This window comes from Verticiella sediminum (assembly GCF_007558815.1).
GTDB classification, from domain to species: Bacteria; Pseudomonadota; Gammaproteobacteria; order Burkholderiales; family Burkholderiaceae_B; genus Verticiella; species Verticiella sediminum.
Genome location: NZ_VLTJ01000013.1, coordinates 1 through 110,951 on the forward strand (window position 1 = coordinate 1; position 110,951 = coordinate 110,951).

At 64.2% G+C, this 110,951-nt stretch carries 107 protein-coding genes and 1 pseudogene (1 of these 108 running past the window's edge); 54 read left to right on the forward strand and 54 right to left on the reverse strand.

Annotated elements, in window-relative coordinates; genetic code table 11:
* Window positions 1–53 precede the first annotated feature (53 nt).
* The 12 genes from FOZ76_RS07860 to FOZ76_RS07915 form a co-directional block, all read right to left on the reverse strand.
* Window positions 54–686, reverse strand: coding sequence for a glutathione S-transferase family protein (locus FOZ76_RS07860; protein ID WP_170235338.1), 633 nt, complete (start codon window positions 684–686; stop codon window positions 54–56).
* Window positions 687–699: 13 nt separating this feature from the next.
* Window positions 700–1,416, reverse strand: coding sequence for an SDR family NAD(P)-dependent oxidoreductase (locus tag FOZ76_RS07865; RefSeq protein WP_143947599.1), 717 nt, complete (start codon window positions 1,414–1,416; stop codon window positions 700–702).
* Complete coding sequence (locus FOZ76_RS07870) at window positions 1,413–2,474, reverse strand: Bug family tripartite tricarboxylate transporter substrate binding protein (protein ID WP_143947600.1); 1,062 nt, start codon at window positions 2,472–2,474, stop codon at window positions 1,413–1,415. Before FOZ76_RS07870 ends, FOZ76_RS07865 begins: the two co-directional genes overlap by 4 nt.
* 52 nt (window positions 2,475–2,526) lie before the next feature.
* On the reverse strand, window positions 2,527–3,087 hold the full coding sequence (locus tag FOZ76_RS07875) for a DUF2889 domain-containing protein (RefSeq protein ID WP_143947601.1): 561 nt from the start codon (window positions 3,085–3,087) through the stop codon (window positions 2,527–2,529).
* An 11-nt stretch (window positions 3,088–3,098) separates the two neighbouring features.
* The gene (locus tag FOZ76_RS07880; protein WP_143947602.1) at window positions 3,099–3,890 is read right to left on the reverse strand and encodes a crotonase/enoyl-CoA hydratase family protein; all 792 of its coding nucleotides are present in this window, start codon (window positions 3,888–3,890) and stop codon (window positions 3,099–3,101) included.
* Window positions 3,891–3,899: 9 nt separating this feature from the next.
* The gene (locus FOZ76_RS07885) at window positions 3,900–4,940 is read right to left on the reverse strand and encodes an NAD(P)-dependent alcohol dehydrogenase (protein WP_143947603.1); all 1,041 of its coding nucleotides are present in this window, start codon (window positions 4,938–4,940) and stop codon (window positions 3,900–3,902) included.
* Window positions 4,941–5,008: 68 nt separating this feature from the next.
* The gene (locus FOZ76_RS07890; protein WP_143947604.1) at window positions 5,009–5,974 is read right to left on the reverse strand and encodes a Bug family tripartite tricarboxylate transporter substrate binding protein; all 966 of its coding nucleotides are present in this window, start codon (window positions 5,972–5,974) and stop codon (window positions 5,009–5,011) included.
* A 39-nt stretch (window positions 5,975–6,013) separates the two neighbouring features.
* Window positions 6,014–7,429, reverse strand: coding sequence for an aldehyde dehydrogenase family protein (locus tag FOZ76_RS07895; RefSeq protein ID WP_143947605.1), 1,416 nt, complete (start codon window positions 7,427–7,429; stop codon window positions 6,014–6,016).
* A gap of 5 nt (window positions 7,430–7,434) precedes the next feature.
* The gene (locus FOZ76_RS07900) at window positions 7,435–8,583 is read right to left on the reverse strand and encodes an iron-containing alcohol dehydrogenase family protein (protein WP_246129344.1); all 1,149 of its coding nucleotides are present in this window, start codon (window positions 8,581–8,583) and stop codon (window positions 7,435–7,437) included.
* Window positions 8,584–8,590: 7 nt separating this feature from the next.
* Complete coding sequence (locus tag FOZ76_RS07905; protein WP_143947607.1) at window positions 8,591–10,174, reverse strand: class I adenylate-forming enzyme family protein; 1,584 nt, start codon at window positions 10,172–10,174, stop codon at window positions 8,591–8,593.
* 90 nt (window positions 10,175–10,264) lie between these two features.
* Window positions 10,265–11,515 carry a CaiB/BaiF CoA transferase family protein gene (locus tag FOZ76_RS07910; protein ID WP_170235339.1) on the reverse strand — a complete coding sequence of 417 codons (1,251 nt, stop codon included), beginning with the start codon at window positions 11,513–11,515 and terminating at the stop codon, window positions 10,265–10,267.
* 43 nt (window positions 11,516–11,558) lie between these two features.
* Complete coding sequence (locus FOZ76_RS07915; protein ID WP_143947609.1) at window positions 11,559–12,725, reverse strand: FAS1-like dehydratase domain-containing protein; 1,167 nt, start codon at window positions 12,723–12,725, stop codon at window positions 11,559–11,561.
* A gap of 161 nt (window positions 12,726–12,886) precedes the next feature.
* Between FOZ76_RS07915 and FOZ76_RS07920 the strand changes: the two genes are divergently transcribed.
* Entirely contained in the window at window positions 12,887–13,702 is an 816-nt protein-coding gene (locus tag FOZ76_RS07920; RefSeq protein ID WP_143947610.1) for an IclR family transcriptional regulator, read from the forward strand.
* A 92-nt stretch (window positions 13,703–13,794) separates the two neighbouring features.
* On the opposite strand, the gene FOZ76_RS07925 is transcribed toward FOZ76_RS07920, so the two are convergent.
* Window positions 13,795–14,901, reverse strand: a complete 1,107-nt coding sequence (locus tag FOZ76_RS07925; RefSeq protein ID WP_143947611.1) for an alpha/beta hydrolase family protein — start codon at window positions 14,899–14,901, stop codon at window positions 13,795–13,797.
* Between the two features lie 155 nt (window positions 14,902–15,056).
* On the opposite strand from FOZ76_RS07925, the gene FOZ76_RS07930 reads away from it, so the two are divergent.
* The 4 genes from FOZ76_RS07930 to FOZ76_RS07945 all read left to right on the forward strand — a co-directional run bounded on the left by FOZ76_RS07930 (window position 15,057) and on the right by FOZ76_RS07945 (window position 18,362).
* A complete protein-coding gene (locus FOZ76_RS07930) occupies window positions 15,057–15,338 on the forward strand; it encodes a hypothetical protein (RefSeq protein ID WP_143947612.1) in 282 nt (93 codons plus the stop codon).
* A 225-nt stretch (window positions 15,339–15,563) separates the two neighbouring features.
* Window positions 15,564–17,003, forward strand: coding sequence for an MFS transporter (locus tag FOZ76_RS07935; RefSeq protein ID WP_143947613.1), 1,440 nt, complete (start codon window positions 15,564–15,566; stop codon window positions 17,001–17,003).
* Between the two features lie 84 nt (window positions 17,004–17,087).
* Window positions 17,088–17,504: a (R)-mandelonitrile lyase gene (locus tag FOZ76_RS07940; RefSeq protein WP_143947614.1), complete on the forward strand. Its 417-nt coding sequence runs from the start codon at window positions 17,088–17,090 to the stop codon at window positions 17,502–17,504.
* A 117-nt stretch (window positions 17,505–17,621) separates the two neighbouring features.
* A complete protein-coding gene (locus FOZ76_RS07945; RefSeq protein WP_143947615.1) occupies window positions 17,622–18,362 on the forward strand; it encodes an SDR family oxidoreductase in 741 nt (246 codons plus the stop codon).
* A 55-nt stretch (window positions 18,363–18,417) separates the two neighbouring features.
* Here FOZ76_RS07945 and FOZ76_RS07950 read toward each other — a convergent pair whose 3' ends face one another.
* Both FOZ76_RS07950 and FOZ76_RS07955 read right to left on the reverse strand, forming a co-directional pair.
* A complete protein-coding gene (locus FOZ76_RS07950) occupies window positions 18,418–19,839 on the reverse strand; it encodes a Cu(+)/Ag(+) sensor histidine kinase (protein WP_143947616.1) in 1,422 nt (473 codons plus the stop codon).
* Window positions 19,829–20,512 (reverse strand): heavy metal response regulator transcription factor, encoded by a 684-nt coding sequence (locus FOZ76_RS07955; RefSeq protein WP_143947617.1) that lies wholly within the window; start codon window positions 20,510–20,512, stop codon window positions 19,829–19,831. Before FOZ76_RS07955 ends, FOZ76_RS07950 begins: the two co-directional genes overlap by 11 nt.
* Window positions 20,513–20,768: 256 nt before the next feature.
* On the opposite strand from FOZ76_RS07955, the gene FOZ76_RS07960 reads away from it, so the two are divergent.
* From FOZ76_RS07960 to FOZ76_RS07995, 8 genes are all read left to right on the forward strand, one after another.
* Window positions 20,769–22,673, forward strand: a complete 1,905-nt coding sequence (locus FOZ76_RS07960; protein ID WP_143947618.1) for a copper resistance system multicopper oxidase — start codon at window positions 20,769–20,771, stop codon at window positions 22,671–22,673.
* A 25-nt stretch (window positions 22,674–22,698) separates the two neighbouring features.
* Window positions 22,699–23,673: a copper resistance protein B gene (locus FOZ76_RS07965; protein WP_211366110.1), complete on the forward strand. Its 975-nt coding sequence runs from the start codon at window positions 22,699–22,701 to the stop codon at window positions 23,671–23,673.
* A gap of 87 nt (window positions 23,674–23,760) precedes the next feature.
* On the forward strand, window positions 23,761–24,147 hold the full coding sequence (copC, locus tag FOZ76_RS07970) for a copper homeostasis periplasmic binding protein CopC (protein WP_143947619.1): 387 nt from the start codon (window positions 23,761–23,763) through the stop codon (window positions 24,145–24,147).
* A 3-nt stretch (window positions 24,148–24,150) separates the two neighbouring features.
* Window positions 24,151–25,104 carry a copper homeostasis membrane protein CopD gene (gene copD, locus FOZ76_RS07975; RefSeq protein WP_143947620.1) on the forward strand — a complete coding sequence of 318 codons (954 nt, stop codon included), beginning with the start codon at window positions 24,151–24,153 and terminating at the stop codon, window positions 25,102–25,104.
* 55 nt (window positions 25,105–25,159) lie between these two features.
* Entirely contained in the window at window positions 25,160–25,474 is a 315-nt protein-coding gene (locus tag FOZ76_RS07980; RefSeq protein WP_143947621.1) for a DUF2933 domain-containing protein, read from the forward strand.
* Window positions 25,471–26,118 (forward strand): methyltransferase family protein, encoded by a 648-nt coding sequence (locus FOZ76_RS07985; RefSeq protein WP_143947622.1) that lies wholly within the window; start codon window positions 25,471–25,473, stop codon window positions 26,116–26,118. Before FOZ76_RS07980 ends, FOZ76_RS07985 begins: the two co-directional genes overlap by 4 nt.
* Window positions 26,119–26,163: 45 nt before the next feature.
* The gene (locus tag FOZ76_RS07990) at window positions 26,164–26,427 is read left to right on the forward strand and encodes a heavy-metal-associated domain-containing protein (RefSeq protein ID WP_143947623.1); all 264 of its coding nucleotides are present in this window, start codon (window positions 26,164–26,166) and stop codon (window positions 26,425–26,427) included.
* Window positions 26,428–26,520: 93 nt separating this feature from the next.
* The gene (locus tag FOZ76_RS07995) at window positions 26,521–29,001 is read left to right on the forward strand and encodes a copper-transporting P-type ATPase (protein ID WP_246129345.1); all 2,481 of its coding nucleotides are present in this window, start codon (window positions 26,521–26,523) and stop codon (window positions 28,999–29,001) included.
* Between the two features lie 12 nt (window positions 29,002–29,013).
* Here FOZ76_RS07995 and FOZ76_RS08000 read toward each other — a convergent pair whose 3' ends face one another.
* From FOZ76_RS08000 to FOZ76_RS08035, 8 genes are all read right to left on the reverse strand, one after another.
* Window positions 29,014–29,943 carry an SDR family oxidoreductase gene (locus tag FOZ76_RS08000; protein WP_143947624.1) on the reverse strand — a complete coding sequence of 310 codons (930 nt, stop codon included), beginning with the start codon at window positions 29,941–29,943 and terminating at the stop codon, window positions 29,014–29,016.
* A 35-nt stretch (window positions 29,944–29,978) separates the two neighbouring features.
* A complete protein-coding gene (locus FOZ76_RS08005) occupies window positions 29,979–31,100 on the reverse strand; it encodes an MBL fold metallo-hydrolase (RefSeq protein ID WP_143947625.1) in 1,122 nt (373 codons plus the stop codon).
* 98 nt (window positions 31,101–31,198) lie between these two features.
* On the reverse strand, window positions 31,199–32,203 hold the full coding sequence (locus FOZ76_RS08010; protein WP_246129346.1) for an alpha/beta hydrolase: 1,005 nt from the start codon (window positions 32,201–32,203) through the stop codon (window positions 31,199–31,201).
* 131 nt (window positions 32,204–32,334) lie between these two features.
* The gene (locus tag FOZ76_RS08015; RefSeq protein ID WP_211366113.1) at window positions 32,335–33,477 is read right to left on the reverse strand and encodes an aldo/keto reductase; all 1,143 of its coding nucleotides are present in this window, start codon (window positions 33,475–33,477) and stop codon (window positions 32,335–32,337) included.
* 183 nt (window positions 33,478–33,660) lie between these two features.
* Entirely contained in the window at window positions 33,661–34,740 is a 1,080-nt protein-coding gene (locus FOZ76_RS08020) for an alpha/beta hydrolase (protein WP_143947628.1), read from the reverse strand.
* Window positions 34,741–34,742: 2 nt separating this feature from the next.
* Window positions 34,743–35,528: a carboxymuconolactone decarboxylase family protein gene (locus FOZ76_RS08025; RefSeq protein ID WP_143947629.1), complete on the reverse strand. Its 786-nt coding sequence runs from the start codon at window positions 35,526–35,528 to the stop codon at window positions 34,743–34,745.
* 303 nt (window positions 35,529–35,831) lie between these two features.
* Window positions 35,832–36,725: a LysR family transcriptional regulator gene (locus FOZ76_RS08030; protein WP_143947630.1), complete on the reverse strand. Its 894-nt coding sequence runs from the start codon at window positions 36,723–36,725 to the stop codon at window positions 35,832–35,834.
* 3 nt (window positions 36,726–36,728) lie between these two features.
* A complete protein-coding gene (locus FOZ76_RS08035; RefSeq protein WP_143947631.1) occupies window positions 36,729–37,631 on the reverse strand; it encodes a LysR family transcriptional regulator in 903 nt (300 codons plus the stop codon).
* A 258-nt stretch (window positions 37,632–37,889) separates the two neighbouring features.
* Between FOZ76_RS08035 and FOZ76_RS08040 the strand changes: the two genes are divergently transcribed.
* The 7 genes from FOZ76_RS08040 to FOZ76_RS08070 all read left to right on the forward strand — a co-directional run bounded on the left by FOZ76_RS08040 (window position 37,890) and on the right by FOZ76_RS08070 (window position 44,186).
* Complete coding sequence (locus FOZ76_RS08040) at window positions 37,890–38,879, forward strand: aldo/keto reductase (protein WP_143947632.1); 990 nt, start codon at window positions 37,890–37,892, stop codon at window positions 38,877–38,879.
* Window positions 38,880–39,012: 133 nt separating this feature from the next.
* On the forward strand, window positions 39,013–39,477 hold the full coding sequence (locus FOZ76_RS08045; protein ID WP_246129347.1) for a flavodoxin: 465 nt from the start codon (window positions 39,013–39,015) through the stop codon (window positions 39,475–39,477).
* A 79-nt stretch (window positions 39,478–39,556) separates the two neighbouring features.
* Complete coding sequence (locus FOZ76_RS08050; RefSeq protein WP_143947634.1) at window positions 39,557–40,408, forward strand: aldo/keto reductase; 852 nt, start codon at window positions 39,557–39,559, stop codon at window positions 40,406–40,408.
* Window positions 40,409–40,505: 97 nt separating this feature from the next.
* Window positions 40,506–40,982: an alpha/beta hydrolase gene (locus FOZ76_RS08055; RefSeq protein WP_211366116.1), complete on the forward strand. Its 477-nt coding sequence runs from the start codon at window positions 40,506–40,508 to the stop codon at window positions 40,980–40,982.
* Window positions 40,983–41,013: 31 nt separating this feature from the next.
* Window positions 41,014–41,484 carry a (R)-mandelonitrile lyase gene (locus FOZ76_RS08060; protein ID WP_143947635.1) on the forward strand — a complete coding sequence of 157 codons (471 nt, stop codon included), beginning with the start codon at window positions 41,014–41,016 and terminating at the stop codon, window positions 41,482–41,484.
* 34 nt (window positions 41,485–41,518) lie between these two features.
* Window positions 41,519–41,995 carry a (2Fe-2S)-binding protein gene (locus FOZ76_RS08065; RefSeq protein ID WP_143947636.1) on the forward strand — a complete coding sequence of 159 codons (477 nt, stop codon included), beginning with the start codon at window positions 41,519–41,521 and terminating at the stop codon, window positions 41,993–41,995.
* Between the two features lies 1 nt (window position 41,996).
* Entirely contained in the window at window positions 41,997–44,186 is a 2,190-nt protein-coding gene (locus FOZ76_RS08070; RefSeq protein ID WP_143947637.1) for a xanthine dehydrogenase family protein molybdopterin-binding subunit, read from the forward strand.
* A gap of 137 nt (window positions 44,187–44,323) precedes the next feature.
* Here FOZ76_RS08070 and FOZ76_RS08075 read toward each other — a convergent pair whose 3' ends face one another.
* The 10 genes from FOZ76_RS08075 to FOZ76_RS08115 form a co-directional block, all read right to left on the reverse strand.
* On the reverse strand, window positions 44,324–45,310 hold the full coding sequence (locus tag FOZ76_RS08075; protein ID WP_143947638.1) for a Bug family tripartite tricarboxylate transporter substrate binding protein: 987 nt from the start codon (window positions 45,308–45,310) through the stop codon (window positions 44,324–44,326).
* A gap of 128 nt (window positions 45,311–45,438) precedes the next feature.
* Window positions 45,439–46,851, reverse strand: coding sequence for an NAD-dependent succinate-semialdehyde dehydrogenase (locus tag FOZ76_RS08080; protein WP_246129348.1), 1,413 nt, complete (start codon window positions 46,849–46,851; stop codon window positions 45,439–45,441).
* A 71-nt stretch (window positions 46,852–46,922) separates the two neighbouring features.
* Complete coding sequence (locus FOZ76_RS08085) at window positions 46,923–47,321, reverse strand: (R)-mandelonitrile lyase (RefSeq protein WP_143947640.1); 399 nt, start codon at window positions 47,319–47,321, stop codon at window positions 46,923–46,925.
* Between the two features lie 135 nt (window positions 47,322–47,456).
* Entirely contained in the window at window positions 47,457–48,440 is a 984-nt protein-coding gene (locus tag FOZ76_RS08090) for an aldo/keto reductase (protein ID WP_143947641.1), read from the reverse strand.
* 32 nt (window positions 48,441–48,472) lie between these two features.
* A complete protein-coding gene (locus tag FOZ76_RS08095; RefSeq protein WP_143947642.1) occupies window positions 48,473–49,255 on the reverse strand; it encodes an SDR family NAD(P)-dependent oxidoreductase in 783 nt (260 codons plus the stop codon).
* A 10-nt stretch (window positions 49,256–49,265) separates the two neighbouring features.
* Complete coding sequence (locus FOZ76_RS08100; RefSeq protein ID WP_143947643.1) at window positions 49,266–50,027, reverse strand: SDR family NAD(P)-dependent oxidoreductase; 762 nt, start codon at window positions 50,025–50,027, stop codon at window positions 49,266–49,268.
* A 92-nt stretch (window positions 50,028–50,119) separates the two neighbouring features.
* A complete protein-coding gene (locus FOZ76_RS08105) occupies window positions 50,120–50,995 on the reverse strand; it encodes an aldo/keto reductase (protein WP_170235340.1) in 876 nt (291 codons plus the stop codon).
* Window positions 50,992–51,834, reverse strand: coding sequence for a hypothetical protein (locus FOZ76_RS27445; protein WP_170235341.1), 843 nt, complete (start codon window positions 51,832–51,834; stop codon window positions 50,992–50,994). The genes FOZ76_RS08105 and FOZ76_RS27445 overlap by 4 nt, the downstream gene beginning before the upstream one ends.
* A 24-nt stretch (window positions 51,835–51,858) precedes the next feature.
* Window positions 51,859–52,191: a carboxymuconolactone decarboxylase family protein gene (locus tag FOZ76_RS08110; RefSeq protein ID WP_143947645.1), complete on the reverse strand. Its 333-nt coding sequence runs from the start codon at window positions 52,189–52,191 to the stop codon at window positions 51,859–51,861.
* A 202-nt stretch (window positions 52,192–52,393) separates the two neighbouring features.
* Window positions 52,394–53,416, reverse strand: a complete 1,023-nt coding sequence (locus FOZ76_RS08115; RefSeq protein ID WP_143947646.1) for an amidohydrolase family protein — start codon at window positions 53,414–53,416, stop codon at window positions 52,394–52,396.
* A 233-nt stretch (window positions 53,417–53,649) separates the two neighbouring features.
* On the opposite strand from FOZ76_RS08115, the gene FOZ76_RS08120 reads away from it, so the two are divergent.
* Window positions 53,650–54,615, forward strand: coding sequence for a LysR family transcriptional regulator (locus FOZ76_RS08120; protein WP_170235342.1), 966 nt, complete (start codon window positions 53,650–53,652; stop codon window positions 54,613–54,615).
* 85 nt (window positions 54,616–54,700) lie between these two features.
* Here the strand turns inward: FOZ76_RS08120 and FOZ76_RS08125 are convergent, their stop codons facing one another.
* Window positions 54,701–55,657: a LysR family transcriptional regulator gene (locus FOZ76_RS08125; protein ID WP_143947648.1), complete on the reverse strand. Its 957-nt coding sequence runs from the start codon at window positions 55,655–55,657 to the stop codon at window positions 54,701–54,703.
* A 129-nt stretch (window positions 55,658–55,786) separates the two neighbouring features.
* On the opposite strand from FOZ76_RS08125, the gene FOZ76_RS08130 reads away from it, so the two are divergent.
* The 6 genes from FOZ76_RS08130 to FOZ76_RS08155 are packed head-to-tail and all read left to right on the forward strand — an operon-like array spanning window position 55,787 to window position 61,588.
* A complete protein-coding gene (locus FOZ76_RS08130; protein WP_143947649.1) occupies window positions 55,787–56,764 on the forward strand; it encodes a Bug family tripartite tricarboxylate transporter substrate binding protein in 978 nt (325 codons plus the stop codon).
* A 35-nt stretch (window positions 56,765–56,799) separates the two neighbouring features.
* Window positions 56,800–58,029 carry a CaiB/BaiF CoA transferase family protein gene (locus FOZ76_RS08135; protein ID WP_143947705.1) on the forward strand — a complete coding sequence of 410 codons (1,230 nt, stop codon included), beginning with the start codon at window positions 56,800–56,802 and terminating at the stop codon, window positions 58,027–58,029.
* A 39-nt stretch (window positions 58,030–58,068) separates the two neighbouring features.
* Entirely contained in the window at window positions 58,069–59,235 is a 1,167-nt protein-coding gene (locus FOZ76_RS08140) for an acyl-CoA dehydrogenase family protein (RefSeq protein WP_143947650.1), read from the forward strand.
* A gap of 15 nt (window positions 59,236–59,250) precedes the next feature.
* Window positions 59,251–60,183, forward strand: a complete 933-nt coding sequence (gene kce, locus FOZ76_RS08145) for a 3,5-dioxohexanoate:acetyl-CoA acetone transferase (protein WP_211366119.1) — start codon at window positions 59,251–59,253, stop codon at window positions 60,181–60,183.
* 41 nt (window positions 60,184–60,224) lie between these two features.
* On the forward strand, window positions 60,225–60,677 hold the full coding sequence (locus tag FOZ76_RS08150) for a MaoC family dehydratase (RefSeq protein WP_143947652.1): 453 nt from the start codon (window positions 60,225–60,227) through the stop codon (window positions 60,675–60,677).
* On the forward strand, window positions 60,674–61,588 hold the full coding sequence (locus FOZ76_RS08155) for an HpcH/HpaI aldolase/citrate lyase family protein (RefSeq protein ID WP_143947653.1): 915 nt from the start codon (window positions 60,674–60,676) through the stop codon (window positions 61,586–61,588). Before FOZ76_RS08150 ends, FOZ76_RS08155 begins: the two co-directional genes overlap by 4 nt.
* A gap of 155 nt (window positions 61,589–61,743) precedes the next feature.
* Here FOZ76_RS08155 and FOZ76_RS08160 read toward each other — a convergent pair whose 3' ends face one another.
* Window positions 61,744–62,646 carry an IclR family transcriptional regulator gene (locus FOZ76_RS08160; RefSeq protein ID WP_143947654.1) on the reverse strand — a complete coding sequence of 301 codons (903 nt, stop codon included), beginning with the start codon at window positions 62,644–62,646 and terminating at the stop codon, window positions 61,744–61,746.
* Window positions 62,647–62,996: 350 nt separating this feature from the next.
* Between FOZ76_RS08160 and FOZ76_RS08165 the strand changes: the two genes are divergently transcribed.
* The 8 genes from FOZ76_RS08165 to FOZ76_RS08200 all read left to right on the forward strand — a co-directional run bounded on the left by FOZ76_RS08165 (window position 62,997) and on the right by FOZ76_RS08200 (window position 72,099).
* Window positions 62,997–63,668, forward strand: coding sequence for an isochorismatase family protein (locus tag FOZ76_RS08165; protein WP_246129350.1), 672 nt, complete (start codon window positions 62,997–62,999; stop codon window positions 63,666–63,668).
* On the forward strand, window positions 63,665–64,870 hold the full coding sequence (locus FOZ76_RS08170) for an FAD-dependent monooxygenase (protein WP_211366121.1): 1,206 nt from the start codon (window positions 63,665–63,667) through the stop codon (window positions 64,868–64,870). Before FOZ76_RS08165 ends, FOZ76_RS08170 begins: the two co-directional genes overlap by 4 nt.
* A gap of 64 nt (window positions 64,871–64,934) precedes the next feature.
* A complete protein-coding gene (locus FOZ76_RS08175) occupies window positions 64,935–65,909 on the forward strand; it encodes a Bug family tripartite tricarboxylate transporter substrate binding protein (RefSeq protein WP_143947656.1) in 975 nt (324 codons plus the stop codon).
* Window positions 65,910–65,920: 11 nt separating this feature from the next.
* Entirely contained in the window at window positions 65,921–66,805 is an 885-nt protein-coding gene (locus tag FOZ76_RS08180; RefSeq protein ID WP_281282965.1) for an FAD binding domain-containing protein, read from the forward strand.
* Window positions 66,798–67,292 (forward strand): (2Fe-2S)-binding protein, encoded by a 495-nt coding sequence (locus tag FOZ76_RS08185; protein ID WP_143947658.1) that lies wholly within the window; start codon window positions 66,798–66,800, stop codon window positions 67,290–67,292. The genes FOZ76_RS08180 and FOZ76_RS08185 overlap by 8 nt, the downstream gene beginning before the upstream one ends.
* Complete coding sequence (locus FOZ76_RS08190) at window positions 67,285–70,206, forward strand: xanthine dehydrogenase family protein molybdopterin-binding subunit (RefSeq protein WP_170235343.1); 2,922 nt, start codon at window positions 67,285–67,287, stop codon at window positions 70,204–70,206. The genes FOZ76_RS08185 and FOZ76_RS08190 overlap by 8 nt, the downstream gene beginning before the upstream one ends.
* 4 nt (window positions 70,207–70,210) lie before the next feature.
* Window positions 70,211–71,032: an alpha/beta fold hydrolase gene (locus FOZ76_RS08195; protein ID WP_143947660.1), complete on the forward strand. Its 822-nt coding sequence runs from the start codon at window positions 70,211–70,213 to the stop codon at window positions 71,030–71,032.
* Window positions 71,029–72,099: a 2,5-dihydroxypyridine 5,6-dioxygenase NicX family protein gene (locus FOZ76_RS08200; RefSeq protein WP_143947661.1), complete on the forward strand. Its 1,071-nt coding sequence runs from the start codon at window positions 71,029–71,031 to the stop codon at window positions 72,097–72,099. Before FOZ76_RS08195 ends, FOZ76_RS08200 begins: the two co-directional genes overlap by 4 nt.
* A gap of 98 nt (window positions 72,100–72,197) precedes the next feature.
* On the opposite strand, the gene FOZ76_RS08205 is transcribed toward FOZ76_RS08200, so the two are convergent.
* The 4 genes from FOZ76_RS08205 to FOZ76_RS08220 all read right to left on the reverse strand — a co-directional run bounded on the left by FOZ76_RS08205 (window position 72,198) and on the right by FOZ76_RS08220 (window position 76,280).
* Complete coding sequence (locus tag FOZ76_RS08205) at window positions 72,198–73,073, reverse strand: VOC family protein (RefSeq protein ID WP_170235344.1); 876 nt, start codon at window positions 73,071–73,073, stop codon at window positions 72,198–72,200.
* Window positions 73,074–73,093: 20 nt separating this feature from the next.
* Window positions 73,094–73,825 carry an enoyl-CoA hydratase/isomerase family protein gene (locus FOZ76_RS08210; protein WP_170235345.1) on the reverse strand — a complete coding sequence of 244 codons (732 nt, stop codon included), beginning with the start codon at window positions 73,823–73,825 and terminating at the stop codon, window positions 73,094–73,096.
* A gap of 74 nt (window positions 73,826–73,899) precedes the next feature.
* Complete coding sequence (locus FOZ76_RS08215; RefSeq protein ID WP_246129352.1) at window positions 73,900–75,192, reverse strand: CaiB/BaiF CoA transferase family protein; 1,293 nt, start codon at window positions 75,190–75,192, stop codon at window positions 73,900–73,902.
* Window positions 75,193–75,293: 101 nt separating this feature from the next.
* Complete coding sequence (locus tag FOZ76_RS08220; RefSeq protein WP_143947664.1) at window positions 75,294–76,280, reverse strand: Bug family tripartite tricarboxylate transporter substrate binding protein; 987 nt, start codon at window positions 76,278–76,280, stop codon at window positions 75,294–75,296.
* 79 nt (window positions 76,281–76,359) lie between these two features.
* Here FOZ76_RS08220 and FOZ76_RS08225 point away from each other — a divergent pair, with 79 nt between their 5' ends.
* Complete coding sequence (locus FOZ76_RS08225; RefSeq protein WP_246129361.1) at window positions 76,360–77,010, forward strand: helix-turn-helix domain-containing protein; 651 nt, start codon at window positions 76,360–76,362, stop codon at window positions 77,008–77,010.
* 94 nt (window positions 77,011–77,104) lie between these two features.
* Window positions 77,105–78,280: an acyl-CoA dehydrogenase family protein gene (locus tag FOZ76_RS08230; protein ID WP_143947666.1), complete on the forward strand. Its 1,176-nt coding sequence runs from the start codon at window positions 77,105–77,107 to the stop codon at window positions 78,278–78,280.
* A gap of 112 nt (window positions 78,281–78,392) precedes the next feature.
* Here the strand turns inward: FOZ76_RS08230 and FOZ76_RS08235 are convergent, their stop codons facing one another.
* Both FOZ76_RS08235 and FOZ76_RS08240 read right to left on the reverse strand, forming a co-directional pair.
* Complete coding sequence (locus FOZ76_RS08235; protein ID WP_170235346.1) at window positions 78,393–79,598, reverse strand: iron-containing alcohol dehydrogenase; 1,206 nt, start codon at window positions 79,596–79,598, stop codon at window positions 78,393–78,395.
* Between the two features lie 177 nt (window positions 79,599–79,775).
* Entirely contained in the window at window positions 79,776–80,594 is an 819-nt protein-coding gene (locus FOZ76_RS08240; protein ID WP_170235347.1) for an IclR family transcriptional regulator, read from the reverse strand.
* A gap of 131 nt (window positions 80,595–80,725) precedes the next feature.
* Between FOZ76_RS08240 and FOZ76_RS08245 the strand changes: the two genes are divergently transcribed.
* From FOZ76_RS08245 to FOZ76_RS08285, 9 genes are all read left to right on the forward strand, one after another.
* Window positions 80,726–81,712: a Bug family tripartite tricarboxylate transporter substrate binding protein gene (locus tag FOZ76_RS08245; protein WP_246129354.1), complete on the forward strand. Its 987-nt coding sequence runs from the start codon at window positions 80,726–80,728 to the stop codon at window positions 81,710–81,712.
* Window positions 81,712–82,944: a CaiB/BaiF CoA transferase family protein gene (locus tag FOZ76_RS08250; protein ID WP_143947709.1), complete on the forward strand. Its 1,233-nt coding sequence runs from the start codon at window positions 81,712–81,714 to the stop codon at window positions 82,942–82,944. The genes FOZ76_RS08245 and FOZ76_RS08250 overlap by 1 nt, the downstream gene beginning before the upstream one ends.
* Window positions 82,941–84,098, forward strand: a complete 1,158-nt coding sequence (locus FOZ76_RS08255; RefSeq protein WP_143947669.1) for an acyl-CoA dehydrogenase family protein — start codon at window positions 82,941–82,943, stop codon at window positions 84,096–84,098. The genes FOZ76_RS08250 and FOZ76_RS08255 overlap by 4 nt, the downstream gene beginning before the upstream one ends.
* Window positions 84,099–84,128: 30 nt before the next feature.
* Window positions 84,129–85,190: an acyl-CoA dehydrogenase family protein gene (locus FOZ76_RS08260; RefSeq protein ID WP_143947670.1), complete on the forward strand. Its 1,062-nt coding sequence runs from the start codon at window positions 84,129–84,131 to the stop codon at window positions 85,188–85,190.
* Window positions 85,191–85,785: 595 nt separating this feature from the next.
* Window positions 85,786–87,126, forward strand: coding sequence for an LLM class flavin-dependent oxidoreductase (locus FOZ76_RS08265; RefSeq protein WP_143947671.1), 1,341 nt, complete (start codon window positions 85,786–85,788; stop codon window positions 87,124–87,126).
* Between the two features lie 221 nt (window positions 87,127–87,347).
* Entirely contained in the window at window positions 87,348–88,097 is a 750-nt protein-coding gene (locus FOZ76_RS08270) for an ABC transporter ATP-binding protein (RefSeq protein ID WP_143947672.1), read from the forward strand.
* 39 nt (window positions 88,098–88,136) lie between these two features.
* Complete coding sequence (locus FOZ76_RS08275; protein ID WP_143947673.1) at window positions 88,137–88,964, forward strand: ABC transporter permease; 828 nt, start codon at window positions 88,137–88,139, stop codon at window positions 88,962–88,964.
* Between the two features lie 84 nt (window positions 88,965–89,048).
* The gene (locus FOZ76_RS08280; RefSeq protein ID WP_143947674.1) at window positions 89,049–90,101 is read left to right on the forward strand and encodes an ABC transporter substrate-binding protein; all 1,053 of its coding nucleotides are present in this window, start codon (window positions 89,049–89,051) and stop codon (window positions 90,099–90,101) included.
* 159 nt (window positions 90,102–90,260) lie between these two features.
* On the forward strand, window positions 90,261–90,770 hold the full coding sequence (locus FOZ76_RS08285; RefSeq protein WP_143947675.1) for a flavin reductase family protein: 510 nt from the start codon (window positions 90,261–90,263) through the stop codon (window positions 90,768–90,770).
* A gap of 121 nt (window positions 90,771–90,891) precedes the next feature.
* Here FOZ76_RS08285 and FOZ76_RS08290 read toward each other — a convergent pair whose 3' ends face one another.
* Together FOZ76_RS08290 and FOZ76_RS08295 are read right to left on the reverse strand one after the other, a co-directional pair.
* Window positions 90,892–92,250, reverse strand: a complete 1,359-nt coding sequence (locus FOZ76_RS08290) for a metal-dependent hydrolase family protein (protein ID WP_143947676.1) — start codon at window positions 92,248–92,250, stop codon at window positions 90,892–90,894.
* A 12-nt stretch (window positions 92,251–92,262) separates the two neighbouring features.
* Window positions 92,263–93,084, reverse strand: coding sequence for an alpha/beta fold hydrolase (locus tag FOZ76_RS08295; protein WP_143947677.1), 822 nt, complete (start codon window positions 93,082–93,084; stop codon window positions 92,263–92,265).
* Between the two features lie 352 nt (window positions 93,085–93,436).
* Between FOZ76_RS08295 and FOZ76_RS08300 the strand changes: the two genes are divergently transcribed.
* Window positions 93,437–94,105, forward strand: a complete 669-nt coding sequence (locus FOZ76_RS08300; protein WP_170235348.1) for a GntR family transcriptional regulator — start codon at window positions 93,437–93,439, stop codon at window positions 94,103–94,105.
* Between the two features lie 66 nt (window positions 94,106–94,171).
* On the opposite strand, the gene FOZ76_RS08305 is transcribed toward FOZ76_RS08300, so the two are convergent.
* From FOZ76_RS08305 to FOZ76_RS08315, 3 genes are read right to left on the reverse strand one after another with little or no spacing between them, the layout of a single operon-like run.
* On the reverse strand, window positions 94,172–95,020 hold the full coding sequence (locus FOZ76_RS08305; RefSeq protein ID WP_143947679.1) for an ABC transporter permease: 849 nt from the start codon (window positions 95,018–95,020) through the stop codon (window positions 94,172–94,174).
* Window positions 95,017–95,799 (reverse strand): ABC transporter ATP-binding protein, encoded by a 783-nt coding sequence (locus FOZ76_RS08310; protein ID WP_143947680.1) that lies wholly within the window; start codon window positions 95,797–95,799, stop codon window positions 95,017–95,019. Before FOZ76_RS08310 ends, FOZ76_RS08305 begins: the two co-directional genes overlap by 4 nt.
* A gap of 34 nt (window positions 95,800–95,833) precedes the next feature.
* The gene (locus FOZ76_RS08315) at window positions 95,834–96,853 is read right to left on the reverse strand and encodes an ABC transporter substrate-binding protein (protein WP_170235349.1); all 1,020 of its coding nucleotides are present in this window, start codon (window positions 96,851–96,853) and stop codon (window positions 95,834–95,836) included.
* A gap of 745 nt (window positions 96,854–97,598) precedes the next feature.
* Here FOZ76_RS08315 and FOZ76_RS08320 point away from each other — a divergent pair.
* Entirely contained in the window at window positions 97,599–98,771 is a 1,173-nt protein-coding gene (locus FOZ76_RS08320; RefSeq protein WP_143947682.1) for an FAD-dependent monooxygenase, read from the forward strand.
* 227 nt (window positions 98,772–98,998) lie between these two features.
* On the opposite strand, the gene FOZ76_RS08325 is transcribed toward FOZ76_RS08320, so the two are convergent.
* Entirely contained in the window at window positions 98,999–99,583 is a 585-nt protein-coding gene (locus FOZ76_RS08325; protein WP_143947683.1) for a TetR/AcrR family transcriptional regulator, read from the reverse strand.
* Window positions 99,584–100,343: 760 nt separating this feature from the next.
* Here FOZ76_RS08325 and FOZ76_RS08330 point away from each other — a divergent pair.
* Window positions 100,344–100,757 (forward strand): RidA family protein, encoded by a 414-nt coding sequence (locus FOZ76_RS08330; protein ID WP_143947684.1) that lies wholly within the window; start codon window positions 100,344–100,346, stop codon window positions 100,755–100,757.
* A 37-nt stretch (window positions 100,758–100,794) separates the two neighbouring features.
* Here FOZ76_RS08330 and FOZ76_RS28150 read toward each other — a convergent pair whose 3' ends face one another.
* Both FOZ76_RS28150 and FOZ76_RS28155 read right to left on the reverse strand, forming a co-directional pair.
* Window positions 100,795–101,220: an SDR family NAD(P)-dependent oxidoreductase gene (locus FOZ76_RS28150; protein WP_211366124.1), complete on the reverse strand. Its 426-nt coding sequence runs from the start codon at window positions 101,218–101,220 to the stop codon at window positions 100,795–100,797.
* Complete coding sequence (locus FOZ76_RS28155; protein WP_211366126.1) at window positions 101,193–101,474, reverse strand: SDR family NAD(P)-dependent oxidoreductase; 282 nt, start codon at window positions 101,472–101,474, stop codon at window positions 101,193–101,195. The genes FOZ76_RS28150 and FOZ76_RS28155 overlap by 28 nt, the downstream gene beginning before the upstream one ends.
* A gap of 140 nt (window positions 101,475–101,614) precedes the next feature.
* Here FOZ76_RS28155 and FOZ76_RS08340 point away from each other — a divergent pair, with 140 nt between their 5' ends.
* Window positions 101,615–102,661, forward strand: coding sequence for an AraC family transcriptional regulator (locus FOZ76_RS08340; RefSeq protein WP_211366128.1), 1,047 nt, complete (start codon window positions 101,615–101,617; stop codon window positions 102,659–102,661).
* Window positions 102,662–102,735: 74 nt separating this feature from the next.
* On the opposite strand, the gene FOZ76_RS08345 is transcribed toward FOZ76_RS08340, so the two are convergent.
* On the reverse strand, window positions 102,736–103,506 hold the full coding sequence (locus tag FOZ76_RS08345; RefSeq protein WP_143947685.1) for an SDR family NAD(P)-dependent oxidoreductase: 771 nt from the start codon (window positions 103,504–103,506) through the stop codon (window positions 102,736–102,738).
* 83 nt (window positions 103,507–103,589) lie between these two features.
* On the opposite strand from FOZ76_RS08345, the pseudogene FOZ76_RS28265 reads away from it, so the two are divergent.
* Window positions 103,590–104,074, forward strand: a pseudogene (locus tag FOZ76_RS28265) (LysR substrate-binding domain-containing protein).
* Window positions 104,075–104,666: 592 nt separating this feature from the next.
* Here FOZ76_RS28265 and FOZ76_RS08355 read toward each other — a convergent pair.
* A complete protein-coding gene (locus tag FOZ76_RS08355) occupies window positions 104,667–105,887 on the reverse strand; it encodes an MFS transporter (RefSeq protein WP_211366130.1) in 1,221 nt (406 codons plus the stop codon).
* A 7-nt stretch (window positions 105,888–105,894) separates the two neighbouring features.
* A complete protein-coding gene (locus tag FOZ76_RS27460) occupies window positions 105,895–106,068 on the reverse strand; it encodes a hypothetical protein (RefSeq protein WP_170235351.1) in 174 nt (57 codons plus the stop codon).
* Window positions 106,069–106,147: 79 nt separating this feature from the next.
* Between FOZ76_RS27460 and FOZ76_RS08360 the strand changes: the two genes are divergently transcribed.
* Complete coding sequence (locus tag FOZ76_RS08360) at window positions 106,148–106,735, forward strand: TetR/AcrR family transcriptional regulator (RefSeq protein WP_143947688.1); 588 nt, start codon at window positions 106,148–106,150, stop codon at window positions 106,733–106,735.
* An 86-nt stretch (window positions 106,736–106,821) separates the two neighbouring features.
* Here the strand turns inward: FOZ76_RS08360 and FOZ76_RS08365 are convergent, their stop codons facing one another.
* Complete coding sequence (locus FOZ76_RS08365; protein WP_143947689.1) at window positions 106,822–108,042, reverse strand: MFS transporter; 1,221 nt, start codon at window positions 108,040–108,042, stop codon at window positions 106,822–106,824.
* 111 nt (window positions 108,043–108,153) lie between these two features.
* On the opposite strand from FOZ76_RS08365, the gene FOZ76_RS08370 reads away from it, so the two are divergent.
* Window positions 108,154–108,600: a winged helix-turn-helix transcriptional regulator gene (locus tag FOZ76_RS08370; RefSeq protein ID WP_143947690.1), complete on the forward strand. Its 447-nt coding sequence runs from the start codon at window positions 108,154–108,156 to the stop codon at window positions 108,598–108,600.
* 110 nt (window positions 108,601–108,710) lie between these two features.
* On the opposite strand, the gene FOZ76_RS08375 is transcribed toward FOZ76_RS08370, so the two are convergent.
* Window positions 108,711–110,126 carry an MFS transporter gene (locus tag FOZ76_RS08375; protein WP_143947691.1) on the reverse strand — a complete coding sequence of 472 codons (1,416 nt, stop codon included), beginning with the start codon at window positions 110,124–110,126 and terminating at the stop codon, window positions 108,711–108,713.
* Between the two features lie 98 nt (window positions 110,127–110,224).
* On the opposite strand from FOZ76_RS08375, the gene FOZ76_RS08380 reads away from it, so the two are divergent.
* Window positions 110,225–110,951: the 5' portion of a helix-turn-helix transcriptional regulator gene (locus FOZ76_RS08380; RefSeq protein ID WP_143947692.1), read on the forward strand. It continues 80 nt past the right edge of the window; 727 of the gene's 807 nt are visible here — the first part of the coding sequence; it begins with the start codon at window positions 110,225–110,227; its stop codon lies off the right edge, out of view.

Here is a 110,951-nt window from a genome sequence, read left to right on the forward strand (position 1 = left end):
CCGCGGCGCAACAGGCATGAGTCGCTCCCGCATGAAGCCGGGAGCTGCTGTGGTCAGGCCGCGGGCGGTGCGGTGCGGCCGAACGCCGGCTCGTGGCGGGCAAACGCATCGAGCCAGGCCACAAGGGCAGGGAATGCGGGACGCCAGGCGATGAGCTGGCGCTTGTCCAGAAAGCCCAGGGCGCAGGCGAGCGTGATCGTCTCGGCGTTCGTGCGGTCGGGCGGCGGCGGCTCGTGCTCGAAGGCTGCCAGCGCGCGCAGGATCTTGCCGGTCTGGCGCTCGCGCCAGACGTCGGAGCGGTGCGCGGGCTCGTGGTAGCGATCCTCGTAGATGAGTAGCGCGCCGGCGTCGATGATGCCGTCTGCCAGCCGGGTGCGGGTCAGCATGTCGATGCGCTCGGCGCCGCGGGCGGGCAGCAGCGCCTCGCTGCGTGCGACGTCCTGGAGCAGTTCGAGGATCACGCTGCTGTCGTAGACGGGCGGGCCGGACTGCCGGAGCAGGCACGGGTATTTTCCCAGCGGATTCTGCTCTTCGATCGGATCGGCGGGATCGGTCGGCTGCACGGGCCACATGGCCACTTGGTCCGTGAGCCCGAGGACGTCGATGGCGATGCGTACTTTGCGCGCGAAGGGTGAGGTGAGCGTGCCGCGCAGCGTGTAAGGTGCGGCGGGTAAGGTCGTGGTCATGGCAGGCTCGCGTTCAGTGGAAAGAGCGTCCGCCGTCGACGGCCAGCGCCGCGCCGGTGACATAGGACGATTCGGTGCTCGTCAGGAACAGGATCGCGCGTGCGATCTCGTCGGGTTGCGCCATTCGACGCAGCGCGTAGTTGCCGACGTTGCCCTGCACGCCTTGAGCCATGGGGGTGTCCACCAGCCCCGGGCAGACCGTGTTGACGCGAACGCGGGGGGCCAGTTCCGCGGCAAGCGCGCGGCTCAGGTTGAGCAGACCGCCCTTGGAGGCGGCGTACGCGGAACGATTCGGCGCGTTGGGCAGCAGCGACTGGCCCGAGCCCAGGTTCACCACCGAGGCGGACTCGGCTTTCAGCAGCCACGGCAGGGCAGCACGGATCACCAGGAAGGGGCCGGTCAGGTTGATCGCCAGGGAACGATGCCAATCCTCGATCGTGCCTTCCAGCAGGGAACCGCGGGTCTGGATGCCGGCCGAATTCACGATGCCGTCCAGGCCGCCCAACTGAGTGACGGCTGCTTGCACGGCGCGCTCGACGGCGGCTTCGTCGCTGACGTCTGCCTCGATCGGGTGCCCGCCGGTCCGTTCGGCGACGTCGCGCAGCGCTGCCAGGTCGCGGTCGAGCAGGGCCAGGCACGCGCCCTCGCGCGCAAAGAGCAAGGCCGTCGCGCGGCCGATGCCGGAAGCAGCCCCGGTAATGAGGATTCGGCGTTGATCGAGTCGTTTCATGGCTGTCCTGATTTGCGCGGCACGTTGGCGAGTTGGATGTGGGTTTCCCAGTCGATGATTTCCTGGTCGACGAAAGCGGTGAGTTCCCGAGGGGACATGATCATCGGGGTCATGGCCATCCTGAGCAGCTTCTCGCGAAAATCGGGTGTGTCGAGCACGCGGTTGATCTCCTGATTCAGGCGTTGGACGATCGCCTCGTCGGTGCCCGTGGGCGCGAAGAGGGCGGCCCAGGTGATGACCTGGACGTCGGGATGGCCCGCTTCGAGCGTCGTGGGCACCTGCGGCAGCAATGGATGGCGCTCGCTGGCGGTGACCGCCAGGGCTTTCATCCGGCCGGACGTCAGGAATGCCATCGACGAATACGGATCGCCGACGATGACGTCGATCTGCCCGGCGACCAGGTCCTGCATGGCCTGGGGATTGCCGCGATACGGCACATTGATCATGTCGATGCCGGTCGAATGCTTGAGCAGTTCGCCGGCGACCAGACTGGACGTATTGCCGCTGCCGTACGCCAAGGGCTTGTTGCTGGCCGCGCGCTGCCTGGCCACCGACACGAAGCCGGCGAGATCGTCGGCCGGGAAGTCCTCGCGCACCAGCACGGCCAACGGGATCTGGATCAGACCGGAGACGGCAGTGAAGTCCTTTTGCGGGTCGTAGGGAAGGTCGTCGTACAGCATGCGGTTGGCCGCATGTGCGGAATTCGTGCTCATGAACAGCGTGTAGCCGTCCGGCTTGGCGCGCTTGGCCTGCTGGGCGGCAATGATGCCGTCGGCGCCGGCCGGGTTTTCGATGATGACGGTCTGTCCCAGCGGTTCGCGCAGGGCGTCCGCGATCAGACGTGCCGCGCCATCGGTGGCGCTGCCGGCTGGGAACGGAACGAGCATGCGGATCGGGCGCCGCGGCCAGTCTTCGGCGGCCTGCGCCGCGGCAGGCGCCAAGATAGCCAGCGGCGCCGCGACGGCCAGGGCGGTGAGCGCGGCTACTGCGCGGCGCAGCCCGGCGTGCGGGCGCTGGGGCGACCGCGGCCGCACAGCGATTCGATGCAGCGACATCATGACATTCGTCTCCTCGATTCGATATTGTTGGTTGGAGCGTCTCCCGCTGCGCTCAAGGCGGCGGCGGGCGGTGAAATTCCGGCCATTTCCGGCGCACGATGACGCGATCGGCGCGGTAGGCGTGACAACTGTCGATCTTGCGCGGCCTGCCGGTCGGGTCCAGCGGTTCGGGGCGGTGCCGCGCCAGTTCGCTCAGGGTCTGGTTGGCGACGGTGGCCATGGGGCCAAGCAGTTCGCGCATGTGCGCGCAGGCGTGGGAATGGCGCACGCGCAGCGCGACTTCGCGCCGCCAGCCGCTAACCATGCGCACGCCGATGAGGCGGCGCAGCTCCTCGCCGCCGCCATGGCATTCCGGATACGGCACGGCGCTCGAGAAGCTCTGCACGTCGCGCACTTGCAGCATGTCGTCGAACACCAGGCGCACGCCCAGGTCGTGAGTGGGGTCGTGCGCGGGCACCGTGCGCCCGCCGCTGCGCGGCGTGAACACCTTCGGCTTGCGGTCCACCAGTTGCGCTTCCAGCTCGAACAGGCCGTCTGCGCGCCGGAAGCCCCGGATGTCGATGCGGCGAAAGTGCAGCTCTTCCCGGGTGTCGTCGGCGAGCGTGCTTTTCATCTTGGATTTCCTCAGCGGAACCGGGGAGGGCGCTTTTCCAGGAATGCGTCGACGGCCTCGGTGTGGTCGGGCGTTTTGTGGCAGATAGCCTGGTACACGGCCGACAGTTCGAGCGCGCTGTCCAGCCGAGTATGCAGGCTCTCGCGCAGCAGGCGCTTGGTCAGGCGCAGGGCATGCGCGGGATTGCGCACGATGCGCTCGGCAAGGCCGCGCGCTGTCGCCATCAGTTCTTCGCCCGGGACCACGCGGGAGACGAGATTCCACTCGAGCGCCTGGCCTGCATCGATGCTGTCGCCGGTGAAGGCCAGCTCGGAAGCCCGAGCCAGGCCGATGACGCGCGGCAGCAGCCAGGCTCCGCCGTCGCCGGGAATGATGCCCAGACGCACGAAGCTCTCAGCGAACGTGGCGGTGCCTGCCGCGACGCGCAGGTCGCACATGCAGGCCAGATCCAGGCCGGCGCCGATGGCGTGGCCGTTGATGGCGGCGATCACCGGGACTTCCAGGTTGAACAGGGCCAGGGTCAGGCGCTGGATGCCCCGCCGGTAATCGTCCCGGATGTCCATTTCCGAGACCTCGGGCGACGCCTGGCGACGCATGTCGCGGATGTTGCCGCCAGCGCAGAACGACGGCCCCGCACCCGTCAGGATGACGCAGCGCACACTCCTGTCGCCGTGGATGCGTTCGATGGCGGCGAGGAGCTCGGGAATGGCCGAGTTGCCGGTCAGCGGATTGCGCTGTTCGGGCTGGTTCATGGTGAGGGTCGCGATCGGACCCTCTTGTTCGTACAGAAGAAAATCGGGCATGGAGAGGTCTCAGAGCGTGCTGTTGTCGATCACGAAGCGATAGCGCACGTCGCCAGCGAGCAGGCGTTCGTAGGCTTCGTCTATACGGTCCGCCGCGATCAGTTCGATCTCGGCGCGAATGCCGTGCTCGGCGCAGAAGTCGAGCATTTCCTGGGTTTCGGCCAGGCCGCCGCTGCGCGTGCCGGCGATCGAGCGCCGATTGGTGAGCAGCGAGACCGAGGGAACGGCTAGCGGCTGGCTGGCGGCGGCCAGTTGGACGAACACGCCGTCGCGGGCGAGCAATCCGAGATAGCGGTCCATATCCAGCGTGGCCGGCACGGTCGAGATGATCAGGTCGAGACGATTGGCCAAGGGCGCCAGCGCCTCGGCCGACGTGGTGACGACGAATTCGCTGGCGCCCAGGCGCAGCGCGTCGTCGCGCTTGGTGTCGTCAAGCTCGAGGACGGTGACTTCGGCGCCCATGGCACGGGCCATCTGGATACCGACGTGACCGAGGCCGCCCAGGCCAATGACGGCCACGCGCGAGCCGGGGCCCGCCTTCCAGTGCCGCAGCGGGGAATACATGGTGATGCCGGCGCACAGCAGCGGCGCCGCGTTCTCCAGCGGGATGGTGTCCGGCACCCGGACGACGAAGCGTTCGTCGACGACGATCTGCTCGCTGTAGCCGCCGTGCGTCGGCTCGCCATGGCGATCCAGCGAGTTGTACGTCAGCGTGCGATGGCCGCTGCAGTACTGCTCCAGCCCGGCCAGGCAGTTGGCGCATCCCCCGCAGGAATCCACCATGTTGCCGACGCCTGCACGGTCGCCCACCCTGAAGCGGGTGACGTGCGAACCGATCTCGATGACCTTGCCCGCCATTTCGTGCCCGGGCACCAGCGGGTAGCGGGTGCTGCCGCGCAGGCTGTGGGCGTGCTCCACGTCGGAATGGCAGATGCCGGCGAAGGCGATGGCGATCACCACGTCGCTCGGACCCGGCGCGCGCCGGGGGATGAGCGTCGAGATGAAGGGTTGCCTCGGGCCGCAGGTGCAGCGGGCTTTGACGGCTTTCATGAATGTCGCGGTTCCATCGGCACGCTCGCAGGCCGCCGCGTCGGCGGTCCGCAGGCATGCGGTTGCGGCTACTGGGGCTCGATGTTGGCGGCGCGCGCCAATGTCACGTACTTGGCGATCTCGGCCGCGGTGAAGTCGCGCAGTTCATCGGGATTCAGATGCAGGGCGGTGGTGCCGCTTTGCGCCATCTTCGCGGCGAGTTCGGCGTCGTTCAGCGCCTCCTGGACGGCCTGGCTGAAGCGCTGGACGAAATCCGCCTGCAATCCTTTGGGGCCGACGAAGGCGTTCCAGGAGGGGAAGTCGAAGCCCGGCAGCGTCTCCGAAATCGCGGGCCACTCGGGGGTGGTCGGATTGCGCTCCAGCGAGGTCACGGCCAACGCCTTCAGGTTGCCGCCGCGCACCTGGGCCAGGGCGTTGCCGGGATCCGTGAAGGTCGCGTCCAGCACCCCGCCGATGACGTCGTTGAGCGTCGCCGGGGTGCCGCGGTAGGGAATGTTGACCAGGGACACCCCGGCCATGGCGTTGATGGTCGCGATCTGCAGTTGGACGATGGACGTCGAGGCGCCCACGTTGAGCTTGCCGGGATGGGCTTTCGCATGGGCGAGAAAGTCCTGGAAAGTCTGCACCGGCGAGTCCTGGCGCACCATCAGCACATGGTTGGTCAGGCTCGCGCCGGCGATCGGCGTCATGTCCGTGGCGGGGTCGTAGGGCAGATTCTTGATGAAGGCGACGTTCGCGGCCAGCGGGGACAGCGAACCGCACATCAGCGTGTGGCCGTCGGGCGCGGCGCGCAACAGCTCCATGGTGCCGATGGTGCCGTTCGCACCCTCGCGGTTCTCGACGATGATCGGCTGCCCGAGGGTCTGGCTGACCAGCACCGTGATGGCGCGGGCGACGAAGTCGTTCGAGCTGCCGGCCGGCAGCGGCACGATGACGCGGATCGGCCGGTTGGCGCGGAGCACGCGCGGTGCCGCGAGAACGGCAGGCCCGGCGAGGACGGCGCCCACGGCTTTGAGGAATGATCGCTTGTTCAAGTATGTCTCCTGCTTATTGTTGCCGCTGCATGGCGAGCTTCATCCCATCACGGACTTGTATTCGAGGAATTCCTCGATGCCGAAACGGCCCCATTCGCGGCCCACGCCGGACAGCTTGAACCCGCCATGCGTGCCGCGCTTGTTCAGCGGGGCACCGTTGATGCGTACCCGGCCGACGCGCAGTTGCGCGGCCACGGCCCGCGCGCGCACCGGGTCGGCGGACCAGACGCCCGCGGCCAGCCCGTACACCGAGTCGTTGGCGATGCGGATGGCGTCGGCCTCGTCCTCGAAAGGGATCACGATGAGCACCGGGCCGAAGATTTCCTCGCGGGCCAGACGGCTCTGGTTGGTGCCGGTGAAGATGGTGGGACGGACCCACCAGCCGCGTTCGAGCCCGGCCGGCGGTTCGAGCCCGCCCGTGAGCAGGCGCAGGCCTTCTTCCTGTCCGGCCTGGATGTAGCCGCGTACGCGATCGCGCGCAGCCGCAGTGGAGACCGGGCCGAGCGTGGTCGCGGGGTCGAAGGGGTCGCCCTGGATGAAGGACTCCGCCTTGCGCACCGCCAGTGCTTCGGCTTGCCCGAGGCGCGCGCGCGGCACGAGCATGCGTGTCAGGCCACCGCAGACCTGCCCGGCGTTGCGGAACGCATCCTCGATCCCATCGGCGACGGCGCGGGTCAGATCAGCGTCCTCGAGGATGATGTTGGCGGACTTGCCGCCCAGTTCCAGATGGACTCGCTTGATCGAGCCGGCCGCCACTTCCATGACGCGGCGCCCGGCGCGTACCGAGCCGGTCAGCGACACCATATCGATGAGCGGGTGTGCGGCGATGGCTTCGCCCACTTCCGGACCGGTGCCGCAGACGAGGTTGAAGACGCCCGGCGGCAGACCGGCTTCGCGGCACAGCTCGGCAAAGAGGAAGGCGGTGAGCGGCGCAACTTCGGAGGGCTTGAGCACGACGGTGCAGCCTGCCGCGATGGCCGCGCCGGCCTTGGATATCACGGAGCGCAAAGGTGCGTTCCAGGCGGTGATGGCACCGACGACCCCGGCGGGTTCCCGGCACACCACGGTGTTGCCGACATCCTCCTGCCACCGGATCTCGGCGAGGCACTCGGCGATGATGTCGAGTTCCTCGACGGCGCCGGCGGTCTGTGAGCGCGTCACGGCAGAGATCGGGTAGCCCAGCTCGAGCACCACGCTGCGGGTGACGTCCTCGGCGCGGGCTTGCACCGCGCGGGCCAGACGGGTGAATATCGCGGCGCGTTCCTCGATCGAGGTGCGGGACCATCCCTCGAAAGCGCGTACCGCGGCCTCGACCGCCCGGTCCACATCCTGCGGCGTGCCGCGCGGCACGGTGGCCAGTATTTCCTCGGTCGCCGGGTTGATGACGTTCAAGGTGTCTTTGCCTGCGGATGGCACCCATTGGCCATCGATGAAAATGCTGTCGTGTCGAATCATTGGAATCACCAGGCTTGTGTGAGGATTTGCTCGAGCTCGTCGGCGTGCTGGACGCGGCGCGGATTGCCCTTGAGGAACCAGTCTTGCATCGACAGCCGTGCGATCTCCGGCAGGTCGTCGCGCGGCACGCCCAGCTCGCGCAGCCGGTCGGGCAGTCCCAGCGCGGCGAAGATCGTCGCGAGCCTGGCGATCGTCTCGCCGGCGTCGCCCGTCCCGAGGGCGGCGCCGACCCTATCCATGCCCGCGCTGGCCGCGTCGGCGTTGAAGCGCAGCACATGGGGCAGCACGACGGCGTTCACCGTGCCGTTCTCCTGGCCATAGCGGGCGCCGATGGCATGGCCCAGCACGGTGGTGATGCCGGCGGCCGTATGGTCGGTGCCCTGCCCACACAGGATCGCGGCCAGCACCAGTTGACCGCGCACGGCCGCATCGTCCGCGCGCGCGGCCTGCGGCAGGTTTTGCGCCAGCAGCCGCAGCGCGTGCATCAGCGCTCCGTGCGCCAACGCATCCTGCGAGCGGGAGGTCAGGCCTTCGATCGCCATCGACAAGGTGTTGATGCTGGCGGTAGCCACCAGGCCGCGCGGTGCCGACAGGATCATCTCGGGGTCGATGAACACCGATTGCGCGCGGGTCTTGGGATCGAACATCGCCAGCCGCTGGCCGCTCGCGGGGTCGAACACCGCGCTGCCGGCCTTGACGGTGGCCGTGGTCGGCGTGGTCGGCACGATGAACTGCGGCAGCTTGGGTGCCGACAGCTTGGGGCTGCGCAGGCTGCCGTCGGCCTCGGTCACGGTGCACAGCTCGGATACCGGCTTGCCCTCGGCCGCCAGGATGCTGGCCGCGCGGGCCGTCACGATGGCCGAGCCACCGCCCACGGCGATCACGGCATCGGCCTGGAGGCGGCGCAGCAGCGCCGCAGCATCCTCGACCGAGGCAACCGGGCTGTGGCCCAGCACCTCGCCGTAGATGCCGGCGCAGCGCTCACCGAGCGCCGCACGCACGCGCTCGATGAGCGCTCCCTTGGCCAGCCAGTCCCCGCAGACGACGACAGCCCGCCGGCTCTTGATGCGATCGAGCTCCCGGCCCAGGTTCGCGAGGCTGTCGGGGCCGTGGAACAGGCGCAGCGGTGGCGTGATGTGCTGGAAGTTCTGCATGTCCATCTCAGCTCTCGCTCTGCAGTTCGGCGCGGACCTGCGCGCTGATCGCCGCCTTGTCCACCTTGCCGGTGTGATTGGTCGGCAGCGGCTCGCGCTGAAGGCGCCAGCGGCTGGGCACCGCGAACGAGGCGATCTGGCCGCGCAGTTGGTCCTGCAACTGCTGCGGCGCGAGCTCGGCGTCGGTGACGACAACCGCCATCACTTCCTCGCCCAGGTCGCGGTGCGGCACGCCGAACACCACCGCCTCGGTCACGCCGGGAATGTTCAGCAGCGCCCGTTCGATCGCGGCGGGCGCGATGTTTTCGCCGCCGCGGATGATCATGTCCTTGCTGCGGCCGGTGATCCAAAGGTTGCCCTTGTCGTCGAGCTTGCCCAGATCGCCTGTGTGCAGCCACCCGTCTTCATCGATGGGCGATTCCTCGAGGCCGAAGAATCCGGACATCTGCGTGGGCGAGCGCAGCAGGATCTCCCCGTCGGGCAGGTCGGGATGGGGAAGAAAACGGATTTCGACGCAGGGCAGCGGTTTGCCGGCGGAGCCCAGCTCCTCGATGGCTTCCGAGCCGGCGGCGGCCGTTGCCTGGCCGCCGTTTTCCGTCAGGCCGTAGCCCGTGGGGATCCTCGGGTTGACGCTGGGCAACTGGGTGCGGATGCGCTGCATCAGTTCCGCATGCACGGGTGCGCCGCCGATGCTGATGGACTTCAGGCTGCTCAGATCCCTGCGCGATACGTCCGGATGGTCCAGCAGCCGCGTCACCATGGTCGGTACGGCATTCCAGCGCTTGACCTTGTTGCGTTCGATGGTCGCGAGCACCTCGGCGGGGTCGTACCTGCCTTGTGTAAGCACCAGCGTATCGCCGACGACGACTGCCCGCATGAGGGTCTGCATGCCGCCCACATGGAACAGGGGACCCGTGATCAGCGTCACGTCGCGCAACGTCTCATCGATCTGGTGCGGCAGCTTGCGGGTGATGTGCAAGGTCATCTGCAGGCGCGCCAGCAGCGCGCGATGCGACAGCACCACGGCTTTGGGCTGGCCCGAGGTGCCCGAGGTGAAGATGATGAGCGCGGTCTCTTCTTCGCTGAGCTCGCCTTGCGCATCCGCGGCCGCATCGCCGGCCTGCCGCTGCGTCATGTCGATGCCCCAAGGCCCCTGGCGCGCGTGCGCCGGCACCCGCGCCGCGCAACGCTCGTCGGCCAGCGTCATGGCCGGTTGCAGGCTCGCCAGACCATTGCCGACTTCGACTTCGCTCCACCAGGCGTTCGCCAGCACAGGGACGGCGCCCGCGAGAAGGCAGGCCCAGAAGTTGAGCACCCACTCCGGGCTGTTCCAGCCGAGAATGAAGATGCGATCGCCTCGGCGAATGCCCAGGTCGGCGAGCCGGCGGGCCTTGGCGACAGCGCCCTGGTGCAGCTCCTCGAACGTGAGGACACGCTCGCCTTGGATGATGTGGGGCCGCGCGCCCCAGCGCCCGGCGAATTCGAGCAGCCCCTCGACCCGGCGCGGGCGATCCTTGTACATCCGGAATGGAACCCCGCCGATGATTTCTGTCGCAATATCCTTGCCCCATGGCGTTGCTGCTGATGACATCGATGTCTCCGTGTTGGTGCGGCGCACGCGCATGCTCCGTACTGGTGGCCGGGGCCGGCCCCAGGATGCGCACGCCCGCTCACTGCATGTTCAGGATTTCTTGTAGCGATCGAGGATCGCGTTGTCCTGGCCGAGCGCCGGGGCAGGGTTGGCGGGACACCAGTCGCCATCGAACTTGATCGGTATTCTCACGCTGCGGATCGTGCCGGCCTCGCCCGGATACTCGACATCGGTGATTACGCCGGACCCGCTCGCAGCCTCCATTTCCAGCGCCTCGCCCAGACTGCGGACCACGCCGCAGGGAATCCCTGCCTCGTGCAGCCGCTTGACGATCTCCTCGGAGGTGAACCCGGAGAACACCTCGCCGAGCAAGGCGTCGCAGGCGTCCCGATGAAGGACCCGGGAAGCCGCGGTCGCGAATCGTGGATCGTCTGCGAGTTCCGGGCGGTCCATGGCATCGACGATCCTCTTCCACGAGCCGTCGCTGAACGTGGAAAGCAGGACGTTTCCGTCCGAGGTCGCGTACTGGCCATACGGCACCACGCCCGGATGGCGTGAGCCCATCCGCTTGGGCGTTTGGCCGGTCACGAAATACCGTGTGGCGTTGTAGACGGAAAGCGAAAGCAGGGAACTCATCATGCTGACTTCGACGAGCCCTCCTTTGCCGGTGCGTGAGCGCCGCAGCAGCGCGGCGAGGATGCCGTGGACCGCGAACATCCCGGACGACAGATCGGCCACCGGAAGACCCAGCTTGGTAGGCGGGCTGTCGCCTTCCCCGTTCAGGCTCATCACGCCGGATTCGGCCTGCACGATCAGATCGAAGGCGGCCCGCCGGCTCTCGGGCCCCGTCCCGCCGAAACCGGAGATCGAGCAATACACCAGGCCCGGATTGAGCTTGGAGAGGACGTCGTACCCGAAGCCGAGCCGTTCGGCGACGCCGGTACGGAAGTTCTGGATGAAGACGTCGCAATCCGCGATCATCGCGTGAATGAGCTTTTTCCCCTCCTCGGACTTCAAGTCGAGTTCCACCGACGCTTTGCTTCGGTTGATGGTGGAGTGATAGAAGCTCACGTCGCCTTGGAGGGGCGCGATGTGGCGGGTGTCGTCACCGGCCTCGGGCACTTCGACCTTGATGACTTCCGCGCCCATCTCCGCAAGCAGCAGCGTGGCATACGGACCGGAGAGGTAGCGTGTCAAGTCGAGGATGCGCACGCCGCTGAGCGGCAGCGATGCGTCCTCTCGTGTCCGAACGCCATGTTCGCGCGCCGGTTCGGCGCAGGCCGCCGAATGACGTTCCTCACTCTTGGCGTTCGCGATCGACGTGTCGCTGGACGTGGTCATGGTCATCTCGGTTCTTGATTCGTTCGCATGAAGGCTCACTCGCTCAAGCGGCCGGGCGCCTGGGCAGTGCCACCACCGCCGTCCCGGGCATCGCCTGCTGGCCGCGCTGGTTCGTGGCCCAGGTGGTGAGCTTCACCACGTGCTGGCCATCGGCGTCGACTTCTTTTGCGTCGACGCGGCCACCGAGTCGCACCACATCGCCCAGATAGACATGGGCGCGGTACTGACCCGTCAGCGCCTTCAGCCGGCCGGCGTCGCCCATCCAGTTCGTCAGCGAATGGATTTGCCAGCAGGTGCGCTGGATGCCGACGTCGTAGGCGATCTGGGCGCCCTGCAGTTGGGCCGCGTAATCGTTGTAGTGCACCGAATAAACGGGTTCCAGCGCGTGCGTGCGCGGGTCGCGAAAGGCCCACTTCGGATGCTTGTGATAGCGCTTGAGCGCCACCGAGTGCGCGGATACGCGCGGGATGGGCGCGGCGCCCGCTGCGATGAAGGCGATGAAATCCGTCAGCCCCAGCGGGCCCTTGGTGATGACGTCGATCTCGTCGCCGATTTGCACGTCGTCCCAGTAGCGCGGCGTGGCGCCGCGCGGCCGCTCGGCGAGGATCTGCCGCTCGATCTCGGCGAGCTCTTCGTCCTTCCAGGGGTGGGGCACGTCGAGAGCGCGGCTCTCGCGCCGCTTCTGCATTTCGCCGCGCTCGAAGCGCATGCGCGAGCAGATGAAGGTGGCTTTGAGTTCGCCATCCTCGTTGCGGTATTCCTGGCGCAGGTAATCCTTGATGCGCCTGCCGCCGAAGTTGCTGTCGGCGATGGGGCCGTCGAAGCCGTCGAAGACCACCTTGGCCGTGATCTTCTCGCCCACGCGGATCGGTTCGCCGAAGGTCATCTTGGTCTCGGCGTGAAAGCCGCCCAGGCCGGGCCAGCCGACCTGCACGGAGCCCAGGCAGGCGAAGATGAAACTGGGCGGCGCCACCAGCGTGCCGTACGGGCCGCCCTCGGCGTAGTCCGCGTCCGTCCACAGCGGGTTGTCGTCGCCGATGCCCTCGCAGAAACGCAGGATCGCCAAACGCGTGGCGTACTCGTTGTTCAGGCAGGCGTCCGTGCGCAGCTCTGTACCGATAAGCGCACGCATGTTGGCAAGCATGGTGTCGGTGAACTTGCCTTTCGCCAGTTCCTTGGTGATGCCGTCGTTGTCGGTTTCGTTGTTCATATATACGAAAATGTGATCATATAAGCGATAAATGAAATCTATGCTTGAGATGCCAGGAGCGTCAATTAGGGTTCTTCCTAGGTCGAACCCGGACCGTCAATGGCTCGGCTTTCGAGCGGGTACACTGCTCGATGGATCGATCAACAACCTGGCATCACGGGATGGAACGCGAAGACACTCTCGATTCGGCGCCGCAGCATGCTTCCTCGCGAAACGAGCGCGCTGGGAAGGCGGGTGACGGCCCCCAGCCTCATCGCACCGTCGACCGGGTGACCCAGATTCTCGAAGAGGTCGTGTATCACCCCGGCATGACGTTTTCCGAGCTTGCCCGTGCGCTCGGGGCGGCCAAGAGTTCCGTGCACGGGTTCATCCGCGGCTTGCTGGCCAAGGGATGGCTCTACGAAAGCGATCACCGCTTCTACCTGGGGCCGGCTGTCTATGGCCTGACACTGGCCAGTGGCCACATTCGCGCGGGAACGGTCGATCACGCCGATCTTGCCGAGCTTCATCGCGAGACGAGCCTGGCGGTTTTCCTCGGCGTGAGGGCAGGGGACCACTTGATCTACGTGGCCGAAGTGGGCAGCGACGATGCGCAGGGGTTCGAGGCACGCTCGAACATCCGCCGCACCCTGCTGTCCACGGCCGGTGGCAAGGCCTTGCTGGCTACGCTGTCCAGTGTCGAGCGCGAGCGCTATCTGCGCAGGCGCAGCAGGGAGGAGGCCGAACTCGTCGAGGCCTTCATCGTCGACCTGGAGCGCATCCGTACCAGCCGCATCGCCACGAACATGAATCCCAACGGCATGCGCTTCGGCATTGCGACTGCCGTGCGCAATCGGCAAGGCGATGCCGTCGCATCGGTGACGCTGGTCGGCCCCCGACGCGACGTCGAACCGAATGTCGAGGCGTTGGGCGACGCGCTGCTGCGCCATGTGGGCCGGTGGGCCCAGCGTTCGCTGGTAGCGCGTGAAAGGATCTGAGTTCCTGCTTCACTCGCCCGCGTGGACGGCATCATGACGCGATCGGCCCTGCGCTCGGGTCGTATCCACATACGCTGAATTGCGCCTCGCGTTCAGGGTTTCTCGCTGCCAAGCTTCTCGTCGATCCAGGCAAGGATCAGATCGGCAATCTGCAGGTTGTTCCTGTCCATCATCATCATGTGGCTGTTGCCGCGAACGCCGGTCTCGACCGTGGACATGAGGCGGACATCACCCTTGGCAGCGTCGACCCGATCTTCGAAAGCCTTGCAATCGTTGTAGCGGTCTTCCCAAGTCGGTCCCGGCAGCTTTGTCGGGGACGAGAGGTAATCGCCGAACAGAATGAAAATCGGGGTTTTCGCGAGAACCGCGATCTCGTCATCCGTATGAACGCTCGCGTTGCAGGTGCCCGGCTCCACCATCACGATGCCGCGGATGCCCTTCGCATCGATGAGGGCCGATTGCAAGGGATAAGGGCCGGATTGCGAATGGGTGAGCAGCACGGCACCATCGATCTGCAACGCCAGATCCGACAGCGCCTTCCACGTCGGGTTGGGTGCGCGTGAGGGACCGAGCAGATCGGGGACGCTTTGCCTGGACAGGTTGTCTGTCGCTTCGAGCGGAAACTGGGTCTGCGGGAAAGGTTTGCCGGGCTCGGGCCCGATGCGGAAATTGGTCCACGAACCGAAGCGATCCGCAAGCCTGAGCAGGTTCGGCTGCTGTTCGGGTGGCATTCGGCCAGCGCGGACATTGTTGAACGCCGACTGGTCGAAACCGGAGCGCGCTCGCCCCACTTGGTCGACGACGTAAACGGGGTGGCTCTTGCGAACGAAATACTCGTACCAGCCCATACGGCCGTCGGGCGTGGTGTCGTAGGTCTTTCCGCTGAGCGTGGCGCCATGGACCATCACCACCGGCACCTTGGCCGCGCCGTCGGGAATCATGTACTCGACATACATCTGGTTGATGGTGATGCGATCGTCCGGGCCGAAGCTGCCGAGCTCGACAGCGGTCTTGTCGACCTGTTCGCCCCCCACGAAGAAGCTGCCGCGTGATTCAAGGACCAGCGGGCCTTCCGAAGGCCGAATGTCGCGCAGGTTCTGCGCAGCAGCGGATCCCACTCCCAGCGCACCGGCCAGCATGGCGGTGGCGAGCATCGCCGAACGCAAGCGCCGCGCGACCAAGCTGTCAGATTTGTTCATGAGAGGCGATCCTTGTGTGCGAAGCGCACTACATGCCGTGCTTCATGGGCCTAAACAGAGTCCGGTTGGCCACAGCGTCCTCCCGCAAGGGTACGGAAATCGGCCGCTTCGATTAAGCCCAATATCCCGAATAAACTGCTGAACTGATCTCATGAATGATGATGTTGGTTTCCGCACAGGCGGCCCGCGGGAACCCGAGACCGGCCCAGTGGGGTGATGCCCCGGCCACGGCTGGCGCCAGTCGTCCGGCACGCGAACCAGGCGTCGCGCAGCGATGGTCCACGGCGAAGTCGAGCCGGTCCGGCAAGCTGACGCTGATCGAGCGTTTGCAGCAGGAGGGTCCAGGGCGTGCGATGGCCGGCAACGGCATCAACGATGCGCCGGCGTCCGCCATTAATGAGTTGATCTCACCACGGTATGCTGATTTTCCCGTCTAGTTGCGGAATTGGGAGCGCCATATAGTTTTCGGTTCGACGATCGTCGACATGCCGAAGTCGCCTTGCTCATCGCGGACGACGTGGGCAACAGCCATCTGGCGTGTCACGGCTGGCGGCGTCGACGGCGCAACTGCATCGCGCAGATCTCAATATTCCACCGGGCGAAGGGGCCGCGTCGGCCCTGGGCCGGCGGCGCCGGACAAATCAGACCGATGAAAGCTACCTATGACATTCCATAGTTCCGCGAAGGCGGCCAGCCCCAACACTATCCTTGGCGTTGTGCTGATCGCCTATCTGATGATCCTGCTGGATCTGTCCATCGTCTATACCGGCATGCCGGAAATCGGCAGGACGATGCGCATGAGCCCGGTGATGCAGACCTGGGTACAAAACGCCTATCTGCTCTGCTTCGGGGGCTTCCTCCTCCTGTCCGCCCGCCTGGGTGACACATTCGGCCGTCGCCGCATCCTGCAGGTGGGCGTCGTCCTGTTCACGGTTGCCTCTCTGGTGATCGGTATCGCTCAATCGCCCTACGAGCTGATCGCGGCGCGGGCGGTGCAAGGGCTTGGCGCGTCGATCCTGGCGCCGAGCGTGCTTGCCATCATCTCGACCACGTTCCCGGAAGGCAGCGAGCGCACCCGGGCGCTGGCCTGGTATTCCGTTGTCGCTGGCGCAGGCGCGAGCCTCGGCTTGGTGCTGGGCGGCATCTTCGCCGGCCTGCTGTCCTGGCGCATCGGCTTTTTGGTGAACATCCCGATCGGCATCGGGCTGGTGTTCGCCGTCGCGCGCTACATCCCCGACAACGTTCCTACCCAAGGCAAGTTCGACGTGGCGGGCGCCATTGCCTCGACGGTGGGCGTGGGGCTGTTGGTCTATGGCCTGGTCAACGCCGCCGAGGTGGGATGGCTTGATCCGGTCACGCTGGCGACTTTGGCGCTCTCGGCGGTGGTCCTCGGATTTTTCCTTTGGCATGAAGGCCGGATCGAAGTGCCCGTCCTTCCCCTACGTCTGCTACGCAGCCGCGAGCGTTCCGCCGCCTATCTGGCGCGCATGCTTTACGTAGGCTCGATCGTGTCGTTCTTCTTCTTTGGCACGCAATACATGCAGCGGGTGCTGGGCTATTCGGCGTTGGAAGCTGGTCTCGGGTTTCTTCCCATGACGTTGGTCCAGTTCGTCGCCGCGATGGCCGTTCCCCGCGTCACGCGCGTGCTGGGCGGGGTTCAGATGCTGATGGGATCGTTGCTGGTCATCGGTGCCGGCCTGTTCTGGTTGGCAAGCGCGGGTGTCGATGCCTCCATCTGGCAGCTCGCCTTGCCGATGGTGCTGATCGGCATCGGCAATGGCTGTGCCATGGCCCCGCTCACGACGTCCGGCGTGCGTGGCGTGCAAGCCCGCGACCAGGGCGCTGCCTCGGGACTCGTCAATGTCGCGCACCAATTGGGCGGCTCCATCGGCTTGAGCATACTGATCGTCGTGTTTGCCGCCAACGCAGACTCTCAACTGGCAGGCGCAGTGGAAATGAGCCACCAGGTGAGTGCGGTGTTCATCGGAGCCGCCGTGATGAACATGGTTGCGCTCGTCCTGACCGCCATTTTCATTCTGCCGGCCAACCGCAGGAACGAAGGCCCCCGCGCCGCGGAGGCTGCCGCGGGACCGGTGGAGTGATCAGCCACCTCGATCATTGCCCGCGGACTTCTGCAATTTACGGCCCCGCCCGTCGTGATCTCGCCCGTACCGGAGGAATCATCCATGATCACCGTTACCCCCATTGGCTCGCAGCCTTCCGCTCAAGGGCCTGCCGACCATTTCACCGGCACCGTTCGTGTCGATTCGCCGTTCCAGGGTAGCGCGCCCGCGCGCGTGGGCGGCGCCACGGTCACCTTCGAGCCAGGCGCTCGCACCGCTTGGCATACCCACCCGCTGGGACAGACGCTGTTCGTGACGGCCGGTGCCGGACTGGTACAGGAATGGGAGGGGCCTGTACGCCAGATCCGCCCAGGCGATGTGGTCTGGATTCCGCCGGGCGTCAAGCATTGGCATGGTGCAGCTCCCACTACCGCCATGACCCACATCGCCATCGCCATCGCCGAATCGCTGGACGGCAAGACCGTTGACTGGCTGGAGAAAGTCAGCGACGACCAATACAAAGTCCCGGTGAGTCCGTAGGGATATCGCAATTGCGATCCGCACCCATCGCATTGAGGCCCATCCGATGTTTCGCTGGGCTGGTCCGACAGAAGACTGGCTGGGTCCGCTTGACAAACACATTGAGAGAGAACAGCAATGACTGAGAACATCAAAGGCAAGGTGGTGGTCATCACCGGCGCATCGAGCGGCCTGGGTGCGGAAACCGCGCGCCACCTGGTCAAGGCCGGCGCCCAGGTCGTACTCGGTGCGCGCCGCCTGGATCGCCTGGAAGCGCTGGCGGCTGAACTGGGCCTGCCCAAGGAAGCCGCGTTCAAGGCGGACGTGACCGACCGCGAACAGGTCAAGGCGCTGGTCGATCATGCCGTGAAGCTGCACGGCCGCATCGACGTGATGATCAACAACGCCGGCCTGATGCCGCTGGCCCCCCTCGAAATGCTGCGCTTCGATGAATGGGACCAATGCATCGACGTCAACATCAAGGGCGTCCTCTGGGGCATCGCCGCAGCGCTGCCTTACTTCAAGGATCAGAAGAGCGGCCAGTTCATCAACGTCTCGTCCGTGGCCGGCCACACCATCAGCGCCGGCGGCGCGATCTACTCGGCGACCAAGTATTCGGTGCGCGTGATCTCCGAGGCACTGCGCAAGGAAGTCAAACCCTACAACATCCGCACCATGGTGCTTTCGCCCGGCGCGGTGGACACCGAGCTGCCTGCGTCGGTCGGTGCTCCGGGTGTCAACGAGGCGATCGCCGACTACTACAAGAACAACGCCATCCCGGCCGACAGCTTTGCGCGCTGCGTGCTGTTCGCCATGAGCCAGCCTGAGAACATCGACATCAATGAGATCCTGTTCCGCCCGACAGTGCAGGAGCTTTGAGGTTGGTCAAGTCTGCAGAAAAAGAAAGGCCGCGCGTCGATCACGGCAAACTGCCCTAGTCGCGTGGCAACACGACGCAAAACCGCGTCATCGCATCGTCGGACGTCACGCGCACCTCGCCGCCATGCGCCTCGATAATCGACTTGACGATGGCGAGGCCTAACCCAGCGCCTTCTCCCTTGCGTTGCCGCGAGGGATCGACACGGTAGAAGCGATCGAACAGCCTGGGCTGATCCTCTTCGGCAATCTTGCTGCCCGGATTCTCGACACTCACCATGGCGCTTCCCTGATCCTGGCCCAGCCGGACCGTGACGGCAGCGCCGCGCGGGGCGTGGCGGATGGCATTGGACAGCAGGTTGCTCAAGGCGCGCCGCAGCATCTCCCGATCGGCCCTTATCGGCTCGATCCGGCCCTGCAACTGAAGGGTCATGTCGCGATCCTCCGCGAAGGCCTCGAAGTAGTCGAAGAGTCCCTTGATCGTGTTGCCAAGGTCCATCTCCACCCGATGGAGGTTGTGTGGATCGTTCTCCGTCTGCGCGAGAAACAGCATGTCCCCGATCATCCGGCTCATGCGTGCGAACTCCTCCAGGTTGGAGTACAGCACTTCCCGGTACTCGTCGGCGGAGCGGGACTGGCCGAGGGCCACTTCCGTCTGCGTGGTCAGGTTGGTGACCGGGGTACGCAGCTCGTGCGCGATATCGGCCGAGAAATTCGCCAACTGTACGAAGCCGTCCTCGATGCGCGCGAGCATGTCGTTGAACGAGGCGACAAGCTCCTCCAGTTCGAGCGGTACTTCCCGGGGATTCAAGCGCACGTTCAGTTGCGATGAGCGGATCGCGCGAATCCGGGCATTGACCTTGCGAATGGGCCGGTGCCCCCATTGAACGGCCAGCCAGGCGACCAGCAGCGCAATGCACAGCACAACGCATGTGGCCAACCATAGCATGCGCTTGAAGTCTTCGAGAAACGAAAGATGGAAATCGATGTCCATCGCTACGGCGACGGTATAGGGGCCTGCGCCCTGGCCGGCGGCACCGCCATCCACACGAAGTACCGCGCCACGGTAGGACTTCCCTCGTTCCTGCCAGCCCGCCAGCTCGCGGACATTGATCGCTTCGGCGGGACGTCTGCTTGCTGCGAGGGATGACAATTCGGGGCCTTCGCCCGCATAGACCGTCGTTCCTGCGGCGTCAGCGACGTAGTAGAACACCCCATGATGGCCCGCCACCGCGCTGGCAAGGCGGCGGCGCAGCAGTGCATCATCGGCGATGGTGCCCGCATCGCGCAGCGGCTTGATGACGGCATCGGCCACGGCCCTGAGTTCCCCGGCGTCCTGCTCGGCAAAGTGATGTTCCAACGAGCGGACGATGAGCCAACTGAAGGCCAGGAACACCAGCGTCGTCGCCATACCGACCAGGGCCGTGACCCGCAGCGCGAGCGAAGCCGGGCGACGGATGCGCAGGGCCCTAGTCGACATCCGGGGCATCCAGCGTGTAGCCCATGCCCCGTACCGTATGGATGAGCTTGGGCTCGAAGGCATCGTCGATCTTCGCGCGCAGCCGGCGAATGGCGACGTCGACCACGTTGCTGTCGCTGTCGAAATTCATGTCCCAGACCTGCGAAGCGATCAATGAGCGCGGCAGCACCTCGCCCTGGCGACGCGCCAGCAGTTCGAGCAGGGCGAACTCCTTGCTGGTCAGGTTGATGCGTTGTCCTGCCCGGGTCGCGCGCCGCCGCGGCAGGTCGAGCAGCAGATCGGCGATCTGGATGCGGTCGGGGTGGTTGGGCGCGCTGCCGCGGCGCAGCAGCGTGCGCACGCGCGCGAGCAGTTCGGAGAACGCGAAAGGTTTGACCAGGTAGTCGTCGGCGCCCAGTTCCAGGCCCTTGACGCGGTCATCCACGCCGCCGCGCGCGGTCAGGAACAGCACCGGAACCTGCTTGCCCGCCTCGCGCAGCGACTGCACGATGCGCCAGCCATCCACGTCGGGCAGCATGACGTCGAGGATGACCAGGTCGTAGGTCTCGCTCATGGCCTGGTGATGCCCGTCCAAGCCATTGCGTGCCACGTCCACCACGAACCCCGCTTCCATGAGGCCCTGGCGCACGTAGTCCGCTGTCTTGTTCTCGTCCTCGACTACCAACAGTTTCATCGCTTTTCCCTGGCTCACGCCATGAACGCTCGCGCATTTGCCTGCTCACTGCTCACTCTGCGCGACTGACTTCTGAATCAATGTACTCGGGTGAATCTTCCACCAACATGACGCAACCATTACATGAATGTAATGAATGGGTCATGCGAGAGAAAGTGGCGGCTCCCTAGCATGGCTGTCAACGGCATAAGCGCGCATTCCCTTCACAGGACCTCGCGCGAGCCCTTTGATGTCTGTTCCTGGAGAGTTTTTCGTCATGATGCGCTATCCCCCCCATGCTCCGCGGCCACTGATCCTGTCGCGGCGGCGATTCGTGCAGGGACTGGCGGCGGGCGGCGTCCTGCTGGGGCTGTCCACGACCGCATTGAAGGCCGCCGCCCAGCAAGCGGGGGCCGCTGGCGGCACCGCCCCGGTGCTGCGGGGCACGGATTTCGATCTGATGATCGCCGAGTCACCCGTGAACTTCACCGGCCAGCCGGGCATGGCGACCACGATCAACGGCTCGCTGCCCGCGCCGACCCTGCGCTGGCGTGAGGGGGACACGGTCACCATCCGCGTCACCAATCGGCTGCGCGAGTCCACCTCCATCCACTGGCACGGCATCATTCTTCCCTACCAGATGGACGGCGTGCCGGGCATCAGCTTCGCCGGCATCGCGCCGGGGGAAACCTTCACCTACCGCTTCAAGGTCAGCCAGAGTGGCACCTACTGGTACCACTCGCATTCCGGCTTCCAGGAACTGACCGGCATGTACGGGGCGATCATCATCGACCCCGCCGGCCCTGAAACCATCCGTGCTGAGCGCGACCACGTTGTGCTGCTGTCGGACTGGACCGATGAAGACCCCATGCGCGTCTTCATGAAGCTCAAGACCCAGAGCGACTACTACAACTACCACCAGCCGACGGCGGTGGACTTCTTTCGCGAGGCCTCGCGCGACGGCCTCTCGGCCGCGCTGGACAAGCGCAAGATGTGGAACCAGATGCGCATGAGCCCGACCGACCTGGCGGACCTCTCGGCGCAGACCTTGACCTATCTGGCCAATGGCACCACGCCAGTGGGCAACTGGACCGGCCTGTTCCGTCCGGGCGAGCGCGTGCGGCTGCGCTTCATCAACGGTGCCGGCAACACCTTCTATGACGTGCGCATTCCGGGCCTGAAACTGAAGGTCGTACACGTCGATGGCGTGGATGTCGAGCCGGTCACGGTGGACGAGTTCCGCTTCGGCCCGGGCGAGACCTGCGATGTACTGGTCGAGCCGCATGACGATGCCTACACGATCTTCGCGCAGTCCATGGATCGCACGGGCTATGCGCGGGGCACGCTGGCGGTACGCGGAGGTCTGCAAGCCCCGGTTCCCACACTCGACCCAGTCGAATGGCTGGGCATGAGCGACATGATGGGTGCCATGAGCCACGGAGCGCCGGACCAGTCCATGGAAATGACCGGCATGACCGGGATGACGGGCATGACTGACATGACCGGGATGGGCGGAATGACGGGGATGGGCGCCGGCTCGATGGCCGGCATGGATCATGGGGCGATGGGCGGCATGAACCACGGCGGCATGAACCACGGCGGCATGGCGATGGATCACGGCCAGCACGGTGCCGCCGCGGGCGGACTGGCCGTGCCCAGCACCACCGCCCGCCACGCTCGCACCGAGTATGGCGCGAGCACGGACATGCGGGTCGACATGGCGCGCACCAACCTCGATGACCCCGGTATCGGTCTGCGCAACAACGGACGGCGCGTGCTGACCCTCGCGGACCTGCACACGCCCTCGGGTCCCATGGATGCCCGAGGCCCCGGCCGGGAAGTCGAACTGCACCTGACGGGCAACATGGAACGCTACGCCTGGTCCCTGGACGGGCTGGAGTTCGGGCAGTCCACGCCCGTGCACTTCCGTCACGGCGAGCGTCTGCGGGTCATTCTGCACAACGACACCATGATGACCCACCCCATGCATCTGCATGGCATGTGGAGCGAACTGGAAAGCCCCGATGGCCGCTTCCTCGCCCGCCGCCACACTTTGCCGGTGCAGCCCGCGCAACGCATCAGTTTTCTTGTGACGGCCGACGCGCTCGGACGCTGGGCCTGGCACTGCCATCTGATGTTCCACATGGATGCCGGGATGTTCCGCGAAGTCGTGGTGTCTTGAACAGAGCGCACAAGGAAGATAGAGAATGCCCAAAGCACTCCCCATTCATGCACTGACCGCGGCGGCGCTGGCTCTGGCGAGCGTTGCTGCGCAGGCGCAAGACGACCATGCGGCGCACGGTCATGCCGACACTCAGGCCGAGGCGCCCGCAAACACGCCCGCGGCCAATGCGGCCGATTCCCACACCGGTCATGCCGCTTCGGCGAGCGGCGCGGCAGCCGCCTCGGCCATGGATCACGGCAATATGCAGATGCAGGGCGGGGCAGCGCCGGCCGACGCGCGCGACCCTCATGGCTATTCCAATGGTCTGAAACTGGGCTCGGGCGACTACGCCGTTCCCGGTGTGCCGCGACTGGTGTTGGCCGACGAACATTTCTTCGCCTCGCTGCGGGCCGAAACCCTGGAGCGCCGTTTCACGCGCAAAGGGGACGATTCCACGGCCTACGACCTGCAGGCTTGGTACGGCACCACTTACAACAAGGCCGTCGTGAAGGCCGAGGGCGACATCGTCAAGGGAAAACTCGCCGAATCGCGTACAGAGTTGCTCTGGGGGCACGCCGTCGCTGCGTACTGGGACACGCAACTGGGTGTTCGCGTGGACAACGGCGAAGGTCCGAGTCGGCAGTGGCTGAGCTTTGGCATCCAGGGCCTGGCACCTTACTGGTTCGAGCTGGAGGCGACCGGTTACGTCGGCAGCGCAGGCAGGACGGCCCTGCGCATTGAAGCAAGCTACGAACTGCTGCTCACCCAGCGGCTGATTCTGGAGCCACGAACCGAGTTGCAGCTCTACGGCAAGGACGACCCGGAACGGGGCATCGGCAAGGGCCTCGCCGAAGTGTCCGCGGGCCTGCGCCTGCGCTACGAAATCAATCGCCAGTTCGCGCCGTACATCGGCGTGGAGCGGGCTGGCAGCTTCGGGCGAACGGCGGACTACGTGCGTGCTGAAGGCGGCCGCGCCCAGCAAACGCGCTGGGTGGCCGGCGTGCGCTTCTGGTTCTAGGGGGCAGACGCGCAGGCCCGTCCTACCGATCACGATCCGGATAGACATCTGTTTTTTCAACCACCGACCCCCCAACAGAGAATGACCATGCTTTCGATTCGCAACCTTCTCCTCCCCGTTGTCGCTGCGACGAGCGTTCTGCTGTTCAGCGCCGCCGCGCAGGCCCACCCGGAACTGCTCAAGTCCGATCCGCAGGCGAACGCCGAAGTGGCGGCTCCCGCCGAGATCGAGCTGCATTTTTCCGAGGAGCTGACCACCCAGTTCTCCGGCGCCAAGCTGGTCATGACCGGTATGCCGGGCATGTCCCACGGTCCCATGCCGGTGGAGGTCAAGGTATCCGGCGGCGAGGATGGAAAGACCATGGTGATCACCCCCGCCAAGCCCCTGATGACGGGGGACTATCGTGTGGAGTGGCGAGCCGTGTCGGCCGATACCCATCCCGTGACGGGGAACTTCTCCTTCAAGGTGAAGTGAACCATGGAGGGCTGGGGCAACATCGTCGTCCGCTTCGCCAGCTACGCCGACCTGATGCTGCTGTTTGGCCTGCCGTTGTTCGGCTTGTACGGCGTGCAGGGCAACGCTGCCGAAGCCCAGGCAACCTTCGGTTTTCGAAGGCTGCTCTTCTGGCTTGCGGTCGTTGGCCTCCTGGTGTCGGGCGTCGGCATGTTGATGCTGGCGCAGACCATGAGTGGCGTGAGCGAGATCGTCGAACTTGAACGTCATGTGTTCGGCATGATCATCACCGGCACCAACGTCGGCATCGCGTGGGTGGTCAAGATCGCATCGCTCCTGAGCATCCTGCTTTGCGCGTGGTGCTACAGGCGATCGCCCACGGCGAGCCTGGCGCTTGCCGCGTTGTTCGCAGCGGTCGGGCTGTCCACGCTGGTCTGGTCGGGACATGGGGCGATGGATACCGGCACACGCGGCGGCATCCATCTGGCGGCCGATACCTTGCACTTGCTCGGTGCTGGCGCCTGGCTGGGGGCGCTGGCCGCGTTTCTGCTGTTGCTGCTGCGCCCGGTCCAGGGCCAGGGCCGCGACGACGCCTACCAGCATCTGCTGCTCCTGCGCCAGGCGGTAACCGGGTTTTCGTCGGCCGGCACGCTCATCGTCGCGGTGCTGATCGTCACCGGCATCGTGAACTATCTGCTCATCGTCGGCCCGAGCCTTCAGGGCATGACATCCAGCCTTTACGGTGTGCTGCTGTTGGTGAAGCTGGGCCTGTTCGGTGCCATGGTGGCGCTGGCCGCGACGAATCGTTATCGGTTGGGGCCGCTGCTGGAACGGGCAAGGAGCTCCACAGAGATCGCTCGCGCCAAGCATGCCCTGTGCAAGAGCCTGGCGATCGAGACGACGGCCCTGACGCTGATCCTGCTGGTGGTCGCATGGCTGGGTACCTTGAGTCCATCCGGCAACACGAGACCCTACTGATTTCGACATACACAGTCGGCGCTCGCTGTCCCGACCCACTGAAGGAAGCGTCATCATGAACGAGCATCACGGCCACAAGGAATCGCCCCCACGCTTCTGGCGTTCCCGGTACGGGATCGGTCTGCTCGTTCTCGGCGCGATCGCGGGCTATTTCCTGCTCAAGGAACACACCGCGCATGTGGTCGGAGTCCTGCCTTTCCTGCTGCTTGCGGCCTGCCCGTTGATGCACATCTTCATGCACCACGGCCATGGCCACGGCGGACACAACCCTTCCTCCCACACGCCGTCTGATACGACACCGACCCAAGCACCGAATCCGGGTGCCGGCCCCAAAGTCAACGCACGCGACCAGCGCGGAGATCAGCCATGAGCCACGATCAACCCGCCTATGGCCTATGGCTGCTGGTGTTCTTCAACTCGGCCATCTTCATCCTGTTCGCCTTCAGCTTCTTCAAGCCGGCAACGGCGCGAGACTGGCGAACCTTCGGCGCGTTTGCCGCTTTCATCGTCGCGCTGTTCGTCGAGATGTATGGGTTTCCGCTGACCATCTATTTGCTATCGGGCTGGCTGCAGACCCGCTATCCGGGCCTGGACCTGCTCACTCACGACGCCGGCCACCTGTGGTGGACCTTGCTGGGTGAGAAAGGCGACCCGCATTTCGGCGTGCTGCACATCGCCAGCTACGTCGTGCTCGCCTATGGCTTCTACCTGCTGTCCAAGTCCTGGCAGGTGCTCTATCACGCGCAGCGCCGAGGCACCCTGGCCACGACAGGCCCCTATGCCCGCATCCGCCACCCCCAGTACGTGGCGTTCGTGCTGATCCTGCTGGGCTTCCTACTGCAATGGCCGACGCTGCTCACGCTGCTGATGTTCCCGATCCTCCTGGTCATGTACGGCCGTCTGGCGGTGAACGAGGAAGCCGAGATGCGGGCTCGATTCGGGTCGGAGTTCGAGCGCTACGCGCAAACCACGCCGCGGTTTTTTCCCCGCTGGCGGCAATCCCCCACGACCTGATGCGCCCGATCCATTGGCGCCCATCCATCCAAGGAGTCCATGACCATGAGTAATATCGATCTTGACGTTCAGGGCATGTCCTGCGGCGCCTGCGTCAAACATGTCACTGAAGCGCTCAAACCCCTGCCGGGGGTGCGAGAGGTGGAGGTTGATCTGGGTGCAGGCCGTGTTCGTGTCCGTGGCGATCTTGCCGAAGGCATCGATCCGCTGGTGTCGGCGCTGAAGCAAGCCGGCTATCCGGCGCAGCCCAGCGGCACTGAAGCCAGCACAGCGCCCGGCAACCGCCGCGGCGGCTGCTGCTGCGGATAACCCGCCCGGCACTGCGCGGGCGGAACCAGAACACTGTGCCGCCTACCCGGTCGAAGCAGATACACCCATCCAAGAGAAGTCGGAGAAACCGTTATGAGCCAGCCCCCGGAAAAAACACCCGCACGGGATATTCCCGCACAGGGGGCGCTGCCGCTGGGTAACACGGCTCCTGAAACGCATGGACACGGCGGCCACGCAGGTGAACCCGCAGCGAAGGAGTCCGGCGCAACCCCGGCGGGCGTGATCTACACCTGCCCGATGCATCCCGAGGTCCGACAGGATCATCCTGGCGCTTGCCCGAAATGCGGCATGACGCTTCAGCCCGTGCCGGCGGGGCAGGCCCCCCCCGAAGCCTCCGGCGCCAGCGGCAGCGTGGCGGGGCATCACCACCACGTACATGAGCATGGGCATGCCCAAGCACCGCAAGCCGTCCCGGCAGCAGCGGACCCGGCGCAGTCCCCGAAGCCTGCGGCGCCGGGCACCATCTACACCTGCCCGATGCACCCGCAGATCCGCCAGGACCATCCCGGCAATTGCCCGATCTGCGGCATGACCCTGGAACCGCTGCTGCCGGACCTGGACGACGACAATCCCGAGCTGCGCGATTTCTCCCGCCGCTTCTGGTGGACGCTGCCGCTGACCCTGGTGGTGCTGGCGCTGGCGATGTTCGGCGAGCGCCTGCATCTGATGGACATGGCCACGCAGAGCTGGCTGGAACTGGTGCTGTCGCTGCCGATCGTGCTGTGGGCCGGCTGGCCGTTCTTCTCGCGCGGCTGGCAGTCCGTGGTCCACCGCAGCCCCAACATGTGGACGCTCATCGGCCTGGGCACGGGAGCGGCCTTCGTCTATAGCGTCGTCGCCACCGCCGCGCCGGAGATATTTCCGGCGTCGTTCATCTCGATGGGCCGGGTCGGTGTTTACTTCGAGGCCGCGGCGGTCATCATCTCGCTGACCCTGCTCGGGCAGGTGCTGGAACTCAAGGCGCGCTCGCAGACCTCGGCGGCGATCAAGTCGCTGCTCGGCCTCGCGCCCAAGACCGCGCGCCGCATCGGCGCCGATGGCAGCGAGGAGGACGTGCCGCTGACCCACGTGCACGTCGGCGACCTCCTGCGCGTGCGGCCCGGCGAGAAAGTGCCGGTCGATGGCATGGTGGTCGAGGGCGCAAGCTCGGTGGACGAATCCATGCTGACCGGCGAACCGCTGCCGGTGAGCAAGCGCGAAGGTGACAAAGTCATCGGCGCCACGCTCAACACCAGCGGCGCGCTGGTTATCCGCTCCGAGCGCATCGGCTCGGAGACCGTGCTTTCGCAGATCGTGCAGATGGTGGCCCAGGCCCAGCGCTCCAAGGCGCCCATGCAGCGCATGGCCGATGTGGTCGCCGGTTACTTCGTGATGGTGGTCGTCGCCATCGCCATTGCGACCTTCTTCATCTGGGGCTTCTTCGGCCCGCAGCCGTCCTGGGTGTTTGGCCTGATCAACGCCGTGTCGGTGCTGATCATCGCCTGCCCCTGCGCGCTGGGGCTGGCCACGCCGATGTCGATCATGGTCGCCACCGGCCGCGGTGCGACCCAGGGCGTGCTGTTCCGCGACGCCGCCGCGATTGAGAACCTGCGCCGGGTCGATACCCTGGTCATCGACAAGACCGGCACGCTGACCGAAGGCCGCCCCGCCTTCGACCGCGTGGTCCCGGCCGAGGGCTTCACCGCCGAAGAGGTGCTGCGCCTGGCGGCCAGCCTGGACCAGGGCAGCGAACACCCGCTGGCCGATGCCATCGTGCAGGCCGCGCGTGCCCAGGGCCTCGCACTGAGCAAGCCGGAGAACTTCGAATCCGGTTCCGGCATCGGTGTGCGCGGACAGGTGGAAGGGCAGCCGCTGGCGCTGGGCAACACGGTGCTTATGGAGCAGGTCGGCGTCGCCGTCGATGCGCTCATGCCGCAGGCCGAATCCCTGCGCAGCGAAGGAGCCAGCGTGATGTACCTGGCGGTGGGCGCACGCCTTGCCGGCCTGCTGGCCGTCTCCGACCCGGTGAAGGCGAGTACGCCCGAGGCGCTGGCGACCCTCCGAGCGGCCGGCCTGCGGGTGATCATGGCGACGGGCGACGGCCTGACCACCGCGAAGTCGGTAGGCGCACGCCTGGGTATCGACGAGGTTCACGGCGAAGTGAAGCCGGCCGACAAGCTGACGCTGATCGAGCGCCTGCAGAAGGACGGCCGCGTGGTCGCCATGGCCGGCGACGGCATCAATGATGCCCCGGCGCTGGCCAAGGCCGACGTCGGCATCGCTATGGGCACCGGTACCGACGTGGCCATGAACAGCGCGCAGATCACCTTGGTCAAGGGCGACCTGCGCGGCATCGCCACCGCGCGCGGGCTGTCGGTGGGGACGGTGCGCAACATGAAGGAGAACCTGGTGTTCGCCTTCCTTTACAACGGCCTGGGCGTCCCGGTTGCCGCTGGGGTGCTGTACCCGCTCACCGGCTGGCTGCTGTCGCCGCTGATCGCCGCGCTGGCGATGAGCCTGAGTTCGGCTTCGGTGGTCGGCAATGCGCTGCGCCTGCGGCGCAGCAAGGTATGAACCCCCGATGGCTCAATCCTTGAACCTTCCGTGGATCGCGTCAAGATCGCGAACGACCGTGGCGGGCTCCTTGGCGAGCGGCAGGTTGTCCCGGTCCTGGATGCCGTCGTAGCCATCCGCAGGGTCGGCTGGCAGCGCCGAGAAAAGCGGCTCCAGATCGGTTTGCGCGGCGCCGCGTTCGGCGACCAGTTCAAAGGTCTTGCGGTTCGCGGCGGGCGAGGTCAGCGAGGCGACCAGGACCCGGGCGATCTGGGCGCGGGCAACCACGCCGTCGGACGGTGACCCTGCCCAGTGTGTGTCGCCTTGCCGAAGCACCAGGCGCTGCTGGTCGGGGGCGTTGTAGTCGAACCATCCGGGCCGCACGATGGTGTAAGGCAGCCCGCTGGCGCGCACGTACCTTTCCCCGCGACGCTTCCAGTCGTGGCCGACGCTGGGTTTGGTGACGCCGACCGCGGTCATCAGAGCGATCCGTGCCGGGGCCTTCAGAACGCTCAGAACATTGCGCACCGCACCGTAGTTCACCTGTTCGGCGCCTTTCGGATCGTTGCCGCCGATACCGTGGGTGAAGACGATGCCAGTGACACCGTCCACTGCCTCGTGCAATGTCTCGGCACGGGTCAGGTCGCCGACGACGACCTGTACGCCATCGGGAAACAATCCGGCCTGGGCCGGATCGCGCACCAAAGCCCGCGTCTCGTACCCCAGCCTGAATGCTTCCGCGACGGCCGGTCTGCCAATGCTGCCGCTTGCTCCGACGACCAGAACGACAGGTTTGTCCGTACTCATGATTTTCTCCTTTTCGGGATCGCGCCCGATGTCTGCTCTGCCATCCTTTGATTGCACTGCCGTCTGCGACTGCTGCGATCCTGCGATGGCGGTTCCGGACAGCATTGAAGGAATCAACAGAAACGTGAGCAATAAATTGATCGTGTAGCGATTCAATTCGCGCACTCCCTTGGGTAAATATCAATCCGATTTCACATCGCACCTGTCCACCAGCGAGTGAATTGCTGCGTCTCGTTGTCGAGCAGCAGCAGCGCGCCCGGGTTCGGCGTCAGCAGGCGATACGGCCGGCCCTGGCTCGCCTGGTCGATCTGCTTCAGTGGCTCGTCCCAGTCATGCGCGGCAATACTGAAGCGGCCCACGTGCGCGGGCAGCAACACCTTGGCCTGCAAGTCCACCGCTGCCTGCGCGGCCTGTTCCGGAAACATGTGAATGTTGGCCCAGCGCCGGTCGTACTGGCCCATGTCCAGTGCCACGAGATCGAAGCCGCCGAAGCGTTCGCCGATCTCGCGAAAGTGTGGGCCATAGCCACTGTCGCCGCTGAAGAAGAGCCGACGCTGCGGCGTCTCCAGCGCAAAGGCGACCCACAAGGTCTTGTTGCGCGTCAGCATGCGGCCCGAATAGTGCCGCGCCGGCAGGACGTGGATGCGCAGGCCCGGCACAAGTTCCAGAATGTCGTTCCAGTCTGCCTCATGGATGCGATCGGCCGGATAGCCCCAGCGGTCGAAGAATTCCCCCACGCCCAGCCCGACGACGACCTGTCCGACCGTGGGCAGCAGCGCCTTGGCGCTGGGATAGTCCAGGTGATCCCAGTGATCGTGCGTGATCAGCATCGCGTCGATGGGAGGCATGTCTTCGGCTGTGTATGGCGACGTGCCGGAGAAGGCCGGGTTGGTGTGCGGGAACGGGCCGGCGTTGGTGCTGAATACCGGGTCGATCAGAATGCGCTTGCCGGCCGCCTGCACGAAGTACGACGAATGGCCCATCCACACCACTGCATCCTCGTCCAATGGCAGTGCCTTGAGATCGACACGTGTGGAGGGGAGATCCATCGACGGTCTGAGGTTCGGGTTGCGATCAAACAGCATCGAAATCACGTTGGACGCAAAGCTGGTGTCCTGCGTACGCATCGGCGTGTCGATGAGGTTGCGGAACTCACCGTTCACATAGTGGGGCGAACGTTCGATTGCCTGTAGGCGCGCTCCTGAGGGCAGCGCGCCGAACATGGGATGTTGCAGGTAGGCATAGCCGGCCGCGGCCAGGGAAACACCCAGAACCAGCAGTATCAACGCGGTACGACGCAACCATTTCTTCATCGACTGATTTCTCTACCCAGAATGCCGGCGCCATTACGCTTCAATTTCCACCATGCGCCGGCGGGCTCGAGTGCGGTCGAAGTTGCGTCGGCCTTACGTCACAGGGTTCGAGCGTAGAACGGCTTGAGCTTGCCGAGTGCTGCATCCACATATTCGGGAACCCAGTAGGTTTCGATATGGGTCGCACCCTCGATCTTGAACAGTTCCTTGTCCGTCGTGCCGGTGGCTTTGGGGAAGGCATCCTCGGTCATGTAGAGGCTGTCGGCCTTGCTGCCGGCGATCATCAGCAGCGGCTGGTCGATCAGCTCGATCTGGTCGGTGGCATCCCAACGCATCAGGTCCAGCAAGCTGCTCGTGGTGTACTTGAAGGTCGAGCCGGGATGGGCGTGCGTCCTCCAGTAGTACTCGTAGCCCTGTCGATACATGTCGAACGGCAATGCGGCGATCTGCTCGTCCGTCATGTCTGCGTCGCCTGAATACAGGACTTCTCCACCCGCCTTTTCCTGGGCGCGCGCCTCCGAAGCCTGTCGCAGCCGCTCCTGGATGGAGTCCAGTTGCGAGTCCTCGAAGCCATTGCGGCGAACCCGTCCGGAGTTGAACATGCTCAGCGTCGCAATCGACTTGAAGCGCTTGTCGGATTTCGCGGCGGACAACGAATAGCCACCGCCGCCGCAGATGCCGAGCAGACCCAGACGTGCGGAATCGACACCCGGGTACTGAGTGATGAAGTCCGCCGCGCCGTGGATGTCCTCGATGCGGAATTGCGGTTTGTCCGTGCTGCGAGGCTCGCCAGCGCTGCCGCCCTGGTACGCGGCATCCATGGCGATCGTGATGTAGCCCTGCTCGGCGAGGTGCTGGGCATACAAGCCGGCGACCTGCTCCTTCACCCCGCCGTTCGGGTGCGCCACGACGATTGCAGGATATGTATTCTGCGGATCGTAGTTGGCCGGGGTGTAGACGTTGGCAACGATATCCAGGCCGTTGAGCTTGTAGGTGACCGGGTGGATGTTGACCTTGCCCGGTTCGTTCTTCGTGATGGCGCCGGCATACACGAGCGTAAACGGATTCTTCTTGTAGTCGGCTGCGACAGCGGTAGTCGTCATTGCTGGAACTCCGATAATTGCACACGAGAAAGCGAGCGCGGATGCTCCGAGGAGCTCGCGCCGCGTCTTGCTTACGACGTCACTATTCATTGGATTGATGGAAAGGCTACGTTTTACGAACCAAGGGCGCATCATCGTTTCGGGGGCGCTTCGACGCCCGTGGCCGACAGAACGGCCGGTGAAAGACGGGCGCCCCGGATGGGAATGGCCGCCACGGCGGCGTTCAACTCCGCCAACTCGGCGGCGCTGAAGGAAATCGAGGCGGCGGCGACGTTCTCTTGCAGATGGGCCACGTTCGTGGTACCCGGGATCGGCACGATCCAGGGCTTCTGGGCCGTCAGCCAGGCCAGCGACAACTGTGCCGGCGTGACGTTCTTGCGAGCCGCCCAGGCCTTGACCAGATCCGCGAGCGCCATGTTGGCCGGCAGCACATCGGGTGCGAAGCGCGGGACCGCCGCGCGGAAATCCTGCTCTTCGAAACGGCTCGTGGCGTCGACGGTGCCGGCCAGAAAGCCCATGCCCAGCGGGCTCCAGGGCACGAAGCCGATGCCCAGTTCCTCGCACAGCGGCAGAACCTCGGCTTCGGGGCCGCGATACAGCATCGAGTACTCGTTCTGGATGACGGCCACAGGGTGTTCCTTGTGCGCGCGGCGGACCGTCTGCAGCCCTGGCTCGGACAAGCCGTAGTGCAGCACCTTGCCCTGTTTGATCAGGTCCTTGATCGTGCCGACCACGTCCTCGATCGGCACGTTCGGATCGACACGATGCTGGTACAGCAGGTCGATGCGGTCCGTGCGCAGGCGCCGCAACTGGGCCTCGACGACTTGCCGGATGTGCTCGGGGCGGCTGTTCACGCCGCCACGTCGTTCACCTGTCGCCGGGTCGACATCGAAGCCGAACTTGGTGGATATGACGGCGCGATCGCGCCGGCTGCCCTGCAGCGCCGCGCCGAGAAGCTCTTCCGACATGAAGGGGCCATAGACCTCGGCGGTGTCGAACAGCGTCACGCCCAGGTCCGCCGCGCGGCGAATGAGCGCGACACCGCCTTGCCGGGTGGTGCTGCTGGAGTACAGGTCAACGACCCCTTGCGGGCCGCGGCCGGGATGCCACTGGACCCCCAGGCCGATGGGAAACACCTCAAAGGGGCCCAGGCGCCGGCTGGCGGCGGGCCGGGGGCCGGAAGTCGGTTTGCCCGCGGCCGCGCCGGATGTATTGGCCGCCCCAGCGCAGGCTGACAGCAGCCACGGCGCAACGCCCAGCGTGGCGGCAGCCATCAGCAACCGGCGACGAGGGATTTGATCGACCTGGTGTGTGTCTGCCCTTGGCGTGGTCTTCGGTATTGTGCGTTTCATAGGAATACTCCCTCAGGTCAGAAATTGCGCTCCCGAAGGATGTACAGGACCGTAGCTATCGATGCCGGCATCCCTCGCTTGTTTGCCGCAGTCTGTGCTCTCGCGTCAGTCCAGATCTTTCTCCTCGAGAAACTCCGACACCAGATTTGCGATCTGGACGTTGTTCAGGTCGGACATCAGGAAGTGCGTGTTGCCCCGGATGCCGATCTCCGGCAGATGCACTAGCTGCGCGTCGCCACCATGCTTGTTGATGGCGTCGACCCAGAGGCGTGCCATGGCCAGGCGCACCCGCCAGTTGTCCTGACCGCGCTCCGTGGTCGGTTCGACCGGAAAGTTGTCGCCGTAATAGATGACGATGGGGACGCGAGTGAGCCTCTCGAAATCCGCAAGCGGCACCGCCTCGGGCGTCAGCGTGCCCGCCGCACTCGGCATCTCCCGGGGGAGTTCCCCCTCGGGGAAGATGAACCCGCTGCCAGGTTCGAGGGCGACGATACCCTTGACGTTCTCGCTCTTGATCGCCGTCAGCCAACCCGGCCCGCCAGCCTGCGAATGCGAGAACAGGATGCCGGGACCCGTCTTGTCGAACAGCGCGGCCATCGCATCTGAGATCACGTCGGCGTCGTAAGGCCCGGTGTTCGGCGTGACCGAACGGAAGAACTGATCCAGCGTCTCGGGCTTGCGGTCGAACTGGACGTTGTCGAAATAGTCCGGCCACTTGCCGATCCGGAATTGATCGAAGAACAACTGATCGAAAGGCGTGGGTTCGATCGTCGCCGCTACGGTGCTGTTGCCCGCCCGGCCGCGACGGGGCTGATCGACGAGATAGACCGGAAAGCCGCGACGCAGGAAGAGGGTTTGGAAGCCTTCACGGCCGTCCGACGTGGTTTCCCAACTGCGCGCGGACTGGTAGGCGCCATGCAACATGACGATGGGAAGCGGCTTGGGATTCTGCGGGATCTGATAGAAGGCATAGAGGTGATCGCCGTGGAACGTCTGGCCTTGAGCAGCCGGGTTGTTGTTGTCGTACGTGCCGGGGGTGCTCACCACTTTTCCGCCGGCAGCGAAGCTGCCTTGTTCCTGGATCACCAAGGGGCCGGTGGAACGACTTGGACCCGCGGGAAGGGCGGTGCAGGCGGTGAGCGAGGTCAGCGTCATGATGCTGAGCAATGCCTTGGCAACGTTCATGTTCAGCGTCCCGGAGCGGCAGCCAGCGCCTTGGTCAGGGCCGCACTCGCGCGCTCGGCTGCCTGTTCGTCTCCGCGCTCGGCCAGGACCTGAGCGACTTGGCGCAACTGCGCAGCGCTCAGACCCACCCGCATGCTGGCGCGTGTATGCGAGAGCAACTGTGCCTCTACGCCCGGTGTTGCCGCCAGTGCTCCGACGGTGGCCAACTCGCGGCTCTGCCAATCGAGGTTGTCGCGCTCGAAGATGTCGCCGAACAGATGGGCCTGCAGGAACTGGTTGATGACGGGCGCAAAATCCATGACTGGACCTGTCACCGGTGCACCGGAGATACGGGTCTGATTGGCCCTTCCCACCGCAACCAGCTCATCGCCGGTAGGAATGGCGCGGCTGGGTTCGTCTCCCGGTGCGTCCTGGATGCCGCGTTGCTTGCGTTCTTCCACGACCTTCAGCAACTCACCGAGCGCGTTGAGGCTTTTCGGGAATCCGACATACGCGTAGAGCTGCACCAGGATTTCCTTGGCCTCGCTGATGGCCAGGCCCGCGTCCAGTCCATGGTTCAAGGCCGCGTTCAGCCTGGGCATGTCGCTCGTGGCCATGAAGGCGGCGATCAGGGGAATGGTCTGCTGCTTGGCGGACAGCGTGTCGGAAGTGGCTGGTGTCGTCATGGCTTGCGGTGCCTCGGTGCTTTGAGCGGCGTGACTCGGCGCCAGCGTCAGCCCCAGGCTCAGGGTCAGCACGGCGATCAGCGCGCGGGTCTTGCGATCCTTTGCGGTCTTGTCATGGGTCATCGGGTAGCAGTTCCATCCGTTGCTCGTTTCGGCCAGCACGCGCGTCGACCAGGGTCTGGCGGCATGGCACTGGCGTAAGGCAAAAGAGGGCCGAGCCGTGGCTTGTGTCGGCCCCTCCTTTCCAATGTCCGAAATCCTACGGGATGCGGACGATTCGATTAAGCCCTGCACTCCGCATGCACTACTGAGCTGAACTCATGAATTCCCGGGCGTGGACGCACGTCGACGTCGGCGGCTCGAACGCCGAGGTTGCGGCGAGGACGCTCCCGACTCCGGGCGGAGGGACTGGCTACTGCGACCCGACTACGCTCGATGTCGCAAGGCGTCGACAACGACGGCCAGCGCACCGGACGATTGGCGTCGGCTCGGGTAATAAAGGTGGTATCCGGTATAAGGACTGCACCAGTCGTTCAGCACACGAATCAGCCGCCCTGCGGCGATGTGTTCCAGCACCATGTCCTCGGGAACGTAGGCCAGACCGTAGCCGGCCAGGGCTGCCCGGACAATGGAGGAACTGTTGTTGAAAACCCATTGCCCGCTTACCGGAAACTTGGCTTCTTGACCATTCTTGTCAAGGTCCCAGGGAAGGAAACCGCCGTGCGTCGGCAGTCGCAGCCGGATGCAATTGTGCTCGTGCAGCTCGTGCGGCGAGCGGGGCCGGGATCGTGTGGCGAAGTATTCGGGTGAGCCAGCGACGGCCATGCGCAAGTCCGGACTGATGCGCACGGCGATCATGTCCTTGGCCACCTGGTCTCCCGCGCGAACGCCCGCGTCGAAGCGCTGGGAAACGATGTCTGCCATTGCGTAGTCGATGGTGATCTCGACATTGATGTCGGGATAGTCCGCCATGACCTTGGAGAGTTTGGGCCAGAGGACGCTGGTAGCCGGGTGTTCGGCCGATGTAATGCGCACGGTCCCCACCGGCTTGTCGCGCAGCTCCTTCACCGCGGCCACCTCGGCGTCGATTTCCTCGAATCGCGGCGCCACGCCGTTGAAAAGGCGTTCACCCGCTTCGGTGGTCGCGATATTGCGTGTGGTGCGCGTCAGCAACCGGACCCCCAGGCGGGTCTCCAGGCCTCGAACGGCATGGCTCAGCGCAGAAGGCGATACCCCGAGCAGCGCCGAGGCCCGGGTAAAACTGCCTTCACGCACGACATGGACGAAGGCAAGGACGTCATTGAAAGTCTTCAGCGCCATGGATCACTTCTCCTGCGGCGGATAGCGCAACGCATCGATCAGCACGCTCATCGCGCGAGAGGGCTGCCGACGGCTGGGGTAGTAGAGGTGATACCCCGGAAACGTCGGGCACCAATCCTGGAGCACAGGCTGTAGCCGGCCTTTGGCGATATGGGGCCGTGCCACTTCCTCCGGCACGTACCCGAGACCGAAGCCGGCCAGCGCGGCCTGAAGGATGGGCTTGGTCCGGTTGAAGACGAGCTGGCCCTCGACGCGCACGTTGACCCGGTGCTTGCCCTTCTTGAGTTCCCAGGCGTAGAGGTCCCCATGGCTCATCAGTCGCAGATTGATGCAATCGTGATCGGCCAGATCCTGTGGTTTCAAGGGGGGCGGGCGTTTGGCCAGATAGCCGGGCGAGCCGACGATCGCGATGCGCATGTCCGGGCCGATGCGCACGGTAGTCATATCCCGGGCCAGATTGTCACCGAGGCGCACGCCCATGTCGTACCGCTGCGCGACGAGGTCGATGAAGCGCGACTCTGCGGCGACCTCCACCTTGATCAAAGGGTACTTGGGAAGCAGCTTCGCAAGCCTCGGCCAAAGCACCGCCTCGGCGGCATTCTCCGTGGCGGTGATCCGGATGGTGCCTGCCGGCTTGTCGCGCAGTTCCCCCACGGCCATCAGCTCCGCCTCGATCTCCTGGAAGCGGGGGTCGATGTTTTGCATCAATCGTTCCCCGGGCTCCGTCGGAGAAACACTGCGGGTCGTCCGCGTCAGCAGCCGCACCCCCATCTTGGCCTCGAGTGCACGGATCAGATGACTCAACGCTGATTGGGACACGCCGAGTTGCGCCGCGGCGCGCGTAAAGCTTCGCGCGCGCGCGACCGCAATGAACGCCAGCAGGTCGTTGTAGCTGTCTTTCGCCATCTATGAGTTCACCTCACAAGTATTTGCCGATTTTACTATCTAGTCGGATGAGAGCGTGATCGGTACATTCGTAACTGAGGCAGTCCGACGGCGAAGCCGTTAAACCATGCGGCCATCCACTCGTTCGCAATCGTCGTATCGAGCCCGGGGGGAACGGCCGATGCAAGCAGCCTGCAATCCGATCTGCATCAGGCAAATACGGTGCGGCGCGGCTAGCCGATACTGGGCGTCGCTTCAAGGCTTTGAGGGAGTACGACAATGCAAAAGCGCAAACTTGGAAACAGCAATCTGGAAGTCTCGGCCCTGGGGCTGGGCTGCATGGGCTTGAGCCACGGCTATGGACCGGCCACGGACGCCGGGCAGGCGGTCTCGCTGATCCGTGCTGCTGTCGAGCGCGGCGTGACGTTCTTCGACACGGCCGAGGTCTACGGCCCCTACCTCAACGAGGAAGTCGTCGGCGCAGCGCTCGCACCGGTACGCGACCAGGTGGTGATCGCCACCAAGTTCGGTTTCACCTTCGGCGACGACAACAAGCAGCAGATCCTCAACAGCCGGCCCGAACACATCCGCTGGGCCGTCGAAGGCTCGCTCAAGCGCTTGAAGACCGATGTGATCGACTTGCTCTACCAGCATCGGGTCGATCCCGATGTGCCGATCGAGGACGTGGCCGGCACGGTCAAGGACTTGATCGCCGAAGGCAAGGTCAAGCACTTCGGCCTGTCCGAAGCCGGTGTCCAGACCATCCGTCGCGCGTATGCGGTGCAACCCGTCACGGCCTTGCAGAGCGAGTACTCGCTGTGGTGGCGCGAGCCCGAGCAGGAAATCCTGCCGGCGCTCGAAGAACTCGGCATCGGTTTCGTTCCCTTCAGCCCGCTGGGCAAGGGCTTCCTGACCGGCGCCATCAAGGACGGAGCGACCTTCGGGAGCGACGACTTTCGCAGCAAAGTGCCGCGCTTCTCGCCGGAAGCGATCAAAGCGAACCACGCCTTGGTGGACCTGCTCGGCCAGCTTGCCAAGGACAGGGGCGTGACGGCTGCGCAGGTCGCGCTCGCCTGGCTGCTGGCGCAAAGGCCGTGGATCGTGCCGATTCCCGGAACGACCAAGGTGCACCGGCTGGAGGAGAACCTGGGCGCCGCCTCCATCGAACTGTCGCAGACCGATCTCGGCAGGATCGCGCAGGCCCTGGCGGAAGTCAGGATTCAAGGCGACCGCTATCCCGCCGCGCTACAGGCGCGCGTGGGGCGATGACCTCAGGCAGACGCGCATGACTTCAGCTCATGATTCGACTCGGCGCAAGGTGATGGCGGCGCTCGCGGCACTTCCCTTGGCAGCCAGCAGGGCCCAGGGCAGTGAAGCGCGCCGGCAAGGATCGCGAACCCTCGTGGCCTATTTCTCCCGGTCGGGCAACACGCGTGTCGTCGCCGGCCTGATCCATCGCGCTCGCGGCACGGATCTGTTCGAGATCAAGCCGGCCAGGCCCTACCCCGAGGACTATCCGGAGACGGTGGCGCAAGCCAGCAAGGAGAGCGACAGCGGCTACGAGCCGGCCTTGGAAGCCAAGGTGAGCGCCATCGCGGATTACGACACGGTGTTCCTCGGCTTTCCGATCTGGGGCGAAACCGCGCCACCGATCATCCGCTCCTTTCTGTCCGAGCACGACCTGTCCGGCAAGACCCTGATCCCGTTCATCACCCACGGCGGCTACGGACTCGGCAAGAGCCAGGCCGTCCTCGCCAGCTATGCACCCAAGGCGCGCTTGCTCGATGGCTTCGTCATGGAGATGGACCAGGAGCGGCGAACGATGGAGCGCGTGACGAGCTGGCTGAGCGATGTCCCGAGCACATGAAGAGCCTTGCGGTCACTGCCGTTCGCTGGAGACCCATTCGGTTCTTCCAAGCCAGTGCCCGCACACACAGGAACCCACTATGCAACAAGTCACTTTGAACAATGGTGTCGTGATGCCGATCCTCGGCTACGGCGTTTACCAGATCCCCGATCCGCAGGAATGCGAGCGCTGTGTTGCCGATGCCATCGGCGCCGGCTACCGGCTGATCGACACCGCGGCTTCCTACCTCAACGAGGAAGCGGTCGGCAGGGGCCTCAAGAAGGCCGGCGTGCCGCGTGCCGACCTTTTCGTGACCACGAAGTTGTGGGTGCAGGACGCCGGCTACGAACGGACGCGGCAAGCCATCGACAAATCACTGCGCCGTCTGCAACTGGACTATGTCGACCTGTACCTGATCCACCAGCCCTTCAGCGATGTGCACGGGTCGTGGCGAGCCATGCAGGACGCCCTGAAGGAAGGCAAGGTGCGCGCCATCGGCGTCAGCAATTTCCAACCCGACAGGCTGATGGACATCATCGGTTTCAACGACGTCGTCCCCGCCGTGAACCAGGTGGAGGTCAACCCGTTCCACCAGCAAGAGGAAAGCGTGGCCTTCATGCGCGAGAACGGTGTGCAGCCCGAGGCCTGGGCGCCCTTCGCCGAAGGCCGCAACAACCTGTTTCAGAACGAGGTGCTGCTGGACATCGGCCGCAAGCACGGTCGATCGGTCGGCCAAGTCGTGTTGCGCTGGGTGGTACAGCGCGGCATCGTGGCGCTCGCCAAGTCGGTGCGCAAGGAACGGATGGAGGAGAACCTCCGGGTCCTGGACTTCGCACTGGAAGAGACCGACATGGCCCGCATCGCTCAGCTCGAAACCGGCGTAAGCAGCTTCTTCTCGCACCGTGACCCGGCCATGGTCAAGTGGATGAGCGAGCGCCAGCTTGACATTTGATCGGGTTCTGCGCACGGGGGCGGATTCTCCTATGTGGGCTCAGTGCACGAAGGCTTCCCCTACGCTGAGGAGGTCAGCAGGCAGGGGTTCAGTCTTCGTGCTGAAGTACCGCGCGGGGCAAGGCGGCAGGGCGGCCACCGAGGATCTGGCCGCAGCAATTTCGGATGTATTCCAGAACGCCGGCTCGCTCGAGGTCGGCACGGACGGCTACTCGCTGTGGGGCAGTTCCGCCGGCGCCCGCATGGCGGCGGCGATCGGCTCGCATGGCACCAGCGCCTTTGGCGGTTCACCGCTGCCCAAACCCGCCGTCGTAGTGATGGCGTACACCGCCCGTTCGGAGGTCACCGCCTCCGAGCCGCCCACCTTCGTCGTTGTGGGCGATCGGGACTCCATCGCACCGCCCGCCGCGATGGAGGGGCGAATTGCTGCGCTTGGCCGCATCGGAACGTCGTTCGAGTACCAGAAGTATGCGGGTGTGGGGCATGGATCCGGAACGGGTCACGGCACCAGTGCCCAGGGCTGGATTGGTCGAGCCATCCAGTTCTGGGAGAAGGAAATCAAGAGAACACCTTGAATCGACTAAGGAAATTTCAGAAAGGATGAATATGAAACTAGCTGCAGCCGCCGCCATTGCTCTGTCTATCGGCGTATCAACCGCCTACGCGACCGACGAGGCGCCGATCACGGTCACGCGAGTCGGCTCCCAGCCTTCCAGCGCCGGCGCCGAGCAGAACTTCACCGGCTCGGTATTCGTGGACTCCCGTTTTCAAGCTGGCGCGCCCGCGCGCGTGGGGGGCGGCGTCGTGACCTTCGAGCCCGGCGCGCGCACGGCCTGGCATACGCATCCGCTCGGCCAGACCCTCATCGTCACGTCAGGCGTGGGACGGGTTCAGAAATGGGGCGACGCCGTGCAGGAGATCCGTCCCGGCGACGTGGTGTGGATTCCGCCCGGCGTCAAACACTGGCACGGTGCCGGCCCCACCGTGGGCATGAGCCACATCGCGATCGCCGAATCCCTGGATGGCAAATCGGTGGATTGGATGGAAAAGGTCAGCGAGGAGCAGTACGGACAGTGACGTCCCAGAACCCGACGTACAAGGAGGACACCCCATGAGCTACACGCTCGATATCAACGGCAAGCAGCACGTCGCCGACGTGGACGGCGACACCCCTTTGCTATGGGTGTTGCGCGATGTGCTCGGTATGACCGGCACCAAGTACGGCTGCGGGATGGCGCTGTGCGGTGCCTGTACGGTCCACATGGGGGGCGCGGCGATCCGATCGTGCGTGACGCCGGTCCAGGCCGCCGCCGGCCAGGCGATCACGACCATAGAGGCGGTACATACCACGGACGTGGGTCGCGCCGTACAGAAGGCCTGGCTCGATGTGGATGTGGTGCAGTGCGGCTACTGCCAGTCCGGCCAGATCATGTCCGCCATAGCGCTGCTCGCGCAGACGCCTGCGCCCAGCGATGAGCAGATCCGCGAGGGCATGGCCGGCAACATCTGTCGCTGCGGCACCTACGAGCGTATCCATGCTGCTGTGAAGCAGGCCGCAGGCCAGATTCCGAGCCGCAAGGAGGCTTGAGATGCAAGACGCCGAACTCCTCTCCCGCGTCCGACTCTCGCGCCGCAGCCTGCTCAAGGCGGCCGGTGCTGGCGGTGCACTGCTCTTGAGCGTGCAACTGCCGTTGCTCGCCAAGAAGGCGATAGCCGCGGAACCCGAGGACGCAGCTCCCACCACGTTCAACGCTGTAGTGCGCATCGGCGCAGATGACGTGGTGACGCTGGTGATGCCTCGCGTCGAGATGGGCCAAGGCACCTATACCGCGGTGCCGATGCTCATTGCCGAAGAGCTGGAAGTGGACCTCGCACAGGTGCGGCTCGAACACGCACCCGCCGATGACAAGCTCTATGCGCTGCCGGGCGGTGGCGTGCAGGTGACCGGGGGCTCCAACTCCGTACGCACCTCCTGGCTTCCCATGCGCCAAGCCGGCGCGGCCGCCCGCATGATGCTGGTGGCCGCCGCCGCGCAGGCCTGGGGCGTGGACGCCAGCGCGTGCAGGGCCGAGACCGGCAGTGTCGTCCATACCCCCAGCGCCCGCCGCTTGCGCTACGGCGAACTCGCGGCTCGTGCCGCCGAGTTGCCCGTTCCCGACGAGATCCCGCTCAAGGACCGCGCTCAGTTCCGGATGATCGGCGGCGACCAGAAGCGGCTCGACGGCCCCGAGAAGGTCAATGGCACAGCACGCTTCGGCATCGACGTGCAGCTACCCGGCCTGCTCGTGGCCACCGTGGCTGCGAGCCCCGTGCCCGGCGGGCGCGTGAAAAGCGTGAACACCGAGGCGGCGCAACTCGTGCGCGGCGTGCGCCAGGTGGTGCAGCTCGATGACGTGGTGGCCGTCGTGGCCGACCACATGGGGGCGGCGCGCAAAGGATTGGCGGCGGCTCAGGTGCAATGGGACGACGGCCAGGCCGCCGGCTATTCGACCGAAACGATGATCGCGGAACTGGCCAAGGCCTCGGAACAGGAGGGCGCCACGGCCCGCAACGAGGGCGACGTGGCGGCCGTGCGGGAAGGTGCGCAGGCCAACGGCCATCGCACCATCGAGGCCGTCTATCAGCAGCCCTTGCTGGCGCAGGCGCCTATGGAGCCGATGAATTGCACCGTGCACCTGCGTCCCGACGAGTGTGAACTGTGGCTGGGCACGCAGGTGCCCACCCGCGCCCAGGCCATGGCCGCCGAGGTGACGGGTCTGCCCTTGGAGAGGGTGCGGGTGCACAACCACCTGCTCGGTGGCGGTTTCGGCCGACGGCTGGACGCGGACTACGTCACCCAGGCCGTGCGCATCGCCCGCGAGGTGAAGGGCCCCCTCAAGGTGGTCTGGACACGCGAAGAGGACATGCAGCACAGCACCTACCGCCCCTACCACTACAACCGCTTGAGCGCTACGCTGGATGCGCAGGGCAAACCCATCGCTTGGCATCACCGCGTCACGGGCTCGTCCATCATCGCGCGCTATGCGCCGGCCGGCTTCAAGAACGGCCTCGACACGGATGCGATCCGCGATGCGGCCGGGCCATACGAATTCCCGAATCTGCTGGTGCAATACGTGCGCCAGGACCCTCCCGCGGGCCTGCTGACCGGCTGGTGGCGCGGCGTGGGCCACATGCAGAACGCGATTCCGGTGGAGTGCTTCATCGACGAACTTGCCCGGTCCGCGGGGCAGGACGCCATCGCCTTTCGCAAACCGCTGCTGGCCAAGCACCCGCGTGCGTTGAAGGTGCTGGAGGTCGCAGCGGAGAGATCCGGCTGGGGCCAGCCCCTGCCCGAAGGCCGCGGGCGTGGTCTTGCCTTCACGCTGTCGTTTCGTACCTATGCGGCCCAGGTGGTCGAGGTCAGTGTCGACGCCGAAGGCAACGTGAAGCCCGAGCGCGTCGTGACCGTAGTAGATTGCGGCCAGCAGGTGTCGCCCGCCACGGTGGAGGCGCAGGTGCAAGGTGGCATCGTCTTCGGCCTGTCGGCTGTGCTGTTCGGCAACATCTCGATCAAGGACGGGCGTGTGGAGCAGTCCAACTTCCACGACTATCGCGTGCTGCGCATGAACGAGATGCCGGTGATGGAAACCCATGTCATCCCGAGCACTGAAGACCCGACTGGCATCGGCGAGATCTCCACCGTCGTCATCACGCCGGCAGTGCTCAATGCCATCCACGACGCCACGGGCAAGCGGATACGCCGTCTGCCCATGAGCCCGGCGGATCTCAAGAGGGCATGACGCCAGCCATGCAGGCGAACGGGACGGCGTCTCGCACGCCGTACCCGGCCTGCATTGGAAAGCGCGATGCCATGAAGCGGCCAGGCGTTCACCAACCATCATGATATGCCGGCCCGTCTTCAAGCCTCTTTCAGCGCTCACTTCTTCGTGATGCCGGCGAGCGTGATATTGGATCTCCAGCGTGCGATCTCCGAACTGACGAGGCTGTCGAGTTCCGCAGGAGTCATTTTCATGGGCGTCAAAGCCATTGTCTGCAGGGTTTCAGCGATGTGCGGCATGCTGAGGATCTCGTTGATCTCCTCGTTGAGCCGAGCAATGATGGCGGGATCGGTTTTGGCCGGTGCGAAGAAGCCATTCCAGGCAACGACTTGCACCTCCGGCAGGCCGGCTTCGGCCATCGTCGGCACCTGCGGATACAACGGATGGCGTTCTTGGTCGGCGACACCCAGAACCTTGAGCCGTCCTCCGTGGACGAGGGTCAACGGCGAATACGCATCGGTGAACAGGAAATCCAGGATTCCGCCGGCGAGATCCTGAAGGGCCTGCGGGGAGCCCTTGTATGGCACATGGGTGAAGTTTATTTTCGTGCTGGTTCCCAAGAGCGCTCCAGCGACTTGGCCCGCAGTGTTGCCGCTGCCGTAGTTGAGCGGCTTCTCCGAGGCAGCCTGCTGCTGGGCGATCTTCAGAAAGCCCGCCACATCCTGCGCAGGAAAATCGTTCTTGACCAACATGATCATGGGCACGCTGACAAGGCCGGCGATTGCGGTGAAATCCTTCTGAGGGTCGTAGGGAAGTTTGTTGTACAGACTCAGGTTCGCTGCGTGCGTAGAGTTGGTGCTCAGAAAAATGGTGTACCCGTCCGGCGCCGCCCGCTTGGCCGCTTCTGCACCGATGATGCCGTCCGCCCCCGGCATGGTCTCGACGACGAAGGGTTGTCCGAGCCTCTTGGCCAACTCCGCCCCGACCAGGCGGGTACTGGCGTCCGCAGAACTTCCTGCGGGAAAGGGAACGATGATCTTGACCGGTCGTGTGGGGTAGCCTTGTGAAGCCGCTGTCGATGGCGTGGCGAGCGCCATGGCCGCTGCGAAGATGAACATCGTTGGAATGAGCTTGTTCTTATACATGCTTGTCTCCTTGAAAATGAACAGAAATTGAACTCAGACGAGTGGTCTTGCGTCTTCGAGGGGGCAGCGATCCTTGCGAAATGCGTTGAGAGGGTTTGTCGTGTACTGCCTGAAGCGTTTGCTGCGCGTCATGTGGCGTGGTGGATGAATTTGGGATGCATGAACGCCTCCAAGCCCTCGCGTCCACCTTCGTTGCCGTATCCGCTGCTCTTGATGCCGCCGAAGGGAGCCTCGATCTGCGACACCGCAAAGCTGTTGATGCCCACCCCGCCGGCCTGCAGTTCGTCGCCTACGGCTACCGCCGTCGCCGCCGACTGCGTGAATGCATATGCGGCCAGGCCATAGGGCAGTCGGTTGGCTTCGGCAAGGCCGTCTTCCAGCTTCGAGAAGCGGCTGACCAGCGCCAGCGGACCGAAAGGCTCCACATGCATGGCTTTGGCGCTGTCGGGAACATCCGCGATCAGGCTGAGCGGCCAAAAGTTGCCGCGCGGCTGTGTTCTGCGGCCGCCGGCGACCAGTCGGCCGCCCTGCGCCAGGGCATCACCCACTAGTTCCTCCATGGCTTGCAGCCTGCGCGTGTTGGCCAGTGCGCCCATCTGGTTGGCTGGGTCCAGCCCCGGGCCCACCGCGAGCTGTTCCATGGCTTCGCCATAGCGGCGCACGAATTCGTCGTGAATGCCTTGCTGCACGATGAAGCGTGTGGGCGAGGTGCAGACCTGGCCCGCGTTGCGGCTCTTGCCCTGGATGCAGGTGGCGACCGTCCTGTCGAGATCGGCGTCATCGAAGACGAGTACGGGGGCGTGCCCGCCCAGTTCGAGCGTGCAGGGCTTGACGCCGTCCGCAGCCAGCCGTGCAAGCTGCCGGCCTACCGGCGTGGAGCCTGTGAAGGTGACCTTGCGGATGATGTCCGAGCGGATCAGATGCGTCGAGACTTCGGCGGGTACGCCGAACACCAGGTTCAGCGCGCCGGGCGGCAGGCCGGCATCGGCCAGGGCCTGCGCCAGTGCGATCGCGGATGCCGGCGTTTCCTCCGAGGGCTTCATCACCACCGTGCAACCGGCCGCCAGCGCACCTGCCATCTTGCGTGCCGGCAAGGCGGCGGGGAAGTTCCAGGGGGTGAAGGCGACCACCGGGCCCAGGGGCTGCGGCAGGACCATCTGCCGCGCGCCGGGCAACCGGGCAGGCATCAAGCGGCCGTTCGCGCGCAATGCCTCGGCGGCGTACCAGTCAAAGGTTTCCGCTGCGTGCATGAACTCGAAGGTCGACTCCGCGAGCGTCTTGCCCTGTTCCAGGGTCATCAGCGGTCCTAGCGCCACCGCACGCTCGCGCAGCAGATTCGCTGCCCGCTGCAGCACGCCGGCGCGGTCCACGGCGGGTTTGCGCCGCCAGATCTCGAAGGCCGCCGCACTGGCCTCCAGCGCGTCGTCCAGATCCGTACGGCTGGCCCGCGGCACCTGCGCCAACGTCTGCTCCGTAGCCGGGTCACGCACCTCGGTGCACGTTCCGTCGCCGCCCTCTCGCCATTCACCTGCGATGAACATGAGAGGTCTCGTATAGTGGGTGGACATGCCTGTTTCCTTTGTTGGCTGAAGTTCTTCGATTCGGTGCCGTGTCAGCCCGCGGCCAGGTAATCGCTGTCGTCCACCGGCTCCATCCAGTCCACGCTCTTGCCGTCGACGTGCTCCTGGATCGCGATGTGCGTCATGGCCGTCGTGGGGCTTGCGCCGTGCCAGTGCCGTTCGCCCGGGGCGATCCAGACCACATCGCCGGGGTGGATGGCCTGCGCGGGCTGGCCTTCCCGCTGGACCCGGCCCGAGCCTGCCGTCACGATGAGGGTCTGCCCCAAGGGATGTGCATGCCATGCGGTGCGCGCGCCCGGCTCGAAGGTGACGCTTGCGCCCCGCACGCGGGCGGGCGAGGGCGGCTCGAACAAGGGGTCGACACGGACCGCGCCGATGAAGTTCTGTTGTGCCGTGCAAGACGGCGTGGATCCTATTCGCTTGATTTCCATGGCAGATTCTCGTCAGATTGGATTGGACGCGCGGTATGCGCATGCGAGTCAAGCCAGGAGCATCGGCGACCAAGGCCGCTGTTCCGGGTACGCGCAAGGGCGGATGGAGGGATTCGACTCTCTATGACTGTCGGCTCAGCGTCCCACACGGTCGAGCATCTTCGGCGCGTAGCGTTCGCCCACGAGATCGATTCGCGAAACGGCTGTCTCGATCTCCTTCAGATCTTCGTCGTCGAGCGTGATCTTGGCGGCGCCAAGGTTTTCTTGCAGCCGCGGCAGTCGAGTGGTTCCGGGGATGGGCACGATCCACGGCTTTCGCGCCAACAGCCAGGCCAGCGCCAGTTGCGCGCGAGTGATGCCCTTCTTTTCAGCGATGCTTCCGATCGCCTCCACCAATGGCTGGTTGGCCAGCCGGTTCTGGACGTCAAAGCGCGGTACCGTGTTGCGAAAGTCGTTCGCGACGAACACTGTCTTGTCGGTGATCGTGCCGGTCAGGAATCCCTTGCCGAGCGGGCTGAACGGAACGAAGCCGATACCCAGCTCTTCGAGCAACGGAAGTATGTTCTTCTCGGGCTCACGCCAGAACAAGGAGTATTCGCTCTGGAGCGCGGCAACGGGCTGGACGGCGTGTGCGCTACGAATGGACGTGACGCCCGCTTCGGACAATCCGAAGTGCGCGACCTTGCCGGCCTGGATCAGCGCTTTCACCGTTCCCGCAACGTCTTCCATTGGCACCTTCGGGTCGACCCGGTGCTGGTAGAGTAGACCGATGCGTTCTGTGCGTAGCCGCCGAAGGGACCCATCCACCGCTTCGACGATACGCTCGGGACGGCTGTCCAGCCCCAGCTTCGTATTGCCCTCCTTGAAGCCGAACTTGGTTGCAATGACCACTTGATCGCGCACTGGCTCAAGGGCTTCGCCAACGATCTCCTCGTTGATGAAGCGGCCGTACATCTCGGCAGTATCGAAGAAGGTCACGCCCAGATCGAACGCCGCACGTATCAATCGGATGGCATCTGGCTTGTCAGTAGGAATTCCGTAGCTGTGGCTGAGTCCCATACACCCGAACCCGATGGCCGAGACGCTCAGTCCGCCGCTGCCCAGTTGTCGCTTCTGCATGTTTCGACTCCCTTTGCTGTATTGAAATTCTCCTAAACCACCGAGAGCCCGCCGTCCACCGACATAACATCGCCCGTAATGCAGGATGCGAGATCGGAGGCCAGGAACAACGCGGCGTTGGCCACATCCTGGGGCTCGCACAGCCGGCGCAGCGGCGCTTTGTCCCTGTACATCTGCGCCACGCTGGCCGCTCTCGACAGATCGGGCCGGTCCGCGCCCCGATTGGTGACGGACAGCCACATCGGCGTCTCGGCGGGGCCGGGGCATATCGCATTCACCCTGACCTGGTACGGCGCAAAGCCGGCTGCTAGATTCCTGGTCAGTGCGATCAGGCCCGCCTTCGCAACGCCGTAGACAGGCGATGCACGCGACGCCTTGAGACCCGCCAGCGAACTGGTCAGCAGGATGGTGCCGGAGCCAATCTTCTTCATCTCTTCCAGCACGAACTTGGCGCCGAAGAACGCTGCCTTCAGATGGACCGACATGGTCAGGTCATAGGCATGCTCGGAGGTCTCCTCGACCGCGCCAGGACCGGCAATGCCCGCGTTGTGCCAGAAGATGTCAAGGCGGCCGAAGGTCCGCGCGGCCTCGCGGACTGCCCATTCGATCTGATCCACCCTGGATACATCTGCAAGGACATATTCCGCGCGTCCACCAGCGTCCCGGATCCGCTTGGCCGTCTCTTCGCCATTGACGGCATCGATGTCCGCGACCACGACCGACGCGCCTTCACGGGCAAAGGTGCGCGCACCCGCCTTCCCGAACCCCGAGCCGGCACCGGTGATGAGAGCGCATCTTCCATCCAACAAACCCATGTTGCTTTCCTCAGCTCGTGTATCCGCCGTCGATCGCCAGCGTGGTGCCGGTGACGAAGCTGGCCTGGTCGGAGCAAAGCCACAACACGCCGCCTGCCACTTCGTCCGTTTTGCCGGTCCGCTTCATCGCCGGTCGGGTGATGATGGGCCGCTCCGGGCTCACCCAGGAATTCGCCCGCATCGGGGTGTCTATGTAGCCGGGGCAGACGGCGTTCACGCGGATGCCGGCTGCCGCGTGGTCCATGGCCGCGGCCTTCGTCAGGCCTACCACGCCGTGCTTGGACGCGACATAACCGTGCGCGCCAGGCAGCCCTACGAGGCCGGCGATGGACGCGATGTTGACGATGGCGCCGCCGCCGGAGCGCTCCATCGCGAGCAATTCGTACTTCATGCAGCGCCACACGCTCGTGAGATTGACACAGATGAGCCGTTCCCACGCCTCTTCGGAGATGTCGCCGACCCGTTGGCCTCCCGCACCCACCTGGCTGGCTGAGATGCCCACATTGTTGACGGCGCAGTCGAGCCGGCCGTAGGTCTCGATGGCCGCAGCAACCATGGCAGTGACCTGCTCGACGCGATTTACATCGGCGACTACCACGCGTGCCTCGCCACCCTCGGCCCGAACGAGATCGGCGGTCTGCTCTGCAGCCTCTTTGTCGATGTCGGCAACGATCAGCCGCGCGCCTTCGCGTGCGAACAACTCGCACGTTGCGCGACCGATCCCGGACCCGCCGCCTGTGACCAGGGCGGACTTTGCTTCAAGAGCTGGCATGACATTCGATTGTTGATGGATGAAACCGATGCGGGCAGGCCGGTCGCTCGGGCCGACGACTGCGGCTACCGAGCGATGTCCGCCCGGACGTTCTATTGGCTGTCTTCCGCCTGGTAGACCTGGAAGGTCAGGCGCGGCAGCTTTGCGATGTCGACCGACGGCGTCCAGCCTTCGACCACTGCGAGATTGCGCTCGACTTCCTCTTTCCATCGGATGCCGACGATGCCTGCATGCACGCGGCTGTCGGACAACACGAACTTGAGCGCCACGTCGTACAGATCGTGTGCCGCCTGCCACTCGGGGGCCAGGTAGCTCGCCTGCATCTGCATGATGCCGGACGTCATCGTGCGCATCGTGACCACGCCGGCATTCACCTTCTCGGCCTCGATGAGGAAATGGCGCGCCGCCGCCTGGTAGATGAAGTTGTAGGCGATCTGAAAGACCTCCACCTCGGGCAGCGCCAGGAAAGGGATCAGTGTCCACGGCTCTTCCGAAGTGATGCCGATGTGACCGATCTTGCCTTGTTCCTTCATGAGGCGCAGGCCGTCCAGCGGACCGTCTTCCTTGAGGATGTGATCGACATCCGGCTGGTGGTACATGCGACCGTGGATCTGCAGCACGTCGATGTAGTCCGTGTTGAGCCGCTTCAGGCTGGCGTGGACGCTGTCGATGGTGCCCTGCTTGTCGAGCTCGTACCAGGATTTGCTGGCCAGTACGCAATCCTTGCGTCGGCTTTTCATGACCTCGCCGATCATCGACTCGCTATAGCCGTCGCCATATAGAGGGGAGGTGTCGATGTAGTTGATGCCGCGGTCCAGCGCGTGGTGCAGCGTCCCGACCACGACTCTGCGGCCTTCCTCGGAGCGCGGATCCCAGTTCGCGGATTTGTGCGTATAGGTGATGGTTGCGCCACCGAAGGCGATCGGAGAGATATCGAGGCCGGTGCGGCCCAGCTTTCTGCGTTTCATGGCGATGATTCCTTGATTTGGCGAACTTTCAGCGGCGTCACCGTTCCCGGTAGCGTTGGCACGAACGGTGCGAGCAGCACAAGGTGCCCGACACCGCTGGCCTCGATTTCCTCGGGGTGCCGGGCGAAGTTCCCGGGCCAGAAGGCATGAGGGTCCTCGCGCAGGAACCACAGGAGGCAGACTCGACGTTCCGGATTGGGGTCGATCGCGGGGGCAACGACACCGGATCCCTCCGATGGCCGGCGCTCTTCGCGCAAGCCTCGTGGGAGAAGAGCCACGCATTGGCCGAATGGCCCCTTCTGCGAAGGCACGTATTCGTCGCGCAGCCAACGGACCAGGTCTTCGCGAGACGCACCTTCCGCGGCGTCCAGAAGTTCCACTGCGAGCCCCTGATAGGGGTAGTCCAGAGCATGGATAGCCCGCATGGGCGGCGGGTCGAACATGTGCGTGAAAGCGGTTTCGTGCATTGCGGAGTAGACACGGGTCCTGTCTCTCGGGCCCCGTCCCTCTTGCGTCAGATGCGCCAGGGCGGCTTTGGCCCACGCCCACACTTCATCGACGTGCCCGGCCAACGTCCAATAGAGGCCGATGAACGACCCCATCTCGGTCGGCGTGGAGCCCGTTGCGCAGAAGCGCTGCAGCTCGCAGCGCACGAAGCGGCGACCGGCGAACACCCATGGGCTCACCATGGCTCCCGAGATGTAGTGGTCGTCTTCGTACCAACGGTTGAATGCCTCTTCGCGGCCTGCGTGCGCCTGCGGCATCGTGATCAGGGCGCCGCCCAGTTCTACGGCTGTCGGCTTGGCTGCCGCCAATGCCAGATACAGGTCTTCAGACATTGTTCTATGCCCTTTGCAGTCGCTTCACTTCACGGCGGGTTTGACCGCCCCGAGCTCTTCCAGCAATGGTCTGGCAGTGGATGCCGCAGACAAGGCGGCGGGAAAGCCCACGTAGAAAGCGAGGTGTGTGATGATCTCCGTGAGTTCCGTGGCGGTAACGCCGTTGTTGATGGCGCGCTTCATGTGGGATGGCATCTGGTCGGCCTGCCCACGAGCGATGAGCGTTGCGACCGTGATCATGCTGCGATCACGCTTGGTCAGGCCAGGGCGTTCCCAGATATCCCCGTAGATGGTCGCCTCGACGACCTCACGCAGTTTGGGAACGACGTCTTTTGTGCTTTCAACGGAATAAGCCATATGTCCCTATGAACGGTTGGTGGTTGATGGTTCGAGTGACGCCGGTCGTCTCGGCTTGCTGTGTGCTGTGTCTTCTGATCCAGAAGGCTTCACCCTGCCTATGTCCGCCGAGTACTGTCGATCGGGGGGGCGTGACGTTGCGCAGGAGTTCGCGCTCCCGGATGCCGGCAAAGCTGGCGGGTATCGGAGTGCGTGGATCGGCCTATTGGAGATCTACCCGGTAGACCCTCTGCGCCGTGTCCCTGAAAAGCGCTGCCTTTTCCGACAGGGAGTAATCCCTGACGATGTACTTCAAGGCATTCCACAGGGGGACGAACCCACAGGAGCGTCCGTCATTGGGGTAGTTGCTCCCCATCATCGAGCGGTTGGCGCCAAACAGTTCGATCGCCGTTTCGACGTAGGGCTTCCAGGCCTCGGCGAGTTCGCGATATCCGACAGGCGCTTCTCGCTCGATGAATCCGAACCCCCAGTAGGAGGTGCCCAGGCCGCTGATCTTGCAGAACACATTCTCATGGCGCGAGAGTGCCTGCATGTTCGCCCGCCATTCCTGGAAGGCTTCCGCTTGGCTGCCTGCCTTGTCGGGGATCGCCGTTGCGAGGCCCGCGTGGTCCAGTACGATCATGGTGTCGGGAAATGCTGCGGCAAGTTCGCCCACCTCGGGAAGCTGGTGGTGCAGAACGGTGGCATCGAAGCTGAGGCCGCGCTTGCTCACATGCTTGAATGCGGCGTGAAAACCCGGACTCTTCAGCAAATCCGGTGGTGGGCGGTGAGTCAGGAACCGCAGCACCGACTCGTCCGGATGCGACATCGCGATATGCCTGACGCCCTTGAATCTCTGGGGCACAACCGCGGCACACGCGTCCAGGGTGATCGCTGCGCGGTCTCCGGTGGTCATGTCCACGAACCCCACGATCGAGGCCGCGACGCGGCAGGCGCCGTAGATGCCGCTGCGCGCGGTTGCAGCCACGCCATTGGCGAACTCGACTTCGCCGACAGGTCGGAGCTCCTCGGGGCCGTCGGGACGAGCCATCGACTGCGTTTCGATGTAGACGGAACCGACGATCCTGTGGCCCGCGTTCACGTCGTTCAAATACTCCTGCAGCATGTACCGCAGGTGCGGCCGATCGAACAGATGGTGCTGCGCGTCCAGGATCTCGATTTGCGGTTCGAGGATTTCCTCGTTTCGACCTTCCAGAAGTTTCTTGAATGGCGGCACTTTGTTCATGTCATTGCCTTTCTACGGAGGCTTCTCGGTGCGCTGCAGCAGCGTGACGTGGGCTTCGCCGAGATGAAATGTCCATTTACAGTCTCCTTTTGGATCGTTCTCTCTCATGCGCATGCGAGCTCAGGCGCTTGCTTCGCCGACCCGAAGCGCTTTGTGTGAGTGTGATGGTAGGTGGGATTGCCGGTCGCAAAGAAGTGGTATTTTTCGCAGTCAGTGATAACCTGAACCGATCAATGAACGAAGACACCAATCTCTCGCTGTTGCGGCGGCTGAACCTCAACCATCTGGTCAGTTTTCTGACCGTTGCCGAGTCCCAGACTTTCAGAGGGGCTGCTGCCCGGCTCCACATCTCTCAGTCCGCGTTGAGCGTGCAGATCCAGCAACTCGAGGAGGTGCTGAGGGTTCGGTTGTTTCACCGCACCACGCGTTCCATGGCGCTCACAGCGGAAGGCAAGCGACTGCTTCCCGTGGCACGGCACGTCACGCGGGAAGTGACCCTGGTGACGGGCGATTTCTGGGAAGAGGCCGCGCTGCAGCGCGGTGTCGCGTCGCTGGCCGCCACGCCATCGATGGCCGCGGGTCTCGTGCCTCCTGTCATGAAGGCGGTGGCGGACGAGCACCCGGGCATCAAGATTGAACTGCTCGTCAAGGATTCATCGAACGATGTCGCAGATGCCGTTCGGCAAGGCGATGCGGACCTGGGCCTGCTTAGCTTCAGCGAAGAGCCGAAGGATCTTGCAGTGACACCGCTGCGACAGGATGAACTCGTTGCCGTCGTGCCGAATTCTTATACTCGTCTGGCTCGGAGCAGACAGGTGACGTTGCGTCAGCTCGCTCGATTTCCGTTCCTGATTCAACCGCGCGGCGGTTCGTTTCGAGAGGTGCTGGACCGGCATCTGCGCGAGCAGGAGGTCACGATCGACATCCACCAGGAAATCCTCCAGGCGGAGGTCCTGGTTGGCCTCGTGGGCCATGGGTTGGGCGTGGCCGTCCTCCTGGAGCGGGCACTGGTACCCCTGAATCTGGAGGGTTGCCGGGTGATCCGCCTGCGCGGCGTGAGGCCGGGACGCGTCGGCTTGGTGAGCTCGCCGCGCAGATTCCTTTCTCCCGCCGTCGAGTTGCTGCGAAGAGTCACTGAAGAAGTGTCCAACCGCGCGTGGGTATATCCCCACCGTGTCGTAGCAGCACATGCAGAGTGAGCATGGCTCATCACCGCGTGTGGTAGGCATGGTGACGCGCACGCTAAGGCCGTAGGCGCATCGCATGCAGCGTTCATGCCGGTGCTCAACGCTCCCGTGATGCGGTTTCGTTGCTCGTTGCCGGCGAGGCGCCGGCGGGTAGGTTGGCTTGCATCAGTTCGACAAACGCAGCGGCCGCCGGCGGCAGACTATCCCAGTGGCGTCGAATGAGAAAAAGCGGCCGGCGCAGGTCGTTCCGCGGGATCGGCAACATGACAATAGCCGGGCCGGCAAAGTAGTTCGCCATGGACTGAGGTACTACGCCGAACCCGAGACCCTGCCCGACCATTCCAGCCAGCGTGGCCGCGTGCTCGACTTCGATCCCGACATCGTGTGCACCTGCCGTGCGCAGCAGCGGGCGAAGCTGATGCATTTGCCCAGCCGAGATTGCCCGTATACCTTCAGTGTGCACGAGGTGGATGACGGGCAGCCCGCGGATTCTGTGAAGGGCGATCTGCCCCGAGCGTTTTGGCGCCTGCGCGGCAGCGCAAGCCAGATAGAAGCGCTCCTCGAACAGTGTACGGGTCAGGAACTCGCCGGGATTTCCCGGTTGGGCGGTCACCGCAAAATCGACCTTGTTCTCGCGCAGCAACTGCAGACAGCGTTCGGAATAGGTGTCGAAGATCTCGAGCGCAATGCCAGGATACTGCGCACGATACCGGTCCAGTAGGGCTGGCGCCCAGGAGCCGGCAAGCGACGGCACCATGGCCATGGCCAACCGGCCATGCTGCTTGGTGGCGTAATCGTGCATTTCGGCCATTGCTCGCGCCACGTGATCGAGGATCTCGCGCGCCTTGATCGAAAAGAGGGCGCCTTCTGCAGTCAAGCGTACCGATCGCGTGTCGCGGTCGAACAGACGCATGCCCACCTGTTCCTCCAGGCGCCCGATCATTTGGCTGAACGCGGATTGAGTCACGTTGCAACGTTTGGCGGCGGCGGTGAATTGTCGGCACTCTTCCAGTGCGCAAAACGCCTGCAGCGATCGCATCGAGATATTTATCATCTTAACGACTTAATCAATCGCAATATTTAATTTTACTACTGGCATCACGGCTCCTAGACTTTGTGAACGAGTACGGCATTGGTTGTTGGCCGGATCGAACCCAGACCAAGAAACTGCCAGGAGACACAGATGAAACTGAGGCGACTTCTCGCCTGCGCGCTCGCGGTACTCTCCGCCAGCGCCACTGCGGCCGCTGCCGCCGCCTACCCCGGTGCGGGCAGGCCCATCTCCGTGATCGTACCGTTCGGCGCCGGCACCGGTACGGATGTCATCACCCGCGTGATACTGGCCGGCATGTCCAAGCACCTCGGTGCCGACTTCATTGTGCTCAACAAGGCTGGCGCCAGCGGCCAGATCGGCACCGAGTTCGTCGCGCGCGCCGAGCCCGATGGCTATACCCTGCTGGTGGGAACCAATTCCACTCATTCCGGTAATCCCTACCTGTACAAGACGCTACGCTATGACCCCGTCAAGGACTTCGAGCCCGTGGGCCGGATGACCATCAATCCTCTGGCTTTTCTGGTGCGGGCCGATTCGCCGTTCCAAGCCGCGTCCGATCTGATCGAATACGCCCGGAAGAACCCGGGTGGCTTGACCTACGGCTTCGGCAATACGGGCGGGCAGGTCTCCGCCGGGCTGTTCGTGCATATGGCGAACATCGAGACGACAGCGGTTCCCTATAAGACCACACCGCAGTTGTTTACCGACCTCGTGAGCGGCCAGGTCGATTTCGGCTTTGTCGACTTTGCTGCTTCCCGCCCGATGATCGACGGCGGCAAGCTGCGTTCGCTGGCCACCACGTCGGAGGACAGGTTGGCTTTCGCTCCTGCCATGCCGGCGGTCAACGAGACGCTAGGTCTGGAGGATTTCCGGCTGTACGCATGGCTCGGCATGATGGCGCCGGTCGGCACGCCTGCGGAAATCGTGGAACGCCTGAATCAGGCGCTGAACGCCGCATTGAACACGCCCGAGATCCGCAAGCAGCTAGAGGAACAGACGAGCTCGGTCGTGCAGCCCACCACGGTTGGGGAGTTTCAGGCGTTCCTGAAGGAGCAGAACGACCTTTGGAAACGCAGTATCGAGACAGCGGGCATCACGCCCCAGTAACCCCAACACCGGCCCTATCGAATCAAGTGGCAGACATGCAAGCATCCCCTTTGCGCGGCATCCGCGTCCTCGACTTTTCCAAGGTGCTGGCCGGGCCTTTGTGCACCCAGTACCTGAGCGACATGGGTGCGGAAGTGGTCAAGGTCGAGCCGATCGGCTCGGGCGACGACAGCCGCCGCTGGCCGCCGTTTCCGGCCAAGCCTGAAGGCGACGCCCTTGGCACACCGTTCCTGGCGGCCAACCGGGGCAAGCGCAGCATCGCCATCGACCTGAAATCGGTGGAAGGGCAACGCTTGTGCCGGGCGCTGGCTGCGTCGGCCGACGTCGTGGTCGAGAGCTTCGGGCCGGGCGTGGCAGCACGCCTTGCGATCGATCACGAAGCGCTCAAGGCGGCCAACCCCGCGTTGATCCATTGCAGCATCTCCGGGTTCGGCGCGCGCGGCCCCATGAAGAACGGCAAAGGCTACGACGTCATCCTCCAGGCGTTCACGGGCATGCTGTCGATCACCGGCGAGCCCGGCGGCAATGCCGTGCGCAGTCCCTTCTCGCCAGTGGATCAGGCAACCGGTATGCATGCATTGATCGGCATCCTGGCCGCACTCTTCGAGCGCAACGCGACCGGGCGCGGCAAGAAGGTGGAGGTTTCGTTGTTCGATACAGCCACGGGATTCCTGGGATATTTCCTGCAGGGGTTCTGGGAAAGGGGCACTGAACCCGAGAAACCAGGCAGCGGGCACGAGTCGCTGTGCCCCTATGAAATCTTCCAGGCGAGCGACAAGGCGTTGATTCTGGGGGTTGCAAACGACGCTCTGTGGCGCAAATTCTGCGCATTGGCCGGCCTCGAGGCCTATGCGGACGATCCCCGCTACGCCACGAACGCCAGCCGTGTCGCGAACCGCCAGGCCACCGTGGCGATCGTGGCCGAGGCCATCGGCCAACGCCCGTGCGCCGAGTGGATCGAACGGCTGGACGCTGCCGGCATCCCATGCTCGCCGCTGAACAGTCTCGGCGACCTCTCGAAGCATCCGCATACCGAGGCCTCCGAGATGGTTCGGGAGTACGAGCACCCCGTTCTCGGGCGACTGAAGACGGTCTCGCAACCTATACGGTTCGATGGCGAGCGAATGCCCATCCGCCGCCCTGCACCCATGCTGGGCGAGCACACCGAGCAGCTCATGGCCGAGCTTGGTTTGAACGAGGACGAGATCCGCGATCTCGAGGGCCGCAATGTCATTCGCGCCTGGCGCCCGCCGGCTGCCGTTTGACTATTACGCGGCTCAACACGCATTCACGGAACGATAGACATGGATTTCAAACCCAGTGACGAACACGCGTCGATACGCGAGGCCGTCGGTGCGGTGTGTCGCGGCTTCGACGAGCATTACTGGCTCAAGAAGGACAACGACCACCAGTTTCCCCATGATTTTCACCAGGCGATGGCCAAAGGCGGCTGGCTGGGCATCGCCATGCCGCCCGAGTACGGCGGCAGCGGGCAGGGGATACTCGAAGCGGCGATCATGATGGAGACGGTGGCCGGCTCGGGGGCAGGCATGTCGGGCGCCTCGGCCCTGCACATGAATATCTTCGGCCTGCACCCGGTCGTGGTATTCGGCACCAACGAGCAGAAGCAGCGTTGGTTGCCACCGCTCATCAACGGCGAAGAGAAGGCGTGCTTTGGCGTGACCGAACCGAACACGGGGCTGAACACGCTCGCGCTGAAGACGTCCGCAGTGAGGCGCGGCCAGCAATATCTGGTGTCGGGCCAGAAGATATGGATCTCGACGGCGCAGGTGGCCGACCGCATCCTGCTGCTGGCGCGCACCACGCCATTGGATCAAGCCAAGTCGAAGACCGACGGTCTGACATTGTTCTACACCAAGCTCGATCGCGATTTCGTCGAGGTGCGTGAGATCCAGAAGCATGGACGCGCCGCTGTGGACTCCAACCAGTTGTTCATAGACGGACTGGTGGTGCCGCTCGAGGACCGCGTCGGCGAAGAAGGCAAGGGTTTCCATTACCTGCTGCATGGACTCAATCCTGAGCGCATCCTGGTCGCCGCCGAGGCGGTCGGTATCGGCCGCGCAGCCTTGCGCTATGCGGCGCGCTATGCCCAGGAGCGGCAGGTGTTCAACCGGCCGATCGGCATGAACCAGGGCATACAGCACCCGCTTGCCGAACGGTGGATGGAGCTCGAGGCCGCCGAGCTCATGTACCAGAAGGCAGCCTGGCTCTATGACAACAAGGAATCATGCGCGGCGCATGCCAACGCGGCCAAGTTCATGGCTGCCGAAAGCGGATACAAAGCGTGCGAGACGGCGGTGCTGACCCATGGCGGCATGGGCTATGCCAAGGAATACCACGTCGAACGCCTGTTGCGCGAAGCCATGCTGCCTCGGATCGCGCCCGTATCGCAGAACATGATTCTGTGCTTCATCGCCGAGAAAGTCCTCGGCCAAGCCAAGTCCTACTGACATGGGGAGGGAGTGATGGCAAAACAGAAGAAGGTCATCGTTACTTGCGCCGTGACGGGTGCGATACATACGCCGACGATGTCACCGCACCTGCCGGTGACGGCCGAGCAGATACGCGAAGCGGCAGTCGGCGCAGTACAGGCGGGAGCCGCGATCGTCCATCTGCACGCGCGCGAGCCCGAGACGGGCCGCCCATCGCAAGACGTCGAGCTGTTTCGCGCATTCGTCTCGGACATCAAGGCCGAGTGCGACGGCGTGATCAACCTGACCACGGGCGGCTCGCCTGCCATGACGGTGCAGGAACGCTTGCAGCCGGCGCTGCGCCTGGCGCCGGAAGTTGCGTCGCTGAACATGGGTTCCATGAATTTCGGCCTGCATCCCATGCTGGGCAAGTACAAGGACTTCAAGCATGACTGGGAGCCCGCGTACCTGGAGGCGACGCGAGACATGGTGTTTCGCAACACGTTCAAGGACATCGAGTACATCCTCGAGTCTTGCCAGGACAACGGCACGCGATTCGAGCTGGAGTGCTACGACACGTCGCACTTGTACAACCTTGCGCATTTCGTGGATCGCGGGCTGATCGAAGGCCCGCTGTTCATACAGACGGTGTTCGGCATTCTCGGCGGCATCGGTACGCACCCGGACGATGTCTCGCATATGCGCCGTACCGCTGATCGCCTGTTCGGCACGGACTATGTGTGGTCGGTGCTGGGCGCCGGGCGTTTCCAGATGCCGATCGGCTCCATGGCGGCGGCCATGGGGGGCAACGTGCGCGTGGGGCTCGAGGACTCGCTCTGGGATGGCCCAGGCACGCTGGCCGAGTCCAACGCAGCGCAAGTGCGGCGCATCCGCGGCATTCTGGAAGGTCTGTCGCTCGCCATCGCGACGCCGGACGAAGCGCGCGAGATGCTCGGCCTCAAGGGTAAGCAGAACGTCGGTTTCTAGCCGGCGCCACGCGCGCCGGTACCGCTAGGAGGAATTTTTCCATGCCAGGTTTGTATTTCGATGAATTCGAGGTGGGGCAGGTCATCACGCACAGCGTGCGCCGGACCGTCACCGAAATGGACAACGTGCTGTTCTCGGCCCTGACGCACAACCCCGCGCCGCTGCATATCGACGAGGACTATTGCCAGAAGCACTCCGAATTTGGACGCCGCATCGTGAACAGCGCGTTTACCCTCGGTCTGGTGATCGGCGTGAGCGTGCAGGACACCACGCTGGGGACCACCGTGGGCAATCTCGGTTTCGAGGAAGTGCGCTTCCCGGCCCCGGTGTTCCATGGCGACACGGTACGCGCCGAGACCGAAGTCGTGAGCGTGCGCGAAAGCCGATCGCGCCCGCAGAACGGCATCGTCGTCTTCGAACACCGCGGCTACAACCAGGACGACGTCCTGATCGCAACCATCCGACGCTCGGCGCTGATGAGGAAAAAGCCATGAATGCATCGCTGCTGCGGTCCATCCTTTTCGTGCCCGCCGATAGCGAGCGCAAGATCGAGAAGTCCGCCACCAGCGGCGCAGACGCCGTAGTGCTGGACCTCGAGGACTCGATATCGCCCGAGCGCGTGGCGTACGCGCGCGGCCTGGCGGCGGGGTACTTGCAGGCGAACCCGCACCGCACCACGCAGCAGTTGTGGATACGCGTCAACGCGTTGGACTCGGCGTTGATCCTGGACGACCTGGCCGCCGTGGTGCGTGCCGCGCCCGACGCGCTCATGCTGCCCAAGTGCGCGTCGGGCGACGACGTTCGCGTGCTGGACCACTACTTGACCGCGTTGGAGCGTCGGGAAGGGCTTCCCTCCGGCCGGATAGCCATTGTCCCCGTCGCCACGGAAACGGCGCGCGCGATGTTCGGCCTGGGATCGTATGTCGATTGTTCGAGCCGGCTGCTCGGCCTGACCTGGGGCGCAGAGGATCTGTCGGCCACCTTGGGGGCGAGCGCAAACAAGGATGCCGACGGCGGGCTCTCCTTGCCCTATCGCCTTGCCCGTTCTCTATGCCTGTTCGGCGCCAAGGCGGCCGGAGTTCGCGCGATAGACGGAATCAGCCCGGACTTTCGCGACATGGACGCGTTGAAGTCCGACGTGGCGCAAGCCCGTCGCGACGGGTTCAACGCGAAGTTCGCGATTCATCCGGTGCAGGTGTCCGCCATCAATGAGGGGTTCTCACCCGAACCGGCGGAGATCCGGCGCGCGCAAGCCATCGTCGACGCGTTCGAGCAGCAGCAGGGGCGCGGGGCGGTACAGTTGGACGGCGTGATGCTGGACAAGCCGCATTTGCGGCAAGCGCTGCATCTGTTGGCGATGGCGAAGCGCGCTGACGCGGGACGTGCACATCTCGAGAATCCCTGATGTCCATCAGCGATCGACCCGGGATCGTAGCGTTGGGTCCCCCGCTGCCGTCGTCCCCGTCGTGCGGCCATGGCCAAGTAGGATGAGCGAGCGCCTGGAACCATCGTCTGCGCCGTCGCTGGTGTTGCCTGCGCCATCCCACATCCACACATCGTTTATCGCTCATCGGCGGAGCCGCCCAGTTCGGCAGCCCGCATGACCAGCATGCGGCCGATCTCTTCGATGTGTCCTTCCAGTCTGTGCGTTGGGCCGCCCACCAGCAGGGCGTAGCATTCGGTGCCGAACCTGAACCCCACGGCGATGGCCGTCGTGTCCGATTGATACTCGCCGATCGCTACGTGATACCCGGTGGCCTCACCGTCCGAGATCATCTGCTTCAGACGGTTGATGTCGGTGACGGTGCGATCCGAGAAGGCCACCAGCTTCAACTGCTGCAGCACCTTGCTCCTTTCGTCGCTGTCGATCAGCGCCAGCAGCGCCCGCCCCGAGGCCGCGCTGTGCATGGGTTTGATCTGGCCTGCATACGCAGAGAAACGCAACGTGCGTTCGGGCTCCACGACCTCCAGATAGAGCACGTGATTCTCTTCGCGCTTGGCCAGGATGGCGGTTTCATCCGTCTGCCGGCTGATGCCGTGCAGCAATTCCGACACCATCGACAAGATGGGATCGTGGCGGCTGATTGCCTCGCCCTGATCGCGCCAGCGGCGCGTGGGGTAATAGCCATGATGCTTGCCGAGCCAATAGAGATAACCCTGCTGCCTTAGCGTCTCCATCAGCGCATGGCCGCTCGATTTCGGCATATCGAGCTCAGAGCAGAGCCTCGCCAGCGTTGCGGGCTCCTTCGTCCGCGCAAAGAACTCCAGCACATCCAATACGCGTACCGCGCTTTTGACGCCCGTCGTGCGCTCAGTCATGGTTTGAGGCGATTTCATTTCACTCCCGACATTCGATGCCGTGTCATTGGGTTGTTGTGCTTTGATGCCGGCCGATTCGATCGCTTGCCACATATAGCTGATCTGCGCCGCATGAACGCTTCGAACCGCGCGATCACCCATCATTATACGTACCCATGTATGAACATATGTTCATACATGGGTGTTTGTCGCGGCTACGCCTACGGGTGGGGCTGGTGTGTTCCCTGAGCGCAAGCGTCCGGCGAAGTGCTTGACTCGACGGATACAGTCACCTTATTCTGTCCTTGTCTGTGAATGAACGTTCTCATACATGAATGTAACAAGAATATTGCCGAGAAGTGCGCGGGTACCCGCGTCTTCAGCGGGGAGGCGGTCGCTCCTGCAGGATCGGGTGCGCTCGGGACGATTGCGTGATGGCAGGCCATCGCGTGTGACTAGAGGATGAGATGACTACGTTGTGTCAGGAAGGTCGGCCACTGCCATGGCAGCATGTGGTGTCCGAAGAAGAAATGTCGATTTATCGGGCGGCGGGATTCGGCAAACCGTTCAAGGGCGAGATCAGGCCGGCGTTGCTGGTGATCGACGTGCAGTACCGCTCGGTGGGCCGCGAGCGTCTGCCCATCATGGATTCGATCCAGCGCGAATATCCGACCAGTTGCGGCGAATATGGCTGGCGCGCCGTGCCGCACATCGGCCGTCTGATCGAAGCCTTTCACCGTCGCAAGCTTCCCGTCATTTTTCCGCACGTCGCATTCAAGGAGCGGCACGACGGCCAGCGCTTTGGCGATAAAGCGCCTGCGATCATGGCCATACCGCGGGACGGCTATGAAATGGTCAAGGAATGTGCGCCGCAGCCGGGCGACATTCTGTTGCCCAAACACCATGCCAGCGCCTTCTTCGGTACACCGCTTGTCAGCTATTTGACGACCCTGAACGCCAATTGCGTCGTAGTCACCGGCACCACGACCAGCGGCTGCGTGCGTGCATCGGCTGTCGACGCATCCTCCTATGGCTATCACGTCATCGTTCCACACGACGCCGTCTTCGATCGATCGCAGACTTCGCATGCGGTAAATCTGTTCGACATGAACAGCAAGTATGCCGATGTGATGTCGACCGACGATGTGCTGACGTTGATACCGCCGACGCAAGCGGAGGGAGCATGACCATGGTGCACAAGAAACACGTGTTGATTGCCGGAGGCGGAATCGGAGGCTTGACTGCGGCGCTGGCCCTGCTGCGGCGTGGTTTCGATGTATCGGTCTTTGAGCAGGCCCAGGAACTCAAGGAGATCGGCGCCGGGGTCCAGCTCGGGCCCAACGGCGTGCGGGTCCTGTATGAGCTTGGATTGGAGTCCCCGGCCAGGCGTCTGGGTGTCGACGCTCAGGCCAAAGAGATCCGGGTCTGGAACACCGGCAAAACCTGGCCGCTGTTCAATCTGGGCAAGGAGTCCATGAGCCGCCATGGCGTTCCTTACCTGATGATGCATCGAGCCGATTTGCACACCATGCTGCTCGCGGCGGTGGACGAGATCAAACCCGGCGCCTGTGTGGTGAACAGCCGTGTTGGCGGCTTCGAGCAGGACGCGGACGGCGTGACGCTGATACTGGAGGACGGCAGCAGGTTCCGGGGCGACGTGCTGGTGGGGGCCGATGGCTTGCATTCAGCCACGCGCAAGGCCCTGTACGGTCCTGACAAACCGAAGTTCACGGGCGGCTGTTGCTGGCGCGGCGTCATCGACGTCGATCGTCTGCCCGAACATCTGCGCCGGCCGGTGGGCGTGAACTGGATCGGCCCCACCGGCCACGTCATCCTGTACCCGGTCCGGTCGGGTCGTCTGCTCAACTTCGTCGGTCACGTGGAACGCGACGACTGGGCCGGCGAGTCGTGGACGGAGGAGGGCAGCATCGAAGAGCTGCGAGCGGACTATGCGGGTTGGCATGACGATATCCAGACCATCGTCAGCCAGATAGACGTCCCCTACAAGTGGGCGCTGTTTCTCAGGGAACCGCTCGAGCAATGGTCCCGGGGGCGTGTCACGCTGCTGGGCGATGCGTGCCACGCCACGCTGCCCTATTTGGCGCAGGGCGCCAACATGGCCATCGAGGACGGCATGGTGCTGGCACGCGCGTTGAGCGACTTCGACGACGTAGCCGAGGCGTTGCAGCGGTACGAAAGGGCGCGCAAAGAGCGCACTGCGCGGATTGTCAGAAAGTCGTCGGAGAACCTGGGCCGGTTTCACAACCATGCGCTGCTCGATCCCCGTACGGCCGACGACTATGTCAATACAGAGTGGGCGCCCGACAAGATCCGGGAGCGCTATGAATGGATCCTGTCCTATGACGCCGTGCACGTTCCTCTGGCGTGAGCACTGTGCCGACGGGCGCGCACATCACTCTTACATCGAACCAGCCAGGAAGAAAAGGTAAGCCATGAAGCAGATCAAGAGAACCGTTGTCGCGGCGATGCTGCTCGCGCTCAACAGCGTTGCATCGGCGGGGAACGGCCCGGACGGCTATCCATCGGAGCCGGTGCGTTTCATCGTGTCCTTTGCGCCCGGGGGCAGCACCGATATCGTTGCGCGTCTGGTGGCGTCGGAACTTTCCAAGCGCATAGGGCAGACCATTGTCGTCGAGAACAAGGCGGGCGCCAGCGGCATCATCGCGTCCCAGTATGTCGCGCGCGCCAATCCCGACGGCTATACGCTGTTGATAGGGGGAAGCGGCCCGATGGTATTCAACCCCATCACGCAAAGCTCGCTGCCTTATGACCCGGTGAAGGATTTCGAGCCGGTCACCATCCTGGGTTCATATCCTATCGTCCTGCTGGCCGGCGACAAGGAGCCATTCGACTCGGTGAAAGACGTAGTCCAGTATGCCAAGGACAACCCCGGGGTCCTCAACTATGGCTCCGCCGGCTACTCCTTCCAGGTGCCAACCGAGTATTTCGCATCCGTCGCCGATATCAAGCTGACCCAAGTGCCCTACAAGGGTTCTTCGGAAGCGGCCCAGGCCTTGATCGCGGGCGACATCCAGCTTTTCAGCGCCGACATCGGCCCGGGCGCTCCCCTGGCGACTTCGGGGCGGGCCAAGCCGCTGGCGGTAACGTCCGCCGAGCGAAACCCGGTCCTGCCCGACGTGCCGACTTTCGCGGAGTCCGGTTTCCCGGGGTTCGATTTCTCGCTGTATTCCGCCGTGGCGGCGCCCAAGGGAACGTCCACCGCGATTACCGACTATCTACAAAAAGAACTGCATGCCGTCCTGCACTCTCCCGAGGTGTCGGAACGGCTGGCCACCATGGGTATCAAGCCGGAAGGCATGCCGCCGGCAGAGGCGGCCGCGCGATATGCGCATGAAATCGAATTGTTCCAGCCCATCGTCGACAAGATGGGCATCAAAGTCAACTGATCGGGTCGATTGTGAAACCAAGCGCATTTGTCTATCGACGCCCTGCTTGCGTGGAAGAGGCCCTGGGCCTGTTGCAGCAGCATGGAGACGACGCCAGAGTCATCGCCGGCGGCCAGAGTCTGGTGCCGGCGATGAACCTGCGCATGGCCACGCCCGGTATGTTGGTGGACCTGGCGGGCATAGACGCATTGTCGGCGCTGGACGTCGCAGGCGATGGGAGCCTGATCGCCGGCGCCATGGTTACGCATAATCGTTTTCTTCGGGATGATCGGGTGAGCTCCGGCTGGCCGGCCATCGGGTACGCGATACGGCACGTGGCCCATGAGCAGATCAGGAATCGCGGCACCGTCGGCGGCAGCCTCTGCCATGCGGACCCGGCGGCCGAGTGGGCTGCCGTGTGCCTGCTGCTCGACGCTGAAATGCAGGTGATGAGCCGGGATGGCGAGCGGACGGTGGCGGCCGACAGCTTCATCAAGGGTGTCTACGATACGACGCTCGCGCCCGGAGAGCTGCTGAGTCGCATACGGTTTCCTGCGCCATTGCGCGGTTGGTGCTGGGGATTCCACGAGATTGCCCGCCGGCACGGCGACTTTGCCTTGGCAGGCGCGCTGGTCGGACTGGGCGTCGATGAAAACTCCGTGGTTACGGCGGCAAGGCTCGTCGTCTTTGCCGTCGAAGACCGCGCGCGGCGCCTGGATGCCGTGCTCTCGGACATCGTGGGGCGCGGGGTCGCTGAAATCGATGGGGAGCTGGCCGGTCTGTCGGCCGCGGCGGCCATCGACCCGCGTTCGGATCTGCACGCGAGCGCGGAGCTGCGTTCCCATCTGGTTCATGTCTGCGTCATGCGCGCGCTTGCCGCGGCGATGGAGCGACTGCCTGGAGTACGAAATGAGTGAAACGCACACCATTGACCTGGTGGTGAATGGCCAGGCGGTCTCGCGCGAGGTTCCCGCCAGATTGACCTTGGCGGATTTTCTTCGCCAGGACCTTTCGTTGAGGGGTACGCATATCGGTTGCGAGCACGGCGTATGCGGCGCATGCACTGTGCTGCTGGATGGGCAATCCGTGCGTGCCTGTCTGATGTTCGCCGTTCAGGCGCACGGCCGCGAGCTGACGACCATAGAAGGCCTGACGCCTTCCGACGGCCTGTCGCCCTTGCAACAAGGCTTCTGTGATCACCATTCGCTGCAGTGTGGGTTCTGCACGCCGGGGATGATCGTGACCGCCGAGGCCTTCCTGGCGCGCGGCGTGGTCATCGATGAGGAATCGGTCCGCGAGGCGGTGTCGGGCAATATCTGCCGGTGCACCGGATACCTTCCCATCGTGGACGCGGTGATGGACGAAGGCCGGCGCCGAGGCCTGGTGCGCAATGAAGATGAATAGCAATGAAATGATCGGCCAGACCGTGTCGCGCCGCGAGGCGCCCCGCTTTGTCAGCGGTCGCGGTCATTACGTGGACGACCTGCGCAGGCCGGGCATGGTCCACGCCCGCGTCGTGCGCTCGTCCGTTGCGCATGGCGTGATCCGCGGCATCGACACGGCCGCCGCAGCGGCCCTGCCGGGCGTCCTGGCGGTGGTGACGGGCGCGGATATCGCGGATCTGCTCAAGGACATTCCTCAGCGCACCTGTCCCTTGCCGGGCATGGAGCATTTTCTGCAACGTCCGCTCGCGGTCGATCGGGTGCGCTATGTCGGCGAGCCGATCGCCGTGGTCGTGGCCGAAGACGCCTACCTTGCCGAGGACGCCGCCGAACGGGTATTGCCCGACATCGACCCCTTGCCCGCTCTCATCGACGCTCAGGCGGGGTTGCGCGACGAGGTATTGCTCCACCCGGAGCAAGGCACCAACAGTGCCACCTCCTATCAGGTGGGTTTCGGCGACATCGAGCAGGCGTTCGCGCAGGCTCATCTGGTCGTGCGCGAGTGCTTCTATGTACACCGCCATAGCGCCGCGCCGCTGGAATGCCGCGGCCTGGTTGCCGAATGGGACGCGGCCCAGGAGCATATGGTGGTGTGGGGGGCGGCGAAGGTTCCGTTCGCGAACCGCAGAATTCTGGCGGACATGCTGGGCCTGGGCATCGATCAGGTCGATATGCTCGAGTGCGACGTGGGGGGCAGCTTCGGGGTGCGGGGCGACTTCTATCCGGAAGACTTCCTGGTGCCGTATCTCGCGCGTCGTGTCGGGCGGCCCGTCAAATGGATCGAGGACAGGCGCGAGAGCCTGATGGCTCTGAACCACTCGCGTGAAGCCCACTGCGATCTGGCCTTGGCGTTCGATCGCGATGGCATCATGCTGGGTATGCGGGGCACCATGGTCGCCGATAACGGTGCCTATGTAAGAACCAACACCGGGGTGATGGCGGGCAAGGGCACGCAGTTCCTGCCCGGGCCCTATCGCATTGCGGCGACATCGTTCGACGTCCGTTCGGTCTGCACCAACAAGACGCCTTCGGGCACGTATCGCGGCCCCGGTCGCTACGAATCGACCTTCTTTCGCGAGCGGCTCATTGACATCGCAGCGGCCAGGCTGGGCATGGATCCCGTTGCGCTTCGGTCGATCAATCTGATCCCCGCCGAGCTGATGCCTTACGATGCCGGCGCGCTGGTTCCCAACATGGGGCCCGCGATCTACGATTCCGGACAGTATGCACGGGTCTTCGAGCATGCGCTGGCAGCCTTCGACTGGGTGCGACGAAGCCAGCGTTCGGGCAAGCTGCTGGACGGCCGCTACATCGGCCTGGGTTTGGCGTGCTTTGTCGAATCCACGGGTGGAGGCCCGGGCGAGCACGCGCGTCTGACGCTGCGCAGCGACGGCTGCTTCGATCTGGCGCTAGGCGCGTCCAGCGCCGGCCAAGGGCACGAGACATCGATGGCCCAGGTGCTCGCCCATTGCCTGGACGTACCCATGCAGGCGGTGCGCGTGCATCACGGTTCCACGACGCTGCTGGACGCCGGCTTTGGCGCCTATCACAGCCGCAGCGCGGTCATGAGCGGCGCCGCGACCCACGAGGCGGCTCGCCTGATGCGCGAGCAATTGATCGCTCGCGGCGCGCAGCGGCTGGGGCGCGCCCAGGACTCCCTGCAGTGGCGCAACGGCTGCGTCGTGGACGCGCAGGACGGCACCGCGCTGCTGACCTTGGCCGAATTGGCGCAAGGCATTGCGGACCATGCCGGCCCCACCGAGCGCGGCGAGGTCGAGGTCGACGCCAAGTTCATGTCGGACCGGCTGACCTATACCTTTGGTGTTCAGCTCGCCGAGGTGGCGGTCGACCCGATCACCGCCCAGGTGGACGTGCTGGACTATTACTGCGTCGAGGATCTCGGCCGGGTCATCAATCCGGAGATCGTGCACGGCCAGACGATCGGGGCGGCGGTGCAAGGGCTGGGCGGCACATTGCTGGACGAGTTCGTCTATGACGATGGCGGGCAGTTGCTGACCGGCACGTTTGCAGACTATCTGCTGCCCACGAGTACCGACTTCCCGGTGGTGCGCGGGGAAACCCTGGAGCTGGCGCGTTCGCCAAGCAACCCGCTGGGAGTCAAGGGAGCCGGCGAGGGCGGCATCATCGCGACCGGAGCCGCCATTGCCAATGCGGTCTCGTCGGCGTTGTCCGGTGCCGCGGTATCGGTGACGGCCTTGCCGATCTCCATGAAGAATCTGGCGGCGCACCTGCAACAGGCGCGCAATAGAGAAAAAGGTGAAGAGATGAAGGTGCAGGGCGACTATCTGTTGAACGCCAGCCGTGATCGGGTATGGGCGGCGTTGTTGGACCCCGAGGTGTTGAAGGCGTCCATACCTGGATGCCAGAGCCTGGTCGAGACGGCGCCTCATACCTACGAGATGGTGGTCAAGTCCCGCATCGGGCCGGTTGCCGTGCGCATGACCTCGACCATGCAAGTGCTGGATATCGTCGATCGAACGTCGTACCGCCTGGTGGTGCAGGGCAATGCCGGCCCGGCGGGGTTCGCCAAGGGCGAGGTCCGCGTCCGTATCGGCGATGCGCAGGCTGACAGTACGCGCCTGGACTACGAGGCCTCGGGAGACATCGGAGGCAAGCTCGCACAGGTTGGCGCGCGTCTGGTGGAAGGCGTCGTCGCGAAGATGACCGCGCAATTTTTTCAGAATTTCCAGGCGCAGCTCGGCGTATCGGTGGCCGCGCCGACCCATGCGCCGGTCAGTGCGCCGGCCCGGCAGCCGTCGATCTGGCCGACGTGGCCCATGGTGCCCTGGCTGATCGCGGCGGCTTCGCTGGGGGCGGCCGCCACGTCCTTGCTCACGTGCGCACTGAGAGGTTGAGGCGATGCCGGGTGAATGCGTGGATGGCGGCCATTTCAGGGCCAACGGCATACGGCAGCACTACCTGCGCTGCAAAGGCCCGGGCGTCCCGGTGGTGGTCGTGCCGGGCATCGTCAGCCCGGCGGCTTTGTGGACGCATGTCGCCCAGGCCTTGGCGGCCGACGGGTACGACGCCTGGGTGCTGGATGTGCGCGGCCGCGGGCTGAGCGAGCAGGGGCCGCAGTTGGACTATGGCTTGGATGCGTGCACGGCCGACTTGGAGGCCTTCCTGGCGGCGGCCGGCCTGGCTGCCCCGGCGATCGTGGGACATTCGATGGGGGCTCGCATCGGCGCGCGCCTGGCGGCCCGCTCGGCAGCCGTTGGGTCGCTGGTCATGCTGGACCCGCCCGCCAGCGCGCCGGGTGGGCGGCCGTATCCCGTTCCGGCCGCGCGCACGCTCGCCATGCTGGAGGCAGCGCGGCGCGGTGAAGGCGACGCCTATCTGCGCCAGCCCGGCATTGCGATGTGGCCGGAGCCCTTGCTGCGGCAGCGCGCCCAATGGATGGCAAGCTGCGACCCGCGCGTGATCGAAGCGGCCTACCGTGATTTCCATGAGCAGGACATCTACGAGGATGTGGCGCGCGCGCACTGCGAGGTGACGCTCGTCGTGGCAACGGCCAGCGGCGTGATCAACCAGGAAGAGTTGTCCAGGTTTCAACAGAGCCAGCCCAGGCTGCGGGTCTTGCGCGCCGAGGGGGCCGCGCATCAGTTGCAGGCTGAAAACACGGACTTGTGCCTGCGCGTATTGCGGCAGGCTCTACCAAAAGGAGTGCGACACGCATCATGACGACGTCAGCAGCAGTGGATTTTGACTTGGTGGAGTTGTTCCTGGAGGAACTGCGACTATGCAAGGTGGGCGAGGGCGAGCAGGTGGCCATCCTGAACGCGGGTACGGAGTGGTCCGATTACGTGCAGGCTCTGCTCAAGGCGGCGGAACGGTTGGGCGCGCAGGCCTTCAATGTGAACGTCCAGCGCGATCAGACTCTGAAAACAGGCACGCAGGGCCGCCATCCGTTCGCCGGCAGGGGTTTGCTGCTGGACATGCTCAAGCGCTGCGATATGGTCATCGACCTGGTCGGCCTGCTGTTCTCGCGCGAACAGTTGGATATGCAAGCGGCGGGCGTGCGCGTATTGCGCATCATGGAACCGCCCCATGTGCTTCGCGCCATGCGTCCCACGCGCGAACTGGCCCAGCGGGTCGAGCGGGGACGCGAGATCCTGATGCAGGCCAAGCGCCTGCACATCACATCGCGGTTCGGCACCGACCTCACGTACGCGCTGGGCCAGTATCCGGTCATGTCGGAATATGGCTATACCGACGAGCCCGGGCGCTGGGATCATTTCCCTTCGGGCTTCGTGTTCACCCAGGGCAATGACGGGCAGGTCGATGGAACCGTCGTGCTGCGCCAGGGGGATATCCTGGCGGCCTTCAAAAGGTACTTGCAGACTGACGTGGTGCTCACGGTGGAGCGCGGCTACGTCACGAAAGTAGAGGGTTCCGGCATGGATGCGGACCTGCTGCGCACTTACGTGGCCGGGTTCAATGACCCGCGAGCCTACGCCATTTCGCATATAGGCTGGGGCATGAACGATGCGGCGCGCTGGTACCACTTCGAAGCGACCCGCCAACTGCACACCGAGCACGTGATGAATGCGCTCTCGTTCTATGGCAACGTGCTCTTCTCGCTGGGGCCCAACGTGGAGCTGGGCGGCGACAACGATACTGCATGCCACATGGACATCCCCATGCGCGGTTGCAGCCTGACCCTGGACGGCATGGAAATCGTCCGAGACGGCGACGTGGTACACCCAGAACTCAGCGTGGCGCGCGCCGTCAATCCGCCGGCATTTTGACAGTAAGCAGGCGGATGGCCGGCCACGGCTCGCCGCTGGTGGGCCAGCAGATCGCTGCCCGTGTGCCACACCAGCGGGAGGTCGAGCCCGCTGTCCTCTTACGCTGTCTCGTCGGCCCGTAGCGGTTGCACCCATTCGGGCTTGCCGGACCAGCCCCAGGCGAGCGAACTGCGCGATACGCCCAGCAGAATGCCGTTCAGCGCGGATGGATGGATCCACAGGCCGTCGCGTTCCACCGGCGTCGTGGTGCGGCGCGTCCAGCGGCAGCCGTGCTTGTCCAGACGGGCGATGATATCGGCCAGATCGTCCGTCTCGACATAGCACATGTAAAGAGCATCGCCATGCCGGGCGGTGTATCGACCCATGGGGTACGCGGTGTCATGCGCTTCCGACAGTTCGATCCGGTCCAGGCGGTCCGCGTCGAACTTCAGAAGCGCGCCTTCGTACCCGAAGCGGGCAAAGACGATACCGACTTCGTTTTCGCGATCGAGCCCGAATGCGTCTGCATAATGCTGGGCGACCGTGCCCCAGCTCGTCTTGAGCACCATCGTGAGTTCATATAGATACTCGACCGGGCCGTTTGCGCGCGGGCGGGGCGGTTGCGGGCTTGCGCTCACCGCCAGGGGCAGGCCGTAGAGCGATGTGCTCTCCGGATAGATTCGGTCGTCCGCCGCAACATACGGAACGCCGCGTTCGTCGAGGTGCTTTGCAAACGAGGTCAGGTCGTCGGTGGTGACGCCGCCGCAAACCAGCCCTTCTCCTTTTTCCTGCAGACGGGTTGCGATCGGGCCAGGCCCCAGTGGCTGGCAAAGCTCGACTTCGCTTGCACCAAGCGCGATGCGTCGCACCTTTGCATTGAGATAACGGCTTTCGAAATCTTCGATGGGGGTCGCACCCAGGATATTCCGGTAGTTCTGTTCGGCTTGGTCAAGATCCTGCACGGCCACCAGGATCCGGTCTACGTTCTTGAACATGTTCTGCTCCTGGAAAGAATTCAGACTTTTCCTGTCTGCTTGATGGAATCCTGCGTGGCGTTGGTGGCCAGGCATTTTGCAAACATCAGGACTTCATTATCAAACGCCTTTTGAAGATCCGGCTGATGCCAGCCTGACAGCATTTCCTTGGTTGCCCTCAGGGAGTTCTGCGGAATCTTTGCCAGGGCTTGCGCCGTTTCGCGCGCCTTTTCCAGCGTCTTTCCGCTGTCGGTGAGTTCCGTGATGTAGCCGGCATCATGCGCTTCCTGTCCGTCGAAGAAGCGGCAGGTCATCAGCCAGTCGCGGGCTTTCCTGCGGCCCACGATCTGTTCCAGCAGCAAGGACGACCCGCCTTCGGGGCATAGGCCGAGCGCCGCAAACGGCAGACGGCACCTTGTGCTGGCCGTGGCATAGACGAAATCGCAGTGCTGCAGCAGGGTCGTGCCGATGCCGATGGCAAACCCTTCGACGGCGGCGATCACGGGCGGCTTCGCTCGGCTCAGCGATCGCAGGAACCGCACCGCCGGCGAGTCGCCCGGCTCGCGCTTTTGCTGGAAGTCCTTGAGATCGGCTCCCGCCGTGAAAACGCCCCCGGCGCCATACAGAATGATCGCGACGCATGAGTCGTTGTCGCCATACTCATCGAACAATTCCGTCAAGCGGTCGTACATGGCGCGATTCAGCGCGTTCTTGCTTTCCGGACGGTTGATGCAGATTTCGAGGATGCCGTCGTTGAACGTAGCGTCTATCATGAGTATTCCCGATGGTTGTGTCATAGAGAGAGCCGAAGCCGTCCTCGCCCGGTGGTCCGAGGCATGGACGCCGCTCACTCGCTGTCAGTCGCGGCCGATGGGTCGGCGGCATGCAGCGCACCGCTGGCCAGCGCCGCCGCAGTCGCTTCTTCGTCGTATTGGGCGATTTCTGTCAGGACACGCAGCGTGTCCTGCCCGCGGACCGGAGCCGCTTTCGCCGGGGCGCCCGTGGCGCCGTCGAAAGAGATGGGCGAGCGCACATTGGGCACCCAGCCCAAGGTTGGATGCTCGATGCGCTCGACCAGCTCGGCCGCCTGGGTTTCCTGGCTCAGCAGGGCGGATTTCAGATCCCTGACTTCCCCCGCCGGGACTTTCGCACGCTCCAGCAAGAGTTTGAGCTGTTGCCATGAGAATCGCGAGAACTCCTGCTTCAGCACGGCGAACAGTTGGTCTCGATTCTTCAACCGGCCCTGGGCTGACTGGTAGCACGGCGCATCCGCGACATCCTGGCGCGACAGCACATTCGTCATCAGCCGCTTGAAGATTTCGCTGCTGCCGCAGTGCAGGAAAAAGCTCGCATCACGACACTCGAACACGCCCGTCGGGCAGCTATCGGCACTGGTATTGCCTTGCCGCGACACGGACTTTGCGCTGCACAGTGTCTGCATGGTGGCATAGCCGGCCATCATCAATGCGCTGCCATATAGCGATACTTCGACGCGGCGCCCCTTGCCGCTGAGGTTGCGCTCGTAGAGGGCGCTGAGTATCCCATTGGACGCCAGCAGGGCGGTCCCGATGTCCATGACCGACGAACCGGTCCGCACGCCAGGCCTGTCCGGATAGCCGTTCATGGAAACAAAGCCGCTTTCCGCCTGGACGACGGAATCGAATCCCGGGCGGTTCGCCATGTCGCCGCGGCTGCCGTATGCAGAGATGGAGCAATAAACGAGAGCCGGCTGTTCCGCAGACATGCTGGCGTAACCCAGGCCAAGACGATCCATGACGCCCGTTGCGAAGTTTTCGATCAGCACATCGGCGCGTCGAACCAGGTGGCTTATCAGCTTGCGTCCTTCCGGGTGCTTCAGGTCGATCTCGATCCCGAGCTTGTTTCTGTTGGCCCAAAGATACGCGGCCCCTTCCTCGGGATTGGCCTCATCATGGGGCGGATAAGCCCTGAAACGGTCTCCGCCCGGCCCTTCGATCTTGACCACGGTGGCCCCGAGATCGGCCAGCAACATGCTGGCCAGCGGCCCGGCGATGTAATGCGTGAAGTCGAGGACGAGCAGCCCCGTCAGCGGCGCATTGGTGGATCGAGTTCCCGCATGCACGGGCAGCGTCTTGATGAATGTGTGATCGAACATGGCCATTGATTCTTCTGAAAGCGGGGCGTTCGCCCTCCGCTGATGGCCTTCGCCCGGCAATCGGCAAGCCTTGATGCGCGGGCTCGGCAGCAGAGATTCCAAGTGGGCTAGTTGACGACGATATTTGCCTTCTTGATGACCGTTTGCCAGCGATCCATCTCCTGCTGGATGAACGTCGCGAAATCCTGGGGGTTGCTTTCCGGGATCTCGGCAGTCAAGGAAATGATGCGCTGGCGTACCGCTTCGTCATGCAGCACTTGATCCACGGCTTTGTACAACTTGTCGACGACGGGCTGGGGCGTGTTGGCCGGCGCAAACAGCCCAGACCAGCCGGTCACGACGAAATCGTCCAGCCCGGCCTCCTTGAGCGTGGGCACATCGGGCAGGGCGGGCAGCCGGTTCTCGGTGGTGACCGCGAGGGCGCGCACGCTTCCGGCCTGGACCTGGGAGATGGAAGCCGGCAGGTTGTCGAACATCAACTGCATCTGGCCGCCCATCAGGTCGATCAGCGCGGGCCCGCTGCCTTTATAGGAGACGTGGGTCAGCGGTATGCCCGTGCTGATGGCGAACATCTCACCGGTGAGGTGGGGCGATGTCGAGGTGCCCGGCGAGGCATAGAACAGGGGTTCGCCCTGGTAGGCCAGCAAGTCTTCGATGCTTTGGAACGGCGAATTGGCGGGTACGAGGATCACATTGGGAATGCCAATGAGATTGCGGATGGGCACGAGATCCTTGACCGGGTCGTACGGCATCTTGTCGAGCAGGAAGGGGCTCGTGGCGATGGGGCCGATGTTGCCCGTGACCAGCGTGTAACCGTCGGGTTTCTGGCGCGCGACGTAGTCCGTGCCTACCACACCGCCGGCGCCGCCTCTGTTTTCCACGACGACGGTCTGGCCGAGGATCTTGCCCAGCTCGACGGCAATGATGCGGCCGACCACGTCTGTCGTTCCACCCGGGGCATAGGGAATGACCAGCGCAATGGGCGCTGCCGGATAGTCATTGCTGGCGATCGCCGCCGAGCCGTGCGCCCCGATCAACGCGGCACATCCCATCTTGATGACGCTCTTCAGCACACCTCGCATCGGTGAATTCATGTCTGGCTGTCTCCAAAAACGAATGCTTATGTTATGATTGTGCTCATCTAGTGAACATATTGACCATTAAGTGAGCACGATGAAGGTTAATCGATCCATCCAGCGCTGTCTACTGCTGCTGCAGAGCTTTCGCGGGATCCCTCATCCCACCGTCGGCGACCTGACGAAGCGCACGGCGTTGCCACGGGCGACGGTCTTGCGCTTTCTCATGACGCTGGAAGAAGAGGGCTACGTAGCGCGCCACGAGAACCGCTGGCGCCTGGCGGCCAAGACGCTGGAAATCGGTTTTGCCGCCTTGGAGGGTCTGGGCGTGACCGATGTGGTGCAGTCCATCGTTCAGTCGCTGGCGGACGATTTTTCAGGCACCGCCAACATCGGGGAACAGGGCGATAACGGCGTGTTGATCATCGGACGTGCCCTGGCACCGTCCGAGCGCCGTCGGCTCCACGTTGCCAACCTGCGGGTCGGCAGCATTCTTCCCGAAGATAGTGCGTTGTTTCAGGCGCTGCAGATGCAAGCGAACGAAGACTATGCAACCCGCATTTATCCGCAGGTGGATCAGATCTCCATTGCCGTGCGCATTCCCAACCTCGCTTCCAGGACGCTGTCGCTGGGCATATCGACCGATTTGAACGAATTGAAGAGCGAGGAGCGCAAGAAGGAAGCCGTCAGCGCATTGCATGCGCAGGCCGAGCGGGTAGGAAAGATTATCGACATGGGGCCGGTCTGATTCATTCCCGCTGCTGTGTGGGTCAACCGGCGTTCACGATGTGCTGCGCAGCGGATCAAGCTTGCGCAGGCTTTTTTTTGGGGGAGGTTATGACATGACACTGGATAACGAATCTTTCGCTTTGCTGCGCGCTGCCGTTCAACGGTTCATCGAACAGCGCCTGGTGCCTGCTGAAAATCGCGTCGAAGAAAACGACGAGGTTCCGGCGGAAATTGTCGAGGAGATGAAAGAACTCGGCATGTTCGGTCTCTCGATTCCCGAGGAATATGGTGGCATCGGCTTGTCCATGGCGCAGGAAAGCGAAGTCATCTATGACATGGGCCATACATCCTTTGCCTTCCGTTCGGTGTTCGGCACGAATGTCGGCATTGGTTCGCAGGGCGTCCTGATGGACGGAACCGAGGAGCAGAAACGCTACTGGCTGCCGAAATTCGCCTCAGGCGAAATTACGGTGTCGTTCGCGCTGACGGAGCCGGGCACCGGGTCGGATGCCGCGTCGCTCAAGACGCGTGCGGTGAAGGACGGGGACAAGTACATCATCAACGGCACCAAGCGTTTCATCACCAACGGAAACCGGGCGGGCGCATTCACGCTCATGGCCCGGACCGGAGGCGAAGGAGCGCGCGGCATCAGCGCTTTCATCGTTCCCGCCGACTCGCCGGGCCTATCCGTCGGCAAGCATGACAAAAAAATGGGCCAGCGTGGCACCCGGACGTCCGACGTGATCCTGGACGACGTGCCCGTCAGCGCGGAGAACATCATCGGCGGCGAACCGGGCAAAGGGTTCTACACCGCCATGAAAGTCCTGGATCGCGGCCGCTTGCATATTGCCGCGCAGGCTTGCGGCATGGCCGACCGCCTGATCCGCGACGCCGTCAACTATGCCAAGGAACGCAAGCAGTTCGGCCAGCCCATTGCTCAATTCCAGCTCATTCAGGGCATGCTGGCCGACAGCCAGGCCGAGCTTTATGCTGCAAAGTCCATGCTGCAAGAGGCCTCGCGCTTGTATGACGCCAACCCCGTGGGGCAGCGCAACGACGAGCTCAGCATGGCCGCAGCGTGCACCAAGATGTTCTGCACCGAAATGGTAGGCAGGGTCGCCGACCGGGCGGTTCAGATCCACGGGGGCGCGGGGTATATCAGCGAGTACAAGGTCGAACGCTTCTATCGCGACGTGCGTCTGCTGCGTCTGTACGAAGGCACCACCCAGATCCAGCAGGTGATCATCGCCAAGCATCTGATCGCGCGCGACGGCCAGTCCATGTTCTGACCAATCTGCCGCCGGGTACCCGCCGTGTCTGCGCCGCCGTGCCTAGGCGGGTATTTCAAGGCAGCGGCGGCGGGTGCGAGCGGGCGCAGCGGAGAGCTCCCGAGGCTGATCCTCAGTAAGCCATTTCCAGGATCTCCAGCACATCCTGCGCAGTGGAGATCTTCCTGGGATTGCTGCAAACCAGCGAGTCTTCCATCGTCTTGCGTGCGATCTCCGTCAGTTCGGCGCGGGGTACGCCGATGTCCCGCAGCCGGGTCGGCAGCCGCAGCCCGCTCACCAGGTCCTCTATGGCGTCGCCGGCGTCCACTCCCTTCCGGCCGAGCGCGGCGCTGATGACGGCTTGGCGTTCATGGTTCACCGGCCGGTTCCACCGCATGACCGAAGCCAGAACGGTGCACGAGGTGAGTCCGTGCGGCACGGATGCGTGCGGGCCGAGCATGTGTCCGATGGCGTGGCTGGCGCCGTTGCGCACGCCCGACATGCCGCCGGCGATCGAGAGCCACGCCGCCAACTGGCAGGTCAGGCGCGCCGGCAGATCTTTGGGATCGGCCGCGACGCGCGGCAGTGCGTGCGCCAGCATGCGCAGCGCTTCCTTGGACATCGCATCCGAAAACGGCTGGGCCGCGAGCGAGGCGATTTTTTCCGCCGCATGATCGACCGCCTTGATCCCGCTGGCCAGGAACACCGGCAAAGGCACGCCCAGCGTCAGCCGTGGGTCGTAAAGTACTGCCCGGGGAATCAGCAGAGGGTGGCCGACCACCCGTTTCATCCCGACGGCCGGATCCGTCACGCCGGCGAACCACGTGAACTCGGCGGCGGACAAGGTGGTCGGCACGGCGATGCTCCGGATCCAGTCGACGTTCTCCGCGGGGCGATGGCTCGGATCGAATTGCGCGAGATGGGCATAGGCTTCGAAGCCGGACATGTCGCCGATGCCCTGCGCCAGGCAGAGCGAGATGAGCTTGGTCGCGTCGATCGCCGAGCCGCCGCCCAGCGTGACCATCAACTGCGCGCCGGCCTCGCGGGCGGCGGCCACGCCCGCGAGCACGGACTCGATGGGGACGTGCGGGGGAATGTCGGAGAAGAACCCGCAGAATCGACTGCCCAGAACCGCCTTCAACTGGTCGAACGACGCGCTGGGGACGATTTCGGGCGCGGTGACGACGAATATGCGGCTCGCGCCGTCCCTGGCTGTTTCATTGGCCAGCATTTCGCCGAACGAAGCGCCGTACCGCACCCGTTCAGTTCCATAGAAGCGGTGTACCGTCTCGGTCGTCGCCGAAGGCGTCGACGCCTGCTCTTTCATCGCGAATCCCATATCTCCTCCAGTCCCCCCAGAAACCGGCTCGCTACGGCGGCAACCGGCAGGCATGCATGCCATGCACCCGCCCAGGCCGACCGCACTGCCGGGCCTATGGCCCTATGGCCGGTCATTGTCGATCCGGCCCGGTGCATGCGCCAGCCTGGAATTTCGATATGTGAAATCACGCGGCCGCTAGGCATGCCAGACGCCCTGGATATCGTTCTTCAGCTTCAATAGAAGATCGCCGTTTCTGCGGATCGACTCGGCGAGATGCTCGGTGGAGTGAAAACTGATCGACAGCGAGTAGATCCTGCCATCCCGCCTGAGCAGCGGGGTGCCGACCGCGGTCATCCCGGGTTGCCAGTGGGCGACGCAATAGCCGTGCTCGCCGATATGGCGCACCGCATCCTTGATCTGGCGATTGATGTCGCGCCACTTGCGTCCGTACTTCGGCTCGATCTGGCGCAGCACGGCGCTCCTCTGCGTGGGGCTGAGGGCGGCAAGATAAGCGCGTCCGCCCGAGGTCGATTCCATCGGGAACCTGGAGCCCGACGCGGCCCGCCGGAAAACGCCCCGGCGGCTTTCGCGCAGGGACTCCAGGTAGACCATTTCCAACTGGTTGGGCAGTGCCAGCCCGACATTCACGCCCTCGCGCGTGGCCAGTTCCTGCATCAGCTTGAAGACGCTCTCCAGCGCCTCCTCGGTCTGGCGGAATGCATGGGCAAGGCTCAGGAACATGGGCGACAGCCTGTACCCCTGCGCCGCGATGTCGTAGTCCAGGAACCCGTGCTCGACCAGAGAGTGCGTCAACCGGCTGACCGTCGGGCGGGGAAGGGCGGTGCGGTCCGCCAGGTCCGCGTTGCCGAGCAGGACGATGCCGGGGCGAAAGGCGAGCAGGATCTGTAGACCGCGTTCGAGCGCGCGGCTGCCGGACGTGTCCCGGATAAAGGTGCCGCTTTCGCGGGTCGCGCTGCGCGACGAGCGCACCGGAGGAACAGGGCTGGCGGACATATGGAATTTCACTTGTCGAAATTTACGTCTGGTACGGAAGGCATGCAGACCCAATAATTTCCGTGGAGCCCTGGCCGTGGCGCCGTTCGGGCCGGTGCGGCTCTTCGGGCAACAACCCACCAGAACAAAACATGGAGACATACATGCCTGGAAAGTCATTATCGGCAATGACCGCCGCTTTGGCGACGACTCTGACCCTTGCCGCCGGCGGCGCGCTCGCCGACGACTATCCCTCGAAACCGATCCGATTCGTCATTCCCTTCGGCCCCGGCAGCGGCACCGATACGAGCGCCCGGTACTATGCGCAGAAGGTCTCCGAACTGGCCGGCGTGCCGGTGGTCGTGGACAATCGGCCGGGCGGCAACGGCTTCATTGCCGTGCGCGCCGTCCTGGACGCGCCCGCCGACGGGTACACCCTATTCATCGGCAGCAATTCCACGCTGGCCACCAACACTGCGCTCTTCAGGCAACTGCCCTACGATCCCATCAAGGATTTCAAGCCCATCGCGCTGCTGCTCAAGACGCCCGGGGTCTTGTCGGTTCCCGCCGATTCCGGGTTCAAGACCGTGCAGGATTTGGTGGAGCATGCCAAGCGCAATCCCGGAAAGCTGAACTTTGCCGCGGGCTCCGCCGGATATCAGTTGATGGGCGAATACTTCAGCCAGATCAACGGAATCCAGGCCAGCCACATTCCCTTCAAGGGCGCGGGAGAGGCCGTGACCGCCGTCGCGTCCGGCACCGTCGACTACGCATTCGCGGAAGTCACCTCGTCGCAGGCCTTGGTCCAATCGGGAAAGATCCGCGCGCTGGTGGTCGCCGATGAGGGCCGGGCTGCTTCGCTGCCCGACGTGCCCAGCGCCGATGAAGCGGGCATGCCGGATTTCAAGGTCTACACGTGGGCAGCGGCCATGGTCAATGCGAATACCCCCGAGGACGTCGTCAGGACAATCGAAGGCTATTTCCATGATGTCGCCCGCCTGCCGGAGACCGAGGTCTTCTTCGAGCAGTTCGGCCAGAAGCCGCAATTAGGCAGCGCCAGGGACCTGGGAGACTTCAACGTGCAGGAAATCGAATTGTGGAACCGGATCGTCAACCTCGCCAACATCGAGAAACAATAGTGACACAGCACGGCGCCCTGAGCGGCATCAAGGTACTCGACCTTTCACGGGTGCTCGCAGGCCCCTGGGCGGCGCAGACGCTGGGCGATCTGGGCGCGGAGGTCGTCAAGGTCGAGAAGCCGGGAGCGGGCGACGACACCCGGTCCTGGGGACCGCCTTTCCTGCGTTCGACGCACGACGGTTCGCCGTTGGACGCGGCATATTACGTTTGTGCCAACCGCAACAAGAAGTCCGTCGCCATTGACATCGCCACCCCGCAAGGGCAGCGCCTGGTCAGGGAACTGGCCCCGAATTTCGATGTGCTGATCGAGAACTACAAGGTCGGTGGCTTGAAGAAGTACGGGCTCGACTACGATGCGATCAGGCAGCTCCATCCGCGGATCGTCTACTGCTCGATTACCGGATTCGGCCAGAACGGCCCGTATTCGCACCGGGCCGGATACGACTTCCTCATCCAGGGCATGGGCGGGATGATGAGCGTCACGGGCCGGCCGGACGACGAGCCGGGAGGCGGGCCGATGAAGGTCGGGGTGGCGCTGACGGACATACTGACGGGCCTGTACGCATCCACGGCGATTCTGGCGGCGCTCAGGGCCAGGGACGTCCACGGCGTGGGTCAGCACATCGATCTGTCGCTGCTCGACGTGCAGATCGCCTGCCTGGCCAACCAGGCGACGAATTTCCTCTATTCGGGCGAAGTGCCGCAGCGCATGGGCAATGCCCATCCCAATGCCGTGCCCTATCAGGATTTCCGGACCAAGGACGGTTTCATCATTCTTGCCATCGGCAACGACAGCCAGTTCAGAAGATTCTGCGATGCGGCTGGCCTGGGCTGCCTGGCCGACGACGAGAGATTCGCCAGGAACACGGCAAGAATCGGCAACCGGGACGCGCTGGTCGCCCTGATCTCGCGCAGGGTTGGCGAGCAGACCACCAAGCACTGGGTCGACCTGCTGCACGACAAGGCCGTGCCCTGCGGCCCGATCAGGAATATCAAGGAGGTTTTCGAGGATGAGCACGTGGCCGCCAGAAACGTGATCAGCAGACTCGAGCATCCGCTGGCCGGGCGGATACCGGTGGTCTCGAACCCTATCCGGCTTTCGGAAACGCCGGTTGCCCATGCGGGCTCGCCGCCGACGCTCGGACAGCATACGGAAAGTGTTCTGACGGATTACCTCGGCCTGGATGGCCGGCGCATCCAGGAACTGCGCGCCCAGGGAGTGCTGGGATGACGATTCTCGAATCCCTGCGGCTGGCGCAGATCCCGCCTGCCGACGAGGCGCTGCGGGCCGAGGTGCGGCGCTTTCTGCTCGAGGAGACGGCCGCCATGCCGGCCCACCTCAGGGCCCGCTCCTGGGGCGGCTACGACACCGAATTCAGCCGCAAGGTGGCCGCCCGGGGCTGGATCGGCATGACGCTGCCCAGGGAGTACGGTGGCGCCGGGCGCAGCGCCTTCAGCCGCTACGTGCTGGTCGAGGAGTTCCTGAACGTCGGCGCGCCCGTGGGCGCGCACTGGATCGCGGACCGGCAGAGCGCGCCTCTGCTCCTCAAGTATGGAACAGAAGAGCAGAAGCGCTTCTACCTTCCCAAGGTCTGCCGGGGCGAGGCGTTCTTCTGCATCGGCATGAGCGAGCCGAACGCCGGCTCGGACCTGGCCGGCGTGAAGACGCGCGCGGTGGCCAACGAACGAGGGTATGTGCTTCAGGGGCAGAAGATCTGGACCACCAACGCGCATCATTGCCAGTACATGATCGCCCTGGTGCGCACCTCGGGCACCACGGCGGACCGGCATCGCGGCCTGTCCCAGGTCGTCGTCGATCTGTCCCTGCCTGGGGTCACTGTGCGTCCGATCCAGGATCTGTCGGGGGACAGCCATTTCTGCGAAGTCTTTTTCGACGACGTGCAACTGGGCCCGGACGCGCTGGTGGGACAGGAAGGGCAGGGCTGGGAGCAGGTCACAGCGGAACTGGCGCTCGAACGCAGTGGCCCCGAGCGGCTGTTCTCCAGCCTCGTCCTGTTCGATCAATGGCTGGCCTGGATACGCACGCCGCAAGGCAGGTCGTCCTCGTCGCAACGGCTGGCGGGCAAAGTGCTGACACAATTAGCGCCCTTGCGCGCCATGTCGGTCGCCATCCAGCACAGGCTCGCAAGCGGCGAGAGCCCCGCGGTGCAGGCCGCGCTGGTCAAGGAGTTGGGCACAACATTGGAACAATTCATCCCCGCGGCCATCGCGGACGACGTATTTTCACGTGCGCACCAGGACCCGCCGGCCGGGCTGCTGCTGACGCTCGAATACATGACCGAAGTCGCGCCGACGTTCTCTCTGCGCGGCGGCACGCGCGACATCCTGCGGGGGATGATCGCGCGCGGCCTCGGGCTGCGCTGACCGCAGGTGGACGGAGTGGGATCGATGGACATGGATGACGACTTGCTGGGCGACGCCGCGCGTCAGTTGCTGTACGAACAATGCACGCCTGCAGTGGTGCGCTCGATCGAGAGCGGAGACCGGCAACAGGCGGGCCGCCTGTGGCGCCTGATCGAGGACAGTGGCTTTGCGCACGCCATGGTGCCCGAGGTACACGGCGGCTCGGAGTTGGGCCTGAGGCAGGTGGCCGGGCTGCTGTATCAGTGCGGCGCGCATGCCTTGCCGCTGCCGCTGGGCGACACGCTGATCGGCAGGGCGCTGCTGGCGCAGGCCGGCGCCGCCAGGCCCGCCGGCCCCTTGGCGCTGGCCGAGGGCGAGCGGCTCGATGACGGCAGCGTGCGTGCCGTGGTGCACGGTGGCTGGGCCGCTGACTGCGCGCTGGTATGCGCCGCCGGCGTCTGGCACGTATTACCGCTGGATTGCGCGCAGCGTCGGCCGCACCTGTTCGTGCTGGACTGCGTGGCGCACTGGGACGCGGGCCGGCTGGACGATGCGCCGGCGCTACCGGTCGGCCTGCCGGCGGGCCTGGACCTGCGCACGCTGCAGGCCAACATGCTGGCGGCCCAGATGGCCGGCGCATTGGGAGCGGCCTTCGAACTCACCCTGCGCTACGCCAACGAGCGGCAGCAGTTCGGCCGGCCCATCGGAAAATTCCAGGCGATCCAGCATCAGTTGGCGGTCATGAGCCAGCACGTCTTCGCCGCCCACATCGCGTCACGGCTCGGCTGCGCCTCGGACGCCGCGTTCCCGCACCGCCTGCCGGCGGCTACCGCCAAGGCGCGGTGCAGCCAGGCAGCGCTGGAAGTCGCGCAAGCGGCGCACGCCATTCACGGCGCCATCGGCGTCACCGAAGCCTACGACCTGCAGTTGTTCACCCGGCGCCTGCACGCCTGGCGGCTCGCGTTTGGCAGCGAGTCGTATTGGCACACGGTAGCCGGAGAGGCGCTGCTGGAGCACGGGGGCATGAGCCTGGACCTGGTGCGCGCGATAACCGACGCCGTGCCGGCGGCAGCAGGGGCCGAGCCGACGGGCCCGGCCTGCGGCTCCATGTAGGCAACCCGGCAAACCGCACGCGTGTGAGTCACTCCCACCCGAAGGCGGGTGTCCCCAGGTGGGGGCGCCTGGCGGTGGGGTGGGCTTGCCTCGCCGGCCCTCGCCATGAGCGGGCAGGCTTTTTCGGTCCATGATCATGCGCCCGGCCAGGCTGGTACTGCCGGGCCGATGGCCGCTCCTTGTCGAACCGTCCCCGCACCTGCGCAGGATGCGAACCCGCTATTTGCGTGGCTTTCTCCGTGTCCTGGCGCCGCTTCGTACACCGCAATGCCCTCGCCTTCGATGGTGCGACTGCAGCCAAAAATTTTGGCTATTTTATAATATTATGGCTTTCGGTAGGAAGGAGGGCATTGTTTGCGCGCTATGAATGCGTGAACAGATGCCATTTTTCGCGGGATTTTTACGTGTTTTGGCGAGTATTTTTGCCTAGAAATGCCGAACCATATCAACAGCAAGGCTGAGGACAAAAGGTTTGACTACTTTATAAAAAATGAATAGGATGCTGAAAACGACGTAGGCGACCGGCTTCGAGCTGCCTGCGGGATTGAGGGCGCGAAGCCTTTGGCACGACCGACTTGCGAAGAGGATGCAGACTATGAGCGAACAGCGGCAAATGCACTTGGGAGTACTTCTCCTGGCTGCGGGGAACGTCGTCTCAGGGTGGCGGTTGCCCGAGGCCCAGGCCGGATCGCAGAACTTTCCGCTCGTTCAGGACGTCGCGAGGACCGCCGAGCGCGGCAAGCTGGATTTCGTGTTCTTCGCCGACGCGGTGAACACGTTTCCCGGAATGCACCCGTCGATGGTCCTGCGTCTGGAGCCGCTGACGCTCTTGGGCGCGCTCACGCAGTGCACGAGCCATATCGGTCTCGCGGCGACGGCTTCGACGACCTATACCGAGCCCTACAACCTGGCCCGGATGCTGGCGTCCCTCGACCATTTGAGCGGCGGGCGCGTCGCCTGGAACGTCGTGAGCGGAGCCTTCGCGGAGGCCGCCGCCAATTTCGGCACGGCCAAGCACCCGCCCCATGAAGAACGCTACGCGATCGCGGAAGAGTTCGTCCAGGTCGCCAAGGGCCTCTGGGACAGTTGGGAGGAAGACGCCTTGGTCATGGACAAGGCGAGCGGCAAATACGTGGATGCGGACAAGGTCCATGTCCTCGGCCACGAGGGGAAGTTCTTCCAGGTCAAGGGACCGCTCAACATCACCCGTCCTCCGCAGGGCTATCCCGTGCTGCTGCAGGCCGGTGCATCCGATACGGGCTGTCATTTCGCGGCGTCGGTCGCGGACGTGGTCTTCACGGTTCAGCAGAGCAAGGATGCGGCCATCGCCTTCGCGCGGCGGCTCTACGACCTGGCGCGGGGCTATGGCCGCGATCCGTCGCATCTCAAGGTCATGCCCGGTATCTGCCCGATCGTCGGCTCGACCGAGGCCGAGGCGAAGGCAAAGCTCGCCGAACTCGGGGCGCTGGTCGATCCGGTCTACGCGATGAAGGTCCTCTCCGAGCGCATGGGACATGACATGTCCGTATTCCCGCTCGATGGTCCGGTGCCGACGCTTCCACCTTCGAGCATCATGCAGGGGCATGCCATCACCCTGGCCGAGACCGCAGCGAGGCAGAATATGACCGTGCGGGAGCTGCGCGATTTTGTCGGAATGAGCATGGGGCACAAGCTCGTGTGCGGTTCGCCGGAGCAGGTCGCGGATGAACTCGAGGAGTGGTTCAGGGACGGCGCCGGAGACGGCTTCAATCTCCTGCCACCCTATTTCCCCGGCGGGCTGGAGAATTTCGTCGATCACGTCGTGCCGGTTCTGCAGCGGCGCGGCCTGTTCCGGACCGAATATACCGGGCGCACGCTGCGCGAGCATCTCGGGATTCCGCGGCCCGAGCACCCGGCCGCCAGAAAAGCCGGCAACGCCCTGCCTGAGCCCGCCTGACGTCGATTGCGGCGGCTATCTTGAATGACATCGAAATCCATGCAACCCAATGCAACAAACGGCACGAGCTACGGGCGTGGCTGCCATCGGCCGCCTCCGGGCTCGTCACTGAGGTGGACTTGTGCGTCTGTCGCCAAGCTGCCAGTTCGGGATAGGACATGAATCTAGCTCTAGCGCGCAACGAAGGTATGGCCCCAGGCGCTGGTGCGCGTGGCGACTTCATGCTCATCGAGGGAATCACGAAGACGTTCGAGACCGCCTCCGGGGATACCGTGCAGGCACTGCGCAGAGTCGATCTGGCGATCGCGGACGGGCAGTTCGCCTCCGTGATCGGTTCGTCCGGATGCGGCAAGACGACGTTGATGCGGATCATCGCCGGTCTGGAGCTCGACTATGGCGGGCGCGTGACGATAGGCGGCCGCGCTCATTCCGGTCCGAGCCGCGATATCGGTATCGTCTTCCAGGAAGCGAACCTGCTGCCCTGGAGAACGATTCTGGACAACGTGATGCTGCCTGCGGAGGTGCTCAAGCTGGAGCGCAAGGCTGCCCTGGAGCGGGCCAGGTGGCTCATAAGCCTGGTCGGGCTGAGCGGGTTCGAGGGGAGATATCCCTCGGAGCTGTCCGGGGGCATGCGCCAGCGCGCCGCCATCGCGCGCGCCCTCGTGCACGATCCGGCCGTGCTGCTGATGGACGAGCCGTTCGGCGCTCTCGACGCGCTGACGCGCGAGACGATGAACCTGGAGCTGCTGAAGATCTGGGCCGCCGCGAAGAAGACCGTTTTCATGATCACCCATTCCATCAGCGAAGCGGTATTCATGAGCGACCGCGTCATCGTGATGACGCCTCGTCCCGGTCGGGTGGTCGACGACGTCACCATCGATCTGCCGAGGCCGCGGACCCTGGACCTCATGAGCGAGCGGCAGTTCGGTGAATACACGCGCAAGCTCAGGCGGCGTTTGAACGAAGCCTAGGCCAGGCGATATTTCCGTTTCGCGATAGGAGTAGCTGAAATGACCACCGTAATGACGGCCGCGGATGCTGGGAGCAAGAGCCGGCCATCCGCCAAGCCGCGCAAGAAAGGGCTCGACCGGCACGCGAGGCTGATCTCGTTCGTCGGCTTCCTCGTCCTGATCGCATTCTGGGAGGCGAGCGTCCGGCTCTTCTCGGTGCCCGAGTACATCCTGCCGCCGCCGTCCCTGGTCGCCGTCTCGCTCTATCGCGGGATCGCGTCGGGGACCCTCATCTACAATTTCGGCTACACGGCGTTTCAGACGCTCATGGGCTTCATGATTGCGGCGGTCGTGGGGGTACTGATCGGCACGCTGGTGACCCAGTTCAAGATCCTCGATCTCGTCGTCTATCCCTGGGTCGTCTCGATCCAGACGCTGCCGAAGGTCGCCATAGCGCCGCTGATCATCGTCTGGGCCGGCTACGGCATCCAGTCGAAGATCATCATCGTGATGCTGTCCTCGCTGTTCCCGATCCTGGTCAACACCATCGTCGGGATGCGCTCTTGCGATCAGGGCAAGCTCGACTTGATGCGTTCGCTCCAGGCGACGCGCTGGGAGACCTTCCGGAAGGTTCAACTGCCCAGTGCACTTCCGTTCATTTTCGCGGGTCTGAACGTTTCGATCATCTTCGCGATCCTCGGATCGATCGTCGGTGAATTCGTCGGCTCGCGCGCCGGCCTCGGCAATTTGATTCTCGAGGCCAACGTTCAGTTCAACGTCGCTCTCATTTTCGCAATCCTCGTCATTCTCGGGCTCTTCGGACTGACGTTGAGCACGATCATGCGGGCCATCCAGCGGCGTGTCCTGTTCTGGCATTCGGCCTCCTAGCACGTGCGGAGCCAGCCAGTTTGCGCCACGACCTTACTTGGGCGCCGACAAGAGAAGGCGTCCTCAACAAGAAGGAGTGGAATCATGTTTGGAAAGTTGAAATGCTCGACAGCGGTATTCCTGGCTGCCGGCGGCCTGATGCTAGCTCATGTCGCCAACGCCGCGGACAAGGTGGTCTATGCGTTGACGACCTCCAACATCTCGGTGGGTAATGCTGCCCAGTCCTCGATCCCCGTCGGGATGGAATACTGGAAGAACGAGGGGCTCGACGTCGGCGTTATCGGCCTTGCCGGCACCATGCTTGGTGTTCAGCAGATTGCAACGGGAGCGGTGCAGTTCGCAACGGCCGGGCCGGAGGCTGTGCTGATCGCCCGGCAGAAGGGTCTGCCGATCGTCGCGGTCTATGTGATGTCGACGCCCATCTACGAAACCGTCGTCACGGACGACAACATCAAGAGCTTCAAGGACCTGAAGGGAGCGACGATCGGTCTGCCCGAAATGGCTTCCGGTTCGCTGCCCTATGCGCGCTCGGCCGTGAAGGATGCCGGTCTCGACCCGGACAAGGACGTGAAGTTCATCTCGGTGGGCCTGGGTTCGTCTGCCGCCAATGCGATCCGTCAGAAGGAAATCGCGGCCTGGTCGGTGTGGGATACGGGTGTCGCGGCGTTGGAGAACAGCGGATTCAAGTTCACCAAGATCGATCCGCCTTGGCTTTCCAAGATGCCGGGCAACGTGATCATCACGCACGAGGACATGGTCAAGAACCACCCCGACGTCGTCGTGAAATTCCTTCGCGGGCTCGCCAAGGCAACGGTCTTCTCGCTCGCCAATCCGGAAGCGACGGTCCGCAACCACTGGGAAATGTATCCTGCCACGAAGCCGCAAGAGATGACCCCCCAGACCTTTGCGGACTCGCTCCACATCTACGAGTCGCGTGCCTCGCGCATGGTGAAGGCGCCGGGTCGCAAATGGGGTGAGAACGTCGATGCCGAGTGGGGCAACATCCTGCTCTATTCCGTCGAGTCGCTGGGCGATGCCGACACGATGCGCGCATCCTACACCAACCAATTCATCGACGAGGTCAACGACTTCGACGAGGAGGCGGTTATCGCCGAGGCCAAGGCGTCGAAGTGGTGACCGGCGCCTGAGCGCTCGATCGCGCGGCACCCCTGGACTTGCGAGCCCGACGGCTCGGGGGGTGCCAACCGAAAAGCCGTTTCCGGCGATCGACCGCTGCATACTCGCCTGTGAGGATGAGGTTTGCCGGAAACGCCTGACCAGGGACGGAAAAGACTGATGAAGGTGACGAAAGAGTTGTCGATGGATGCCTATGCATTCCGCGACAGGATGGGGCGGTACGCTTCCGGCATAACGATCATCGGCGGCATCGTCGGGAACGAGCCGGTGGGCTTTACCTGCCAATCGTTTTATAGCGTTTCGAGCGATCCGCCGCTGGTCTCCTTCTGCGTGATGAAGACATCGACGAGCTGGCCGCGCATCCGGCCGACCGGAAGGTTCTCGGTGAACGTGCTGTCGGAAGGGCAGCAGGACATCTCCCGTGCCTTCGCCCGTTCGGGCGGGCAAAAGTGGTTGGGCGTCGATTGGAATCTCTCATCCGGAGGCAATCCGGTGATCGAGAGGACGTTGATGTGGCTGGATTGCGATGTCTTCGCCGAGCACGAGGCCGGTGACCACCACATCGTGATCGGACAGGTCAAGGACATGAGCCCTGCGGATTGGCACGAGGAGGGCACCCCGCTGCTCTACTTTCGTGGCGCGTACCATCATCTGCGCAGCGCAGCCTGAGTCTCGCAACGGCGGACGCGGTGGGCGGTGCCTGTCGCGCTGACTTTCTCCAACGATCAAGGGAATTGCGGCGACGGGGCCCGGGCACCCGCACCTCACGGTGCCGGGTGCGGTCAGTGCATCAGTGTGTCAGTTTTCCGGTGCCGGTTTCTTCGTCAAACTCGTAGAGGCCGTCGAGGAAGATTTTGGTGCGCTCATACCACTTGCGCTTGCGCGGCATCGGCGGCGTGCGGTCAATGGGTTTGCCGCCCTTGAAGATGTAGTCGAAGCGCTTCGGAAATTGCAGAATCCTGATGTCCTTGGTCGGGTCACCGGGCACGACGAGCAGGTCGGCCAGACGGCCGGCTTCGATCTTGCCGATCTCGTTGCCATAGCGCTTGATCAGGCGGGTTGCGGCCAGGGTGTTGGCATGGATGGCTTGCAGCGGCGTCATGCCCAGCAGGTCGACGAAGATCTCCATTTCCTTGCCGTGCCATTGACCATAGGGCACCGGCGACCAGCCGCTTTCGCTGCCGGCGATGATGGGCACACCGGCTTTCCAGGCTCGGGTCAGGTTCTCGGACGCGGCTTCGATCTCGCGCTGAAAGGCGCTTTTGCCGGAGGCTCCGGCGTTGTCGGGATTGGCACCGACCAGATTGACCAGCAAGGTCAGCGTCGGCGTGATGACCACCTTGTTCTTCAGGCAGGCTTCGATGCCTTCCTCATCGATGTAGGATGCATGGAACAGGTTGTCGAAGCCGGCGCGGGCCGCGTCGAGTGCGGCGTCGCGCGAACGGGCGTGGGTGCTGCACAGGCGGCCCAGGCGATGCGTCTCGTCGGCGATCAGCTTGAGTTCTTCGAGCGTGAAGGCCGAAGCGCCCAGGGCATCCGGCGTGATCAGGTTGTCGTTGGAGCCCGAGACCTTGATGGCGTCGACTTCTTCCTTGATTTGCAGGCGGATGGCCTCGATCAGATCGTCCTTGTTCTTGACCAGCACCGCGCTCTGACCGACGGGGAATTCCATCCAGCTCGGGAACGAATCTTCCAGCCCCTGGTGGTTGGTAATCTGTTTGCCCGACACCGTGAAGCGCGGGCCCTCGAACATACCGGTGTCGATCGCATCGCGCACGGCCTGGGCCACGTTGTAGGTGGTGGCAGCGTCAAAGCAACTGGTCACGCCGGCCTGCAGCACCTTTTTGGCGTAGTACATGGCCTTGAGGGTGCGAAATTCGGGCGGGGTGTAGAGCGCGTTCTCTTCTTCCGAGCGCGATTCGCCGAAGGAGATATGGGTATGGCCGTCGATCAGGCCGGGCAGGATCGATCGACCCGGCAGCGCGATGACGTCGTAGTCCCGTTCATCGTACTGCGGCGGCAGTTGGGCGGCGGTGCCCACCCACTGGATGCGTTCGCCTTCGACCACGACCGCGCCCTGTTCGATGGGGGCGTTGAGCGAACCATCGATCACACGCCCCTTGAACAGGTAGCCTTTTTTCGCTTGCATGTAGAAATCCCTTCAGGAGGAAGTCAGGTTCAGGCCCATGAAGTCGCGTACCTCGGCAATGAAGGTAGCGCTGCGCTCAAAGGCGACGGAATGGGAGCATTCGGCCAGCAGGACGACATCGGCTTGAGGCAGCGCTGAGGCGATGTCGTGGGTGCAGGAGGGAGGGAAGGCCAGGTCCTCGCGGCCGTGCAGCAGGCGCACCGGACAGCGGACCTGGGCCAGCGTGGCTGCGTCGAGGACGGCGGCGTCGGCGTACTGTTGCTTGTCGCCCTCGAACATGGCGTCGAAGTAGTCGGCATAGCCGGGCGCAAAGACCACCGGCTCGCGGGCAGCCACGTAGGGTTCGTCGATGACCGAGGTGTCGTGGATGATGCCGCTGAGGGTTTGCACCAGTTCCTCACGATTGCGTGGGCCGGTCCAGACGCGCCGGGTCAGATCGTTGGGGGTGAAATGGCCGCCCATGGTCCCGGTGGTCAGGACTGCCGCTACGCGCGGCTCCATGGACGCGAGCCTGAGCGCGATGGAACCCGACAAGGAGTGTCCGATCAGTCCGACCTGCTCCCCGGCGATGCGGGCCAGCATGGCCTGGGCCTGGCGTACCCACATCGCGTAGTCGAAGTAGGGGGGCTGGGGTTTGCGCCCGCTCTTGCCAAAGCCGATCAGATCCATGGCGAAGACTTCGAAGTGTTCGGACAGCGGGCCGAGGACCGTGCGCCAGTTTCCCAGGCTGGAGGCGCCCGGGCCGGAGCCATGCAGCATCAACAGGGGGGTTCCGCTACCGGACTGGTAGTAAGTGACGGGGATGCCTTCGAATACGAAACGTTCTTCTTTCATGGTGGTGTCCAGTCTCTGGAAGGGGGGCGCATCCCGGTCGTATGGGCCGGTGACGGGGCATGCTCCGCCTTGAATCCACTGTCGGGAAGCCATGGCCATCACGTTTGTATATTTTATACGGTATGTCCCAAGGTGCAAACGCCTCTTGCTGTGCTCGCTGGGTGAGCATATCAAAATGGCACAGTTCCCGCGTAGTGACGCTGATTCGACCCACGGGAAAGAAGCGGGACCTGCCTATCAGTAATTTTCAAGTTCTAATATTATACAATATGCAAATCAGTTTGTATGATAAAATAAACCATCTCATTCATGCCCTACCGCAATGTCAACTCCTCTGAACGGTGCAAGCGCTATGTCGCTGCCAGAAATTGTCTATCACGAATTGCGCAATGCCATCCTCAATGGCATCTTCACGCCCGGGCAAGTGCTGCGACAGGAAGAGGTGGCGCAACGGCTGGGGGTGAGCCGCAGCCCGTTGCGCGAGGCCTTGCCGAAGCTGGAGGCCGAGGGCATGGTGGTGCTGCAGCCGCGTCGCGGTTATACGGTGGCGGCGCTGGACCCTGAGGAGATCGAAGAAGCTTTCGATCTGCGGTGCCTGCTGGAGACCGAACTGGCGCGCCACTCGATCGCGCGTCGCACCGAAGGCGACATCGCGCGGGTCTACGGCATCATCAGCGAGATGGCCGGCCTGACGACCAAGACCAGTGATGCCGACGTGGCGCACTGGTTCGAACTCAACCAGAAATTCCACAATGCATTGCTGATGCCCGCCGGCCGTCCGCATCACATGCGCGCACTGAAGAACCTGCGCGGCGTCATCGAACCGTATATCCGCACCGAAGTGCGGTTGACCGGCGACATGCTCCAGGCACAACAAGAGCACTCCCAACTGGCGCAGACCTTCGTCAATGGCGATGTGGAAGCCTTCGTCGACTTGACGCGTGCGCATTCCCAGGGCACTCGCAATCGTCTGCTGCAGGGCTTGACCCGGAACGAAGCGCACGACCCGCAATCGGAGTAACGTGGTGGCCAAGCGACCATATGCAGTGCTGACGCCGCCAGCGCGGCATCGATGCCGCGCTGGCGGTCACTGACGTTTGCTTTCCGAGTCGCGCCACGACAGCAGCCGGTTTTCGAGCAACGAGACCACGTGGGTCACCAGGGCGCCGAAGATCCCGATGGCAATGATCGGGACAAACAGTTTGGCCGTGGCAAAACTGTTGGCGTAGACCACGATCAGTCCACCCAGCCCACTGACGGCGGTAAAGAATTCCGCCACGACCAGGCCGATGATGGCCAGCCCGATGGCAAGTCGTATGCCGGTCAGGATGAAAGGCAGTGCCGCCGGGAAGGTTATCTTCCAGAAGGCCTGGAGCGGGCTGGCGCAATAGGCGCGACCGATATCCAGCAATGCCCCCCGTACATCCTTGATGCCCGCATAGGTATTGATGATCACGGGGAAGATCGCGATGGAGACGATGATGGCCGCTTTGCCGCCGGTTTCCAGGCCAGCCCACAGGATGATCAGCGGCACCAGGGCAATTCGCGGCACGGCATAGAAGGCGTTGAGGAAGGGCTGCAGGATTTGATCGATCCACCAGACTTGTCCCATCAATACGCCGATCAACACGCCGGCGACACAGGAGATGGCCAGGCCGATGCCGAAGGGAATCATGCTGGTGAGGAATGCGGCCTGCAGTTCGCCTGTGCGGGTAATGGCCCAGGCTGCCTTGGCGATCTCGGACGGATAGCTGAGGAAAAGCGGATTGACGTCGCGCCCATAGAATTCCCAAGCCAGGAAGAAGAGGATGACCGAGGCCATGCCAAGGATTCGCGGGCGATCCCGCAGCAATTGCACCAGCCGTGCCACACCGGACTCCATCAAAGGGCTTGTGGCGCCCAGTTGCCGGGTTTGCGTAGGAACGATGTTTCTCATGCGGTGACCTCTTCGCGCAGCAGTTCGCGCAAGACGGCTTGTTCGCCGGCATAGGCACTATGCAGGCGAACATCCTGGTGCAGGCGATCGGCGCGGAATGCCGGTCCGATGATCCGGTTGATGCGGCCCGGGCGCGGCTTGAGCACGACGATGCGATCCGAGAGCATCAGGGCTTCGTCGATGCTGTGAGTGACGAATACGATGGTGCACTTGGTCTGGTCCCAGATGCGTAGCAGATCGGCTTGCAGGGTCTCGCGCGTTTGCGCGTCCAGTGCACCGAAGGGTTCATCCATCAACAGCACGGCGGGATTGCGCACCAGTCCGCGCGCAATGCCCACCCGCTGTTGCATCCCCCCCGACAACTCGTGAGGGAGATGTTCGGCAAAGGCGTCCAGGCCGACCAGTCGAAGGAACTGCCGGGCGGTCTGATGGCGCTGTGCTTTCGGCATGCCATCGAGCTCCAGAGGAAACGCCACGTTGTCCAGCACGTTGCGCCACGGCAGCAGGGACGGACTTTGAAACACCATGCACAGATCGCGGCGCGGCGAATCGACCGCCTTGCCGCCCACCATGATGCGGCCTTCGTCAATCTGCACCAGGCCGGCGATCATGCGCAGCAGGGTGGTCTTGCCGCAGCCGCTGGGACCGAGCAGACTGACGAACTGGCCGGCCTCGATATCGAGATCTACATCATCCAATGCGGTGGTGACGGAGGGCGGCGAACCGGGAGCGACGCGTCGTACGTAGCGTTTCGTGACGCCTTGAATGCTGATCGACATCTGTCTTCCTTGTCTGAATCGAGCGCCTGCGCAGTCATGCAGGCTTCAGAGCGGCAAGCGCCTCATCCACGAAGCGCCGATCGACAATGGCGTCGGGCGTCACGGCCGCCGGGATCATCTGCCACTTCAGCAGAATGTCGGCGGTGAAGCTGATCATGGATTCATCCAGGCCTCCATCGAGGCCCCAGACATTGTTGGAATTGAGCTCCTTGATGACTTGCGACAGAATGTCCGCAGACAGGTCGGGCACGCGCTTGGCGAGAATGCGTGCTGCGGTGTCGGGATCGTTCTGAACCAGTCGCGCGCCGTAGATGTTGCCCTGCATGAAGGTGGTCAGGGCCCGTGCGCGCGCCGGGTCGTCCAGCACGTCGGACAAGCCGGTATAGAGCACATAGCCCATGTCGGGAAACTCCTCGGCCACCTTGGAGAGCACCTTGACCTTGCCGCCGCGCTGGCCGATGACGCTGGTCAGGGTGTTGACCATGGTGCCGTCGACCTTGCCCGCTTCCAGTGCCTGAAGGCGCGCCGAGTGGCCGCCGACCTGGAGGAAGCGAACCTTGTTGCCGTCGCCGCCATGTTTCTGGATGACCAGGCGCGGAACCTCGGTCGTCATATCGGATGGCGCGGCCGATGCGAAGGATCTGTTGGACAGATCCTGCACGCTGCCGATGCCAGGTGAGCCCAGGATCTGGTAGTCCACGCGCGGCTGGGTCGATCCGATGTATTTGAGCTTGGCGCCATTGGCGTATGCCTGAAACACCGTCGGCGGTCCCACCAGGGTCACGTCGGCCGCCTTGGAAAGAACCGAGCGCATTGCCACCGCATCCCCGTTCACGAACAGCTCTTCGACGTCAAGGCCATGCTCGTCGAACCAGCCCGTGTCCTTTGCCACCAGATAAGGAAGCTGGTAGGTGGTTTCCGTGGTGGGGAAGACGACTTTCAGCGTATCGCGATCGGCAGCGAAGGCGCGTTGCCAGTTGCCGGTTGCCAGCGCGGTCAGGGTGAGGGCGGAAGCCGCCTTGAGCACGTTGCGGCGGGAGATGGAGTCTTTCATGACGGTCCTTAGTAGTGAGCAAGGCGTTTGTATAATGTATAAAACAAAGGAACATGATGCAACATTATTAGTTGTCATCAGCAGGATGCGCAAAATGATGCAGCGCGCACCCGCCTGGTGCGGGCCGGATCTTTGTCGCGCCTTTTTGGGGTGGCCTGTAGAAAAGAACCCGATTCACGCCTAGCGTGGGTTGCTTGCTCACCTGATAAATAGGGTGAAAATGTGCGCGATGGTCCGCAGTTTGCTGGGGAAATTGAAGAAGATATGGTAGTTGAAGGCATCGAGCGACGTTCCGGGTTTGGCGTGCCTCATACAACTTGGCTCGTTTCTTGCCTGAAATCTCTGCGTCGCAAGAGAAGCAGAACCAACAGTTCGTTCTCGGTGTGTTCGTTGAATGGCCAATGCAATAAAAACCATTCGACCCATTGCATGCTGGTCGAATTTTATATAGTATGCAAAATTATTTTTGCTGATGTGAGACCGGACAGGACATGACAGCCGGGACGGCTTGCGTCGGGGCCTGAATCCGGCTGGCGCTCGGCCACGACGACCGCATGTAATCGTTGCTTTGACGTTACGGTACGTAAAGTAATGGTAGTTGTCCGATCGCTCCATCGATGTCTCCGTCGGAAGGGGCAAGACATCTTGACCAGGGCTCGGCATGGTCGGCAACGGATTCATCGCAGCGTCGTTTTTCTGGTTGTGAAGAAAGCGCGGTTCGCATTCATCAAATGGGAGCACATCAATGGCACGAATTGCGGTAGTCGGAGCGGGCATGGGCGGATTGGCGTTTGCCTCTGCAATGAGAAACAGTCAACACGAAGTCACCTTGTACGAGCAGGCAGCGGAACTCGCTGAGCTGGGGGCGGGGATTTCACTCTGGGCCAACGGTACGCGCCTGTTCGAAGAAATGGGGATCGCGGCCCTCATGGCCCAGCGATCCTGCGAGACCGACGCGGCCTATTTCCGGAACGAAGACGGTAGCGTCGCGGCCTTGCAGCCGCTGGCGCGGGACAACTGGTACCGCCAGGCGTACGGCTATCCCTATTACGGTGCGTTGCGCACCGATTTACAGGCCTCGCTGCTGGCAGTCCTCGGACGTGACAGTATTCGCCTGGGCAAGCAACTGATCCAGCTCGACGACTCGGGCGACGAGGCCAAATTGCAGTGGGCCGACGGCACGGTCGATACGGCGGACCTGGTGATCGGAGCCGATGGCATCAAGTCGGTCGTTCGGCGCGCGATCGATCCGACGGCGCAAGCGCTGTTCACCGGCAACAGCGCCTTCCGTGGTCTGGCCAAGACTTCCGAGCTCGATCTGCTGCCTGAGCCGCATTCGTTTACCGACTGGATGGGTGATGGCAAGCACGTGCTGAATTTCCCGGTCGGGAATGATTTCAAGTACACCACCATCGTGGTGTTCCTGGACGGTCCGCGACGCTGGGAACATGAGGCCTGGCGCGTGCCTTGCGATCCGGCCGAGGTGCTGGCTCAGTTCAAGGGCTGGCATCCGGCGGTGGGTCAACTCCTGGAGCACGTCAACCTGTCGGAGCGCTGGGGTTTGCACGAGGTCAGCAAGATGGCGACCTGGAGGCGGGGGCGTGCGGTACTGATCGGCGATGCGGCGCACGGCATGTTGCCGCACCACGGACAAGGCGCCATTTCTTCTTTCGAAGATGCCATCACGCTGGCGCATGTGTTGAATGATGCATCGCTGGCGACCATGGAAGACAAACTGGCCGTGTATGAGAGCGAGCGCAAGCCCCGCGGCGAACGCATCCAGAAATCCTCGCGAGATCTGAATGCCTGCCTGCACTTGCCGGAGGGTGCGCAGCGCACGAAGCGCAGTGCCGTGCTGGCAAACCTGTCCGAGCACTTTTCGTGGTTACACAACTATGTGTGCGTCGGCGCCCGGTGATCCGGTCTCGACGACGATCAGCCGGCGGGCTTGCATCGATGCGGCAGCAACTCGTCGATCAGGTGGTTTTTCTTCTGCGTCGGCAATCGATGCATCGAGCTGGCCGCACTCAGCCGTGATCCGTGCCTTCAGTTAAAGACCGGCGTTGCCGCATCGGCGCTGATTCCGTCTTCGACATGGTGTCCACCGAAAAGTGTGGACATTACAGCGCCCCGCCGGCTTGGCGCTCAAGCGCATGCCTTCAACGACGCGGCGCCGCGCGCGATGCAATCGAGTGCGACCTCGAACTCGGCATCCGGAGTGAGTTGTCCGGTGAGCAGGCGATACCATGCCCAGCCATACAAGAGGTCGAGTAGGCCTTCCACATTGACCCCTGCCGCGAGGTCGCCGCGATCGATGGCACGCTGGAATGCGCGCACCGATTGCCGCCGGCGCGGCGCCAGCGCCTCCTTGCGAAATTCCTCGATCATCTCCGGCGTGCTTTGCATCTCGATCACCAGGCCGCGAAACACCCGCCCTGCAGGGGTTTCGCGCCAAGCCTGGAACAAGGCGTGCATGCGCAGCTTGAGTTCGGTGGCCAGATCGGCGTGCTCGGGGATTTCCGGCACGGGCAGGATTTCCTTGTTGAACAGCTCCAGCAGAAGCGCCGTCTTGTCGGGCCACCAGCGATAGATCGTCGGCTTGCTCACGCCGGAAAGGCGGGCCACTGCTTCCATAGACAAGCCATGGGGGCCGCGTTCGTTCAATAGGTCGGAAGCCGCCTTGAGAACGGCGGCGTGGGCCACGGCATCACGCTTGTTGCCGGTGCTCACTCGGGGTTTTCGTTCGGACACCGTGCTACTCGTCGTCGGAATGCGGAACGCTGCGAGCCGCTTATTTTAATGCCACGCTTTCCAGGTGGGCCATCGCGCCATGGCTCGGGCTAGCAGCCCGGATCTTTCCCTCCTTCGCCGCTTGTTGCCCACTCCTGGTGCAGGCGTTTCCGGGGTGGGAGAGGGTTGGCCCGTCACCGGGCGAACGTCTGCCGACACCTTCCGGCCCTTGCCACGCATCAGCATGCCCGCACGATCCGAGCGTAGACGGCGCTGCGGCGTCTGGGTTTGGCGCCCGCCTGGGTGCAGCGTCCGGCATTGCCGTCAGCGGCGAAACGATGCTCTCTCCCGGTTTGCATACAATGTGTAAATTCTAGATTTTATGCATGTCGTACAGTGTTGTCGTGTCATCAGGAACATGTGGCGGGAATTTTCTTTAATTTTAGCATAAAAATGTATGATTTTAAATGTATTTAGTGGTTTTTACCGTTTTTCTAAGTTATTGCCCATTTCTACTATTTTTGTATAAAATATGAACATTAGAGGCGAAGCGAGGGAAGAACCTCTGCCGCGCACAAGGCTGTGGCGCCGCATGTTCCCCTGGCTTGCGCCGCGTGTCGCCCCGCGGGCGTGTTCGTGCTGCAGGCGCCAATTACAAAGGGTTTCTCATGCCTGAAGGATGCTGGGGTGACTCAAGCAGTGCCTTCGACGATGTCGGGATTGGTTCCCTCAACTTCCTTAACCCACTAGAGACCAAGCTATGGCCAAGCACATTACCTATGTCAATCCGGAAGGCGCTGCTCCCGCACAGGGCCTGTACTCCCACGCAACCATGGTCGAGAAGGGCACGTTGTTCTACATCGCCGGCCAGTTGGCCGTGGCCGCGGATGGCTCCGTCGCGGGCAAGAACGATTTCAAGGTGCAGTTCAAGCAAGTGTTCGACAACCTGGGGGATGTGCTGAAGGGCATGGGCCTGAGCTTTTCCGAGGTGGCCAAGTTCAATACCTATCTGGTGCACTCGCAGGACATCGATACTTTCATGAAGCTGCGCGCTGAACTGTTCCCGACGCTGTGGGCCGACGGTGTGTTCCCACCCAACACCTTGCTGGTCGTCGACCGCATGGTGAAGGAAGACTTCTTGATCGAAGTCGAAGCGGTCGCCGTCAAGGCTTGATCTCCCCTTGGCCCGGAATGAACGCAGCATTCACGGGTCAAGGCTGGTCGGTCGGACGCACGACGATCTCGTTGATGGCGACGCGACGCCGGTTGGTAACGATGAAGGGCACGGTTTCAGCGATGTCCTCGGCATGAAGCCGTTCGACCTCGCCGAACATCGCGGTAAAGCCTGCCCACTGACCTTCCTTGTGCCAAAGCTCCGTCGAGGTGGCGCCAGGCTGGACCACGGAGAACCGCACCGACTGCCGCGTGAACTCCTGCCGCCAGGCGTCGGTCGCGGCGGTGACCGCGAACCTGGTTGCGTTGTAGATGGCCACTTGGGCGGCCGCGTAGCGCCCGCCGACCGATGAGATGTTGACCACGTCCACCACCTTGCGCGGGCTGGTGGCGACAGCGTCGACCAGATGGGAAAGGGCCGCCTTCGTCACGTACATCAGGCCGCGCAGATTGACGTCCACCATCTGATCCCAATCCGCCAGCGGGGATTCGATGGGGGGCCATTGGGCATGACTCCTGCGGCATTGACGAGGGTGTCGAGGCGCCCGAACGCGGCGACCGTGCTGGCGACGACCCTTGCGGCCTCCTGCGCCGAGGAGATGTCGGCTTCGATGGGCAGCGCGGTTCCGCCGGCCGCCCGAATCTGCTGGGCCAGCTTCTCCAGTCGATCCGCGCGACGGGCGACCAGGGCAACGGTTCCGTCAAGTTTCTCGAACATGCTCACCATGAACTCCTGAATTTGACATTGACGATCCGGGGCGGCGCGGCTGAAACAGTGCAGGCACCACACCTACGGGATTCATCGAAGACTGTAGGGCTGTCTCCCCCCGATCCTGTGACTCCAATCCTGCCGGATCATTGCTCGATCCTCTCGATTTCGTATTGGATTGCCAAGCTGTTGGCCAGGATCGGGCATACTGCAGGCAGCCTGAACCGACGCCGCAGGAGGGCACGATGATTCATGAACCGGACCAGACCGATCACCGGCGCCGCAAAGAGACCGAGCCCATCCGTGCCAGCCTGGCGCAGCGGGTTGCAGCATTCGTCGGGAACGATGGCGAACGTGCGACAGCCTTGCCTGGCCTGAGTTTTGCGAAGCTCACGGCCCCCACGCCGCCGGCGTCCTATCTGTACGACCCCAGCATCTCGATGATCATTCGAGGCAGGAAGCGCGTTCGGCTCGGGGGGACTACCTACGTCTACGACGAGTCCCGCTTCCTGCTGACCGCCGTCAACCTCCCGACGGTGACCGAGGTGCTGGAGGCCAGCGCCGCAGCGCCGTATCTCTCGCTGCTCATGAGGCTGGACCTGCAAGCCGCCCGGCAAGTGATCGCCGAGGTGGACACGCACGAAGCGCACATGCCGGTGGGCGGCACAGCCATGGCAACAGGTCCTGCCACCCTCGAGCTTTTCGACGCCATCAGGAGATTGGTCGATCTGCTCGACAAGCCCAAGGATCTTGCACACCTGGGCGCATTGATCCAGCGGGAAGTCATCTATCGCATTCTCACGAGCCCGGTCGGCGCGCGTTTCCGCGAAGCCGTCCTGCTCGGCACGCAAAGCCAGAGGACAGCCAAGGCGATCGCCTGGCTTCGCGAGAACTACACGCAGCCGCTCAGGCTCGAGGCGCTGGCGGAACTGGCCGGCATGGGCGTGTCCACACTGCATCATCATTTCAGGGCCATGACCGCGATGAGCCCCTTGCAGTATCAGAAGCATCTGCGGCTGCATGAGGCACGCCGCATTCTTCTTGGCGAGAACGTGGATGCGGTGACCGCCGCGGTGCGCGTCGGCTACGAAAGCGCCTCGCAATTCAACCGCGAGTACCGACGCATGTTCGGCGCACCTCCCATCCGCGACGTGACGCCATTGCGCACACTCGGGGCAACTTGCAGATCGATCTGATCCATGGGGAGGGCGCTTTCTGCAGGACGCGCATCCGGCGGGGATGCCGGTTCGGCTGGTCCGCGTCCGGCGGCCTAGCTGCGATTGCCTGGAATCGCGTGGCCACCATCGACGAGCAGTGTCTGGCCGGTCACGAAACTGGCGCCGGGCGAGCACAACCAGACGACCGCCTCGGCAATCTCTTCCGAAGAGCCGACCCGATGCATCGGCGTGTGCGCGATGAACGGCTTGAGCGTCTCTTCAGTCGTGTTTGTCCGCATCATCGGGGTATCGATCACGCCGGGATTGACATTGTTGATGCGGATGCCGACGTCGGCGCATTCCAGCGCCAGCGCCCGCACCAGGCCGTCCAGCCCCGCCTTGGTCGCCGAATAGAGGCCGGAGCCCTTGAGGGCGCCGTGGGCCAGCCACGACGACGTGTTGACGATGGCGCCGCCGTGCCCCTGCCGCTTCATCTGGATGATCTGCGCCCGAGCGCAGAGCCAGGTTCCGCGCAGGTTGACGTTGATCGTCCTGTCGAAGTCTTCCGGGGTCAGATCCTCGATCGGCCCCCAGCCGCCCATGACGCCGGCATTGTTGAACGCAGCATCGAGCTTGCCGAAACGGGCAATCACCTGTTCGACCATCGCCGCCACCTGTTCCGGGGCGGTGATATCCGTCGGGATGCCGATGGCGGTGCCGCCGAATCCCGAAATCTCGGCGACGACCTCATCGAGTTCGGAAGCCCGCCGCGCGGCGATTGCGACCTGCGCGCCTCGGCGCGCGAAGAGCAAGGCGGTGGCCTTGCCCATGCCCGAATTTCCTCCGGTCACGAGGATCGTCCTGCCTGCGTAGTCTTGTTGCATATCGCATCTCCTGAAGAAAAAGGGCTTTGGCCCGTTGGAACTTGGGCTTCGCCGCTGACGATTGAGCCGCAGCGGCTGAACAAATGAACGGGACCTCGTGCGGACTCGTTCGCATCAATACCCATCACAGCGCGGCTGCTCTGTATGCCGTTCCGAAGCTGCAAGCGCGACGGCGGTCCTATCCCGGCGTCACCCTGAACATCACGACCCACGAGGGGCCGGTCGATATCGTGTCGGCCGGCTACGACGCAGGCATCCGCAATGGAGAGCAACTGGCCCAGGAGCACGTCCGCAGGATCTGGTGCAACAAGCCTGCCTCGCCTACCAAATGAGCACGTCCGGCGCCTTGCTGCGATGGCAGTTCCAGCGCGGATCACGCACGTCCGACCTTGCGATAAAGCCCGCCTTCATCACCAACGACATGGACCTCCTGGTGGATGCAGCGCTGCAAGGAAGTGGCGTGGGCTATCTGCTGCGCGAACAGGTTGCAGAGCACCTCGCCGGCGGAAGGCGGGTGGAACTCCTGCCGGAGAGTTCCAGCATCGCCTGGAAACACGTCGGCGCGTGAGCCCGATCCTTCCCGATCATTGCCTGATCGTCTCGATCGGCAGCCTGTTCGTGCTTGCCTCCAGGCTCGACCATGACTGAGCCTGGCTCACAAGGTCATCCGATTTGCCCCACCTAATCCAATGCGGCGGGAATGACTAGATTGGCATCCAAAGCATCTCGCTTTGGACAATCTCGGCGATGGCGTGACCCAATGGTCCGTCGGCCAAGGCGCTCGGGGTGGAGGTCTTCGTCACGACCAGCCGCCACGACAAGGGCGAGCGCCTGAAGGCCCCTCGGCGATGCCATCGACCCGGGCTTGTACCTGGCCAAGGGCGCCAGCCTTCGCGGCATTCCGGTCGGCAGCCGCGAGCAGCAGGAGCAAGTCGTCGAGTTCATCGAAGCGCACGGCATCAGGCCGATCATCTACGAGACGTTCGAGTTCGGCAATGCCAGGGCTGCTTATGCGGCGCGTTATCCGCGCGCGATAAAGCGTCGGCGCGATCCGTGGGGTTGTCCTGCCATGAGCAGGCCCACCCGCTGGACGTCCAGCGCCAAACGGTACGGCCATCGCCAGACAGCAGGAATCGACGTCCGCAAAGACGGGACAGGTTTCATGGCTTTCTTCTCCCGAGTGATGCGCTGCCCGCAGCGCACGCGGCGGCCAGCAGCAGCGCCGCGGCCAAGCCGGCCAGCAGCGTGACAAAGCCAGGCATCCGTGCCGCGATGAGTGGCCCGATGCTGGCGCCGGCGAACAGGACGAAGCCATTGAGGGCCATGCCACCGGCACGATGGGGCGCGGCCAGCGCGCCGTACTGTGTGATCATCGCAGGGACGGCGAGCGCAACGCCGGTGACGAAGATCAGGCTGCCGACGGCGATCCCGGCCAGCGATTGCGACAGCACCGCCTCCAGCGCCAGCCCGACAGCCGCCAGGACGTATCCGGCGCCGGCCACTCCCTGCATGCCGATGCGGGCGGCCAGCGGCCCGGCCAACAGCGCCACGAACATGGCGGGCATTCCCGCCAGGCGCAGCAGGATGACCTTGCCGGGGTCGAGGCCCAGCGAGTCCAGATGCGGCCCGAGCGCCGTATACATGGCGACGAACGACAGCAGCAGCGTGATGTGCGCGCACGACAGCAGCAGGACGGCCGGCCGCACCGCGAGCCGGCACAGCGCGGCAAAGCGATGGCCCAAATGGCCATCGACGGCGGCACGCGCCGGCTCCTGGACCATTGCCGCGATCCCGGGAATCATCGCCACCAGGCACCCGCCCGTCGCCACGAACACCCAGGGCCAATCCCATCGCAGCGCCACCCAGGCTGCGATGGCCTGGCCGAAGATGCCCGCCACGAGAAACGACGTGGACATAGCGCCGATGGCGGTCGCGCGAAGCCGTGGCGGCGCGGCTTCGGCCAGATAGGCCAGGGCCACCGGTGCGAAGCTGGATGCCGCCAGCCCCTGCACGGCGCGCAGCCCGGCCAGCCAGGACAGCGACGGGGCAAAAGCGCATGCGAATGTGGCGATCGACAGCGCGACCAGCCCGACCAGCATCACCGGCCGGCGGCCGTACTGATCCGAGATCGGCCCCCAGATCAGGAATCCGCTGGCATAGGCCAGGCTGAATCCCGTGGCCAGTGCGAACGTGACGGCCCCCGGTGTGGCGGAACCGAAATCCCGGCCGACATGCGCCAGCAGCGGAATCGCCAGATAGAGCTGGGTGAGGACGAATAGCGCGGTCGTGACCAGCAGCGCGACGACGCCGCCGGCGGCGGCATGCGTCTGGGGGAGGGGGGCCGCTCTGTCGCCTGCATCTCCTGCCACGGCGGTGTTCAATGCGCGCTCAGCCATGATGCGCCCCTCGCGATGTCGGCGCGGTTTCTCCGAAGATGACCGAGTGCGCCTTGGCAAAGCCCCGGTTCACGATGGCCATGGGATGCCCTTCCTGGCCGAAGCGGGGCGCCGCCGTATCCGAGATGCCCGGCCCATGCTCAAAGACGATCAAGAGGTGTTTCACAAGTCAATATCCAACTACAACGTTGGAGTTGATTCTAGTATGATTTTGAACAGAAGCACAATCGAGAGAGCAAGGACGAATGGCCTGGGACACCGAAGGCACGAAGCGCAAGATTCTGGACGCGGCGGTGGCGGAGTTCGCCCGGCTCGGCCCGGACGGCGCCACGATCGATCGCATCGCCAAGGCGGCCGGCGTGAACAAGGAGCGTGTCTACAACTACTTCGGCGACAAGCGCGAACTTTTTTCTGCCGTGCTGCGCGGCGAGTTGGCGAAGGTGGCCCTGGCGGTGCCCGTTGCGTCCTTTGCCACCGAAGACATTGGGGAATATGCCGGCCGTGCTTACGACTACCACTGCGAGCATCCCGAACTGAGCCGGCTGATGCGCTGGGAAGGCTTGACCTTCGACGGCGAGGTGCCGGACGAGGAGCAGCGGCGCGAGTATTACGGTTACAAGATCAAGGCCGTCGCCGACGGCCAGCAGCAAGGCGCCGTCACCCGCGCTTTGGAAGCCGATCATCTGGCCTTTCTGGTGCTCGCGCTGGCCGGCTGGTGGTCGGCCGTGCCCCAGGTCGCGCGCATGTTGACCGGACAGGACGGGCCGAAGGAACATGCCAGGCGGCGAGCCTCGGTGGTGGAGGCTGCCCGCCGCTTGGCGTCTGCGCCGTGATGACATGTGAACCGCACCACGTCCGGTTCTTCTCCCCGGGCCTACGGCCAGAAGCAATGCGGGCGGCGCAACGCCTCGGGCAGGCCTCATGCACTGTCATGGATGCGATGGGACGCGGGAGCCGGCGCCTGTCCCCGTGTCGTCCACCATAACAACAGCGCCATCAAGCTGATCGCCGCGCCCAGCAGGCATACTCCCTGCCAGCCGGCACGGGCATAGGTGAGGGTGGTGCTGATCGCCCCAAGGCCGCTGCCGATCGCGTAGAACAGCATGTAGAGACCTACCAGTCGGCTGTGCGCTTCGGGCCGGGTGCGGAAGATCAGGCTCTGGTTGGTGACGTGCAGCGCCTGACCGCCCAGGTCGAGCAGAACGATGCCGATCACCAAAGCCCAGAGCGACCTTTGCATCAGTGACAGCGGCCACCAGGCCAGCAGCAACACCACGAGCGCCGCCGCGCTGGCGCGCTGGGCATGGCCACGGTCGGCCCATTGTCCGGCACGGGCGGCGGCCAGCGCACCGACCACGCCGACGAGCCCGAAGGCACCGATGGTAGTGTGCGAGAAGCCGTAGGGCGGCGCGCTCAACGGCAGCACCAGCGCGCTCCAGAAGACGTTGAACGCCGCGAACATCAAAAGCGCCAGCAGGCCGCGTACTTGCAGTACCCGTTCCTGCCGCAGCAGCGTCAACATGGACGCGATCAGGCGCGGATAGCGCATCGTGTTCGGTGTTGCGGCCAAGGGCGGCAGCCGCCGCCATAGCGGCAGCGCGATCGCCAGCATCAGCACCGCGGCGCACAAGTAAACGCCGCGCCAGCCCGCCAAGTCGCTGACGCCGCCGGCGAACACCCGCGCCAGCAGCAGCCCGATGAACACGCCGCCCTGCGCCGCGCCCACGACCTGCCCTTGGCTCTGCGGCGGGGCGGCGCTGGCCGCGTAGGCGATCAGCCCTTGCGTCATCGCCGTGCCAAGCAGGCCCACGGCCAGCATGCCCGTCATCAGGGCAGGCGCGGACTGCGCCATGCCGACTGCCACCAGGGCGGCCACCAGCGCCAGCAGTTGCACCGCCATCAGGTGGCGGCGATCCATCCGATCGCCCAGCGGCACCAGCAGCAGCAGGGCCAGCGCACAGCCTATCTGCGTGGCCGTGACCACGCCGCCGATGGCTGCATGGCTGATGCCGAAGTCGCGCGCCAGCGCGTCCAGCAGGGGCTGCGCGAAATAGACATTCGCGACGCTCAGCCCACTGGCCGTGGCGAACAGCCACACCAGACTGCGTGGCAATGCCATCGAAATCGAAGAAGCCTTCATGACCCGATATCCGTTCAATCTGGTTTCAAAACAAAACTGATTGGATGCTAGGCCAGGTGGTTTTAAAATGCAACTGAAATCGATGTCCCTGCCAATTCGCCAGGAGCTCCCATGCCCCCTCGCAAACCCATGAATGACGAACCTTGTCCCGTTGCGCGCTGCGTCGGTCTCATCGGGGATCGCTGGTCGCTGCTCATCGTGCGCGATGCCTTCGACGGCACGCGCCGCTTCGGCGACTTCCAGCGCAGCCTGGGCGTGGCCCGCAACATCCTGTCCGACCGCCTGCACAAGCTGGTCCAGGCCGGCATCCTGGAGACGCAGGCGGCCTCGGACGGCAGCGCCTATCAGGAGTACGTGCTGACGGCCAAGGGGGAGAATCTGTTTCCCATCGTCGTGGCGCTGCGGCAATGGGGAGAACGACACCTGTTCGAGCGCGGCGAGCGCCATTCTGTGTTGGTCGACAAGCGCACCGGCAAGCCGATTCCCCGCATGGCGCCGCAAGCCAAGGATGGCGCCGTGCTGCTGCCGGCAGCTACCGAAGTGCGGAAAGTGTCGTAGGAGAATTCGACGGACTAGGGGCGGCAGCGATTGCATGGGTGAAGTGGCGTTCTTCGGCCACGGCCAGGAAGCAGGGCAGGTGCCGGAACCCCATCGCGCGTCGCCGCTGGTCAGCCTGCCGGCCGCTGCGTTCTCGCCAGCATCAGCAACAGCAGGCAGACCAGCAGGGCCGCGCCCAGGTTGTAGAGCATTCCCGCGACAAACGCCGAGGCGTATCGGCCCGCTTGCGCTGGCGTGCCATCACCTACGGCCAGCGCCGCGCCGACTTGCTGGACGGTCGAGATCACGCCCGACGCCATGCCGGCCTGGGCCTCGTCGACAAAGCCCAGCACCAGATTCAAGAGCGGCGTCATGATGAAGCCTTGGCCGGCGCCGACGACGATCAGCACGGGAATCAGCCGCGTGGGCACCAGTTCCCCGCCTGCCATCCGTACCTGCGCAATCAGCAGCGCGATCGAGACGGCGTAGACCAGCGCACCCGCGACGATGGCGCGCGTTCCCGATCGCGCCACCAGCCGCGGCGCGGCCAGTGATGCCAGGACGAATCCCACGCTGCATGGCGCGAAGAGGCTGCCTGCCTCGAAGGGATCGAGCCCCAGCCCTGTCTGTACCAGCAAGGCGAAGCACAGGAAGAAGGAACTGGACGTGGAATAGACCAGCAGCACGAGCAGCGCGCCCAGCGCAAAACGGCGCTGCGCCAGCAATCGCATGTCCACCAGCGGCAATCCGCCGCCAGCCCGCCGCTGCTCCTGCTGCCGGTGGAACAGTGCAAGCAGCACCACCGCCACGCCCAGCGACCATAGGCTCCAGGCCGGCCAGCCTTGCCCTGGCCCTTCGATCAGCGGCACCAGCAAGAGCGCCAGCCCGGCGCTGACCAGCGCCACGCCCGTCCCGTCCAGGGCCGGGCGCTGCGCGGTGCGGGATTCCGGAATGCACCGCGCAGCCGCGATGGCGAACAGGCCTATGGGCACGTTGATGAGAAAGATGCTGCGCCAGCCCAGCCCGAACAGGTCGGCATGCACCAGCCAGCCGCCCAGCACCTGGCCGGCGATGGCGGCCAGGCCCAGCGTCATCCCCAGCAGGCCAAACGCGCGGCGGCCGTCGTGGCCGTCGAAGTTGACACGGATGGACGCATAGACCTGCGGGAACAGCAAGGCAGCCGCCAGCCCCTGCAGTACCCGCGCGCCGATCAGAAAGCCGGCGCTGGGCGCCAGTCCGCACAGCGTCGAGGCCAGTGTGAATCCGGCCATGCCGAAGACGAACAGGCGGCGCCGTCCGAACAGGTCGCCCAGCCGCCCGCCGGTAATCAGCAGCACGCCAAACGCCAGCTCGTAGCCGGCCACGATGAAGCCGATCTGCGCGAAGCTCGCGCCCAGCCCGACTTGCATGCTGGGAATGGCCACATTGACCACGAACAGGTCGAAGATCGTGACGAAGCCCGCCAGCAGCAGCACGGCCAGGCCGAGCCAGGGGGCGCGGTCGGCGGTGCGGGCGGACAGGCCCGACGGGAGGGAATTCGCGCTCATCTGGTGTATCCGGAGAAGTAACGCGATCATTCTCGAGCCCTCGTTAAACAATTACAATTTAACTGTTTATGCTATTACTGAAAGCAATGAGATAAGCGATGCGAACTCTGGAGCGAACGCGTCCCGATCTGGCTGCCTTCCTGCGGACGCACCGCGAGCGCCTGTCGCCCGCCGATCTGGGCCTGCCCAGCAGCGGGCGCCGCCGCACGCCCGGACTCAGGCGCGAGGAAGTTGCCGCGCTCGCAGGTGTCGGCCTGACCTGGTACACATGGCTGGAACAGGGACGCGACATCGGCGTGTCGGCCACCTTTCTGGACAACCTGGCACGGGTGCTGAAACTGGATGCCGCCGAGCGGCGGCACATGTTCCTGCTGGCCCATGAACGGCCACCCGCCGAACCGGGCAAGACCTGGTGCGTGGTGCCACCGTTGGTGCATCGCCTGATGCACGACTTGGCGCCGCACTCGGCCTATGTGCTCAACCTGCGCTGGGATGTGCTGGCCTTCAATGCGCCCGCCGATCAGATTTTTGCCTTCGGTTCGCACGCGCCCGAGCGGCGCAATCTGCTCTGGCTGTTGTTCACCGAACCCCTGCTGCGCGAGCGCCTGGATGCCTGGCATGAACAGGCACCGCTGATGCTGTCGAGCTTTCGCAGGGACTTCGCGCGCGCCACGCAGGACGCCGACATCCATGAGCTGGTGGACGAGCTGGAACGGGTTTCGCCCGAGTTCAAGACGTGGTGGCGCAAGCACGACGTTCACGCACCCTGCCATGGCGTGCGCAAGCTGATGATCGACGGCAAGGTCGAGCCGTTCGAGCACACCT

What these genes read in the sequence shown, in the direction of transcription:
- FOZ76_RS07860 (WP_170235338.1), bottom strand. Translation starts at nt 686, where the DNA reads ATGACCACGACCTTACCCGCCGCACCTTACACGCTGCGCGGCACGCTC.
- FOZ76_RS07865 (WP_143947599.1), bottom strand. Translation starts at nt 1,416, where the DNA reads ATGAAACGACTCGATCAACGCCGAATCCTCATTACCGGGGCTGCTTCC.
- FOZ76_RS07870 (WP_143947600.1), bottom strand. Translation starts at nt 2,474, where the DNA reads ATGATGTCGCTGCATCGAATCGCTGTGCGGCCGCGGTCGCCCCAGCGC.
- FOZ76_RS07875 (WP_143947601.1), bottom strand. Translation starts at nt 3,087, where the DNA reads ATGAAAAGCACGCTCGCCGACGACACCCGGGAAGAGCTGCACTTTCGC.
- FOZ76_RS07880 (WP_143947602.1), bottom strand. Translation starts at nt 3,890, where the DNA reads ATGCCCGATTTTCTTCTGTACGAACAAGAGGGTCCGATCGCGACCCTC.
- FOZ76_RS07885 (WP_143947603.1), bottom strand. Translation starts at nt 4,940, where the DNA reads ATGAAAGCCGTCAAAGCCCGCTGCACCTGCGGCCCGAGGCAACCCTTC.
- FOZ76_RS07895 (WP_143947605.1), bottom strand. Translation starts at nt 7,429, where the DNA reads ATGATTCGACACGACAGCATTTTCATCGATGGCCAATGGGTGCCATCC.
- FOZ76_RS07900 (WP_246129344.1), bottom strand. Translation starts at nt 8,583, where the DNA reads ATGCAGAACTTCCAGCACATCACGCCACCGCTGCGCCTGTTCCACGGC.
- FOZ76_RS07905 (WP_143947607.1), bottom strand. Translation starts at nt 10,174, where the DNA reads ATGTCATCAGCAGCAACGCCATGGGGCAAGGATATTGCGACAGAAATC.
- FOZ76_RS07910 (WP_170235339.1), bottom strand. Translation starts at nt 11,515, where the DNA reads ATGACCACGTCCAGCGACACGTCGATCGCGAACGCCAAGAGTGAGGAA.
- FOZ76_RS07915 (WP_143947609.1), bottom strand. Translation starts at nt 12,725, where the DNA reads ATGAACAACGAAACCGACAACGACGGCATCACCAAGGAACTGGCGAAA.
- FOZ76_RS07920 (WP_143947610.1), top strand. Translation starts at nt 12,887, where the DNA reads ATGGAACGCGAAGACACTCTCGATTCGGCGCCGCAGCATGCTTCCTCG.
- FOZ76_RS07925 (WP_143947611.1), bottom strand. Translation starts at nt 14,901, where the DNA reads ATGAACAAATCTGACAGCTTGGTCGCGCGGCGCTTGCGTTCGGCGATG.
- FOZ76_RS07930 (WP_143947612.1), top strand. Translation starts at nt 15,057, where the DNA reads ATGATGATGTTGGTTTCCGCACAGGCGGCCCGCGGGAACCCGAGACCG.
- FOZ76_RS07935 (WP_143947613.1), top strand. Translation starts at nt 15,564, where the DNA reads ATGACATTCCATAGTTCCGCGAAGGCGGCCAGCCCCAACACTATCCTT.
- FOZ76_RS07940 (WP_143947614.1), top strand. Translation starts at nt 17,088, where the DNA reads ATGATCACCGTTACCCCCATTGGCTCGCAGCCTTCCGCTCAAGGGCCT.
- FOZ76_RS07945 (WP_143947615.1), top strand. Translation starts at nt 17,622, where the DNA reads ATGACTGAGAACATCAAAGGCAAGGTGGTGGTCATCACCGGCGCATCG.
- FOZ76_RS07950 (WP_143947616.1), bottom strand. Translation starts at nt 19,839, where the DNA reads ATGTCGACTAGGGCCCTGCGCATCCGTCGCCCGGCTTCGCTCGCGCTG.
- FOZ76_RS07955 (WP_143947617.1), bottom strand. Translation starts at nt 20,512, where the DNA reads ATGAAACTGTTGGTAGTCGAGGACGAGAACAAGACAGCGGACTACGTG.
- FOZ76_RS07960 (WP_143947618.1), top strand. Translation starts at nt 20,769, where the DNA reads ATGATGCGCTATCCCCCCCATGCTCCGCGGCCACTGATCCTGTCGCGG.
- FOZ76_RS07965 (WP_211366110.1), top strand. Translation starts at nt 22,699, where the DNA reads ATGCCCAAAGCACTCCCCATTCATGCACTGACCGCGGCGGCGCTGGCT.
- copC (WP_143947619.1), top strand. Translation starts at nt 23,761, where the DNA reads ATGCTTTCGATTCGCAACCTTCTCCTCCCCGTTGTCGCTGCGACGAGC.
- copD (WP_143947620.1), top strand. Translation starts at nt 24,151, where the DNA reads ATGGAGGGCTGGGGCAACATCGTCGTCCGCTTCGCCAGCTACGCCGAC.
- FOZ76_RS07980 (WP_143947621.1), top strand. Translation starts at nt 25,160, where the DNA reads ATGAACGAGCATCACGGCCACAAGGAATCGCCCCCACGCTTCTGGCGT.
- FOZ76_RS07985 (WP_143947622.1), top strand. Translation starts at nt 25,471, where the DNA reads ATGAGCCACGATCAACCCGCCTATGGCCTATGGCTGCTGGTGTTCTTC.
- FOZ76_RS07990 (WP_143947623.1), top strand. Translation starts at nt 26,164, where the DNA reads ATGAGTAATATCGATCTTGACGTTCAGGGCATGTCCTGCGGCGCCTGC.
- FOZ76_RS07995 (WP_246129345.1), top strand. Translation starts at nt 26,521, where the DNA reads ATGAGCCAGCCCCCGGAAAAAACACCCGCACGGGATATTCCCGCACAG.
- FOZ76_RS08005 (WP_143947625.1), bottom strand. Translation starts at nt 31,100, where the DNA reads ATGAAGAAATGGTTGCGTCGTACCGCGTTGATACTGCTGGTTCTGGGT.
- FOZ76_RS08010 (WP_246129346.1), bottom strand. Translation starts at nt 32,203, where the DNA reads ATGACGACTACCGCTGTCGCAGCCGACTACAAGAAGAATCCGTTTACG.
- FOZ76_RS08015 (WP_211366113.1), bottom strand. Translation starts at nt 33,477, where the DNA reads ATGGCTGCCGCCACGCTGGGCGTTGCGCCGTGGCTGCTGTCAGCCTGC.
- FOZ76_RS08020 (WP_143947628.1), bottom strand. Translation starts at nt 34,740, where the DNA reads ATGAACGTTGCCAAGGCATTGCTCAGCATCATGACGCTGACCTCGCTC.
- FOZ76_RS08025 (WP_143947629.1), bottom strand. Translation starts at nt 35,528, where the DNA reads ATGACCCATGACAAGACCGCAAAGGATCGCAAGACCCGCGCGCTGATC.
- FOZ76_RS08030 (WP_143947630.1), bottom strand. Translation starts at nt 36,725, where the DNA reads ATGGCGCTGAAGACTTTCAATGACGTCCTTGCCTTCGTCCATGTCGTG.
- FOZ76_RS08035 (WP_143947631.1), bottom strand. Translation starts at nt 37,631, where the DNA reads ATGGCGAAAGACAGCTACAACGACCTGCTGGCGTTCATTGCGGTCGCG.
- FOZ76_RS08040 (WP_143947632.1), top strand. Translation starts at nt 37,890, where the DNA reads ATGCAAAAGCGCAAACTTGGAAACAGCAATCTGGAAGTCTCGGCCCTG.
- FOZ76_RS08050 (WP_143947634.1), top strand. Translation starts at nt 39,557, where the DNA reads ATGCAACAAGTCACTTTGAACAATGGTGTCGTGATGCCGATCCTCGGC.
- FOZ76_RS08060 (WP_143947635.1), top strand. Translation starts at nt 41,014, where the DNA reads ATGAAACTAGCTGCAGCCGCCGCCATTGCTCTGTCTATCGGCGTATCA.
- FOZ76_RS08065 (WP_143947636.1), top strand. Translation starts at nt 41,519, where the DNA reads ATGAGCTACACGCTCGATATCAACGGCAAGCAGCACGTCGCCGACGTG.
- FOZ76_RS08070 (WP_143947637.1), top strand. Translation starts at nt 41,997, where the DNA reads ATGCAAGACGCCGAACTCCTCTCCCGCGTCCGACTCTCGCGCCGCAGC.
- FOZ76_RS08075 (WP_143947638.1), bottom strand. Translation starts at nt 45,310, where the DNA reads ATGTATAAGAACAAGCTCATTCCAACGATGTTCATCTTCGCAGCGGCC.
- FOZ76_RS08080 (WP_246129348.1), bottom strand. Translation starts at nt 46,851, where the DNA reads ATGTTCATCGCAGGTGAATGGCGAGAGGGCGGCGACGGAACGTGCACC.
- FOZ76_RS08085 (WP_143947640.1), bottom strand. Translation starts at nt 47,321, where the DNA reads ATGGAAATCAAGCGAATAGGATCCACGCCGTCTTGCACGGCACAACAG.
- FOZ76_RS08090 (WP_143947641.1), bottom strand. Translation starts at nt 48,440, where the DNA reads ATGCAGAAGCGACAACTGGGCAGCGGCGGACTGAGCGTCTCGGCCATC.
- FOZ76_RS08095 (WP_143947642.1), bottom strand. Translation starts at nt 49,255, where the DNA reads ATGGGTTTGTTGGATGGAAGATGCGCTCTCATCACCGGTGCCGGCTCG.
- FOZ76_RS08100 (WP_143947643.1), bottom strand. Translation starts at nt 50,027, where the DNA reads ATGCCAGCTCTTGAAGCAAAGTCCGCCCTGGTCACAGGCGGCGGGTCC.
- FOZ76_RS08105 (WP_170235340.1), bottom strand. Translation starts at nt 50,995, where the DNA reads ATGAAACGCAGAAAGCTGGGCCGCACCGGCCTCGATATCTCTCCGATC.
- FOZ76_RS27445 (WP_170235341.1), bottom strand. Translation starts at nt 51,834, where the DNA reads ATGTCTGAAGACCTGTATCTGGCATTGGCGGCAGCCAAGCCGACAGCC.
- FOZ76_RS08110 (WP_143947645.1), bottom strand. Translation starts at nt 52,191, where the DNA reads ATGGCTTATTCCGTTGAAAGCACAAAAGACGTCGTTCCCAAACTGCGT.
- FOZ76_RS08115 (WP_143947646.1), bottom strand. Translation starts at nt 53,416, where the DNA reads ATGAACAAAGTGCCGCCATTCAAGAAACTTCTGGAAGGTCGAAACGAG.
- FOZ76_RS08120 (WP_170235342.1), top strand. Translation starts at nt 53,650, where the DNA reads ATGAACGAAGACACCAATCTCTCGCTGTTGCGGCGGCTGAACCTCAAC.
- FOZ76_RS08125 (WP_143947648.1), bottom strand. Translation starts at nt 55,657, where the DNA reads ATGATAAATATCTCGATGCGATCGCTGCAGGCGTTTTGCGCACTGGAA.
- FOZ76_RS08130 (WP_143947649.1), top strand. Translation starts at nt 55,787, where the DNA reads ATGAAACTGAGGCGACTTCTCGCCTGCGCGCTCGCGGTACTCTCCGCC.
- FOZ76_RS08135 (WP_143947705.1), top strand. Translation starts at nt 56,800, where the DNA reads ATGCAAGCATCCCCTTTGCGCGGCATCCGCGTCCTCGACTTTTCCAAG.
- FOZ76_RS08140 (WP_143947650.1), top strand. Translation starts at nt 58,069, where the DNA reads ATGGATTTCAAACCCAGTGACGAACACGCGTCGATACGCGAGGCCGTC.
- kce (WP_211366119.1), top strand. Translation starts at nt 59,251, where the DNA reads ATGGCAAAACAGAAGAAGGTCATCGTTACTTGCGCCGTGACGGGTGCG.
- FOZ76_RS08150 (WP_143947652.1), top strand. Translation starts at nt 60,225, where the DNA reads ATGCCAGGTTTGTATTTCGATGAATTCGAGGTGGGGCAGGTCATCACG.
- FOZ76_RS08155 (WP_143947653.1), top strand. Translation starts at nt 60,674, where the DNA reads ATGAATGCATCGCTGCTGCGGTCCATCCTTTTCGTGCCCGCCGATAGC.
- FOZ76_RS08160 (WP_143947654.1), bottom strand. Translation starts at nt 62,646, where the DNA reads ATGATGGGTGATCGCGCGGTTCGAAGCGTTCATGCGGCGCAGATCAGC.
- FOZ76_RS08170 (WP_211366121.1), top strand. Translation starts at nt 63,665, where the DNA reads ATGACCATGGTGCACAAGAAACACGTGTTGATTGCCGGAGGCGGAATC.
- FOZ76_RS08175 (WP_143947656.1), top strand. Translation starts at nt 64,935, where the DNA reads ATGAAGCAGATCAAGAGAACCGTTGTCGCGGCGATGCTGCTCGCGCTC.
- FOZ76_RS08185 (WP_143947658.1), top strand. Translation starts at nt 66,798, where the DNA reads ATGAGTGAAACGCACACCATTGACCTGGTGGTGAATGGCCAGGCGGTC.
- FOZ76_RS08190 (WP_170235343.1), top strand. Translation starts at nt 67,285, where the DNA reads ATGAATAGCAATGAAATGATCGGCCAGACCGTGTCGCGCCGCGAGGCG.
- FOZ76_RS08195 (WP_143947660.1), top strand. Translation starts at nt 70,211, where the DNA reads ATGCCGGGTGAATGCGTGGATGGCGGCCATTTCAGGGCCAACGGCATA.
- FOZ76_RS08200 (WP_143947661.1), top strand. Translation starts at nt 71,029, where the DNA reads ATGACGACGTCAGCAGCAGTGGATTTTGACTTGGTGGAGTTGTTCCTG.
- FOZ76_RS08205 (WP_170235344.1), bottom strand. Translation starts at nt 73,073, where the DNA reads ATGTTCAAGAACGTAGACCGGATCCTGGTGGCCGTGCAGGATCTTGAC.
- FOZ76_RS08210 (WP_170235345.1), bottom strand. Translation starts at nt 73,825, where the DNA reads ATGATAGACGCTACGTTCAACGACGGCATCCTCGAAATCTGCATCAAC.
- FOZ76_RS08215 (WP_246129352.1), bottom strand. Translation starts at nt 75,192, where the DNA reads ATGGCCATGTTCGATCACACATTCATCAAGACGCTGCCCGTGCATGCG.
- FOZ76_RS08220 (WP_143947664.1), bottom strand. Translation starts at nt 76,280, where the DNA reads ATGAATTCACCGATGCGAGGTGTGCTGAAGAGCGTCATCAAGATGGGA.
- FOZ76_RS08225 (WP_246129361.1), top strand. Translation starts at nt 76,360, where the DNA reads ATGAAGGTTAATCGATCCATCCAGCGCTGTCTACTGCTGCTGCAGAGC.
- FOZ76_RS08230 (WP_143947666.1), top strand. Translation starts at nt 77,105, where the DNA reads ATGACACTGGATAACGAATCTTTCGCTTTGCTGCGCGCTGCCGTTCAA.
- FOZ76_RS08235 (WP_170235346.1), bottom strand. Translation starts at nt 79,598, where the DNA reads ATGGGATTCGCGATGAAAGAGCAGGCGTCGACGCCTTCGGCGACGACC.
- FOZ76_RS08240 (WP_170235347.1), bottom strand. Translation starts at nt 80,594, where the DNA reads ATGTCCGCCAGCCCTGTTCCTCCGGTGCGCTCGTCGCGCAGCGCGACC.
- FOZ76_RS08245 (WP_246129354.1), top strand. Translation starts at nt 80,726, where the DNA reads ATGGAGACATACATGCCTGGAAAGTCATTATCGGCAATGACCGCCGCT.
- FOZ76_RS08255 (WP_143947669.1), top strand. Translation starts at nt 82,941, where the DNA reads ATGACGATTCTCGAATCCCTGCGGCTGGCGCAGATCCCGCCTGCCGAC.
- FOZ76_RS08260 (WP_143947670.1), top strand. Translation starts at nt 84,129, where the DNA reads ATGGATGACGACTTGCTGGGCGACGCCGCGCGTCAGTTGCTGTACGAA.
- FOZ76_RS08265 (WP_143947671.1), top strand. Translation starts at nt 85,786, where the DNA reads ATGAGCGAACAGCGGCAAATGCACTTGGGAGTACTTCTCCTGGCTGCG.
- FOZ76_RS08270 (WP_143947672.1), top strand. Translation starts at nt 87,348, where the DNA reads ATGCTCATCGAGGGAATCACGAAGACGTTCGAGACCGCCTCCGGGGAT.
- FOZ76_RS08275 (WP_143947673.1), top strand. Translation starts at nt 88,137, where the DNA reads ATGACCACCGTAATGACGGCCGCGGATGCTGGGAGCAAGAGCCGGCCA.
- FOZ76_RS08280 (WP_143947674.1), top strand. Translation starts at nt 89,049, where the DNA reads ATGTTTGGAAAGTTGAAATGCTCGACAGCGGTATTCCTGGCTGCCGGC.
- FOZ76_RS08285 (WP_143947675.1), top strand. Translation starts at nt 90,261, where the DNA reads ATGAAGGTGACGAAAGAGTTGTCGATGGATGCCTATGCATTCCGCGAC.
- FOZ76_RS08290 (WP_143947676.1), bottom strand. Translation starts at nt 92,250, where the DNA reads ATGCAAGCGAAAAAAGGCTACCTGTTCAAGGGGCGTGTGATCGATGGT.
- FOZ76_RS08295 (WP_143947677.1), bottom strand. Translation starts at nt 93,084, where the DNA reads ATGAAAGAAGAACGTTTCGTATTCGAAGGCATCCCCGTCACTTACTAC.
- FOZ76_RS08300 (WP_170235348.1), top strand. Translation starts at nt 93,437, where the DNA reads ATGTCGCTGCCAGAAATTGTCTATCACGAATTGCGCAATGCCATCCTC.
- FOZ76_RS08305 (WP_143947679.1), bottom strand. Translation starts at nt 95,020, where the DNA reads ATGAGAAACATCGTTCCTACGCAAACCCGGCAACTGGGCGCCACAAGC.
- FOZ76_RS08310 (WP_143947680.1), bottom strand. Translation starts at nt 95,799, where the DNA reads ATGTCGATCAGCATTCAAGGCGTCACGAAACGCTACGTACGACGCGTC.
- FOZ76_RS08315 (WP_170235349.1), bottom strand. Translation starts at nt 96,853, where the DNA reads ATGAAAGACTCCATCTCCCGCCGCAACGTGCTCAAGGCGGCTTCCGCC.
- FOZ76_RS08320 (WP_143947682.1), top strand. Translation starts at nt 97,599, where the DNA reads ATGGCACGAATTGCGGTAGTCGGAGCGGGCATGGGCGGATTGGCGTTT.
- FOZ76_RS08330 (WP_143947684.1), top strand. Translation starts at nt 100,344, where the DNA reads ATGGCCAAGCACATTACCTATGTCAATCCGGAAGGCGCTGCTCCCGCA.
- FOZ76_RS28150 (WP_211366124.1), bottom strand. Translation starts at nt 101,220, where the DNA reads ATGGTGGACGTCAATCTGCGCGGCCTGATGTACGTGACGAAGGCGGCC.
- FOZ76_RS28155 (WP_211366126.1), bottom strand. Translation starts at nt 101,474, where the DNA reads ATGTTCGAGAAACTTGACGGAACCGTTGCCCTGGTCGCCCGTCGCGCG.
- FOZ76_RS08345 (WP_143947685.1), bottom strand. Translation starts at nt 103,506, where the DNA reads ATGCAACAAGACTACGCAGGCAGGACGATCCTCGTGACCGGAGGAAAT.
- FOZ76_RS08360 (WP_143947688.1), top strand. Translation starts at nt 106,148, where the DNA reads ATGGCCTGGGACACCGAAGGCACGAAGCGCAAGATTCTGGACGCGGCG.
- FOZ76_RS08365 (WP_143947689.1), bottom strand. Translation starts at nt 108,042, where the DNA reads ATGAAGGCTTCTTCGATTTCGATGGCATTGCCACGCAGTCTGGTGTGG.
- FOZ76_RS08370 (WP_143947690.1), top strand. Translation starts at nt 108,154, where the DNA reads ATGCCCCCTCGCAAACCCATGAATGACGAACCTTGTCCCGTTGCGCGC.
- FOZ76_RS08375 (WP_143947691.1), bottom strand. Translation starts at nt 110,126, where the DNA reads ATGAGCGCGAATTCCCTCCCGTCGGGCCTGTCCGCCCGCACCGCCGAC.